This is a genomic window from Candidatus Villigracilis sp., from assembly GCF_057083605.1.
The window spans coordinates 56,516-138,307 of the sequence record NZ_JBXMTI010000043.1 but is presented as its reverse complement, the minus strand read 5'-3'; the positions used below and the strand labels follow the sequence as shown (position 1 = coordinate 138,307).

At 49.3% G+C, this 81,792-nt stretch carries 82 protein-coding genes and 2 pseudogenes (1 of these 84 running past the window's edge); 65 read left to right on the top strand and 19 right to left on the bottom strand.

What is annotated here, in order from left to right:
• Positions 1-275, top strand: a 275-nt coding sequence (locus tag AC14M5_RS07220; RefSeq protein WP_484028970.1) for a hypothetical protein, incomplete at its 5' end; no start/stop codon positions are given.
• 156 nt (positions 276-431) lie between these two features.
• Positions 432-827 (top strand): hypothetical protein, encoded by a 396-nt coding sequence (locus tag AC14M5_RS07215; RefSeq protein WP_484028969.1) that lies wholly within the window; start codon positions 432-434, stop codon positions 825-827.
• A gap of 217 nt (positions 828-1,044) precedes the next feature.
• On the opposite strand, the gene AC14M5_RS07210 is transcribed toward AC14M5_RS07215, so the two are convergent.
• On the bottom strand, positions 1,045-2,463 hold the full coding sequence (locus AC14M5_RS07210; RefSeq protein ID WP_484028968.1) for a class II fructose-bisphosphate aldolase: 1,419 nt from the start codon (positions 2,461-2,463) through the stop codon (positions 1,045-1,047).
• Positions 2,464-2,577: 114 nt separating this feature from the next.
• On the opposite strand from AC14M5_RS07210, the gene AC14M5_RS07205 reads away from it, so the two are divergent.
• The 12 genes from AC14M5_RS07205 (at position 2,578) to AC14M5_RS07150 (ending at position 12,806) form a co-directional block, all read left to right on the top strand.
• Positions 2,578-3,102 (top strand): hypothetical protein, encoded by a 525-nt coding sequence (locus AC14M5_RS07205; RefSeq protein ID WP_484028967.1) that lies wholly within the window; start codon positions 2,578-2,580, stop codon positions 3,100-3,102.
• Positions 3,103-3,155: 53 nt separating this feature from the next.
• A complete protein-coding gene (locus AC14M5_RS07200) occupies positions 3,156-4,589 on the top strand; it encodes an FAD binding domain-containing protein (RefSeq protein ID WP_484028966.1) in 1,434 nt (477 codons plus the stop codon).
• Between the two features lie 10 nt (positions 4,590-4,599).
• Positions 4,600-5,022 carry a hypothetical protein gene (locus AC14M5_RS07195; RefSeq protein ID WP_484028965.1) on the top strand — a complete coding sequence of 141 codons (423 nt, stop codon included), beginning with the start codon at positions 4,600-4,602 and terminating at the stop codon, positions 5,020-5,022.
• 6 nt (positions 5,023-5,028) lie between these two features.
• Positions 5,029-7,230: a xanthine dehydrogenase family protein molybdopterin-binding subunit gene (locus AC14M5_RS07190; RefSeq protein WP_484028964.1), complete on the top strand. Its 2,202-nt coding sequence runs from the start codon at positions 5,029-5,031 to the stop codon at positions 7,228-7,230.
• 137 nt (positions 7,231-7,367) lie between these two features.
• Positions 7,368-8,243 carry an alpha/beta fold hydrolase gene (locus AC14M5_RS07185; RefSeq protein WP_484028963.1) on the top strand — a complete coding sequence of 292 codons (876 nt, stop codon included), beginning with the start codon at positions 7,368-7,370 and terminating at the stop codon, positions 8,241-8,243.
• On the top strand, positions 8,240-8,734 hold the full coding sequence (locus AC14M5_RS07180) for a DinB family protein (RefSeq protein WP_484028962.1): 495 nt from the start codon (positions 8,240-8,242) through the stop codon (positions 8,732-8,734). Before AC14M5_RS07185 ends, AC14M5_RS07180 begins: the two co-directional genes overlap by 4 nt.
• Positions 8,731-9,462, top strand: a complete 732-nt coding sequence (locus tag AC14M5_RS07175; RefSeq protein ID WP_484028961.1) for a DUF1361 domain-containing protein — start codon at positions 8,731-8,733, stop codon at positions 9,460-9,462. Before AC14M5_RS07180 ends, AC14M5_RS07175 begins: the two co-directional genes overlap by 4 nt.
• A 260-nt stretch (positions 9,463-9,722) precedes the next feature.
• Positions 9,723-10,436 (top strand): DUF1361 domain-containing protein, encoded by a 714-nt coding sequence (locus AC14M5_RS07170; protein WP_484028960.1) that lies wholly within the window; start codon positions 9,723-9,725, stop codon positions 10,434-10,436.
• Positions 10,433-11,260 (top strand): selenium-dependent molybdenum cofactor biosynthesis protein YqeB, encoded by an 828-nt coding sequence (gene yqeB, locus AC14M5_RS07165; RefSeq protein WP_484028959.1) that lies wholly within the window; start codon positions 10,433-10,435, stop codon positions 11,258-11,260. The genes AC14M5_RS07170 and yqeB overlap by 4 nt, the downstream gene beginning before the upstream one ends.
• Complete coding sequence (locus tag AC14M5_RS07160; RefSeq protein ID WP_484028958.1) at positions 11,257-11,832, top strand: TMEM175 family protein; 576 nt, start codon at positions 11,257-11,259, stop codon at positions 11,830-11,832. Before yqeB ends, AC14M5_RS07160 begins: the two co-directional genes overlap by 4 nt.
• Positions 11,829-12,161 carry a stress response translation initiation inhibitor YciH gene (locus AC14M5_RS07155; protein WP_484028957.1) on the top strand — a complete coding sequence of 111 codons (333 nt, stop codon included), beginning with the start codon at positions 11,829-11,831 and terminating at the stop codon, positions 12,159-12,161. The genes AC14M5_RS07160 and AC14M5_RS07155 overlap by 4 nt, the downstream gene beginning before the upstream one ends.
• Positions 12,162-12,332: 171 nt before the next feature.
• Positions 12,333-12,806: a hypothetical protein gene (locus AC14M5_RS07150; protein ID WP_484028956.1), complete on the top strand. Its 474-nt coding sequence runs from the start codon at positions 12,333-12,335 to the stop codon at positions 12,804-12,806.
• 250 nt (positions 12,807-13,056) lie between these two features.
• Here the strand turns inward: AC14M5_RS07150 and AC14M5_RS07145 are convergent, their stop codons facing one another.
• Together AC14M5_RS07145 and AC14M5_RS07140 are read right to left on the bottom strand one after the other, a co-directional pair.
• Positions 13,057-14,016, bottom strand: coding sequence for a GIN domain-containing protein (locus AC14M5_RS07145; protein WP_484028955.1), 960 nt, complete (start codon positions 14,014-14,016; stop codon positions 13,057-13,059).
• Between the two features lie 128 nt (positions 14,017-14,144).
• On the bottom strand, positions 14,145-14,672 hold the full coding sequence (locus AC14M5_RS07140; RefSeq protein WP_484028954.1) for a LiaF transmembrane domain-containing protein: 528 nt from the start codon (positions 14,670-14,672) through the stop codon (positions 14,145-14,147).
• A 257-nt stretch (positions 14,673-14,929) separates the two neighbouring features.
• On the opposite strand from AC14M5_RS07140, the gene AC14M5_RS07135 reads away from it, so the two are divergent.
• The gene (locus tag AC14M5_RS07135) at positions 14,930-16,033 is read left to right on the top strand and encodes a hypothetical protein (protein ID WP_484028953.1); all 1,104 of its coding nucleotides are present in this window, start codon (positions 14,930-14,932) and stop codon (positions 16,031-16,033) included.
• 394 nt (positions 16,034-16,427) lie between these two features.
• Positions 16,428-16,862, top strand: a pseudogene (gene msrB, locus AC14M5_RS07130) (peptide-methionine (R)-S-oxide reductase MsrB); the annotation flags it as partial.
• Positions 16,863-17,000: 138 nt separating this feature from the next.
• On the opposite strand, the gene AC14M5_RS07125 reads toward msrB, so the two are convergent.
• The gene (locus AC14M5_RS07125) at positions 17,001-17,540 is read right to left on the bottom strand and encodes a DUF3592 domain-containing protein (RefSeq protein WP_484028952.1); all 540 of its coding nucleotides are present in this window, start codon (positions 17,538-17,540) and stop codon (positions 17,001-17,003) included.
• Positions 17,541-17,798: 258 nt separating this feature from the next.
• On the opposite strand from AC14M5_RS07125, the gene AC14M5_RS07120 reads away from it, so the two are divergent.
• The 5 genes from AC14M5_RS07120 (at position 17,799) to AC14M5_RS07100 (ending at position 22,974) form a co-directional block, all read left to right on the top strand.
• Entirely contained in the window at positions 17,799-18,773 is a 975-nt protein-coding gene (locus tag AC14M5_RS07120) for a hypothetical protein (RefSeq protein WP_484028951.1), read from the top strand.
• A 115-nt stretch (positions 18,774-18,888) separates the two neighbouring features.
• Positions 18,889-19,110, top strand: coding sequence for a YdbC family protein (locus tag AC14M5_RS07115; RefSeq protein WP_484028950.1), 222 nt, complete (start codon positions 18,889-18,891; stop codon positions 19,108-19,110).
• A gap of 144 nt (positions 19,111-19,254) precedes the next feature.
• Positions 19,255-20,271, top strand: coding sequence for an endonuclease/exonuclease/phosphatase family protein (locus AC14M5_RS07110; protein WP_484028949.1), 1,017 nt, complete (start codon positions 19,255-19,257; stop codon positions 20,269-20,271).
• 29 nt (positions 20,272-20,300) lie between these two features.
• On the top strand, positions 20,301-21,647 hold the full coding sequence (locus tag AC14M5_RS07105; protein WP_484028948.1) for an alpha/beta hydrolase family protein: 1,347 nt from the start codon (positions 20,301-20,303) through the stop codon (positions 21,645-21,647).
• A 220-nt stretch (positions 21,648-21,867) separates the two neighbouring features.
• On the top strand, positions 21,868-22,974 hold the full coding sequence (locus tag AC14M5_RS07100) for a TolB family protein (RefSeq protein WP_484028947.1): 1,107 nt from the start codon (positions 21,868-21,870) through the stop codon (positions 22,972-22,974).
• 12 nt (positions 22,975-22,986) lie between these two features.
• Here the strand turns inward: AC14M5_RS07100 and AC14M5_RS07095 are convergent, their stop codons facing one another.
• Entirely contained in the window at positions 22,987-23,994 is a 1,008-nt protein-coding gene (locus AC14M5_RS07095; protein WP_484028946.1) for an alkaline phosphatase family protein, read from the bottom strand.
• 150 nt (positions 23,995-24,144) lie between these two features.
• Between AC14M5_RS07095 and AC14M5_RS07090 the strand changes: the two genes are divergently transcribed.
• Positions 24,145-25,146: a peptidoglycan-binding protein gene (locus AC14M5_RS07090; protein ID WP_484028945.1), complete on the top strand. Its 1,002-nt coding sequence runs from the start codon at positions 24,145-24,147 to the stop codon at positions 25,144-25,146.
• 373 nt (positions 25,147-25,519) lie between these two features.
• On the opposite strand, the gene AC14M5_RS07085 is transcribed toward AC14M5_RS07090, so the two are convergent.
• Positions 25,520-26,410: a response regulator gene (locus AC14M5_RS07085; protein WP_484028944.1), complete on the bottom strand. Its 891-nt coding sequence runs from the start codon at positions 26,408-26,410 to the stop codon at positions 25,520-25,522.
• 138 nt (positions 26,411-26,548) lie between these two features.
• On the opposite strand from AC14M5_RS07085, the gene yqeC reads away from it, so the two are divergent.
• The 5 genes from yqeC (at position 26,549) to AC14M5_RS07060 (ending at position 31,206) form a co-directional block, all read left to right on the top strand.
• The gene (gene yqeC / locus AC14M5_RS07080; RefSeq protein WP_484028943.1) at positions 26,549-27,952 is read left to right on the top strand and encodes a selenium cofactor biosynthesis protein YqeC; all 1,404 of its coding nucleotides are present in this window, start codon (positions 26,549-26,551) and stop codon (positions 27,950-27,952) included.
• A 9-nt stretch (positions 27,953-27,961) separates the two neighbouring features.
• Positions 27,962-28,540: a nucleotidyltransferase family protein gene (locus tag AC14M5_RS07075; RefSeq protein ID WP_484028942.1), complete on the top strand. Its 579-nt coding sequence runs from the start codon at positions 27,962-27,964 to the stop codon at positions 28,538-28,540.
• A gap of 62 nt (positions 28,541-28,602) precedes the next feature.
• Entirely contained in the window at positions 28,603-29,523 is a 921-nt protein-coding gene (locus AC14M5_RS07070; protein WP_484028941.1) for a diacylglycerol/lipid kinase family protein, read from the top strand.
• 4 nt (positions 29,524-29,527) lie between these two features.
• Positions 29,528-30,199, top strand: coding sequence for a lysophospholipid acyltransferase family protein (locus AC14M5_RS07065; protein ID WP_484028940.1), 672 nt, complete (start codon positions 29,528-29,530; stop codon positions 30,197-30,199).
• Between the two features lie 173 nt (positions 30,200-30,372).
• A complete protein-coding gene (locus AC14M5_RS07060; RefSeq protein WP_484028939.1) occupies positions 30,373-31,206 on the top strand; it encodes a hypothetical protein in 834 nt (277 codons plus the stop codon).
• Between the two features lie 52 nt (positions 31,207-31,258).
• On the opposite strand, the gene AC14M5_RS07055 is transcribed toward AC14M5_RS07060, so the two are convergent.
• From AC14M5_RS07055 to AC14M5_RS07040, 4 genes are all read right to left on the bottom strand, one after another.
• The gene (locus AC14M5_RS07055) at positions 31,259-31,687 is read right to left on the bottom strand and encodes a GNAT family N-acetyltransferase (RefSeq protein WP_484028938.1); all 429 of its coding nucleotides are present in this window, start codon (positions 31,685-31,687) and stop codon (positions 31,259-31,261) included.
• A complete protein-coding gene (locus tag AC14M5_RS07050) occupies positions 31,677-32,399 on the bottom strand; it encodes a CDP-alcohol phosphatidyltransferase family protein (RefSeq protein WP_484028937.1) in 723 nt (240 codons plus the stop codon). The genes AC14M5_RS07055 and AC14M5_RS07050 overlap by 11 nt, the downstream gene beginning before the upstream one ends.
• Positions 32,400-32,496: 97 nt before the next feature.
• Positions 32,497-35,640 carry an isoleucine--tRNA ligase gene (gene ileS, locus AC14M5_RS07045; RefSeq protein ID WP_484028936.1) on the bottom strand — a complete coding sequence of 1,048 codons (3,144 nt, stop codon included), beginning with the start codon at positions 35,638-35,640 and terminating at the stop codon, positions 32,497-32,499.
• A gap of 412 nt (positions 35,641-36,052) precedes the next feature.
• Positions 36,053-36,922, bottom strand: a complete 870-nt coding sequence (locus tag AC14M5_RS07040) for a metallophosphoesterase (protein ID WP_484028935.1) — start codon at positions 36,920-36,922, stop codon at positions 36,053-36,055.
• A 123-nt stretch (positions 36,923-37,045) separates the two neighbouring features.
• Between AC14M5_RS07040 and AC14M5_RS07035 the strand changes: the two genes are divergently transcribed.
• Positions 37,046-37,813, top strand: coding sequence for a S1 RNA-binding domain-containing protein (locus AC14M5_RS07035; RefSeq protein ID WP_484028934.1), 768 nt, complete (start codon positions 37,046-37,048; stop codon positions 37,811-37,813).
• 49 nt (positions 37,814-37,862) lie between these two features.
• On the opposite strand, the gene prfB is transcribed toward AC14M5_RS07035, so the two are convergent.
• Positions 37,863-38,949, bottom strand: a protein-coding gene (gene prfB, locus AC14M5_RS07030) for a peptide chain release factor 2 (RefSeq protein WP_484028933.1) whose coding sequence is annotated in 2 segments (ribosomal slippage) — positions 37,863-38,882 and positions 38,884-38,949 — 1,086 coding nt in all. Because the reading frame shifts where the segments join, the coding sequence is not laid out codon by codon here.
• A gap of 8 nt (positions 38,950-38,957) precedes the next feature.
• Positions 38,958-39,869: a signal recognition particle-docking protein FtsY gene (gene ftsY, locus AC14M5_RS07025; RefSeq protein ID WP_484028932.1), complete on the bottom strand. Its 912-nt coding sequence runs from the start codon at positions 39,867-39,869 to the stop codon at positions 38,958-38,960.
• Between the two features lie 93 nt (positions 39,870-39,962).
• Between ftsY and trxA the strand changes: the two genes are divergently transcribed.
• The 3 genes from trxA to AC14M5_RS07010 are packed head-to-tail and all read left to right on the top strand — an operon-like array spanning position 39,963 to position 41,650.
• Entirely contained in the window at positions 39,963-40,307 is a 345-nt protein-coding gene (gene trxA / locus AC14M5_RS07020; RefSeq protein WP_484028931.1) for a thioredoxin, read from the top strand.
• A 22-nt stretch (positions 40,308-40,329) separates the two neighbouring features.
• Positions 40,330-41,019, top strand: a complete 690-nt coding sequence (locus AC14M5_RS07015) for a hypothetical protein (RefSeq protein ID WP_484028930.1) — start codon at positions 40,330-40,332, stop codon at positions 41,017-41,019.
• A gap of 25 nt (positions 41,020-41,044) precedes the next feature.
• A complete protein-coding gene (locus AC14M5_RS07010) occupies positions 41,045-41,650 on the top strand; it encodes a hypothetical protein (RefSeq protein ID WP_484028929.1) in 606 nt (201 codons plus the stop codon).
• Between the two features lie 63 nt (positions 41,651-41,713).
• On the opposite strand, the gene murA is transcribed toward AC14M5_RS07010, so the two are convergent.
• Positions 41,714-42,994, bottom strand: coding sequence for a UDP-N-acetylglucosamine 1-carboxyvinyltransferase (gene murA, locus AC14M5_RS07005; protein WP_484028928.1), 1,281 nt, complete (start codon positions 42,992-42,994; stop codon positions 41,714-41,716).
• 126 nt (positions 42,995-43,120) lie between these two features.
• Here murA and AC14M5_RS07000 point away from each other — a divergent pair, with 126 nt between their 5' ends.
• The 7 genes from AC14M5_RS07000 (at position 43,121) to AC14M5_RS06970 (ending at position 52,509) form a co-directional block, all read left to right on the top strand.
• On the top strand, positions 43,121-43,909 hold the full coding sequence (locus tag AC14M5_RS07000; protein ID WP_484028927.1) for a prepilin peptidase: 789 nt from the start codon (positions 43,121-43,123) through the stop codon (positions 43,907-43,909).
• Positions 43,910-43,960: 51 nt separating this feature from the next.
• Positions 43,961-46,483: a DUF7507 domain-containing protein gene (locus tag AC14M5_RS06995; RefSeq protein WP_484028926.1), complete on the top strand. Its 2,523-nt coding sequence runs from the start codon at positions 43,961-43,963 to the stop codon at positions 46,481-46,483.
• A gap of 18 nt (positions 46,484-46,501) precedes the next feature.
• The gene (locus tag AC14M5_RS06990; protein ID WP_484028925.1) at positions 46,502-46,954 is read left to right on the top strand and encodes a TadE/TadG family type IV pilus assembly protein; all 453 of its coding nucleotides are present in this window, start codon (positions 46,502-46,504) and stop codon (positions 46,952-46,954) included.
• A gap of 21 nt (positions 46,955-46,975) precedes the next feature.
• Complete coding sequence (locus AC14M5_RS06985; RefSeq protein WP_484028924.1) at positions 46,976-48,373, top strand: pilus assembly protein TadG-related protein; 1,398 nt, start codon at positions 46,976-46,978, stop codon at positions 48,371-48,373.
• 1 nt (position 48,374) lies between these two features.
• Positions 48,375-49,613 (top strand): pilus assembly protein TadG-related protein, encoded by a 1,239-nt coding sequence (locus tag AC14M5_RS06980; protein WP_484028923.1) that lies wholly within the window; start codon positions 48,375-48,377, stop codon positions 49,611-49,613.
• 494 nt (positions 49,614-50,107) lie between these two features.
• Entirely contained in the window at positions 50,108-51,949 is a 1,842-nt protein-coding gene (gene glmS, locus AC14M5_RS06975) for a glutamine--fructose-6-phosphate transaminase (isomerizing) (RefSeq protein ID WP_484028922.1), read from the top strand.
• Positions 51,950-52,053: 104 nt separating this feature from the next.
• Positions 52,054-52,509 (top strand): deoxycytidylate deaminase, encoded by a 456-nt coding sequence (locus tag AC14M5_RS06970; protein WP_484028921.1) that lies wholly within the window; start codon positions 52,054-52,056, stop codon positions 52,507-52,509.
• Between the two features lie 41 nt (positions 52,510-52,550).
• Here AC14M5_RS06970 and AC14M5_RS06965 read toward each other — a convergent pair whose 3' ends face one another.
• Together AC14M5_RS06965 and AC14M5_RS06960 are read right to left on the bottom strand one after the other, a co-directional pair.
• Positions 52,551-53,087, bottom strand: coding sequence for a hypothetical protein (locus AC14M5_RS06965; RefSeq protein ID WP_484028920.1), 537 nt, complete (start codon positions 53,085-53,087; stop codon positions 52,551-52,553).
• A 7-nt stretch (positions 53,088-53,094) separates the two neighbouring features.
• Positions 53,095-53,679 (bottom strand): helix-turn-helix transcriptional regulator, encoded by a 585-nt coding sequence (locus tag AC14M5_RS06960; RefSeq protein WP_484028919.1) that lies wholly within the window; start codon positions 53,677-53,679, stop codon positions 53,095-53,097.
• Between the two features lie 264 nt (positions 53,680-53,943).
• Between AC14M5_RS06960 and iscX the strand changes: the two genes are divergently transcribed.
• From iscX to AC14M5_RS06885, 15 genes and pseudogenes are all read left to right on the top strand, one after another.
• Complete coding sequence (gene iscX / locus AC14M5_RS06955; RefSeq protein WP_484028918.1) at positions 53,944-54,153, top strand: Fe-S cluster assembly protein IscX; 210 nt, start codon at positions 53,944-53,946, stop codon at positions 54,151-54,153.
• Positions 54,143-54,796, top strand: a complete 654-nt coding sequence (locus AC14M5_RS06950; RefSeq protein WP_484028917.1) for an NADH-quinone oxidoreductase subunit B — start codon at positions 54,143-54,145, stop codon at positions 54,794-54,796. Before iscX ends, AC14M5_RS06950 begins: the two co-directional genes overlap by 11 nt.
• Positions 54,796-55,176 (top strand): annotated as a pseudogene (locus tag AC14M5_RS06945) (NADH-quinone oxidoreductase subunit C); the annotation flags it as partial. The gene AC14M5_RS06950 and the pseudogene AC14M5_RS06945, both read left to right, overlap by 1 nt.
• A 261-nt stretch (positions 55,177-55,437) precedes the next feature.
• Complete coding sequence (locus AC14M5_RS06940; RefSeq protein ID WP_484028971.1) at positions 55,438-56,541, top strand: NADH-quinone oxidoreductase subunit D; 1,104 nt, start codon at positions 55,438-55,440, stop codon at positions 56,539-56,541.
• Positions 56,542-56,555: 14 nt separating this feature from the next.
• On the top strand, positions 56,556-57,182 hold the full coding sequence (locus AC14M5_RS06935; RefSeq protein ID WP_484028916.1) for a 4Fe-4S binding protein: 627 nt from the start codon (positions 56,556-56,558) through the stop codon (positions 57,180-57,182).
• 94 nt (positions 57,183-57,276) lie between these two features.
• Positions 57,277-58,356: an Mrp/NBP35 family ATP-binding protein gene (locus AC14M5_RS06930; RefSeq protein WP_484028915.1), complete on the top strand. Its 1,080-nt coding sequence runs from the start codon at positions 57,277-57,279 to the stop codon at positions 58,354-58,356.
• Positions 58,357-58,592: 236 nt separating this feature from the next.
• A complete protein-coding gene (locus tag AC14M5_RS06925) occupies positions 58,593-59,516 on the top strand; it encodes a PSP1 domain-containing protein (protein WP_484028914.1) in 924 nt (307 codons plus the stop codon).
• Between the two features lie 55 nt (positions 59,517-59,571).
• Entirely contained in the window at positions 59,572-60,300 is a 729-nt protein-coding gene (locus AC14M5_RS06920; RefSeq protein ID WP_484028913.1) for a PIG-L deacetylase family protein, read from the top strand.
• 62 nt (positions 60,301-60,362) lie between these two features.
• Positions 60,363-60,929, top strand: coding sequence for an MBL fold metallo-hydrolase (locus AC14M5_RS06915; RefSeq protein WP_484028912.1), 567 nt, complete (start codon positions 60,363-60,365; stop codon positions 60,927-60,929).
• 13 nt (positions 60,930-60,942) lie between these two features.
• Entirely contained in the window at positions 60,943-62,133 is a 1,191-nt protein-coding gene (locus AC14M5_RS06910) for a M20 metallopeptidase family protein (protein WP_484028911.1), read from the top strand.
• A 21-nt stretch (positions 62,134-62,154) separates the two neighbouring features.
• A complete protein-coding gene (locus tag AC14M5_RS06905; protein ID WP_484028910.1) occupies positions 62,155-63,063 on the top strand; it encodes a FecR family protein in 909 nt (302 codons plus the stop codon).
• A gap of 59 nt (positions 63,064-63,122) precedes the next feature.
• A complete protein-coding gene (locus AC14M5_RS06900) occupies positions 63,123-63,719 on the top strand; it encodes a hypothetical protein (protein ID WP_484028909.1) in 597 nt (198 codons plus the stop codon).
• 167 nt (positions 63,720-63,886) lie between these two features.
• Complete coding sequence (locus tag AC14M5_RS06895) at positions 63,887-64,417, top strand: GbsR/MarR family transcriptional regulator (protein WP_484028908.1); 531 nt, start codon at positions 63,887-63,889, stop codon at positions 64,415-64,417.
• The gene (locus AC14M5_RS06890; RefSeq protein ID WP_484028907.1) at positions 64,414-65,319 is read left to right on the top strand and encodes an SDR family oxidoreductase; all 906 of its coding nucleotides are present in this window, start codon (positions 64,414-64,416) and stop codon (positions 65,317-65,319) included. The genes AC14M5_RS06895 and AC14M5_RS06890 overlap by 4 nt, the downstream gene beginning before the upstream one ends.
• Complete coding sequence (locus AC14M5_RS06885) at positions 65,316-65,786, top strand: hypothetical protein (protein WP_484028906.1); 471 nt, start codon at positions 65,316-65,318, stop codon at positions 65,784-65,786. Before AC14M5_RS06890 ends, AC14M5_RS06885 begins: the two co-directional genes overlap by 4 nt.
• Before the next feature lie 5 nt (positions 65,787-65,791).
• Here AC14M5_RS06885 and AC14M5_RS06880 read toward each other — a convergent pair whose 3' ends face one another.
• The gene (locus AC14M5_RS06880; protein WP_484028905.1) at positions 65,792-66,385 is read right to left on the bottom strand and encodes a DUF2726 domain-containing protein; all 594 of its coding nucleotides are present in this window, start codon (positions 66,383-66,385) and stop codon (positions 65,792-65,794) included.
• Between the two features lie 127 nt (positions 66,386-66,512).
• Positions 66,513-67,766 (bottom strand): CCA tRNA nucleotidyltransferase, encoded by a 1,254-nt coding sequence (locus tag AC14M5_RS06875; RefSeq protein WP_484028904.1) that lies wholly within the window; start codon positions 67,764-67,766, stop codon positions 66,513-66,515.
• A 204-nt stretch (positions 67,767-67,970) separates the two neighbouring features.
• Between AC14M5_RS06875 and AC14M5_RS06870 the strand changes: the two genes are divergently transcribed.
• The 8 genes from AC14M5_RS06870 to acs all read left to right on the top strand — a co-directional run bounded on the left by AC14M5_RS06870 (position 67,971) and on the right by acs (position 75,965).
• Positions 67,971-68,294, top strand: coding sequence for a nucleotide pyrophosphohydrolase (locus tag AC14M5_RS06870; RefSeq protein ID WP_484028903.1), 324 nt, complete (start codon positions 67,971-67,973; stop codon positions 68,292-68,294).
• A 62-nt stretch (positions 68,295-68,356) separates the two neighbouring features.
• Entirely contained in the window at positions 68,357-68,887 is a 531-nt protein-coding gene (locus AC14M5_RS06865; RefSeq protein ID WP_484028902.1) for an LOG family protein, read from the top strand.
• 56 nt (positions 68,888-68,943) lie between these two features.
• Positions 68,944-70,383, top strand: a complete 1,440-nt coding sequence (gene proS / locus AC14M5_RS06860; protein ID WP_484028901.1) for a proline--tRNA ligase — start codon at positions 68,944-68,946, stop codon at positions 70,381-70,383.
• Positions 70,384-70,455: 72 nt separating this feature from the next.
• Positions 70,456-71,493 carry a DNA alkylation repair protein gene (locus tag AC14M5_RS06855; RefSeq protein WP_484028900.1) on the top strand — a complete coding sequence of 346 codons (1,038 nt, stop codon included), beginning with the start codon at positions 70,456-70,458 and terminating at the stop codon, positions 71,491-71,493.
• Positions 71,486-71,965 carry an alpha/beta fold hydrolase gene (locus AC14M5_RS06850; RefSeq protein ID WP_484028899.1) on the top strand — a complete coding sequence of 160 codons (480 nt, stop codon included), beginning with the start codon at positions 71,486-71,488 and terminating at the stop codon, positions 71,963-71,965. The genes AC14M5_RS06855 and AC14M5_RS06850 overlap by 8 nt, the downstream gene beginning before the upstream one ends.
• 95 nt (positions 71,966-72,060) lie before the next feature.
• On the top strand, positions 72,061-73,344 hold the full coding sequence (locus AC14M5_RS06845; protein ID WP_484028898.1) for an NAD(P)/FAD-dependent oxidoreductase: 1,284 nt from the start codon (positions 72,061-72,063) through the stop codon (positions 73,342-73,344).
• A gap of 76 nt (positions 73,345-73,420) precedes the next feature.
• Entirely contained in the window at positions 73,421-73,909 is a 489-nt protein-coding gene (locus AC14M5_RS06840) for a hypothetical protein (protein WP_484028897.1), read from the top strand.
• A 148-nt stretch (positions 73,910-74,057) separates the two neighbouring features.
• The gene (gene acs, locus AC14M5_RS06835; RefSeq protein WP_484028896.1) at positions 74,058-75,965 is read left to right on the top strand and encodes an acetate--CoA ligase; all 1,908 of its coding nucleotides are present in this window, start codon (positions 74,058-74,060) and stop codon (positions 75,963-75,965) included.
• 144 nt (positions 75,966-76,109) lie between these two features.
• On the opposite strand, the gene AC14M5_RS06830 is transcribed toward acs, so the two are convergent.
• Positions 76,110-77,033, bottom strand: coding sequence for a M23 family metallopeptidase (locus AC14M5_RS06830; protein WP_484028895.1), 924 nt, complete (start codon positions 77,031-77,033; stop codon positions 76,110-76,112).
• Positions 77,034-77,159: 126 nt separating this feature from the next.
• Positions 77,160-78,731 (bottom strand): glutamate formimidoyltransferase, encoded by a 1,572-nt coding sequence (ftcD, locus tag AC14M5_RS06825; protein ID WP_484028894.1) that lies wholly within the window; start codon positions 78,729-78,731, stop codon positions 77,160-77,162.
• Between the two features lie 144 nt (positions 78,732-78,875).
• Here ftcD and AC14M5_RS06820 point away from each other — a divergent pair, with 144 nt between their 5' ends.
• The 4 genes from AC14M5_RS06820 to AC14M5_RS06805 form a co-directional block, all read left to right on the top strand.
• Positions 78,876-80,558 (top strand): AIPR family protein, encoded by a 1,683-nt coding sequence (locus AC14M5_RS06820; protein WP_484028893.1) that lies wholly within the window; start codon positions 78,876-78,878, stop codon positions 80,556-80,558.
• Positions 80,559-80,751: 193 nt separating this feature from the next.
• Positions 80,752-81,081, top strand: coding sequence for a DHCW motif cupin fold protein (locus AC14M5_RS06815; protein WP_484028892.1), 330 nt, complete (start codon positions 80,752-80,754; stop codon positions 81,079-81,081).
• 124 nt (positions 81,082-81,205) lie between these two features.
• Positions 81,206-81,676 carry a nucleoside deaminase gene (locus tag AC14M5_RS06810; RefSeq protein WP_484028891.1) on the top strand — a complete coding sequence of 157 codons (471 nt, stop codon included), beginning with the start codon at positions 81,206-81,208 and terminating at the stop codon, positions 81,674-81,676.
• Positions 81,677-81,730: 54 nt separating this feature from the next.
• Positions 81,731-81,792: the 5' end (the start) of an STAS domain-containing protein gene (locus AC14M5_RS06805; protein WP_484028890.1), read on the top strand. The gene runs 244 nt beyond the window's last position; only the first 62 of its 306 coding nucleotides appear in the window; the start codon lies at positions 81,731-81,733; its stop codon lies beyond the right edge, outside the window.

Sequence of the window (81,792 nt, the reverse complement as noted above, 5' to 3'; positions counted from 1 at the left end):
ACATTGAACCAGTTTTACTAAATCCTGATGATGTGGTCACTGCACGACTTGTAGTGTTATCAGACAATAGTGAAAGCATAGTAAAAAATTTGCAGATTGACGGGCGTATAGTGGGCGTAAAATCAATAAACTATTTATTACCTGAAAGCCAAAAGCCAGAAAGTCGTGATATTTGGATTAATGCTCTAGTAGCACTTGTAGGAAATATTTTCGCCGTCGTACTTAGCAGTATTTTGTATTCTTTTATCAGAAAAAAAAGTAAGAGCCGTAATTAAAAAGAAGCAGGCTAACAAAGCATTCTCAAAACGGAGGTCCGAAATGGGCAAAAATGCACCTTTTACAAGAGAATCTGCAAATTGCAACTCATTTTGTGTAGACAGTCGTTCTCTCATACAAAATGATCGCTTGCCATCTTCATGGGCGCACCTGGTATGAAAATCAGAAAAGTCAAAACCAGCGCACTTATCATTGGGATCATCGCGGAATTAGTCTTTTCCGTCGTCATGGGCTACGCTGCTGGTTCCGTGGGTATGGGTTCGCTATACCCAGCGTTAAATCTGGTTGCCAAGCCGTTTGTCTGCCCGAACGGCCAAATGTCTTATACACAGAATGTATCCCATATCGGCTCCGAAACCTATTGGACTGGCAGATGGTTTTGTGTGGATGAACAATCGGGTATAAAAACAGAACTTGAGCCTGATATGGTCTTCCTGTATGCGAGTCCCCTTTATGTAATAGTGTTCTTCGCGGTGCTGCTTATCATCACGTATGTGTACTGGAATTCGAGCATCGGGCCTGCGAAGAACAATGGTCTACACCTATGGTGAATTGAAAAGCGTGTCGGTTCCAGGAAAACTGCTTTGGCAATGACACACCTTTAATTAAAAAATACTCATCCCCGCGGCGGGCAAAAATCGCCGTGCGAGGGATGAGCATGTATCTATCCTGAGTAATGCCTTGGTCTGAAACGGGAATCTTGGTATTGGACTCAAACGTCAGGAGACGTTTGCCGTTTTCGAAAATCGGGAGATTTTCGAGTCCGTGTTAATCCGCCAGATCGCTTACATCTTCGGCGGCGACTGCATCTTTGACATAGTCTGCTAGGACGGGGGCAATTTTTGCAGGCTTGATGAATTTATCCACGTATTGTTTTGTATCCCTCACGCCCAGCAGGTTGAATAATTTACCGAACTGCGCTTCCCAGGCTTTAGCGAGTATTTCCAAGGCTTCCTGCGCCAGGGCATACGATTTCGCTTTAAACGGCCCAACCGCATTCTTGCGAGTCTTGTAATAGAACTGTTCATCGGTCATATCAGGCTTGCGGTCTGCGGCGGAGTTCACATCTAGCCAGGAATACATTTCCTTTTTGAATTCCGCAGGGACGTTATCAAAGAACATGGTAGTGAAGTTCGTGGCAAGGTGCACTTCGATGGCTTCATGCTCAACGAATTGATGGAAATTCTCTTCAGGCAAAGTGGATGCACCATGCTGTACCGTCCCGCCCATACCATATTCCTTGCGGGCCACACGGCTTAGGTCACGTAATACATCGAAAGCAATAGTAACTGGGGCGATGGAACCATCTGCCAAAACTGTGCCGCCATGAGAAGTCCCGGTCTGAATGCTGATCTTGCTCAAGCCGGGTTTGCCGGGGGAAAGTTTTTTCAACTCGGCAATGTAACCGTCCATATAGGCGCGGAGTTCCTCTTCATTTGAATTATGCCCACCCACTTCGCCAATCTCACCGCCAATGGAGATGGTTACGCCCTTCGGCTCGTGTTCGCGAATAAAGGCGGACATCTGCGCCGAGAGCTGGTAATTCAAAGTTTGCTGTTCGGGGACGGTTGGCTTGTTGATATCAACCAGCGTGGAGGTATCCACGTCGATATTGAAGAAACCAGCCGCAATTGCTTCAATAGACAGGTCGCGCACTGCTTTTAATTCCGCTTCGGGATTGGCCATGTACTTCTTAGCTGACACTTGGAAGTGATCACCTTGAATGAATACAGGACCGACAAATCCTTCCGCGATGGCTGCGGCGAGAATATTTGTTGCGTATTCGGAAGGACGTTGGGCAGTGTAACCAATTTCTGAACGTGCTATCTCAAAGATGAACGCGCCAGCGTTGATCGCATTAGCGGCACGGAACATGGCACGCGCAGCATGAAAGGATAAAGCCCTCAGGTTGAAGGCGGGCGTGGTAAAGGTCATCGGTACGTCGCCTCGTCCGCGGGCGAGGTAAAGATCGTGGATGGATGCGGGGTAGACACCCAATTCCAAAGCGGCGGCACGCACCAGGTAACGGGACCAACCTGCGCTGGAGTCAGAGGCGAGCGCGGAACGTTCCACCAATTTACCGATATTCTTCCTGAATTTGTTTGCGTCGAGTACTTTTACGTTGACCCCATCAACAGATAAACTGTTATCAACCAGATCTAATAGTTCCTTAACTTGATCCGACATCTTATGCTCCTGAGAAAAAAATGATAACTTGATTATAACTGGATTTAAACGATATAATGGAAAAGCCGCGAGGCAATTCAAAAGATCGCGCGTATATTATGGCAGGAGGCTCACATGAGTGATTTCTTTGAAAAAGTAAGTAGTCAGGTAGACCCGTTCAAGAAACTGCTTTCGTACATCCCTGGTTTCAGCGGCTATATTGAAAGGCAGAACCGTCGGGATGCAGATAAGATCCTGCGTGAAACTGTGGCGCGCCGCTTTGAAGAGCATTGGAGCCGCGCATCGAATTTGCAGGTTGAGCTGGTCAGCAGCGGCATGATCAAATATGTGGACGATATGGAAAAGGCAGCGCTGGCATTGCGCACCTTCATTGACAAGATCACCACTGCCGCGCGCGGTTATTCCGGGTTGTTTGATGCCGTGAAGATCAATGAAAAAGAGCTTGACGCGATCTATCAATTCGATGTGGCATTTTTCGATCTCGCCAATCAGGTCGGCTCTGCGCTTAACAATGTAGAAGCCAGCCTGGGCGATGAAGCAGCCCTGCCCGCGGCCATTCGCAATCTCACCACCCTGGCCCGTCTTGCTGTTGAAACCTTCGAGCGCCGCTCTGAGGTGGTAACTGGCAGCGGACAATAGTTTCCATTGGAATTTGTAGGGGCGGGGTTACCCCGCCCCTACGATAAAAAATTATGTGGCATGAATACATTAACGCAACCTCGATTGATGAGGTTATAAAAATTCTAGCGGAGAAGAAAGAGCGCGCTCGCATTGTGGCCGGCGGCACTGATCTTATCCTCGAACTCGAGCGCGGCGTCCGCAAGGGCATTGAGACCCTCATAGACGTAACGCGCATCCCCACCCTTCAACAGGTCACAATTGACGAGGACGACGTCGTTCACCTTGGGCCGCTCGTCACGCACAACGACTGCGCGGCCTCCAAACTCATTCGCGGAAAAGCTTACCCATTGGCGCGCGCAGCCTGGGAAGTTGGCGCACCGCAGATTCGCAACCGCGGCACGATCGCGGGCAACCTGATCACCGCCTCACCCGCCAACGACACCATCACACCCTTGATGGCGCTGGATGCGAGTGTCACCTTGCTTTCCACTCGCGGTGAGCGCACAATTTCTTTAAGAGAATTCTACACAGGCGTTCGCAAAACGGTCATGCAGACGGATGAAATGCTGGTCGATATTTCATTCCCTGCCATGACAAAAACCCAGCGCGGGACATTTATCAAACTGGCATTACGCCGCGCGCAAGCCATCTCGCTTGTGGACATCGCGATCATACTGGATGTTTCGACAAGCTCAACACGGCGCCTCAAAGCTGATACCGTCAAATCGGCATCCATTACGCTGGGAGCTGTGACTCCCATCATCGTTCATGCCGTTGAAGCGGAACAATTCCTCGCGAAGAAAAAACTGACAGCTAAAAACATTGCCCAAGCCGCAGAGCTTGCCATGCTGGCCGCACATCCCATTGACGATGTGCGCGGCTCCGCAAGTTATCGTCTCGAAATGGTGCGCGTCATCACCGCTCGTGGGCTAACTGCCATCCGCGATGAAACTGAACAGACGAGTATGCCGAAGAAGCCGATCCTATTACAAGGCAAGCAGACCATGGATGGTGGAACGCAGGCTACGAGTCGCTTCCCAGAGTCGCCAATTGAAACAAGTATTAACGGAAAGAAATATAGCTTCAAGAGCGGGTATAACAAAACGCTTCTACGCCTGCTTCGTGAAGAGGGAATGTTGACAGGCACAAAGGAAGGCTGCGCCGAAGGTGAATGCGGCGCGTGCACCGTCTTTCTGGATGGACAGGCAGTTATGTCCTGCCTTGTGCCGGCACCTCGCGCTCATGGCGCAGAGATTATTACAGTGGAAGGGCTGGCAGAGGGCGAACAACTTCACCCCGTGCAAGAAGCCTTTATCGAACATGGCGCAGTTCAATGCGGATATTGCACGCCTGGCTTCATCATGTCTGGCGCAATGTTGTTGGAGGAAAAAAGAAATCCAACAAAGAATGAGATCGAGCAAGCCATCACCGGTAACCTATGCCGCTGCACCGGTTACTACAAGATCGTAAAAGCCATCGAAGATGCCACCAAGGCAAAGGTCTAAGAGGTAAATCATGGGCAAATATACAAGTTCCGCAGTAACACGAAAACCGCACAAGACAAATGCTCCACATGCGATCTGGCGCGGCATCGGTTGTGTGATGATGCTGCTTATCCCGGCCATTTCAATTGCATCAGGTGTTGGGACAATCGACTATGGACTCGAGCATAACTGGGCCATTCCCTATGAATTATTGGGATACCCAGCGCTGCCTGATTGGTTCTATAAGTCAAGCGGACTGATGACAATATTCGGGCCCATCACCAGAATCAGTAATCTTTATGCCTATGCGGCCGCCAGTATCTTATACATGATCATGATCGGCGGTATGATCTCCGTGATTTACGCGTTTGCATATCGCATCGTTGGCCCGGAGCGCTATGGGCCGCAGGATATGCCCCCTCCACGCTTCAAAACTAAAAAATACAAACGCTAGGAAACCATGCCTGAGTCTTCTGTTGGAAAATCACATCCACGTATCGATGCACGCGGCAAAGTAACCGGCGAAACCCTCTACTCCGGCGACCTTGCCAGGGCTGGCATGTTGCATTTGAAGACACTCTTCGCAGATCGTCCTCATGCACGCGTGAAAGCCATTCAGATTGAAAATGCGCAAGCCGCGGCGGGAGTTGTCGCTGTTTACACGGCCAGGGATGTACCGGTTAACGAGTATGGTTTGCAGATCCCGGATCAACCCGTGCTATGTGGGCCTGGTTCAAGCAAGCCGCATACTGACATCGTTCGTTTTATCGGAGACCAGATCGCAGTAGTGGTTGCGGACTCTGAGGCCGAAGCAGATGCGGCTATGAAATTAATCGAAGTTGAATACGAAGATCTGCCGCCTCTTATCGACCCGATAACTGCCATGCGTCCCGATGCGCCTCTGCTCCACCCGGACCGAGGCGACTCGAACATCTGCGTCCGCTATAAGATTCGCAAAGGTAATGTGGACGAAGCCTTCGCCAAGGCTGATGTGATTGTGGAATGTGAATATCGCACTCCTGTGCAGGAACATGCTTATCTCCAGCCCGAAGCAGGGCTGGCATACATTGATAGTGAAGGCTTGATCACAGTTGAATCCGCCGGGCAGTGGACTCACGCCGACCGCGAAACCATTGCAGATGCACTCGGACTCCCGAACGAAAAAGTACGCGTGATTTACCCGGCCATTGGCGGCGCATTCGGCGGACGTGAAGACCTATCTGTGCAGATCACGCTGGCACTGGCTGCCATGAAATTACAGAGACCGGTCAAGACCATTTGGTCACGCCGCGAGTCGATCATCGGGCATGGCAAACGTCACGCCGTAGTGTTGAAAACTAAATGGGGTGCCACCAGCGATGGAAAACTCGTCGCTGCTGAAACAGAATTGGTCGGGGATGGCGGCGCGTACATGTATACATCCAATAAGGTGCTCGGCAACGCAGCCATCACATCCACCGGCCCGTATTTCATCCCCAACGTCAAAACAGATGTATATGGAGTTTACACAAACAACCTGCCGGGCGCAGCCTTCCGCGGATTCGGTGCGCCGCAAGCCTTGTTCATGGCCGAATCGCAAATGAACAAACTTGCCGAAAAACTTGGCATGGACCCGGTTGAATTTCGTTTGAAGAATGCACTGAAAGATGGTGACACGATGGGTGTGGGCACACCTGCGCCGAACCCGGTCAGCATCATTCAATGTATCGAAGCTGCACGCGATAAGTTTGGCTGGAAGAAGCGAAAAGACAATGGACGACGGGCAACTGATCGTAAAAAATCATCAATTGCTCGTGGCCGTGGATTCGCCGCTGGTTTCAAAAATGTCGGCTTCTCTTTTGGCTATCAGGAAAATTGTTGGGCAAAAGTTGAAATTCACGGCAACGGAAAAATGGAACGAGTCGTTCTGCACCACGCCGGCGCTGAAGTTGGGCAAGGCACGCATACGGTGATGGTGCAGATGGCGGCACATGTTTTGGGCGTGCCCGAAGGGCTGGTGGAATTGCGAACTTCTGACTCAGCCACGCAAGGTAATCCAGGTTCCGCATCTGCATCTCGCTTAACCTTTATGGCTGGCAACTCGATCAAAGGAGCGGCGGAGGCGGCCTTGGAAAAATGGTTGGCCGAGGAACGCCCTGCGATTGCCGAGTTTAAATATCTCGCGCCACGCACCACACCATTCGATAAAGAGACCGGTTACTCCACGCCAAACTTTCAATATGCTTATGTGGCCCAGGCCGCTGAAGTGGAAGTGGATACCGACACCGGCCACGTGCGTGTTATTCGACTCGTTTCTGCTGATGATGTTGGCAAAGCCATCAACCCGGAACTTGTCATCGGGCAGATCGAAGGTGCAGTGGTGCAGGCACACGGATATGCTGTCCTTGAGGATTACAAAACCAAAGACGGCAAAGTGTTGACCGACCAACTGAGTACCTACCTCATCCCCACCATTTGGGACATTCCTGAAAAAGTGGAGTCCGTTTTGGTGGAAGTGCCAGACCCGAACGGGCCATGGGGTGCGCGTGGCATGGGCGAGCTTCCCTTCCTGCCTGTCGCACCGCTGATTGCGGCTGCCATCCACGACGCCACCGGAGTGTGGATCAATGAATTTCCATTTACGCCGGAGCGAGTGCTGCGGGCTTTGGGAAAGATTAAGTAAACAACAACCCTTCCGTCATTGCGAGAGTGGTGTTCGTCCGCTCGAAGCAATCTCCATGCCAGGGTTGGAGATTGCTCACCGCACTGGCGCGCGGCGCTAGTGTCGGGCTAGCGCCCTCGCAATGACATAAATTGACAATGCCCTTCCCCTATCTCGGTGAAACCAAAGAACTAAACGAAACCACCCGCAAGGAAATTGGCGGATCATTCATTGCGCTCGCAGACGGATTCACACATTATGAGTTTGGCGGATCAAAAGATGGAGTCCCCGTTGTACTCGTGCACGGATTCTCGGTTCCTTCATTCATTTATGATCCCACCTTTGAGTTTTTATCGAATTCAGGCTTTCGCGTCTTACGCTATGACCTGATCGGGCGTGGATACTCAGACAAGCCACTCGCCTGCTACGATATAAATCTCTTCGTAAAACAACTCAAAGATTTGCTGGATGCGCTCGGCATGGACAAAGTAGATTTAATCGGTCTCTCCATGGGCGGGCCCATCACCGCAGCCTTCATCGAAAAATATCCGCGCTATGTACGCAAGCATGTATTGATCGACCCGGCGGGCGCGAAACGCATACGGTTGACAACTTTGCTTGAAGCCGTAAAACTGCCCATCCTCGGCGAACTGTTCCTCGGCCTGTTCGGAAGCGATAACATGGTGAAAAGTGTTGCATCTGACTTCTTCGATCTCAGCCTGGTGGAAATGCTCCAGAGAAAATACAAAATCCAAATGCAATACAAAGGCTTTAAGCGCGCAATTTTATCCACCATGCGCAACAGGATGTTGGAATCATTTTTCGATACTTACCTGAAAATAGGCATGTTGAAAAAACCAACCCTTATCTTTTGGGGAGAAAATGACAAAACCACGCCCTTCGAAGACCACATCCTGCTTTTGCAAGCCTTGCCGCACGCAGAATTCCACCCGATAAAGAATTGCTCGCACCTCCCACATTATGAAAAGCAAGAGATAGTCAACCCAATCCTGATGGAGTTTTTATCACGATGAACACACATGATATTCAACTGCTTTACAAATACAATTCCTGGTGCAATGCTCGCATCCTGGATGCCGCATCCAAAGTGACTGCGGAACAATTTCTCGCACCGGCATCCTATCCGCATGGCGGGTTGAGGGATACGCTCACACACACCCTGTTTGCTGAATGGCTGTGGCGCAAGCGTTGGCAGGGCGATTCGCCCACTCGCTTCATGAAGCCCGAAGAATTCCCAACTTTCGATTCCATCCGCTCGCGCTGGCTGGAAGAGGAGAAGGATTTAAGTGATTTCGTGGCATCACTTACCGATGAAAAACTGAGTGCAGTTTTTCAATACAAGACTACGGCTGGAGAGCCAAGGGAAAATATTCTCTGGCAGGTAATGGCGCACGTTGTCAATCACGGCACACAACATCGTAGTGAGGCCGCCGCCATGTTGACCGAGTTGGGCTATTCTCCCGGCGATATTGATTTGATTGTATATTTGCGTGAAAGGTCATGATGTTCAAACAATTAAAAGATTTCATCCGCCGCAATCGGCATAATATCGCTGTTTTTGTTTTACTGAACATGGCTTGTTTGGTTTGCATCATGCTGGTTGCGGCTAGAGTGGCTTATAGCGATACAAGGCGTCATACCGGCTTGATCTGGAATCTCTTCCTGGCTTGGATTCCCTTCATCCTGGCTTACATCGCACATGCAGTCTCATGGAGGCGGATGTGGTTGTATCTCGTCATCCCGGTCATCGCCTTCTTATGGCTGATCTTCTTCCCTAATGCGCCCTACATGCTCACTGACTTGCAAGACCTGACGAGAGGAACCAGCGGCGCTCCGCTATGGTATGACGTGCTGATCGTGGTCTGGACTTCATGGACGGGTATGCTGCTCGGAGTCATCTCGCTCTACTTGATGCAGGATATCATCATGCGCACCTTCGGGCGTTTTGCAGGCTGGGCCTTTGTCTTTGTGATCTCTGGCTTAAGCAGTTTCGGAATTTACATCGGGCGTTTTGTGCGCCTGAATTCATGGGATATTCTGCAAAACCCGGCAGAGACCGCCATGAACATTCTTGGCATTGTGATTGACCCAAGCATGCGCCTGGCAGCTTTTACCTTTCTCTACACCTTCTTCTTCCTGTTCATCTTCCTGCTTCTATATTCATTCAGCCACATGCTGCATGAGCATTCCATCAAAGCGCAGGACTCCGCCTCGGGGTACAAAATCTCCTGATTTTGTATAAGGCTTGGTTTTGTCTTCTCTACCGTACTGGAAATGCTCACGCCGCCGTCCTCGGCGGCAATTTCCGAGGGAATCTTGCGCCGAGGACGGCGCAAGGAGCAATTTACGATTTTGCTCTTATTTGTACGGTAGAGAAATTTTGTCCAAAGTCGGGAGACTTTGGACTCCATAATGAGACTTCAACTCTGCGAGTCTTTGCAAGCCATTGAAAGCGGGAGTCGATACAATTGGCGAAAACAATTGGAGGCAGAATGATTCAAAATATCTACGGCAAATTAAAACCATTCAGGTTTCGGCTGACAGTGCTGGGCTTGTTGTGTGGCTCAAGCCTATTATCGGTGGCGCTACTGCGTGCCCGTGTCATATTAAGCGACTCAGACGATTATATGTTTTTGCTTTGGAACCTCTTCCTGGCCTGGATTCCGCTTGGGATGGCGTACACAGCTTCCAGCTTTGCAATGAAGCGCAGGTTTCTCTTCATCACCATGCCGTTGGCGGCCATCCCGTGGTTGTTATTTTTTCCGAATGCGCCATACATCCTAACCGACTTGTTCCATCTTAGTCACCCGCGTGAAAACATTCCGGTCTGGTTTGATGTATTACTGATCAACTGGTTCGCGTGGACGGGCATTCTGCTGGGCGTGTTCTCACTTTTTATGATGCACGATATTGTGCGGCGCGGGTTTGGGCGTATTGCAGGCTGGATATTTGTGCTCACAGTTGGCGCGCTCAGCGGACTCGGCATTTACATTGGCCGCTTCCTGCGTTGGAATTCATGGGATATTCTCTTTCACCCGCTTGAACGATTGAGTGATTTCCTGTATTATGCAACTCATCCGAGCCTGCAATCGATCGTATTCATCAGCGTGTTCTCAGCCTTCTTCGTTTTCATTTACATCACCCTGTATGCTTTCGGCTTATTGTTTCAGGAACAAACATTTCAGGTGTCAAAGGAAATTTCATGAACCCTCTCGTCCTCATCCGCGGCGGTGGTGATCTGGCTAGCGGCGTGGCATTGCGTTTGCATCACGCCGGTTTTCAAGTTGCCATCCTCGAGTTGGATATGCCTCTCGCAGTGCGGCGCACCGTTTGTTTTTCTGACGCGGTCTACTCTGGCACGCAAACGGTTGAGGATGTAACCGCTCGCCTTGTTTCGCCAGACCAGTTTCAGGATGCGATGGAAGCGGGTGAAATTCCAGTGCTGGTTGACCCTGAGGCAAACATCCTGAAAAATCAATTTCTGACGAGTCCCCGCTCCACTTTTGTGGTGGATGCACGACTCTTGAAATCTGCGCCTGAACCTTTGCCCATAGATGTTTCGCTTCACATCGGGCTGGGACCTGGTTTCTCCGCAAGTGACAATTGCCACGCTGTGATCGAAACCCGCCGCAGCCATACCCTTGGGCGTGTGCTGTGGAGCGGAGAGACCCAACCCGACAGCGGACAACCCGAAGGCGACCCGCGCCGTGTGTTGCGCGCGCCCATCGCTGGCTTTGTGAATCCGATCAAACAAATCGGTGAGCAGTGTGATGAAGGCGAAGTGATTGCAACGATCCCCTACGACGATGCGATGAGTGAGGAGACTTCGGTAATCAGTCCCTTCAAAGGTGTCCTGCGTGGACTCATTCATCCGCGTGTGCCAGTGACCGAAGGCATGAAGATCGGCGACATCGATCCGCGTGATGACCCCAGTGCCTGCTTCCTTGTTTCAGACAAGGCTTTATCGGTTGGCGGCGGCGTACTGGAGGCCATGTTGATCAAATTGAAAGAGATGGAACTCACCCAATGAGCAAGGGACGATTGGAAGCATTCAGCGATGCCGTGATTGCCATCATCATCACCATTATGGTGTTGGAATTAAGAGTGCCGCATGGCGAAGATTTATCGGCCTTACAGCCGTTACTGCCCGTATTCGCCAGTTATTTATTGAGCTTTGTTTTTATCGGCATCTATTGGAATAACCATCATCATTTATTTCAAGCCGTGCATAAAATCAGCGGGAGTGTATTATGGGCCAACTTGCATTTATTATTCTGGATATCGCTATTCCCCTTCTCTACCAGTTGGATCGGTGAAAGTGAATTTGCCCCTTGGCCGGTTGCCACGTATGGACTCGTCCTATTGCTGGCAGCGTTGGCATATTACATTCTGGTACGCACCCTGCTTGGCATCCACCCAAAAGAGTCAGCGCTGGCTACTGCCATTGGAAGTGATTTCAAAGGCAGGATATCACTGTTCATCTACGCGCCTGCGATCCCACTTGCCTTTGTTTCTCCCATCATATCGGTTGCCTTATATGTTGTAGTTGCGATCATGTGGATCATCCCTGACCGCAGAGTAGAAGACACACTTGTAAAATGAGTAAAGATCCTACAGTTTGGTCTACTGAATCTGGTGACCTGCGCAAACAAGATACAAAGCCTGCTACAGTTGCTTCCCTGCCACCGAACGCACAAACCGCCCACCTACATCGCGATTCCAAAGGCCGTGGAGGGAAGTCTGTGACCCTGGTAAAGAGCTTGGTGCTTTCAGAAGAAGATATGAAGGAACTCGCGAAAAAACTTAAGCAAATCTGCGGCACGGGCGGAACGGTCAAAGACGGCGTGATTGAAATTCAAGGCGAACATCGTGAGAAGATCGCCGGGGCATTGCAGAAACTGGGCTATAAAACAAAGATCGCGGGCGGATAAAGAAAGTTCAGAATAACCGCCAAGAGCGCAACGCGCGCCAAGATTAAAAAAATGTTTTTTGCCTTTCTTAGCGACCCTGGCGTGCTTTGCGGTTCAAAAAAATTATCAGTGGTATCAAAAAACCTCAGGTATACTTTCTAAATCCAAAACTTACCTTTAATTGGAGAAAAAATGAACTTACGTGTATTTCGAATCCTCTCAACTACAATTGCCATGCTGATCCTGCTCTCGGCCTGTGCACCAGAAAACGCAGTTCCTGCCACTGCCACGGTGGATGTGATCGGCACGCGCGCAGCGGAACTGGCATCCATGATGTTGACGCAGACAGTAGCCGCATATTCGCCCACTCCCCCGCCCACACTGACCCCAGCACCAACTGCAACTGAAGCCGTAACGCCAACGCCGATCGAGATCAAGCCGCCGACGATCAAGAACGATCTCACACCATGTTACGAGGCTCCCTCCACCGAATCTGTGTTGACCAGTAATATCAGCGAAGGCAAGGTTGTAGAGCTGCTCGCCATCGGACTCAAGCCGGGCTGGTATAAGATCGAAAATCCATATTTCCATTCGGCGTGCTGGGTGGAGGAGGCCAACTTGGAAATTGACCCGAATATGGATCTATCAGCTTTGCCCACGGAGTGAGCAGTTGGCTGTTACAGAGCTTGCTTTTAAAAAACGGACAGCGAGCTGTCCGACTCCAGAGTGAGACATAAAAGGCTCCCGAAGTTCAACCTTCGGGAGCCTTTTCGTTTTGGGCAGAGGGTGAGGGTGCGTCGCACCTTACTTGATGAGACGATCCAACCGAGTAGCTTTTGCTCCTTAATGAGACTCGTCCACCCATCTGGTCCCCATCCGGGGATAATATGCGACGCACTCAGGGGAAGGATAAATTTTACTTCTCGCCTAAGCTGTTCACATTGCCAGCGCCGCTAATGTTTTCATCTACGCTTGGGTCGCCGTAGTAGCTGACGTTGCCGGCACCACTGATGGTGGCATCAAGCTCTTCTTCGACCCACACGGTGGCGCTGCCTGCCCCGGTAATGCGGACGCTTGCGGACTGACTTTGCAATTCTCCACCTTTGAACTCGCCGAAGCCGCTGATGCGTAAGCCGAGTGACTCCGCTTCACCGCTGGCTTGGATATTGCCCGCGCCACTCAAGATGATATCGAGGCTGTCCACTTCCAGGTTGAGCAGGGAAACGTTCCCGGCGCCGCTAACGATCAGTTCAAGCGAATCAGTTGTCAGGTCATCGACCAGAAGCGTGCCTGCCGTGGAGAAGATCAGCTTGTGGACATCCCTCACTGTGATGACGATCTTCACGGTCTTGGTCGGCTGGACGCGATCATTCCAATCCCGTTCGCTGTTATCGATCTGCAGGATGCCACCGTCGATCTCGGTTCTCATTTGCGGGAGCAGGTTGTCGTCTGTGGTGATAACGATGGAATTGGATGCGCCTTGTTTGATGGTGACCTCGGCGGGGTAGTCGAGAGCGATAGTTTCAAAGTCCGCTAGTTTGCGGGTCTCGGATTTGATCTCGCCTGAGCCGCGGATCGCGCCGCCAATATCTTCACCGAAATTCCAGTTGACGGAAGGTGTGCCCGCCCAGCCCAATTGCGGCGCGAAGAGCACCGCCAGCACTGCGCCGATCACCAAAAGCAATAAGATAACCTGGCCGGCATAACGCCAGAACGAACCGAGGATGAGGCTAAGCCCCCAGCCGATGAGCAGGAAGGGCCAGAGATGAGTCAGCGCCCACAAGTTTTCAGAGGGGACGATGCCCATGCTGTTCAAGAGCCAGATGACTCCGGTGGCGATGAGGGCCAGAGGGAAAAAGTACGAACGTTCTTTCATGAGGTTTTCTCCATTTGTTTGTTATGTCGTTGCGAGGAGCGGTCTTGTTCTTTGCGACGAAGCAATCCCAAGCTTAATGAGGAGATTGCTTCGTCGGGCTAAAGCCCTCCTCGCAACGACATGAAATGTTATTCCGTCTTATTCGGTGCGAAGCGTTTGTAGATGAGATATAAGCCGAGTAGGATGAGGGCGATGGGGAAGAATAGCTGACGCAGGCCGCCGCCCGAAAAGAGCATTTCGAAGAAAGCGCCGAAGAGCACGAAGAGGATCAGGCCAACTTTCATGACACCCAGCCCCGAACTGCGTTGACCTTCGTCTCCGCCGTAGAGGCCCATGATATAGATGCCGAGACCAACCGAGATGAGGATGACGGTCCAGGCGTAGGACCAACTCTCCCAGTGACGGCTCAGGTTCTGGTAGAGCAGGATCAGCCCAATGGTCGTAATGATCGTGGCAGGCACTGCCAACCCCGAAACTGATTTGCCGCCTGCAAACATCCCGATGAAGAACAGTACGCCGAATCCGATCACGAAGAAGGGCCAGATAAAGCCCCAGAAGTTGAGGCCGCTGAAGAGCTGGCTAAGCAGGGACATAAGGCCAAGTGCGACCAGGATGACGCCGCCGATCAGTGCACCTGTATTGCGTTGTGTGGACATGGGAATTCTCCTTTTATAGTAATAGTGTGTGTCATCCTGAGCCGCCTTTTGGCGAAGGATCTCTCTTCACACGCGGAAGACTCTTATCCTTTCGGGCACGATGTCAGTCGCGAAAAACGCTCCCTCAGAGTGACACAGTCACAGAGATATACGCGACAAACATGATTTGGTTGGACGGCAAATAGTTGAATTTGGTGAATAATTCGGGTATGCTGTGGTTATCATCCCACACCATTCAAGTCAAGGAGGAGAGACCGATGTTCAACCTGCTTAATATCTTCGAAAGCATTGAGCATTTTGCCTACAATATTTTGATCTGGATTCTGATCGTGCCCAAGACGGTGGGGAAGATTATCATCAACCCGGGCTGGGTGCCGGGTTACGTTTCGAAGGAAATCAAAGAAAAGGAGGTTCAACGCTTCGACGATTACTTTTCGCCAGTGATCTTGAGCCTGTTGGTCTCTGTGGTGCCCTTTATATATTTTGCCTATATCGCCCGATGGCCCTCGGCCGGTATAGATAGCCCGCAGGCCGCGCACATCGGCGAGGAGGTGGTGCTATACGGCAACACAGACTTTATCTCCAACACGCCGCCGTATACGTTCACCTGGTACGATGAAGAACACGAGCCCTTCACATGGACCGAGCAGGAATACCCTTATAGCAGTGCAACCTTCGGTTGGGATACCAGCGGATATAAGTACGTTACCCTGCTCGTAACCAATGGCAAGGGAGAACAACTCTACGGGTCTACGTCCATCTACATTGGCGAGGTGGATGAGGATATCTCCGGCCTGAGCGATTATTCCTATTCGAACGTGGGCGTATCGGGCGGGACCGAGGAGTTCACCAAGAATCTGACGGGAACAGAGGCGGCCCTCTCAGCTCTGATCTTTTTGGGCGTACCCCTGCTCTTCGCGCTGGCTGTGGAGGCCTTTCGCGGGAATCCACTTTCGGGTCAGTCTTTGATGCGCTCGTTCTACATCCAATGCTATTACTTTACGCCGATCTATCTCGTGCTGTGGACTGGCACGGTGGCACCGGATTATTTCCTCACCCCGAGCGAGAGTGCGATTCGGACTGCGGCGCAGATCCTCCTGCTGTACTTTGTGCTGTGGCTCATTGTCAATGAGACTCGCCTGATCGCCCACGAGCGCGGCATCCATTGGGGGTGGGGTTTGCTGATCACCTTATTATGCCTGGTGCTGGTGGTGCTGCCATTTTTCGTAATCGATTATGTGGATTCCCAACTGGACAGCACTCGCCTGGGCTTATGGGCGCTGTATGGAGCGGTGATTGGCGGGTTGATCGTGACAGGCTGGGTCCGCGCGTTGATGTTGAGGTTGTGGAAGAAGAAGTAATAAGTTCAAAGTGATCAGTGATTAGTGATCAGAAGAGCTAACCAGCGAAGGAACGAATCCGTTGTAAGAGTAAGGATGGGTTGACCCGCTCCTACTCAAATTGCCATTCGTAACGCAAAGTCGCAGAGTCGCCAAGCAAAAAACAGTTTAGCCTTGCGCCTTAGCGGCTTTGCGTTAGATTTTTAGCCGACTTGCCGGGCGCGGCTCTTCCTCGCAGGAGGTTTCCAGAAGGAGTGGAGTTACGTGGAAATATTACAGGTCTCTTAACAAACGGTGCGATTCTGGTTTCATTTGGCGTCACATAAGTAACGAAAGAATGAATCCCATTTTAGACTCGCCAAAAGGAGACCCAAAGGAGACCCAAATGAATACGAAAACCAGAACCTATAGCATACCGTCGGATGCGGAACTGCGAAAACGGTTATCACCCTTGCAGTACCAGGTGACGCGGCAGGAGGGCACCGAGCGGCCCTTCTCCAATGAATACTGGGACGAGAAACATGATGGCATCTACGTGGACGTGATCTCAGGTGAGCCGCTCTTTAGTTCCTTGGATAAGTACGATTCAGGTACGGGTTGGCCGAGCTTCACCCAGCCGCTCGAGTCGGAAAACATCCGCACGCATACTGATCGCAAGTTATTTATGGCACGAACAGAAGTCCGCTCGAAGCACGCGGATTCGCACCTTGGGCACGTTTTCGATGACGGCCCCGCTCCCACTGGTCTGCGCTATTGCATGAATTCCGCCGCGCTGAGGTTCATTCCTGTGGAGAAGTTGGAAGAGGAAGGATACGGGGAGTATCTGTCGTTGTTCACGAAGAATAAGTAGGACGGTCACGAAGCAGCCTATTCAACAAAGAAAAGCCCCGCAATAAAATGCGGGGCTTTTGTGTTTATCGCTGTAGGGGCGGGGTCTCCCCGCCTAGGGGCGAGACGACCTCGCCCCTACACAATCAAGGGGCAAAAATTACGGAGCTTGCACTCCAAACAACTGTAAGAGCAGTTTGATGCCGCCTTGCATCAAAGGTGTGCCGAAGTTCGTGCCCATCAACGGCAGAAATCCGCAACAGCAAAAGATCAGGTTTCCAAAGACTACGCTCATCCACACAAATTTGACATAACCGGGCGTGCGGCTCTCCAGCAGGGACTCGGCCGGGTTCTCGGGGTTGTAATAGACCGTCACCGTGCTGCCAGCCGGGTAACGCTTGATGATGCCGTATGAGATTTGCCCACCCACCGCGCCGCCGGGCATGATCCTATCGGATTGATAACTTTGCCCCATCACCTGGTAGCGATAATTCACATCGGGGTACGGTGTGGACCCACCTTCTGATCCAGAGCGCCAGGCGATCTCCGAGCTTTCCACCTGCCCTTGTGTGGTGGGCCAACTCCGCGCCTTGCGCGCCTTCAGCGTGGGGAACAGCGCCAGGGCGATGAAGGCTGCGTTAAAGATGAGATAAAAAAATCCGACGATCAGTATTACAAAGATATTTGGGATTGAATCCATTTCCTGCTCCTGTTCGTTGAGGTAAATTGATAGACCGATTTTATAACAGGCACAAGTCTATTGGCTCTCCCCCATTTTTCCCCTGCTCACATCGCTCCAATGTTCTTATGGTCTTTGCAAAGTCTATAGACAGGCTTTTGGTTTGATGGCAAACCCTAAGGATTTTTACAACCCTTAGGGTCTGTCGAATATTACAGATTCATATATGGTTTTCCAAATGAACTCGACCATATAAATCATTCTGATTAGAATGGGCGCATGAACATACGCATTGGCAACCTGGAAGAAGTACGTTCAATGATACGAGAGGGCTTGCAGATCCTGTCCGAAGCTTCAGACGGGGAGAGTTATAAGTTAAATTCAGCCCTGATCAAATTTCATTCCGCGCTGGAAATTCATATACGAACCGAAGTGGCGCGAAAAGAACCCCATCTGCAAAATACCGTATTGGATATGAATCAAACTTCATGGTACGACTTGATCGTCTACGGAAAAAAACATCTTGGGTTTTCCGAAAGCGATGTACGTTACATCAGCCTCGTGAATCGCCAGGTTCAAGATGTTGTGCATGGAAAAAATTATTCAGGAAGTCGCAGTGACCTGCTAAAGTATGGCGAGTTTGTACAAAGATGGTTTAACAGTGCCGCGCCATTTATTAGAGAATTTGCCGAGCCGGGAAATCTATTCTCGCCCGCTCACGATAGTTCTTCGGCAGTCGATGATTACACCCAAAAGCCCTGGTATCGCTCAACATTGGTCTTGTGGCTGGCTTTTTTATCTCTCACTCCAGCCTGGTCGCTGCTGATCATCACAGATCGAAAGCAGGGTGGTTTCGCCAGGTTTTTTGCGCACGCCTACATTTTTCTACTTTTCATTTCCGTGGTTTTATTATCTTCGGCTTTCTTATACCCAAAGGCGCTTGATCAGATCCGCGTTTCAACCTTATCAACTGGGGTTTCTCCGGTCGCAACCCTCGAAGCATCGGATGAAACCATAATCGTTTCAGATGGCAGGGCAGCTTGCGCGATCATTTGGACCGAGCTCAAAGATCACGATCTGGACGGAAAGAATCGTTCCATGGTGTGGAAACAAATTGTCCTGCCGCAGATCAAAGAGTCGGGCATGACAGCCCGTGATTTTTACACATTGGTGGTGGAACATAACCCGGGCTTGAAAGCGGACGGTTATGTATTCAAAAAAGAAAAGACTTATTTTTTGCCCGAATGTCAATAGGCAGGGGAGGCATGATAAGCAACTGGCAGGCCCCTTCAGTGCAAGCAAGCCAATCATAACGAAAAGCGTCACCTCCGTGTTGTAGCCAATGAATATTTACTTCAAGGAGAATCCAATGGCTGAGATCAAATATGAAATCCTCAAGAATATTGGTGTGCTGTCCAAGTCTGCTAGTGGATGGGCGAAGGAGCTTAACCTGATCAGTTGGAATGACCGCGAACCGAAATACGATCTGCGTGATTGGTCACCAGACCGCGAAAAGATGGGCAAAGGAGTCACCTTGTCCACAGAAGAGTTGATTGCCTTGAAAGAATTATTGAATAGCATTGAGTTATAAATTCCTCCCCCAAATACGATGATGATGCCATCGTATTTGGGGGAGGAGCCGAAGGCGAAGGGGGTTGAATTGAGCCCATGAAAAGTATATACTAATTCCAGTGCATCAAATCATTCTTTCTTTGAATAATGGAGGATAAAAACCATGCCATTCTACAAGGATATTCAAAACGATACTGCTGAAGGCAGGCGCACGGCTGAGGGGTTGCTCAGGCTTCGCACCGAACTGGATATTGCAGTCCCCACCAAAACGGTTGACCCTACTCTGTTGCTGGCCACCTGGAATATCCGCGAGTTTGGCGGAAACAAATCAGGCGGACGGGATACAGAATCGCTTTACTACATCGCGGAGATCATCTCACACTTCGACATGGTCGCCATTCAGGAAGTGCGCGACAACCTGGATGCGCTCGACGAACTGATGTACATCCTCGGAGATTGGTGGAAATACCTGGTCTCGGACGTCACCCTGGGCAAGCAGGGAAATAATGAACGCCATGCCTTTATCTACGATACGCGCAAGATCGCTTTTGGCGGGTTGGCGGGAGAATTGCTGCCCGAAGTAAAAAAAGATGGTGGAACGCTGAAGTCAGATTTTGCTTTCGCCCGCACTCCCTATGTGGCTGGCTTCCGCGCTGGCTGGTTTAAGTTCACACTCTGCACACAACACTTTTACTACGGAGAATCCAAACCCGACGACCCGCAGCGCGTCCAGGAGGCAAAAGCAGTTGTCGACTTGTTAAAGAAGCGCATGAAGTCAAAGGATTCTTGGGCTTGTAACACCATCCTATTGGGTGACTTCAATGTCTTTTCTACAAAAGATGAAACCTTCACAGCCATCGAAAAGCAGATGTTCGAGATCCCGTCCCTGATCAAGGGTACTTATACGAATGCCAAGCAGGATAAGCCATTCGATCAGATCGCTTTTCTGGCTGCGGATGTCAAAGCACAAATGGGTCTCGCAAAAGCGGGAACCTTCCCCTTCTTCAATCACGTCTATCGCGAGGCAGATTGGAAGATATATCAACCGAAATCGACTCAGAGCAAATTCAAACAGTGGCGCACCTTTAAGATGTCCGATCATTTGCCGCTCTGGGTTGAAATATTCGTAGATTTTGGTAACGCTTACCTGGAGCGAAAAGTTGTAAAGCCTGTTGAGTAAAGGTCACATACGATCAGAAAGGAATTAAGATGCCCCCCAAACGCTACACACAGGCAGTCGTGATCATCCACGGTATTGGTGAACAACATCCGATGGAAACCGTGCGCGCATTCGCCGAGGCTGTACTCCCCGAACCTGAACAAGGCGGCGAAAAATACTTTGTCCGCCCAGACCCGCTTTCTGAATCGTTCGAACTACGCAAACTTCAAAACCGATCACAGCCCCGTACACATTTTTTTGAATACTATTGGGCTTATAAAGTGGAAGGAACAACCATCACTCAGATCGTATCTTGGCTGCGGTTATTATTGTTCAGAAAGCCAAGCAGGGTTCCGAAACAAATGCGCCCGCTTTGGGTGGTATCCTGGCTGTTGGTCGTGCTTGCTTTATTAGCCATCGGCTTCGATGTATTTGGGCCTCTAAGACAATTACTTCCTCAGTTGCCTGGTTTCATCGTTTCAGGCGGCAGTGCACTGCTCTTTTCGGTATTTAATCTGGTCTTCTATTTATATATTGGCGATGCCGCCCGTTACCTTAGCCCGACCCCAAGCAATATCAGGCTCAGGCAAGAGATACGAGCCGACGGCATGAAACTGCTTAAGAAGATCCACGAGAGAGGCGACTATAACCGCGTGATCGTTGTTGGGCACAGCCTGGGCAGTGTCGTGGCTTACGATATCCTCAAGCATCTTTGGCAGGAATACGAGAGAGACTACAGACAGCCAAAAGCTTCAAGCCAGCCTGCGCTTGCCAATCTCGAAAAAGTTGGCGAAGACCTGCGCAAAGGCATTAATGGTGTGACCCTCGAAAATTATATGCAAGCTCAGATCGAGCTTTGGAAGGAAATGAGAAGCCTCGGGAATCCCTGGTTGGTCACTGACCTCATCACAGCTGGTAGTCCGCTGACACATGCGGCCATGCTTTTGGCAAGTGATGAGGATGACTTGCGCGCCAGGCAGCGTCAACGTGACCTGCCGACGAATCCGCCCATACCCGAAATTGTGAAAACAAAAAAAGAGGAGCGAGGCGTCTACTCTTATGATGTGTGGGATAAATATGGCACAAAGAAAGATATAAAACTCAAGGCTGTGCATAATGGCGGATTGTTTGCCTTCACGCGCTGGACGAATCTCTACTTCCCTGCTTTATGGGGGATATTCGGCGACCTTGTCGGCGGTCCGCTCGTTCCCTCTTTTGGGCCTGGTATTCGCGATATAGCCGTTGGCTCCGCTGACAAAGTGAAAACCAATACCCTGCTTGCCCACATCTCCTATTGGGATAAGGAAAAAAGCAAATCCATCGGCCAAAAATATTCCATCGCCCTGGATGAGATTATTAAAGCGCTTGATCTGAAAAATACGAATTACTTTAATTAACCTAACTTGCCACCGTGATTCTGTTGTGTCATGCTGAGGGCGTTCTTCCCTGCACCGAACGCAGGACGGTGTGCCCGACACTTGCGCCGTACGCCAGTGCGGTGAGCATCTCTGAGACTGTGAATGGAGACCCTTCAATCGCGAAGAGCACGCTCTTTCAGGGTGACACAACCTCTTGATTTTCTCATCCCTTATTCACGTTAATTAACTCACCTTACACATGGACAAACACAAATCATTCATAGGCCTCAGCGTCTTGGGGCTGTTCATTCTCTTAGGCTGCTTTGGAAGCACGCCTCCTCCCGAAAAAATCGCGCTGGAAAGCGAAACCTATCCTTTCAAAGATCTGGTCTGGCTTCCAGACGGGAGATTAATGGTCTTCATCGATCCGCCCGAGGAAGAGGATGTTTCAGGCTTGCACTGGTATGCCATCGCCGATGAATGGACTCCGCGCGAATTGAAACTCCCTCACGATGACCGTTGTTTGCGCGGCGGATATTACTGGTCACCCTCGCTTCTCCCTGATGGCAGGCTGGGATTTCTGGAACAGTGCGTCAGCCCCACTCCAGGGCCAACGCCAAACTCGATGTTCATGGTGGCTTACGATCTGGAAACTGGCGAAACGGAACAACTTGTGGAGGCTTCGCTGCCGTTGGATTCAGCTGTGCTCAACACACAAGTTGCCTGGAATCCGCAAATGACGCTTGGGCTTGCGGACAATTGGGGCGACACTGCCACGATCTATTGGATCTCCTCAACTGGTTACGAATACCCTGACATCACCATTTCAGGCACTTACGATGGCGAGGTACGCAGTTGGTCATTGCTCCAGAGCGAACAAGCCATAACCGATCCTTCCAAGGTTGCGGAGGTAGGCATGGCGCGCTTCCCAACCTGGTCGCCTGATGGAAGCCTGATTGCCTTTATGGCCACAGTCGGGCCGATAGGACTCCAATATGCTCCGCGTCACAACGTAAGCTGGAGCCTGTTTCTGATGTCCCCAGACCTGATCAAACCCGAAGCCGTTCTCTCAAACATTTGGAGTCCCTACTTGCTGCAGTTCTCTCCTGATGGGAAGTGGTTGTTATACGGCGGACAGGATGGTCAGTTTGGCGATTACGGCTTGTGGCTCTACTCGCTTCAAAGTAAAGAAAAGACTTTCATCGGGAAGATATTTGATTCGCGAGTCGTATGGTCGCCGGATAGCCAGCGCATGGCCTATATCAAATGCGACAAATTCAGTTGGCGCTTCGACGGCACCTTCGGAAGCTGCGATGAACACAGCCTCAACATAAAAGATATAAGCCAACTGACTCAGGAAAAGTAGCACCCGATTAACTTACTTCCACGGTAGTGTGATCAGAGTATTCTCCTCATCTGCGGCGTGACCGAGATAAGGCAAGCTCCATGCTTCAGCAATTGTTTTCAAGATGGAATAATGTGTGTAGGGAGTATTGTCTTGAAAGTTTTGTTTAACTTGTGGGGAGATCAAAACCGTGGCGATTCGTCCACCCGCGAGTTCGGGCAAGCCGCAACAGGAATGACTCCCCTGCCCTTCGTCCCAGGTGAGGATGATGAGATAGGGTTCACCTGTGGCTTCAAGGGCGGGATACAGTTTATCCATTTGATCTTTTAGAAATTCATCCGCAAGGTTAAGTGGGCAGTCATGCGCCGAGTAACAAATATCAGGCGTGATAAAGATGAAATTAGGCAGGTCGTTCGCCGCGAGGTCTGCATCCATTTGTGTGAGTGGAACGATACTGCGTTTGCATCTTTCCTCATCCAATCGAATGGGGTCAAAGAAGATGAAGGGATTATGCTTGCGGACGTAACGCAGGGTATTCCCAGTGAAACATGGTTCGGGCATGTCATCTTGATAGGTCTTCCACGTGCGTTCGCTTTCTTCAATTAGATCAGGCAGGCTGGGAGCGTCTATATAACAGTCATCATAGTCACAGTTATCTATGATCTCAAACGTATCACCGCCGATCAGGGCAATATAATTTGGCAGGCTGGGGTGCGTGACGGCATAATGCTGGTTGAGCAATGTATAGGAGTTGGCAAGCAAATTAAAGTAAGCCATGTCTCCATTGCCGATCACTGTCCCATATTCTTTGTTCTCGAAAATAATGATGACGATATGCGAAAAATTCGGGACGAGAGGTAAAGGGGTGGGAGTCGGAACAATGGTAGGCGTTGCAGGCTCAAGGGTTTGAGTTAGGGTTGGCAGGGCTTCAAGGGTAGGTGGAAAAACCGTCGGTGCTGACTCGGTCAACGGGGGCTGGCAGGCTGAGGTTAAGAAAGAAGCGATACACGTTATCCAGATCACATACTTATAGATTTTCATGTTCAAATTCCTTTTGTGAAAATATAACTCGAGTCTATCCGAAAATTTGGATACTGAGTTACATCCTCCCCCAAAGGGCGGAGGGGTACTAATGTCAAATTGATTTACTTTCGGGGGTTTGCTAAACTGATGATCGTAAAGGAGAACGCCATGAAATATAGACCGCTTATTTTTATCCTAATTCTTTTGTTCCTTGCATTTGCCTGTAACCTGCCCGCGAGCACCGAGCCGGTTGATGAACAATTGATCTTCACACAACTCGCATATACGGCCACTGCGCTGGCACAAGGGAGCCAGACTGCTGTAGCAGTGCCAACTTTCACCCCGCTCCCAACCAATACACTTGCTCCCGGCCAACCATCCCCCACTGCCACCAGCCAGCCCTGCAACCTGGCCTCCTTCGTGTTGGATGTGACCATCCCGGACAACACCAACATCACGGTTAACCAGGGTTTTACAAAAACGTGGAGACTTAAGAACGTCGGCTCATGTACCTGGACTTCAGGCTATCAGTTGGTCTTTGACTCTGGTGACCAAATGGGCGGCCCTGCTTCGCAACAACTGACAAATGGCTCGGTTGCTCCCGGCCAAACCGTAGATGTGTCTGTCAACCTAGTCGCCCCGGGCTCGGCTGGCACTTATAAAGGCAACTGGAAATTACGTGAACCGGGCGGCACCACCTTCGCCCTTTCGACTGGGTCATTTTGGGTTCAGATCAAAGCTACTGCTGTAGTAAATAATAATCCAGATTGGCCCACCTTTAAGAGCGGAGATACGGGCAACGAAGTATTCGCAATTCAATACCTATTGATCGCCCGCGGATACAACTTGAATGCAGATGGAATCTGGGGCCCGATCACCCAATCGAACGTGGAAGATTTCCAAACCGATAAAGGCCTGATCGAGGATGGTATCGTCGGCCCTGAGACATGGCAGGCGCTCATCATTCAGGTAAGTCAGGGCAAGACCGGCCCCGAGGTTCGTGCTGTTCAAAAATTACTTAGGGATAAATTTGGCTATAACACCGTCAATGTGGATGGCATCTTCGGGCCCATCACTGCCGCTGCTGTAAAAGATTTCCAAGCTGATAATGGTCTCGCCGTAGACGGCATTGTCGGCCCCAAGACCTGGCAGAAATTGATCAATAATTGATTCCGTAATCACATGTCGCTGGGAGGGTATTCTTGTTTTTAGCCCGACACTCCCTGGCACTGACCGCCAGGGAAAGTGTGTGCCGCGTGCCACATCGTCCCGATGCTCTTGCGGGAGTGCGGTGAGTAATCTCCTCATTGAGTTGGAGATTGCTTATCCATTCGGGTATGATGTCGTTGGGAAGTACAAGTGCTATCATCGCAACGTCGTAATAGACTTTATCGGTAATAGCGCATATCGTGATTTTTTATCTACAGGATTATTATCCGCAGATGGCACAGATTTTCGCAGATTTTGCTTTGAAATTCTTTAATCGGCGCAATCTGCGAAATCTGCGGATTATTTCCGATAATGTCTAATATTTATATACCCATCAATGCAGCATGGTCCGATCAAAGATTGCGGGGCTGGAATAGGTTCTATCTCGCAGTAAGAGGCGCGCGCGATTGATATCCGCTACGATGCTTTGTGTGTTTTCATATTCAAAATCACACAACAGTACACCCAAATTAACGCGCAGGCTGAGACCAGTGCCGTTGTTCTCCAGAAATTTTTTCATGCTATCGCGCACACGTCCTGCAATGCGCAGTGGCGCTTCGGGGTTGGGAATATCCTCGATCAGCGTGAGGAAAACTCCATCGGCGGGGACCCAGGCCATTGTGTCTGTTGGGCGAAGCGTCACTTTGAACTGCTCGGCCAGGTCTTTGAAGAAATGATTCGCATCATCCCCGTTCAACCGCTTTTGTAATTCATTCAACTGCACCAGGTCTGCAAATAAAACCCCAAAGCGCCGCAACGTACTTTGTTTGATGCGCTCCAGCGAAAACGCCAGCCGCACGCTAAAAAAGGACATTGTGTATAAGCCCGTTACCTTCTCACGCGTAGGCTCGCTCATCGCGCCCTGAGTCGATTGTAAACGCTGCACCAGGCTGCTTAGTTGGGTGATATCCACTGGCTTGAGCAGGAGCAGGTCGGGTTCCACAGGCAGGCTGTCGGCAATTGGTGCGTATGCGGTAATCACCACCACAGGCACTGTGTTCAACCTAGTGTCTGCACGCATCCGCCTTAATATTTCCACACCAGACATGCCTGGTAATTGCAGATCGAGTAAAACAATATCAGGTACAAAATTCTCGAGGCGGGTCATGGCCTCCCTGCCATTCAGAATCATCTCGGTATGATACCCGGCAATATCAAGGACGTGTCGAAACAATGCGACAATGTCACGGTCATCTTCAACGATCAGTGCAACAGGTTTATCCATAACAAACGCCCTTCGCTCGCCAATAAAGGATTTGCATTTCATATGCGAACCGAACACGGTTAATTATACGGTTTTTTACACAATCGCTAAAGATAAATTTCATTGCAAAATTCAATTTTCTTAACTTACAATATAAGCATGAATATCGCCCATGCCCTTCGGCTTGACTCTCCCTCCGCTTCCAGCCAGATCGTCAGCTTGGTCGGCGCTGGGGGGAAGTCTACTACACTGTTTCAGCTCGCGCGTGAATTATTGTCCGTTGTCCATCGTCCATCGTCCGTCATTCTGACTTCCACCACTCACCTTGGCTTCTGGCAAGTTCCGCTCGCTGATCATCATATCATTGTCAATAAACTTAACGATCTTCAAAATCTTCCACACGAAGGCGTGATCCTCGTCACGGGTGGAATTGATAACGACCGTACAAAACCTGTTAGCGATACAATCCTAAATTACCTGCGTGAATATACAAAAGAAAATGGTATTCCCCTTCTTATTGAAGCCGATGGCTCCCGTCAAAAACCGCTTAAGGCTCCTGCCTCTCATGAACCACCGATCCCTGAGTTTACGGAAACTGTTATCGTAGTCGCAGGGCTCTCCGCCATTGGCAAGCCACTGGCAGAGGAGCATGTCCATCGCGCCGAAATTTTCTCTCAACTCAGCGGCCTGCAGATTGGCGAAACCATCATAGCACAGGCCATTATTTCCATGCTCATTCACCCGCAAGGCGGATTGAAAAACATTCCGCCCACCTCACGCCGCATCGCCCTTCTTACCCAGGCTGACACATCGGCATTGCAATCCCTCGGCGGCGGGATGGCGCGCCCATTGTTGGATCATTTCCATTCCGTTGTTGTTGGGTCATTCGAGCAAAATGTTTTCCGCACCTTTGAGCACACGGCTGGCATCATCCTCGCTGCGGGTGAAAGTACTCGCTTTGGTTCCCCCAAACAACTGTTGGATTGGAAAGGCAAACCCTTCGCACGACACATTGCCGAAACCGCGCTTCACTCTGGACTTTGGCCTGTGGCTGTCATCACCGGCCATCGCTCCGCTGACGTTGAATCCTGCCTAAAAGACCTCCCCATCCAAACTGTCCACAACCCAGGTTATCAACAAGGCCAAAGCACCTCAATCATTTCAGGTGTCAAGTATTTAACTTCCTCCCCCAAATCCGACGAACCCCAGTCGGATTTGGGGGAGGTGCCGAAGGCGGAGGGGGTCAAAGCAGGTTCAGCCATCTTCCTCCTCTGCGACCAGCCGCAGATCCCATCCGAAGTCATCCGTGCACTAATAAATTCTCACACGCGCGAACTACATCCCATCATTGCGCCTCTCGTGCTTGAAGAGCTTCGTGCCAACCCCGTGCTATTTGACCAGGTTACCTTTCCCAACCTCATGCAATTGACGGGTGATATCGGTGGCCGCGCCATTTTCTCGAAATACAAAGTAGAATACATGCCCTGGCACGATGACATCCTATTATTGGATGTTGACAAACCAGAAGACTATCAAAGGTTGGTTGAAATTGAAAAACTCTAGGAACAGTTCATGATCACAGCCATCATTCTCGCCGCGGGCGAATCCACTCGAATGGGCGAGCCGAAAATGCTAATGCCCTGGGGCAAAAGCACCGTGTTGCAAACGGTCATTTCCACTTTTCAGGCCGCTGGCATTAAAGATATTCTGGTCGTCACAGGCGGGGCACATCAACAGGTGGAAGCATTGGTCGGCAGAACGGTGCAGACCGTTTTCAATGAAAATTATAAAAGCGGCGAAATGCTGAGCTCCATCCAGCTTGGTCTGTCTGCGAAAATGCGTGAGGCGAGTGCCGCGCTCATTTGTCTCGGCGACCAGCCCCAGGTCGAGGAAAGAAGCGTGCGCAGTATCTGCAATGCCTACCTTGAAAGCAAATTCCAGATCGTGGTTCCAAGTTATCAAATGAAGCGTGGGCATCCCTGGTTAATCGCGCGTCCGCTTTGGGATGAACTGTTAGCTATGAAGGCGCCTAAAACAGCACGCGATTTTCTAAAGAAACATACCCGCACAATTCATTATGTGAACGTCGATACTCCCAGCGTGATCGCCGACCTGGATACACCCGAAGATTTTTTGAAATCCAAAACTTGATATAGATTGACAACCGACCATACAAAAGATACACTCGCCCCAATTCAAAATGGGAGCGGTATATGAAATATTTTGTCATCGTTAATCCAACATCAGGCCGTGGGCTTGGTGGAAGATCAATTCAGCATATCGAATCCAGCCTGCGTGAATATGGGCTGGATTTTACGTTGGTGCAAACCGAATGCATGTGGCACGCCGCAGATTTAGCCGAAGGCGCCGCACGTGACGGTTATGACGTGATCGTGTGCGCCAGCGGCGATGGCACCGTGAACGAGGCCATCAATGGCATCATGCGCGCTAAGAAGGATGGGCACAATCACACTGCATTCACAGTACTTGGCATCGGCACAGGTAATGATTTTGCAGGCGGCACAGGCATCCCCACAAATTTGATCGACGGCTTGAAAGCCTTGAAGGAAAATAAACGCAAAAAAATCGATATCGGTTTTGTGAAAGGCGGCGATTATCCCGAAGGCCGATATTTCGGAAATGGCATCGGCGTCGGCTTCGATGCGGCGGTTGGCAACGAGGCTATCAAAGTCCGCTGGACGCGCGGTTTGTTGGCCTATCTCATTGGTGTAATCAAGACCGTCTTCCTTTATTACAATCCCGCGCAAGTTGAAATCATTTTGGACGGCAATGAAACCATCAAACAAGTTTCGCTGATGATCTCTGTTATGAACGGCAGGCGCATGGGCGGAGGTTTTCAAATGGCCCCCGAAAGCCAGCCCGATGACGGCCTCTTTGACTTGTGCATCGCCGAAACCGCATCAAAAGGACGCATCCTGCAAATGATCCCCTACTTCATCAAAGGGACACAAGTTGTGTTACCCGAAATTCAAATGAAACGCGCGAAAACTGTTTCGATCAAATCACTGGATATAACCTTCCCCGCCCACGCCGATGGAGAGTTTATCTGTCTCAGCGGCTCACACTTGACCCTCGAACTGCTGCCGAAAGAACTAGAAATTGTCTGCGCCTAAGCCTATGAACCCCATCCCCTGGTTAATGAACTTTATCATCCGTGTCTATACCCGCATCACCTGCCGTATCGATGCGCCAGACCTGCACAAATTCCCCAAACATGGCCCATTGATCGCCATTGCAAATCACACAGGTCAGATCGAAATTCCAATCTTATTCGCACATTTACAGCCTCGTCCGCTTACGGGCTGGGCAAAGATCGAAGCATGGGATAACTGGTTCCTGCGTTGGGTCTTCGGCGTCTGGGATGTGATCCCTGTCCGCCGTGGTGAAGCGGATATGAACGCCCTCAAGCTGGCATTGAAGGCATTGAAGGATGGAAAAATATTCGGGCTGGCCCCTGAAGGCACGCGTAATAAAACAGGCAAACTCAAAAGAGCCCTGCCTGGCACTGCCCTGATCGCATTACATTCAGATGCACCGATCATCCCTATTGCACATTGGGGTGGGGAGATATATCTAAAAAATCTTAAGCGTTTGAAACGCACAGATTTTCATATTCGTATTGGTGATCCATTTAAGATCAATGTGGAGGATGTAAAGGTTACAGGCGAAGTCCGCCAACAGATTGTGGATGAGATGATGTACCGCCTGGCCAGGATGCTCCCAGAAGAATATCGCGGTGAATATAGTGACATAGAAAATGCTACTGAAAAATTCATAAGAAACCTATAGGCGAATTCTAAGTTTTTCTGTATTATCAGCGCCCTGAATTAATTTCCGATGATGTAAAACAAAGGCAATAGTACCTTAGTCCTATCCCGCTTTCAGAGATGAAAGCTAATGCAAGATAGAAATGTTTTAGAATGAATTTGCATATTGCAACCATAGACTAAGGAGATATAAAAATGAAAAAACTACTAACCAGTATTTTCCTTGTGCTTGCCCTGCTTGCAACAACCGCAGGCACAGTATTCGCACAGGAAACCACACCGATCATTGGCACAGTTGAATCTGTTGGCTTTGAAACCGACCCAACTACAGGTGAAACGCTTGTTGTGCTCAGTGTATTAGATGAGACAACAGGCGAATCGCAAACTGTAAAGGTCAGCCTTGAAACCGCTGCATCCCTTGGGTTGATCGAAACCGACCCAGTCACAGGTGAACCAGTGATTGACCCGGTCACGGGTGAGCCAGTCGTCACAGAAGGCGCTGTCGGTACGGAAGTTGAAATTGCCCCTGAAGAGGTCATTGGCGGCGAAGAAGAAGCAATGGAAGAAGAACACCCCGTCGGTTCTGCATTATCAGAATTTTTCGGCGATGCAATAGGCGCTGATTATGACACGATCATGGAAGCTCATGAAGATGGTGTTGGCTTTGGCGTGATCGCTCAAGCCTTGTGGCTGGTCAAGCTAAATGACGGTGCTATTGCTTTTGAAGATTTGATGGATGCCAAGAAAAACAATGACTACAGCAACATTGTCTTTGAAGACGGTACCACCGTCGACAACTGGGGCGATATTGTAAAGTTGTCGAAGGAAGGTGGTAATCTCGGCAGCATCATGTCAGGTAAAGCTGATAGCGGCGAAGAAGAAACTGGCGAAGAAACCACCACCACCCTTGAGGCCACTGGCACTGGAAACGGAAACAATGGTAATGGACATGGGAATAACGGGGGCGGTAATGGTAAAGGCAAGGGTAAGGGTGGCGGCGGCAAAGGCAAGGGCGGCGGACGTCCTTAGTTGAACATAATGACTTAAATAATAAGAGCCAGCGAATTCGCTGGCTCTTATTTCATAATTTAATTTGGTACACGTTGGTTCCCCTTTTTGTAAATCCCACCCGTAGATAAAGTTTATTTGCCGCGACACGCATCGGATTGGATGTAAGTGAGATATTGCCTGCACCTTTTTCACGGGCCAATTCTATGGCTCTCAGCATCAAGGCTTCACCATATCCCTCTCCGCGCGCGGATATGTCCACAACCACATCTTCGATGATGGCACGGATTCCCGTTGGCACGCGATAGACGGCGAACGTCAACGCGCCAACGATATCGTTATTTTCACTGCGGGCTATTATCAGCGTGGAAGCCGCATCTCGGACGAGAGCAGCTAAATCGTCGAGGGAAGGAGGCGGGTTGTTATTGGTCAGTTGAGGGACAAGACGTTGAAAGGCCTCGTAAAGTTCATCATCCGCTTTTGTAACAATCTCAATTTGCATTTGATTTCTTGGGGATTAGGCTCAATATAATGTAGTAGGCTACGTAAACAAACGAAGCCCATACCACCCAGTTTGGTTGATTAGGATATTGGATCAATCCCCATATTCCAATTGCGCCGTAAAGATAGGTCAACACGAGGGTTAGCTTTCGCAAATAAGTATTGCGCGTAGGGTAAATATATTTAATTGGAATGAAAACCATGATGTTGAATAACATCAGAAAACCAAAATTCAGCCATTGCGGCAGGTTCATCAACAACATATAAAGTACTGCTATATTCCAGTAGGATGGAAAGCCCTTAAAATGATGGTCGTCTGTCTTCGCATCAGTTTGTGTGAATTGATAAGCGGATGTCAACAGAATGGAACATGCACCCAACAGGCGAACGCTCTCAGGCAGCACATCTGCTTCGATCAAAAAGATGGCGGGCACAAGCACGTAGTTAACATAATCGAGAATGTTATCCAGCAATGCGCCGTCAATTCCGCTTGCATATTTTTTTACATCCGCCCAACGCGCGAGCATTCCATCGAAGCCGTCGATCAACATGGCAACGATCATCCAAAGAATCATCGCACGCCAGTCCTGTTCAAAAATGGCAAGGATAGCAAGCAAGCCGCAGACAGCCCCCAATGCAGTAAATAGATGCACGCCCCACGCAGCAATCACGCGCAATGTATTTGGTTTTTGTGCTATTGCAGAAGTCATCATGAGTTATTCCTCTGATACAGGTTGTTGAAATTATAAATTAAAACAGACTTCAGAAATTTTCAATTCTGAAGTCTGTTAACTACTTTCTTTTTCCGAATTACGCCTTCACCAAACCAACCTTAACCTTCTCACCTTCAAATTCATCATCGACAACCGATGCATTCTGCGGCGGATTCACAAATGACAATTTGGACGTCAGCGTTTCAGCTTTGATGTAAGACTCGTGCGCCTCCACTGCCGACCTCAAGCCTGCTGAGGCCTCGACGAACAATTCCACACGATCAGCCACATCCAGGTCGGCGGCCTTGCGCAGGTCCTGCACGCGGCGCACAAATTCACGCGCCAAGCCTTCCGAGATGAGTTCAGGTGTCAAGTCTGTGACGAGCGCAGCCACGTACGCACCTTCCTCTGCCACCGCGAAACCTTCCTTCGCCATGGCCTTCACTTCCACTTCATCGGAGAGGATTTCATAAGTCTCGCCATCCACTGTCACTTTCACAGGGCTGCCAGATTGCAGGGTCTTTGCGACTTCTTCAGCGTTCAAAGCAAGTATCGCTTTTTGAAGTGACGGAAACTTATTGCCATATTTCTGTCCGAGTTGCTTGGGCAGAGGCTTCACGGTGTGAGTCAACGCTTCTGTGGAAGCATCCAACAAACGAACTTGCTTCACATTTAACTCATCCGCGATGACGTCCATATTATTCATGAGGGCTTTTCGTTCTGTGGGGTTACCCACTGAAAAGGCGGCTTCTGCAAGAGGCTGACGCACTTTGCGATTTGCCTTTTGCCTGGCGGAGTGACCCAACGAGACTACGCGCATGATGAGTTGCATGTCACGGTTCAGCGATTCATCGACGAACTCGTCTATTACCTTCGGCCATTCTGCCAGGTGGACTGATTCAGGTGCCGTTTCGTCAACCGAACGAACAAGGTTTTGATACAACTCCTCCGCCAGGAATGGCATAGCAGGTGCAACGAGTTTGGCTACAGTCACCAAGGCGGTGTATAGCGTAGAGTATGCGGCCTGTTTATCTGCGCCTGAATCATTTTTCCAAAAGCGGCGGCGTGAACGGCGCACATACCAGGTGGAAAGGTTCTCAACAAACTTCTCTATCGGGCGGGTCGCGTTCAAGACATCATATTCTTCGTATGCCCTGGTCACGTCACGCACGAGTACGTTTAATTCAGAGAGCAGCCAGCGATCAAGATCGTTGGTTGTGGCCGTTACTGTCAGGCCCTGTGGCTTGTCGAGGTTGGCGTATGTCACAAAGAACGAGTAGACATTCCACAGCGTAAGCGTAAAGCTGCGGATGACATCGCCAACCAAATCGGAAGAGAAGCGGCGCTCCTGTCCGGGCGGTGTGGCCGTGTAGAGATACCAGCGCAACGCATCCGCACCGTGGACGTTTAGCACATCCCACGGTTGCACGATATTGCCCAAGGACTTGGACATCTTGCGTCCCTCGCCATCCTGAATGTGGCCGAGGCAGATGACGTTCTTAAAGGAAACATCGTCATTCAATAGTGTGCTGATGGCATGAAGCGAATAAAACCATCCGCGAGTCTGATCCACGGCTTCGCAGATGTAATCGGCTGGGAATTGCTGTTTAAACTTTTCCTGATTCTCAAACGGGTAATGCCATTGCGCATATGGCATCGAACCGGAATCAAACCAGACATCGATCAGGTCCTTCACGCGAGTCATCTTGCCGCCACACTCCACGCACTTCCAGTGAACTTTGTCCACGTGCGGGCGATGCAGGTCAAGCTCAGATAAATCCTTGCCTGCTTTTTCGGATAACTCCGAAACCGAACCAACACATTCGCGATGCTTGCAATCCTCACATTCCCAAATAGGAAGCGGTGTGCCCCAATAGCGCTCGCGGCTGAGTGACCAGTCGATATTATTTTCAAGCCAGTTGCCAAAGCGTCCATTCTTGATGTGATCGGGAACCCAATTGATCGTCTTGTTCAATTCCACGAGGCGGTCACGCTTTGAACTCGTGCGGATATACCACGCATCGCGCGCGTAATACAAAAGCGGAGTGTGACAACGCCAGCAGAATGGATAAGTATGCACAAGAGTCCCCGCCCGAAATAAAAGTCCACGAGCATCGAGGTCTTTGATGATCTGTGGGTCAGCTTCTTTGACGAATACCCCGCGCCATGGTGTGATTTCAGGGATGAATGTCCCGTCGGGTTGAACGGTGAGCAGAACGGGCAAGTCGTGTTCCTTCGCCATTTCCATATCTTCCTGACCAAACGCAGGAGCCTGATGCACAAGACCCGAACCGTCTTCAGTGGTGACAAAGTTACCAAGCACAACAAAGTAAGCGGGCTTATCGGCTGGCACAAAAGTGAAGAGCGGCTTGTACTTCACGCCTTTTAACTTTTTGCCTTTGAAGGTATCCACCACTTTTACTTCTTCATCTTTGAATATTTTCTCAACCAAGTTCTTCGCAAGGATAAGTTTTTCTTTTGTTCCGTTGTTGTCCCGTTCAACGGTCACGTAGTCCACTTCGGGGTGTGCAGCGACAGCCACGTTGGCAGGAAGTGTCCATGGCGTCGTTGTCCAAACCAATAGCGAGGTATCGGGCTTATCCACCAGCGGCATACGGACAAAAACTGAGGGGTCGGTAGCGTCGTCGTAACCGAGAGCAACTTCATGGTCAGAAAGAGGCGTGCCACATCGAGGGCAATACGGCACTACTTTGTATCCCTTGAAAAGCAGGTCTTTATCCCAAAAATTTTTCAGGATCCACCAAACGGATTCCATATATTCGTTGGTATAGGTCACATACGCATCTTCAAGGTCGACCCAAAAAGCGATGCGGTCTGTGAGTTTTTCCCAATCCTGAATGTAGGCAAAGACGGAATCCTTGCAAAGCTCGTTGAATTTGTCGATGCCATACTCTTCGATCTGCTGCTTGTTGTTGAAACCAAGCTGTTTCTCTACCTCGATCTCAACCGGCAGGCCATGTGTATCCCAGCCACCACGGCGCGAGACGTGATAGCCACGCATGATCTTGTAGCGCGGAAACATATCTTTGAAGGCGCGCGCCAATACGTGATGCACACCGGGGCGTCCGTTTGCAGTTGGGGGCCCTTCATAAAATACATATTCGGGGCCGCCCTTGCGTTGCTCAACGGTCTTCTTAAAGATGCCCTGCTTCTTCCACATCTTGAGCACGCTATCTTCCATTGAAGGTGCGTCGAGTTTTGGGCTTACTGGTTTGAACATTCGTACCTCACCATTTCCGTCATTGCCCTCGCAACGACATACTTAAAATAAAAACTCTCATCTCTTTACAGAGACGAGAGCAATGCTCACGCGGTACCACTCTGATTTCTGCACTAGCCACTTGAGGCTTGCCATTTAGTAAGGCTTGCAGGCACTCATTGGATGACAATCATCATCCTGTTCTGATAACGAAGAACAATTTCGGATTCCCTACTCTCAAACAATATTTTGCTTGATTTCAGTTCACAGCTCCGGGAGGATTTTCAACCGCCTATGCGTATCCGCTTCACACCTGACCTCGGACTCGCTGACCGTTTCGACAGATTTACTCGTTCCCATCCACGCTTATTCCACTTTATGAAATTTTATGGTTCGCAGATTATACATAGTTCTGCGAAGTTGCGCAAGAACATCACACGGGTTTCAAGGTAAAAACTGTTATTTCGGGTCGACAGTTAAAACGAATGGCTGGTTCTATCATCCCCACGCCTCGATTGGTATACTGCCACATCTTGCGAACCTTATACAACCCTGAATAATATTTTCGCCCCAAATGCGGCAGGACCGGCGCGCCAAAAAATGGGATTACCACCTGCCCTCCGTGTGAGTGACCCGATAGCTGTACGCTGAATCTTCCGGTTTTGGCGCTGGTATCGGCATAATCTGGTTCATGTGCAAGCAAGATTGCCTCACCAGATTCTGGAAGTTTTGCCAGGACTTCATCCAACCGATCATGTCCCTCCCAAATATCATCCACGCCTGCGATGTGCAATTGCTCACCGTCCTTTTCAAGTGTGAATATGTCATTTTTCAATTCCATCGCATTACAGCGTGACAACATCTGTCGAACCTTCTCTGCATCCGTCCAATGGTCGTGGTTGCCTAACACACCAAGCACAAGGCACTCTGCAGTAAGTTTCGACATCTCTTCAATATAATCTTCAACTGCATCATCCAGTTCCGCAGTCCAACTATGACCAAAGACATGATCGCCTGTTATTACAACCAGATCAGGCTTTTCTTTTATTGTCAGTTCGATTACTCGGGCAATGCGCTCCCGATTCATCCAACCGCCAATATGAATATCACTGATCTGAACCAGCCGAAAATCATAAAATGATTTTGGCAGGCGGCGCAGGGGTAAGTCTATATTATTGACTTCGATCCACTCAGGCTCACCCCAAACACCGTAAGCGTAAGAAGCTGTCCCCAAAGTGAATAAAGAAGCAATGGTTCCCTTAAATAATCGCAAGAAATCGCGGCGTGAAAGCTTGTTTTTCATATTCACCAAATTATACTGACCATGTTTACATTTTCGATATGTAACAGATTTCACGTTGACTTATTTTTGTCAGACAGGTATAATCTTTCGTCGGCATTATTTCAATCAGTAGGAGTATAAACTATGGCTACACCTGATAGCGCACCCGCCGTAGCGCTCGAACCAAAAACTAAACTTAGCGGCAAAATTTTGAAAACCACTCTCGCGGGGGCGCTTGTAGACATCGGACAAAGCTTACCCGGTGTCATCCACATCTCACAACTTCAACAGGATGCAGTAAATAAAGTGGAAGATGTTGTGAAGGAAGGGCAAACGGTAGATGTTTGGGTACGACGCGTAAAGAAAGACCGCATCGAACTGACCATGATCGAACCCCTGGCGTACGAATGGAAGGAGATCCAGCCTGAGATGATCGTCAAAGGCAAGGTCGTTCGTCTTGAAACCTACGGTGCATTTGTAGATTTTGGCGCAGAACGCCCCGGCCTTGTTCACGTCAGCGAACTCACCCACGGCTATGTCAAAACGGCCAGTGAAGTCCTCAAGGAAGGCGAAGAGATCGAAGCCAAGGTTTTGGATGTAGATCGCCGCAAACGGCAGATTCGTTTGAGCATGAAGGCGCTTCAAGCCGAAGTGGTTGAAGAAGCCAAACCCGAACGCGATGAGCGTAAGCCGAAAGGCAAACGCAAAGGCAAGAAGGAAGACGAGTCTTACACAATGGAAGCGGAAGCACCCAACGAGCCTCAGTTTACCGCTATGCAGATCGCCTGGCAGCAAGCACTCGAAAAATCCAAAGGGAAAAAAGTTCGACGTAAGTCTTACAAATCTGCTTCAGAAGAACAGGAAAAACTCTTCAACAGTACTTTGGAAAAACGACTTCCAACTGGCGGATAACAAAAAGAGCGGGTTCAAACCCGCTCTTTTGATTCTTGTCACCAATTTATTATTTTGCAACACTTTTCAAATAGGCTTCCATAAATCCGTTCAAGTCACCGTCTAATACGGCCTGTGAATTACCAGATTGAAAGTCAGTGCGATGATCCTTTACCATCTGATATGGATGCAGGACATAGGAACGGATCTGACTCCCCCATTCAGCCTTGGTGTATTCGCCGCGCAGAACCGCCCGCTCTTCTTCCCTTTCTGCCTGGCGCAATTCCAACAGACGTGCCCGTAAAATTCGCATCGCAAATTCGCGGTTTTGATTCTGCGAACGCTCGTTCTGACAAGTCACGACAATTCCCGTTGGGATATGAGTAAGCCTTACAGCGGTGGCGTTCTTTTGCACATTTTGTCCGCCCGCACCAGACGAACGGAAGACATCCAGCTTTACATCACCGGGACTGATCTCGATATCCGCCTCTTCCATGGAAACCTGCGGCAACACTTCAACTAGTGCGAATGATGTATGTCTGCGATGCGCCGCATCAAATGGGGAAAGCCGCACCAAACGATGGACTCCTTTTTCGGAACGTAAATAGCCAAATGCGTAACGCCCACCCACTGCAATCGTCACACTCTTGATACCCGCTTCTTCCCCTGGCGTAGAGTCCAAAATTTCAGCAGTAAAACCCTGATCTTCGACCCAGCGCAGATACATGCGTTGAAGCATTTCGGCCCAGTCCTGCGAATCCGTCCCACCGGCGCCAGCATGGATTGCGAGAATGGCATCGTCATGATCGTAAGACCCTGAAAGCATGGCTGCAAAGGAACGTTTCTCCAAATCAGCTTCAAGCTTCTTGATCTCTACTTCTAGATCAGCGCGCAGAGATTCATCATCAAGGCTTGCCAGATCAGTCAGGTCATGAATTTGTTGTTTTAATGAATTCCAGGATACAACCTCTTCACGCAGGTTTGAGATGGTCTTCATTACCTTCTGTGCGTTGGTGGAATCATTCCAGAATTCTGGGTTTTCTATTTCTTTTTCAAGTTGTGAAAGTTGAAGTTCTTTGCCTGTCAGGTCAAAGACGCACCATTAATTGCTGAGTCAGGTCATTCGCGGCCTGCAAGCGTTGAAGTAAGTCTTGCATAATCTCTCCTAATTATTTGACAAAATCCCATCTACAAATGCATCCGGATCGAATGGCGTCATGTCTTCAGGCTTTTCGCCCAGGCCAGCAAACAGAATCGGCAAGCCCAATTCACGTTGAATTGCAAATGCCATACCACCGCGCGCAGACGAATCCAGTTTTGACAAAATTACACCGGTTACGTTAACTGCTTCTTTAAATGAACGGGCCTGCTGCAATGCATTCTGACCCGTGGTTGCATCCAACACAAGCCAGACCTCGTGCGGAGCGCCTTCAAGCGCTTTGCCTACCACTCGGTTTACTTTTTTCAATTCTTCCATCAAGTTGAAGCGGGTGTGCAGACGTCCCGCCGTATCGATCATGACGATGTCTATACTGCGGGCGACTCCAGCTTGAACTGCATTATATGCCACTGCACCGGGGTCGCTCTCAGGAGCACCTGCGATCACTTCCACTTTTAGCCTGTCACCCCAAACCTGAAGCTGGTCAATCGCTGCGGCACGGAAGGTATCAGCAGCGCCGAGTAGGAGTTTCTTTCCACTGGCATTAAAACGCGATGCCAGCTTCGCAATCGTTGTAGTTTTACCAGAACCATTAACACCCACAACCAGGATAATGGTTGGCTTATGATCCAAATTTAGAGCAGGCGGCGTTTCAAGGCGAGAACGCAGTTCCCTTTTCAGCGCAGAAAAAAGTTCATTGGCGCGGATCAGGCCTTGGGTCCGCGTGAGGCGTTTGAGAGAATCCAAAACAGAGGTCGTGGTATCAATACCCAAATCCGCTTGAATCAGCAGGGCTTCAAGATCATCCCATGTTTCATTATTGATTTCAGATGTGCCAAGGATGGATGCAATTTGTCCGAATGCGGCTTTGCTTGTGCGCGAGAGTCCGTCTTTCCAACGCGATAATAGGCTATTCATGAGCCGCGATTATATCAGGGATTTTATGTTATACTCCATCGGCTAAATAAAGAAAACGATAAAAGTAATGGAATAATATATAAGGAAGAAAATATGTCCAGTGAACCTATTCATATCACAGATGAAGCCTTCGAAAAAGTTGTAATGCAATCACCGCTGCCAGTAATTGTTGACTTTTGGGCGCCGTGGTGCAATCCCTGTAAGATGATCGCACCCACACTCGATAAACTTGCCAGGGAGCAGGAAGGCAAATTGATCGTGGCGAAAGTCAACACAGATGATCATTCCGAATGGATGCAAAAATTTGGCATTCAAGGCATCCCCACATTGCTGTTTGTTTCAGGTGGCAAGGTTGTACACCGCCAGGTTGGCGCACTGCCCGAACGTATGCTGCGCGAAGTGGTCATGCAATTCATGGATGTCATCAGTCAAAACTAAGCTCTACATCGAGGAGTTGGCTATGAAAAAAACGCTTGTTACGATGGTTGCGCTTTCCATACTGCTAAGTGGATGCCTGCCAGCCAGCTTGCAGCCTGAAACCAACAATCCAACTCCAATATCACAAGAAGATCTTCAAGCTACGGCCGCGATCCTCTCACAGCAAACGCTGCAATCTTTATCCACAGCGACGATCCTGCCAAGTGAAACACCTGTTATCACCACCGCCACTGTGACAGCGACACAAGCCACGCCCACTGAAACGCAAAATCCAATTTTACTTACTTTAACCGCGACCTTAGGCACCGGCACAGTAACGGCAAATAATGGAACCCCAGGATTCGACCCAGCACAATCCGCATTGACAGCAAGTGCCACGCCAAACCCTGCATTTAGTGCCACAGCGGGTACGGCTCAACCACTTTTTTATGGTACATTACCGCCCCATCTGCCTTATGGTGGCATTACCCTGATCAACAAGGCCAAAGTGGATGTTTACATTTCCCTACGGTGCGTAACCAGCGAAGGATTTATAACAATCCTTGAATACCCGGTAAAGGGATATGTGGATGCAAGGGCGCCAGCCGGTAAATACACTTATGTTGCATGGGTCGGCGGCAGGCAATTCACCGGCGCATTTTCATTAGCCAACGATCAGGAAATAGTAATAAATATTTTCAAAGACCGAATCGGTATTAAAAATAACAATTGAACCAAGATATGAAATGGAGAAATATATGCTAAAAAAAATATTACCAGTCATCTTAGGTGTTGCAGTACTACTGACCGCATGTGGTCCGCAAGGTACTCCCACATTAGCGCCTGCAGAAGTTGAAGGAACTGCCGTAGCAGCAGCATGGACTATGGTGGCAATGACTCAATTGGCCATCCCAACAGCTACCCAATTGCCGCCTACAGAAACCCCCAGCCCAACTTCATTACCCACTTTTACGCCCGCGCCTCTACCAACTCAGGATGTGGCTAGTCCGACAACCACCCAAAAAGCCGCCGCCGGAGCCTGTGACGGAATAATGAATATCGCAGAAGCCGGCCCCCAATCATCTATACGGTTGGAAAATGAATCTGGAGGAACGGCAACTGTATCCCTATGGCTGGGTACACCAAACGCATTTGCACAATGCGGATTTATACCCGGCATCTCCCCGCTGGCTAAAAATGAAAAACGTGTCATTTCCATCCCCAAAGGCCAGTTTTATGCATACGCATTGATTGCCTACTCGGACGGTTCTTCCAGTAACGCATCCGGCTATGTCAACAATCGCGTCGGGGATAATCACCTGTTTGTCGTCAAGATCAAACAAGAAGTCATCGTAGTACCTTAAGAGAGCAATGATGTTTTAAAATACAGAAGCCGCGATGGATCGCGGCTTCTGTATTTTTGTATTTCATTCACTTGCCCGTTCTATTCTAGCACCCAATAATCGTAACTTCTCATCCACTCGCTCATATCCTCTTTCAATTTGAATAACGTTGCGAATTTTGGATGTTCCTTTTGCTGTAAGGGCCGCCAGCAAAAGCGCCATGCCTGCACGAATATCAGGGCTTTCCAGTTTTTCACTATAAAGCTGCGTTGGACCCTGAATTAAACAGCGATACGGGTCGCACAAAATGATCCTCGCACCCATACCAACGAGCTTATCTGTAAAATACATTCTGCCTGAGAACATCCAATCATGGAAAAGCACCGAGCCAGATGCCTGAGTTGCAACCGTGATAGCGATACTGGTCAAGTCGGTTGGGAAGGCGGGCCAGACGTTGGTCTTGATCTCAGGTACAGCCCCATCGAGGTCGGAGATGATCTTAAGAGATTGCTCGGCTGGGACTAGCAAATCATTTCCTTCCACCTGCCAGTGGACTCCTAAACGATGGAAGACCTGCCGCACCATTTCAAGGTGTTGAACACCCGCATTGCGAATGCGGATCTCCCCGCGAGTCACAACTGCCGCTCCAATATAACTAACCACTTCCAGCAGGTCGGGGCCGATCGTAAATTCGCCGCCATGTAGGTGCGTAACACCTGTAATGTGCAAAGTGTTCGAGCCAATGCCATCGATCTGGGCCCCCAGCAAATTTAGAAAATGACACAGCTCCTGCACATGAGGCTCGGAGGCAGCATTGCGGATCTGGGTCTTTCCTTTGGCAAGCACAGCCGCCATTACGGCGTTTTCTGTGGCAGTGACACTGGCTTCATCCAATAAAATATCGGCGCCGCGGAGTTCAGAGGCTTCAATATCAAATATGCGGTCATAATTGACTTTTGCACCAAGAGCATGTAAAGCCAGGATGTGCGTATCCAAACGGCGACGTCCAATCACATCCCCGCCTGGAGGCGGCAGGCGCACTGCCCCGGAGCGAGCCAGGACCGGGCCCGCAATGAGGATAGAAGCCCGGATGCGGCGACACAGGTCTGGGTCCAGGTTTGAAGCGGTCAGTTCACGAGTTGTAATGCGCCAGGTATTCGCATCCAATTCATCCACTTGGGCGCCGATACTTTCGATCAACCTTCGCATGGCTAGCACATCCCGGATCTGTGGAATGTTGTGAAGCACCACTGGCTCCTCAGTCAATAAACATGCTGCCAGCAAAGGTAGTGCAGCGTTTTTATTTCCAGAGGGCGTTACTTCCCCTCGCAGAGGTATCCCGCCTTCAATAACAAATTCTTCCATTTTGATTCTCCTCGAAAACCATCAAGTTTGTAAGGCGGTCATTTGAATTCCGCCGAAACATTACAGTTCGCTTACATCAAATACCTGCTTTGCATCGCCCAATAATTAGAATTATAATAATTTTAGATGTCTATATCGCTTATTGTACCGATATTGCTTGGATGGTTCGCCGGATTAATCATAAATTATCTGGCGGATGTCCTTCCTGTTACAAGGCGATTTAGCCAGCCAACCTGCCCACAATGCGGCGCACCTTTCAGTTGGAAAGACTATTTGCTATTTCAAGCGTGCGTCAATGGGCACAAACGTAAATCACGGCTGTGGTTCGTGCAGATAGCCCTTCTGGCAGTCAGCCTTTACACGTGGCTCCAACCTTCATCAAGAGTTGGATATGCGCTTGGCCTGCTCTTAATCGCTTATTTTGGCGTGGTCTTTGTGATCGACATGGAACACCGCCTGATCCTGCATCCCACCAGCGTTTTCGGTTCTTTACTCGCGCTGGCAGTTGGCCTGCTTTCCAATGGGCTTGTAATCACCCTTTTAGGTGGACTCGGCGGATTTTTGATCATGCTTGCATTGTACTATTTCGGCGTACTTTTTTCACGCTTGCGGGCGAATCGTCTGCGGGCAAGAGGATTGGAAGCCGATGATGAAGAGGCTCTTGGCGCTGGTGATGTTATCCTTGCCACCATTTTGGGTTTTGCGCTTGGGTGGCCGCTGATCTGGTTCAGCCTGTTATTAGGGGTTTTGCTTGGCGGCGTTTTTGGTTTATTGCTAGTGGCTTTTATGCTGGTGGTTCGCAAGTACAAAGAAAATGTATTTATGGTATTTATGCCTTATGGTCCTTTTTTGATCTTAAGCGCATTCTTCATTATATTCCTTCCAAACTGGATCATTAACATAGTGCCAAAGTAGGATTTGAAAAGACTATTCATTAGTATAGAAATAATAAGACAGGATGATCGTATGAACATATCATGCCCCAATAAATACAAAAAGAGTCGCGCGCAGGCTATGGTGGAATTTGCCCTGGCACTTCCGATCCTACTCACATTGCTTTACGGTTTATTGGAAACCGGACGGCTATTATTCATTTATGCATCCACAGTGACAGCCGCGCGCCAGGCCGCTCGTTATGGTTCAGCTACGGGTAATGGCCCGAACGGGGTGCCTTATTATCAGGATTGCGATGGGATTGAGGGCGCGGCCCGCAACGTAGGCTTCATCAATACTTTTGAGGAAATCAACATTTCCTACGATGCCGGCTTGGATAGCGCTGATGGTAGCTCGCTTCCATTAAACCCCGCTGATCCTGACTGCGGTGTTTACACTAGTCCCGCGAATGGAGATCGCATCATTGTAGAGGTTTCAGCGCTTTGGCAGCCGATCGTTCCAATTGTGCCGCTAGAACCATTTGAGATCAGATCTCAAAGTGAACGCACTATACTTGCATCTGTTTCCATCTCTGTCACGGCAGTGCCTGGGTATTGGGAAGGCAGCCAAAACGGCAATCTCGCCCTCAATTCGGTCGAATGTTCACCGCTCCTTTATACAACCCTCGGCGAAACGATCAATTACACCTACACTTTGGAGAATACGGGCGCAGGCGAACTTGCTGGACCTTTTTCCATTACTGATACCATTGCCGCAACCTCCTGTTCGGGAGTCCCCGATCCGCTGCCTGCGGGAGCCGTGGCGACCTGTAATGGCACATATCAGATCACACAGGCCGACCTGGACAACGGTTCTGTCATGAGCACCGCTATTGCCCTGGCGAATGGGATAGCATTCCCCCCCTCTAAAGATTGCACAATTACTGCAGACCCACAGCCTGCTCTCGAGTTGAGCAAGAGCGCTTCCCCAACAGCAGCCTCGGCCCTGGGTACCAACATCCACTATACTTACACTATTCAAAACGCCGGAAACGTAGGCCTGTCGGGACCATTTAGCGTTACCGACAATAAAATTGCAACTGTGGATTGTTCAGGGGCGACCAGCCCTCTGGCGCCTGGCGATAGTACAGCCTGCTTCGCAGATTATCAGATCACGGACAATGATATAAACAACGGAAGTGTTATTAACCAGGCAGTTGCAAGCGCTACCTACAACACACAAGTGTATCAATCCAACACCGCAACGGCAACCGTTTACACCACCAAGCTGGTGCTCCTGATCAGCACCTCGCCGACCACTGTTACACTTCCCAATCAGGTAATTACCTACACGTATACGATCCTCAACAATAGTGGGTTACCCGTAGACTCATTAAGTGTCACAGACAGCAAAGTGGCAGCGGTTAGTTGTCCATCTACAACAATAGCAGCGGGTGATTCAATTGACTGTACCGGTACTTACACGGTGAGCCAGGCAGAATATGATACCGGTGGCTCAATAGTTAATACAGCGACAGCAACAGCAAACAACGGCAGTTCGGTTTCTTCGAATATAGCCACAGCCAGCGTCGCTGTCACCCAAACCGCTGCGCTATCCGCAACGGTCAGTGGCTCGCCATCTGAGCCAGTATCTCCCGCTACCACTATTCCTGCAGGAACTAATATTGATTATACGTACGTTTTGACCAACACAGGCAACGTCACCCTTTCTTCTCCATTCTCAGTCACCGACGATAAAATTACAATCACTTGTTCCGACCAGTCGAGCCTGAACCCGGGGCAAACGAAAAACTGCACAGGAACATACCAGGTTACCGCAACTGATGTCGATGCAGGTTCGATTGTCAATACAGGTACGGCCTCTGCTGTGTTTGGCGCACAGACGGTTACCTCCAATCCCACCAGCGAAACAGTTATTACATACTCCGATGCACGGTTCAACCTCGGCCTGACTGCAGATCCTACAGTGATCACCCAGTCTGGCACTACCATCGTTTTCACCTATACCATCACCAACACGGGTGGTAAACCACTGACCTCGCCATACTCAATCACTTCCAGCCTGATGGGAAGCTTCGCGTGCGCAGGAACCTCCCCGCTGGCTCCAGGCGCGTCAACTTCGTGTCAAAACAGTTATGTATCGTCGAATGAGGTCACAAACACAATTACCGCAGCCACAGCAATGGACGGAGCTTCAACGATCCCATCGTCCAACCTGCCTTCCGTCACGGTTCCATCAAACATTTGCAACACAGGGACTCTGTCTTTAGGAGCGCCAGTTTACTCCGGCAATTCGGTAACATGGATGATTACAAACGATATTGGAACCCTAAACATCGACACCATCATCGTCAGCTGGAACACAGCCGGAAACAGATATTTGGCTGCAGTGGAACTCCCTGCAGGTACAACAATTTGGTCTGGCAGTGACAAGGATGGTTCGGCAACTTTCCCCAACCCATCAAGCACACCTGCTCCGTGGACCATTACAGGCAGTACCGAAATTGTCATGCTCTTTACCAAAAGCGGCATCACAGTCACTGACATGAACATCACCTTCGATGAAATTGGATGCGGACCACTTAATAATCCGTAAGCTAAAAGGATATGCAAAATGAAACCTAATCAAAGGAACCAATCCGGGCAAAGCCTGGTGGAACTTGCTATCAGCCTCATGATCATTTTGCTCCTGCTGCTTGGCGCAGTGGAATTCAGCTTGGCGCTCTTCCAGTATGTGACGATCCGCGATGCGGCCCAGGAAGGCGCTATTTACGGCTCCATTAATCCGACAGACGAGGATGGCATAAAATTTCGTGCCCAAGCCGCAGCCTCAGATGTAGTTGATATTGACCCAGACGCCAATATCACAGTTACTCTCGATAATGGGGTTGCGTGCGAAGGGTTAACCGCTGTAGCACCAGATCCCGCAGATCCGAATTCTATTACGGTAACCATTACCTTTGCTCACCCCATAACCTTTCCGCTTGTCGGCCCAATGATCGGTTCCAATACGATCAACCTAAGCGCCAGCGTCACCAACACTATTCTCCAGCCGACATGCCCCTAACCACGAAAGATAGAGGTTGAAATGAAAAATACCAGAATCAAAATTTCCAGGAGCGAGCGTGGACAAGCGATCATTATTATCGTGTTTGCCATTATCGGCCTAATCGGCATGACCGCGCTTGTCGTGGATGGCAGCCTCGCCTTCTCAAACCGACGTCACGCACAAAACGCAGCAGATACAGCCTCTCTAGCTGCCGCCCGGGCAAAGGTCCGTGATGAAGATTGGAAACCCGCTGCACTTGCCATCGCCGGAGAAAATGACTTCGTTGACGATTTCGCTGATCAACAATTCAGTGATCCCATGGTCAATGTTGAAGTATATGGATGCGATGAACCAAGACCGATTCCAAGGCCCGACTACGCACACTGTGGTGACTACGAAGGAAACTCCGAATATTTAGTGGTGACGATCATATCCACCATTGACACCACTTTTGCGCGAGTAATCGGCATCCAACAAATGACCAACAGGGTCAAAGCAATCGCGCAGGCAAAGCCCAGCTATGTGAGCCCCACTGAATTCGGCCAGGCCATGATCTCCCTGATGTGTGGATGTAAAGGTGATGTTGGCTGGCCCCATGACCCATTTACCGTTGCTGGTAACTCATTGAGCGTTGTGGGCGGTTCGGGCGTATTCGTCAATTCAGATTGCTCCACTGCCTTCGACCAGAGCGGCGCTGCTGAAATGGAAGCGGCAGACGGGATTTGCGTGGTAGGAGGCATTGATCCAACATCTAATCTTGGCAAGCTTGATCCAGACCCAGATCCTTACTGTGGCAGTGCCTACTCCTGCCCTCCACCACTTATATTCCCAAATCCTTCGTGTGATACTAATGACAATGGTGTGATCGATCCGGATGAAGAAGGCGTTATTACCGGTGGCCCAGCGGAGTACACAGCATCCCCTGGCTACTATAGCGGCGATTTTCCCAGCACATCCCCCTCAGGCACGCTGAAAATGTTACCGGGAGTATATTGTATTGAAGACGATTTCAGCCTTACTAGTAGCTGGATAATAACCTCCGATCTGGATGGCGATGGCCACGACCCAGAAACGGAGGGCGTATTGATTACGACCATCAATGGCGGTGTCAGCTTTAATGGCTCTTCCCACCTTGAACTACACGCCATCAATGACCCTGATGCTCCTGAAGACCTGCAAAACATCCTGCTCTTCATCCCGCCCGGAAATACATCAACATTGTCAATAAATGGCAATAATGGGTCCTCCTTCACAGGTTCCATCTGGGCACCTTCGTCACACTGTACACTGGAAGGCAGCGGATCATCCCTAGGCTTAAACAGTCAGATCATGTGCTTCACCATGGCAACGGCTGGCAGCGCACAGCTGGATATCAACTACGACCAGAGCGAAAACCACGTCATTCAGATACCTCCTTCAATAGAACAAACGAAATAAGATGAGTTTCCTAAAAGCAGAAAAGGGGCAAGCTATTATCGTGATCGTGTTCTCTATCATAGGATTAATAGGCGTTACCGCCCTGGCAGTAGATGGCGGTAACGCCTTCCTTGAGAAGAGACGCACCCAGAACGCCGCCGATGTGACCGCTCTCGGCGGCGCTTTGGCGCGCATCAAAGGCAATAGCTGGGTTGCAGAAACTTATAATATCGCGAAGAACAACGGCTTCGATAACAATGGTGTATCGAATACGGTGCAGGTGTTCAGCCCGCCCATTTCCGGGGAGTACGCCGGGGACGTGGAATATATTCAAGTCATTATCACCAATCATGTACCTACTTATTTTGGAGGTGTAATCGGCATTCAACAGGTTACCGTTACTGGAGTGGCAGTCTCCCGCACCAAAACACCGGAGATTGCCGAAATATTGGATGGTAATGCGATCATCAGCCTGGCTCCCACAAGTGACTGCGATAACGAAAGAGCATTCTGGGTGCATGGCGAATCCACCCTGGATATTACCGGCGGCGGCATATTCGTCAACTCCAACAACCCCGATTGCGCCCTCATTCAAAACGGAAGCGGCAGCATCCGCATGGAGGAGGGTCTTGAAATCTCAGTGGTTGGAGGCGCGAACATCCAAAAGCCGCAATTGCTTACGCCCTTTCCTCCCAAGACGAGCAGCATCCCAATTCCATACCCGCCTCCATTTTTTATGCCAACAATTGGATGTGGCAATAAAGTGGCACAAGTTTCAGAGGATGGAACAACGATGAGTGCTGGAGCGTACGACGAAGACGCGTTCCCCCCACCCGGTGTTCATTTTCTTGAGGCAGGAGTTTATTGTATTGGTGGAGATTTCCTCATAGAGGGCGGCAGTTCACTCGAGGGCGGTAATGTCACCTTCGTGTTGGATGGAAAACTTAAATGGAGCGGCAACGCCTACATAAATCTTAGCGCACCTCTGGCCGGGGATCATGCCGGCCTGCTAATTTACGCAACCATCGAAAACAAGAACCGCATGGTGATCACCAGCGATAGTTTCTCTACATTAAAAGGCACCATTCTCATGCCGGGCGCAGAAATTCACCTAAATGGGGGCGATTCCGAAATCGGCTATCACAGCCAGATCATAGGCTATCGAATTGAATCAGACGGGCAAAGCAATATTGTCATCAAATACGATGATGATCAAAATTATGATACCTACAACATGCCCGAAATAGAACTGACCCAATAAGTATCGGAAAATCAACATACTACGCCTCAGGCCGGACCTCCGGCCTGATTCTGCGCAATCAGGTATAATCCCGGCCTGATCATTTTTCACATACAGGAGGTGAACCGAAACATTTTTTAGGGAAAGACAGCGCATGATCCTTTGTAAAAAGGATGACGAGGATAAGGGTTCTTCATTGCGAAATGAAGTTAATTCCTTTGGTAATTGAGTAGTTGCGAAGCAACATATCGAAACCACCAAGGGAAGAAAATCGAAAGTTCAGCGGAAGCCCTTCGGGTGTGCCATCACCCGGTCATCTTTCCCTCCAGTATCAACTTTATATTCAACACCGCAAGGGTAACCCTGCGGATAAAACTATAAAGGATGGCCAAAAGAATGTCATTGCGAACCGCTCTCTGCGAAGCAACTCCGACTCTCTGTCGGAAATTGTTTCCTGTGGAAGTGCATTGCCATCGCAATGACAAAATCTAATCAAAACCTGGAGGAACCCAACCATGTGTGGAATCGTCGGCTATGTCGGTTCGCGTGATGCGACGCCGATCATACTCAATGGCCTTAAACGGCTTGAATACCGCGGTTACGACTCAGCTGGAGTCGCCGTCATTAATGGCAACCAGATCGAAGTCCGAAGGGACGCGGGTAAGTTATCCCAATTAATTGATCTTGTAAATAAAAGTCCTGTGAAGGGCGCGCCTGGCATTGGTCATACTCGCTGGGCAACGCACGGCGCACCTTCGGCGCGGAATGCGCATCCGCATGTCGGAAATTCTGGGAAGGTTGTTGTCGTTCACAACGGCATCGTGGAAAATTTCCTGGAACTAAAAGAGGAATTGACCAGCGAAGGAGTAACTTTCAACTCGGAAACAGATACGGAAACCATCGTGCATCTTGCTGAACACCTGATGGCGGGCGGTGCTAGCCTTGAAGGCGCAGCCCGAAAAACCTTCACACAGATCGAAGGTGCAAACGTTGTGGTGCTGATGTCTACCGATGAACCCGATAAGATCGTCACGGCTCGTATTGGAAACGCAGGCGGGGTTGTGATCGGCCTGGGCGAGAATGAAAATTTTGTTGCATCCGACATTCCCGCCATTTTGGAACATACGCGTAAAGTGATCTTCTTAGAATCGCGGCAGATGGCCGTTGTCACACGAGACAAGGTCCGTATTGAGACGCTGGATGGTGTGGAAGTAAAACCTGAAATCCATACCATCGCATGGGATGCAGTCTCTGCTGAAAAAGGTGAGTATCGTCACTTCATGCAAAAAGAGATCCATGAGCAGGTGCGTGCACTCACTGATACTCTGGCCGGACGTGTTGATTTTCAGGAAGGGCGCATCCGTCTGCCCGAACTAAACCTCACCCCGGAAATTGCAAAACGGATACAGCGCATCTATATTACAGCCTGCGGCACTGCGGCATATGCTGGCATGGTCGGAAAATATCTGATCGAAAAAATCGCCCGTGTGCCCGTGGAAGTAGTGATCGCCTCTGAATTTCGTTACAGTGACCCGATCATTGATAGTAATACAGTTGTGCTCGCCATTTCCCAATCCGGTGAAACCGCAGACACATTGGCCGCAATGGAGGAAGGCCGTCGCAAAGGCGCGATCATTTGGAGCATCGTAAACGCAATTGGCTCCCAGGCCATGCGTATTGCGGATGGATATATTTCCATGCAGACGGGCCCTGAGGTGGGGGTGGCATCTACGAAAGCGTTTACTGCGCCGCTCGTGGACCAATATATGCTGGCCATCCTGCTTGCCGACATGCGCGGCGTTTTAGATGAATCACAACGCAGATCGCTCGTATCGGACCTGAGGCTTGTTCCTGACTTGGCAGGCAGAGTTCTCGACACTGAAGCGGAAATTGAAAAAGTAGCGTATATCCTAAAGGATATTCAGCACTGCCTGTATCTCGGACGTGGAATCAACATGCCTATTGCATACGAAGGCGCGTTAAAGTTGAAAGAAATTTCATACATCCACGCCGAGGGATACCCCGCAGGTGAAATGAAGCATGGGCCCATTGCGCTAATTGACGAGGAAATGCCCGTTCTATGTATTACGCCAAAGGATCCCTGGCATGAGAAAATGATCTCACAAATCCAGCAAGCCAAAGCGCGCGGAGGTATAGTGATCGCCATCGCAACCGAAGGGGATGAACTCGTAAAAAATATGGCGGATCATATTCTCTGGGTACCGGAAGCGCCCTGGATGTTATCACCAGTGGTCACAGTATTGCCACTCCAACTCCTGGCTTATCATATTGCAGCCCTCCGCGGGCTGGACGTTGACCAGCCGCGAAACCTGGCGAAAAGTGTCACCGTGGAGTAGGTAAATAAATACAAAAGGAGGTCTCAAAATGATGAGACCTCCTTTTTGATGATACAAAGAACATTCATGTATAATCCTAAAATACCAACAATAAAGAGGTGACCATGCGCCCTGATTGGGATTCTTATTTCATGAAAATTGCCTACGCCGTATCCGAAAGGAGCACCTGTGACCGTGCTCTGGTCGGCTGTGTGCTTGTGCTGGAAAAACGGATTCTGACCACAGGGTTCAATGGCTCGCCTGCCGGGCAGGAGCATTGCGATGAAGTTGGCCATTTGATGGTGGATGGGCATTGTGTCCGCACCATTCATGCGGAGACAAACGCCATCATCCAAGCGGCGCTGCATGGTATCTCGACCAAAGGCGCGACCTGTTACGTCACACATCTGCCGTGCATCAACTGCACGAAGGTACTCATCAACGCAGGGATTGCCCGCATTGTTTACAGCGTGGCCTACCGCACCGATGAAAATGCAATGAGTTTTTTAGAATCTGCAAAAATTGAGGTTGTGCAAAAAGAATATTGGCCACCCGTTATCAACCCACCTTCCCCAGAATAAACGAAAAGAAACTTCGGTAATAGATTGAGTACAGATTTCGTTTAACTTATTTTTTCGTAAGACATGATCAATTTCAACATGGGTGTTTCGCAATAATAGATGCGATACAGCCCGCCTTCCTGAAATATTCCGCTGACGTCTTCAGGGAGGGCAAATTCGGTTTTCCCTAAAATCACATAATATGTCGAACCGGCTTTCGATGAATGGGTTTCATCAAGTTCAACCTTACCCTCGACCATCGACAATTCAGAGTTTGCCAATCGATCTGCTCTCTTGTTGGCGAAATAAATACTCAAAGTAAAAATGCCAATAATAAGAGGCAGAAGGAAAGCCAGAACGATGAGATTTATCGGGCTTGCAAGAAGCGCAGTTCGCGCATCTTCATTTGAGAGGGATAAACCCAAGACCATGCACAGACCAATAATTGGAAAGATAATAGCTACTTTTGCTGTTGTCCATTGAGTACGGCGAATTCCGCCTGCCATCCCTTCTATCATCCTCTTCTGCCCGTCGCTGAAAAACCCACGCTTGTTGGATTTTAATTCTTCCTGAGTAAATTCATAAATCGCCAGGTTCATGATTGTTCTACCTCACCATAAAAATAAATGGGCATAATCCATGCGAGGCTATTTCGCCTTTCGCTATTTGCGTGATGGGGTGACCTAGGGCCTCTTGAAGCATGGCTAGATCCATTTTACACAGTTCAGGATGCCTTTCGATCACTTTTGCATATGGGCAACGACCAAAGATCACACGCGGACCTTCCGCCCCGGCCTCCCATTTCGCTTGATAATGCATCTCACTTAGTTTTTCCACTAGCACTGCCAGGCGCTTTGCCATTGGCTCACCTGTAGAACTGTTCAAGCCCTGTGATTGCGCTATTCTGCTTCCAATTTTTTCTGCGTCTATTTTTTCACCTAATAATGCATCCGCTAAAACGGATAAATTATCTCCCAAAGCTGCTTGAGACAGCGAATATAATTTCTCAGGCCTCCCCCTCCCTCCGCGCGGATTGACGGCAGTGAACTCCACTCGTCCATCTGAGCACAAGACGGAGAGATGATGCCGCACATTTGGTGCAGACATCTTCAAGGCGCGCGCGATCTCCCGCGCCGAGGCGGAGCGGGTCTTTTTCAGGTAGGCAAGGACTTTTTGGCGGGCGGTTATCATATTTATCTCGCGAATAGTAAGTAGTCGATCGAAAGTTTTTAGGCGCATCTTTGGCTTTTCGGGGGCTAAGCCCCCGAAGGAGCAGGGAAAAGTAGAAAAAGCCTATCGAAACAGTATCAAGTCACCGTTAAACAAGAAGCGGGGTTGTCATCCATCCAGCGTGATTATACTCACTTCTTTATTTTTGCAAATATATTTTTACATAATTAAGTTGACTTCCGCGACCTAACTGCTATAATTGGCGCTTGTGATGAAAAGTACCGAATGAATTTGAATTGGGAATCCACCTATGCTATCGCGATGGAACTTCGTCGCCAGCACAAAGATGTGAATATCGAAGAAGTTTCGCTGCAACAAATTTATGCGTGGACGATTGAACTTTCGGAATTTGAGGATGACCCCGCTCTGGCGAACGACGACATCCTTTACGCAATCTATCAAGACTGGTTCGAGGAGAACATTCATGGAAAATGAAAAGTTGGAAAAACAAAAACTTAGTTTGCCAAACTACAACATTCCAGAAGACCTGGAACACGTTGTAGCCATTACCACCATTGACCGCCTGTATAACTGGGGACGGCGTTCATCGGTTTGGCCGCTGATGTTTGGCCTCGCATGTTGCGCCATCGAAATGATCGCGGCGCAAACGGCACGCTACGATATGGCACGCTTCGGTATGGAAGTGATGCGCCCCACCCCGCGTCAGGCCGATATGATGCTAGTATCTGGAACTGTGACAAAGAAAATGCTTCCTTCCATCATTCGGCTCTACAACCAGATGCCCGAGCCTAAATATGTTGTGGCAATGGGCGCGTGCGCTTCAAGTGGAGGGCCTTTCAAGGAGGGTTATAACGTGGTTGCGGGCATCGATAAATTTTTGCCGGTTGATGTTTACATCCCAGGCTGCCCCCCCACCCCACAGGCTCTAATCGCCGGGCTGATCAAGTTGCAGGAAAAAATTGACAAACAGTCCATCAAGAAAGTCCGCTGGTATGAAAAGGGTAGGCAGGATGCGAACTACGTGCCCATGCCAATTCTTGGACCAGATTTGATCGATGTGCGCCGCAGTGCAGAAATTAAACAAGCCGCCGCTGCCCCGGAAAAGGAAGGTGCATAATGGCAACCACGCTTCTCACTACGACCGTTGACCTGGCAGCCAGATTCCCGGAGAGTGTCACCGCTGACGCACGCCCCGGCTACACAGGCTTCATCGTTAAAAAAGAAAACCTCGTGGAAGTGGCAACCGCCATCCGCGATGAATTTGGTTATGATCTGCTCACTGCCGTAACCGCTGTTGACTACATTGCTGAAAATAAAATGGAAGTGGTCTATCATGCTTATAAGACCACCGGTGGAGCTGGCCTCTATTTCAAAGTGCAAGTTGAGCGCGTTGACCCGATTGAAGTCCCCTCGCTTTATGATCTTTGGGCAGGCGTCGATTTTCAGGAACGCGAAGCCTGGGATTTATTCGGCATCAAATTTACAGGTCACCCCGACCTTCGCCGCATTTTGATGTGGGAGGGCTTTGAAGGCCACCCACTGCGCAAGGACTGGAAGGAAGCTTTCTTCGAAGAGGAGACCAAGCCTTTCAAAAGCCGCTGGCCGGATGGGCAGCATACCTTTGCGGAAGAAAAGAATCCCTTCCGCGATAACTTGAACTTCCCCAAGGGTTTTGACCCTGAAAATTACACAGTAGACAAGGAAGAGGATCTTTACGCCTCTCTCGAACGTCACTCAACGACAGATGAAGTTGGCAGCATGAAGACCGACCACATCGTGGTCAACATGGGGCCGCATCACCCGTCAACGCATGGCGTGCTGCGTGTGGCGATCACGCTGGATGGCGAGACTATTATCGGTCTCAAACCTGTAATGGGATACCTGCATCGCAACCACGACAAGATCGGTGAACGAAATACTTATTTGCAAAATATTCCCTACACAGACCGCCTGGATTATTTCAATTCCATGAGCAACAACTTTGGCTATGTGACCACAGTTGAAAAGCTGATGAAAGTCCCCGTAGCGGAACGGGCGGAATATATCCGCGTGATCATGGCTGAGCTTACCCGTATACAAAACCATCTCGTCTTCATCGGCATGTTGATGAACGACCTCGGAACCATGTATACTCCTTCATTGTATGTCTTTGAAGAACGTGAATTGATCCTCGATATCTTCGAGGCCGTCTCCGGCGCACGCATGATGTGCAATTACTTCCGCTTTGGGGGCGTTGTTCGCGATATTCCAGATGATGTAATGCAAAAGCTCAAGGATCTGGTTTACGAACGCCTGCCCGCCAAGACCGACGAAATGGAACGCTTCCTAAACGAAAATGAGGTCTTGGTTGCGCGTTTGAAAAACATTCATGTATTGAACGCCGAAGATGCGATCCGCTATTCAGTAACAGGCCCGGTGTTGCGTGCCGCTGGCGTGCCTTATGACCTGCGTCGCGCGGATCCTTATTCCATTTATGACCGATTTGATTTCGATGTGGCTGTCCGCTACAACGGCGACATGATGGATAACTATCTCATACGCTTTGACGAGATTCGACAGTCCCTGCGAATCTTGGAGCAGGCACTAAAACAAATACCCGCGGGGCCGATCAACTCTCAGAAACCGCAGTATCAGGTGCGGGTCCCGGCAGGTGAGGCGTATGGTCGCGTTGAGTCACCCAAAGGCGAACTCGCTTTCTACATCGTTTCAAACGGCAAACCGAATCCATATCGCTATCACGTCCGCCCACCGTCATTCGTCAACCTGACGGCGCTTGAGAAGATGTGCGTAGGCACAAAGATCGCAGACTTCGTTGCTCTGCTTGCCATGTTGGATATTGTCATGGGCGAGCTGGACAGGTAACAGGAGAATAGACCATGTATGGATTAGGACTTCTAAAATCACTGCGCGTCACCTGGGATCGATTCTGGGCTACATACACCGAGGATCTTTCATGGTGGCTGCGCGGAAAAAAGCGCTATAACACTGATGAAGGCATCAGGCATCGCTCCAGCAAAAATACAAAAGGTATCTTCACAGTTCAATATCCTGAAGAACATTTGATCCTGCCTGAAGAGGCACGTTACATTCCATTTCTTGTTTACAACGTGGATTCGGAAGGTAAAAAAGAAGTGCTCTGCACTTCATGTGGGATCTGCGCCAAGGTCTGCCCGCCACAATGCATCTGGATCGTACGAAGCAACGACCCCGTTACAAGCCGTCCTGTGCCTGAGCCAACCGAGTTTTACATCGATGCAGATATCTGCATGAACTGCGGCTTTTGCGCCGAGTACTGCCCGTTTGATGCGATCAAGATGGATCACGATTTCGACATTGCTTCATACGGACGCAATGTTTACGACATGGAAAAATTACTCAAGCCTTCCTCATATTATGAAAGCATTCGCCCGCAGAATTTTGCCCGCGAAGAGGAAGCCCGCAAGGCAAAGGAAGCCGCTAAAGCCGCCAAGGCTGATGCCGCCGCTGCCGCATCTACCGCGTAACTAAATTAGACACAGAGGATGCCAAGAGCACAAAGGTTTAAGCTCTGCTCCGTCGGGTCCTTTGTGTCCTTAGTGTTTAGAGGTTTTTAACTAAATGGCAAAAAATATTACAAAAGAATCCGTGCTCGCGGCTTTAGGAACAGTGCAGGAACCTGACCTCGGCCAGGATCTTGTTACGTTAAACATGATCCGCAATCTTGAGATTAGCGGGGATAAAGTTTCCTTCGCGATCATGCTCACCACCCCGGCTTGCCCATTCCGGGTCAAGATCGAGAGGGATGCCAGAACTGTCGTTCTGGCAGTTGATGGCGTGAAAACCGTTGAACTTAAAATGGATTCGGATGTGCCAAATGATGGTCGCATGCGCGGACTGGTCAATATGCCTATCCGCAATGCGATTGCAGTCGGTTCAGGCAAGGGCGGCGTCGGAAAGTCCACTGTCTCAGTGAACATTGCTGTGGCATTGGCAAAGGCTGGCGCACGCGTCGGCCTATTAGATGCGGACATTTACGGCCCCAACACACCTACCATGCTCGGCGTGGAGAAACTCCCGCCGCCTAATGGACAGCGCCTCATACCCGCCCAGGCATATGGCTTGAAGATGATCTCCATGGGCCTACTGGTCAAACCCGGTCAGCCGCTCATCTGGCGCGGACCTATGCTCAATTCCGCCATCCGCCAATTTTTGGGCGATGTGGAATGGGGTGAATTGGATTACCTCATTATTGACCTCCCCCCCGGCACCGGTGATGCGTCTCTTTCACTTGCGCAGGCCCTTCCATTAAGCGGAGCGGTCATAGTGACTTTGCCTCAACTCGTCTCCATTGAAGACGCATCTCGCGGACTTAACATGTTCAAGCAGTTGGAAGTGCCCATCCTCGGCATCATTGAAAACATGTCTTACCTTGACCTGCCTGATGGAACCCGCATGGATATCTTCGGCTCTGGCGGTGGCGAGCAATTGGCACAAGCCACCGACACCACCTTCCTCGGAAAAATTCCGATAGATCAAAATGTACGCATCGGTGGGGATAGCGGCAAGCCAATTGTTGTTTCCCATCCTGATTCGGTAGTAGCGCAAGTCTTTACAGAAATTTCGCAGAAGCTGGCAGCAAAGGTATCCGTGGCTGCGCTCGGCGCAAATAACACTCTGCCGATCAATATTGTTGAATAGCGATTGGCTGCACGTAGTAGTTAACGTTTGCCCCTGAAGAAAATTTCTTCAGGGGCTTTCTTTTTAGCTCAACGAAACTCCTAAGAAGTCCTTTGTGTACTTTGTGTTCAGAAGAGTTTTTCAGGGTTTATTCGAACAATTCGCACATTCGCGTAATTCACGTTAAGAATTTCCTGGCTTTGCACCATCCACTATTCACCACTCCCGCCTCCTTTCTCTACGGTATAATTATGCTCATGGAAACTAACATTATCGGTGTACGATTTACCAAAATCGGCAAGATCTATCACTTTAATTCAAACGCCGTGCCAGATGTGGGCGTCGGCGAGCATGTCATCGTGGATACTTCACGCGGCAAACACCTCGGTGAGGTGGTGCAGCGAGTGCAGGAAACGCCTCCGCAACCCGAGGGCGGCTGGAAATCCGTGGAGAGGCGCGCCACCCCGCGTGACCTGCTCCTCCAGCAATCATGGCAGGCCAAACAGACCGAAGCCATGATCAACTGCCGCGCCCGCGCCTCTGAACTTGATCTGAAAGAGGTCAAGATCGTGGCCGCTGAATACAACTACGATGGCTCGCGTCTCGCTTTTCTATTTAGCACAGAGAGCGAAGATAAAGTTGACCTGAAGTCGCTCAAAAAGGATATGCATGAGTTGTATCCCACCACGCACATTGAGATGCGGCAGATCGGTCCGCGCGACGTGGCGAAAATCCTCGGTGGCATGGGTGCGTGTGGGATCGAGACGCGTTGCTGCTCGAAATTCCTGACAGACTTTTCGCCCATCTCCATCAAGATGGCAAAGGAACAAGGCATCTCGCTCACGCCCAACGAGATCACCGGCATGTGCGGACGCCTGCGCTGCTGCCTCATCTATGAATATGAGCAGTACGTAGCGGCTCGCAAAACCCTTCCCAAGCGTAACAAGCGTGTGGTCACACCTAAAGGCGAAGGCAAGGTGATCGATGTAATTCCCATGAGCGAAAAAGTTGTGGTCTTGATCGAAAGCGGCACAGACCGCCCACAGCATATGACTTTCTCGCGCGAAGAAATTGAACCCTGGGATGAGCTCGAGGCTCTAAGGCGCAAAGCTCAAGCTCCTTGTGACCGTCACGAAGGCGGCGGATGCACCTGCGGAAAAGCGCGCAATAACAAAAACTAATTTTACGGATTACGAATTATGGAATGCGCAATTCGTAATCCGTAATTCGTAAACGATGACTCTGCAACCTGAAAACTGGACAACATTCCAAAAAATTCTGGTAATTCTGGCTCACCCCGATGACCCAGAATTTTTTTGCGGCGGGACATTGGCACGCTGGGCAAGAGCGGGGCATGACATCACTTACGTTCTCTTAACTTGCGGAGATAAAGGCTTCAACCCAACCACTCACCCGGAAATGACCCCTGAAAGTTTATGCGGGATCAGACATATGGAGCAAGCCAATGCCGCCAAAGTGATCGGGGCCAACCTGCCTCTCTTTCTGGACCTGCCAGATGGCTACCTCATCCCAAGCCTTGACCTCCGCCGTGACATTGTCCGCGAAATTCGCAGACACAAGCCAGATATCTTGGTCACCTGCGACCCACAGAACCTCTTTGCAATCTATGGCATAAACCATCCCGATCATCGAGCCTGCGGACAAGTTGTCCTGGATGCCGTCTTCCCCGCCGCAGACAACATCGCATATTTTCCCGAATTGATCGAACAGGGCTTTCAGCCTCATATGCCAAAGGAAGTCTGGTGTTCGCTCACCAGCCAACCCAACACCACAATTGATGTGACTGATACCTGGGATATCAAACTCAAAGCAATCCTTGAGCACAAGACCCAGGTGCAGGATGTTGATAAACTGATCGAACGTTTCAAATCCCGCCGCGCAGAGGACAGTACCGAAGAAAATCCGAGATATGAAGAAAAATTTAGGGTTGTGAACTATACCTAATTCAATTGTCAAACGTCAAAGGTCGCATGACTTTCGACTTTCGACGTTTGACCTATTAACAAATGAACATCATCAACGTCGGTTACCAATCCACCAATTATTATGCAATTGACATCAAAGGCGGGAAGTTACTTGTCGATTGCGGCTGGCCGGGGACGCTCCCACAATTTTCCGCGGAACTGAAACGTAAAGGGGTTTCGATTCAGGATATTAAATATTTCCTCGCCACCCATTTTCATCCCGATCACGCGGGCATGACCCAAGAACTGAAAAACCTCGGCCTCAAACATATTCTTCTGGATGTACAAACTGATTTCGTCCCTCAGATGACGGAGTTCTTCAAGACGAAAAACTATCCCTACGTACCCATTACAACGAATGACAGTATCAGTTTGCAGGTGGGAGAGAGCCGAAAATTCCTGGCAGGCATCGGCCTGCAGGGAGAGATCATCCACACGCCGGGGCATAGCGATGATAGTGTCACCTTGATCCTCGATGAAGGCTTTGCTTTCACAGGCGATCTGCATCCGCTTTTTATGCTGCCTGAAGATGATGTTGTTTCAAGGACAAGTTGGGATACAATCCATAAACATAAGATCAAAACCATATTTCCAGGACATGGAAAATAAATAAGGAGACATGATGACCGACTTTTTGAAACAAGCACAGGAACTTTTTCCCTATACTCAGGCCATGCGCCGTGACTTTCATGTTCACCCGGAGCTTGGATTTAAAGAAATCCGTACAGGTGGAATAGTTGCCAAGGAACTCGAAGCCCTGGGCATCGAAGTGACCAAGGGTGTTGGAAAAACTGGCGTGGTGGGATTTCTCGAAGGCGCAAAGCCGGGCCCCACTGTTCTGCTCCGTTTTGATATGGACGCGCTCCCGATCATCGAAGATACAAATGCTGAATATGCATCCACCAACCCGGGCGTCATGCACGCCTGCGGACATGATGGTCACACCGCCATGGGATTAACGGTTGCAAAAATATTGAACGCACATAAAAATGAATTGGCTGGTAATGTCAAATTTTGCTTCCAGCCATCTGAAGAGGGATTCAATGGTGAAGAATGCGGCGGCGCAGAAATGATGATGCGCGACGGTGTGCTTGACGGGCCGAAAGTAGATATGACTCTCTCGATGCATCTTTGGAACGAAAAACCGCTTGGCTGGGTAAGCGTTGCATCGGGCCCTGTTATGGCTGGTGCAGAAGAATTTCACATCAAGTTGACAGGTAAGGGCGGGCACGGAGCCGCACCTCACACCACAATTGACCCCGTCACCGCCGCTGCACAAATCATCACGGCGCTTCAAACCATTGTCTCGCGCAACGTCTCTCCGCTGCATACGGCAGTTGTCAGTGTTACCAAAGTGGATGTGGGTACAGCCTTCAATGTTATTCCGCAGGAAGCAAAACTCTCAGGCACGATCCGCACTTTTGATCTTGAAGTTCGCAAACTTGTGCTTGAACGTGTGGAGCAGGTTGTGCACGGCATTGCCGAAGCCATGGGCTGCAAAGCAGAAGTCAAAATCATTCGCGTCACACCTGCGCTGGCTAATAATGATTCTGTTACAGAAAAAGTTCAGGCCATCGCGCGTAAAACATTACCGGACACAGAGCTGGATACAGCGGGCTACCTCACCATGGGTGCGGAAGATATGGCCTTCATGCAGGAAAAAGTGGATGGCTGTTATTTCTTCATCGGCTCGAATAACAAAGAAAAGAATTTGGATTACAGCCATCACCACCCCAAATTTGACTTTGACGAACAAGCCTTGATCAATGGCGTGGCGCTGATGGCATCTGCCGCCGCGGATATTTTGAAATAAATGGAGAGTAAAAATTACTAGATGAAAAAAATAATATCCACGCTTCTTTTTCTGACTTTGTTGCTGGGTGCCTGTTCAACCAGTTCATTCCCCACTGAAACCGAATCCACTCAAGCCCCCGCGCTGACAGAGTCTCCAGCAGAGGCGGCAACGTCACCAGAAAACAGCGAACTGGCCGAGGCGGGGCGTGAAGCGGTTGTATCTGAAATCGAGAACACTGTTTCCGCACGCAGCACATCCAATGAAGAATACGCATCCGCCACTGTCGGCATGAAGATCATCGCAGGCGGCGGTATACAGACTGACACCGACAGCCGCGCCCGCCTGGACTTAACCCCGGAAGGCACGATCATTCGCGTGGGCCCCAATTCGTCGTTTACTTTCCCAGAGATCACGGATGTAAACGGTGAACCAAAAACAACTCTTGAACTTCTTTTTGGAAAAGTGTATGTTTTATTAAATGGCGGTTCGCTGGATGTGAAAACGCCATCCGGTGTTGCATCTGTTCGTGGCAGTTTGCTAAGCGTGGAGTTTAATCCTGAGACAAATCGTCTGAGGGCATCCTGCCTAGAAGGTCATTGCAGTCTGGAAGACGAAGACGGCGAAGAAGTTGAATTGACTGATGGAGAATCGGCCTTTATTGATGAGGAAGGCGAGCTTTCAGAAATTCAGGAAATTGACCAGGATCTGATTGAGGATTGGATTGAAGACAACCCCGAGTTGCTTGAATTTCTGGATGAGCTCCCCGACCCGCAAGATTTCCCTGATTTCGAGGATGAAGAGTGGTTTATCTACAGCCCGGATGACGAGGGTTTCCCAACTGATTCATCTGAAGAATATCCAACCAACCCACCTGAGGAATATCCAACCGAGGTCGCTACCGAAGCCCCAGCGGAAGAGCCCACGGACGTGCCTACTGATGTCCCCTGAGATAATATCGATTATCGAATAATACCCTGTTTTCAAGTGCAGGAAACTCAACCAAAAGAATGAAACACAAACGGAACTGGATCATTGGTATTGTTTTGTCTGCAACCGCGGCCTTTGTTGCGCTGCAAAATGTAAACGCGCCGACACAGGATGATGCGACTTCCGTTCCAGTGATTGCTACAACAGCCCAAGCAACGATTACGGATGTTGTAGAAACTCTGACTCCAACCTCTGGGGACTGTGCATTTACCTGGACTTATCACGATGCACCTGAATTAACAGAAAAAGTGGATGCTGTCATTCGCGCCTTGAATGAACAAGCCACTTCTCACGCCACGTTTTTTGGCGAGGACTGCATCTTTGCGGATGGGCATTCCACTTTTGGCGCGATGGAAACCGATTTCTACGTCCGCCTGCCAGTGGATGATTTGACAGCCACAGAAGAGTTTGGAAATTGGATGGCGCAGGTCTTGGAAATAATTATCCAAATCCCCCGTGAGGAGATGCAGGGTCCAAATTATGGCTTCGTGGAATTCTGGTTCGAGAAAAACGAAACCGAGCATATCGTTCTGCGTGTGCCGATCCAAACATATCTAAACGAAGCGCAGGGCAAGACAGGAACGGAATTGTTCCAGATGTTCTACATTCAGCAATAACCTCGTACCGCGACATTTATGTCGCAGTTGTATTTGAGCCAAACCATTTACGAGATAAATCTCGCAGTACAGACCGCCGTATTTCACGGCGGTTTTTTGTCCTTGACAGCAAAAACCATTTGACATATACTATGTTTAGTAATTACTAAACATTCTAAACACAAGCCATGACAACCAGACTCACCCAACTCAAGCAGGATTTCACTGAAAGCCTCAGCCAGATCAGTCGATTCTGGGGCTTTCCCAAAGGCATGGGCGCGATTTTCGCCGTGCTATATCTCTCCCCCTCCCCTCTTTCATTAGATGAAATCGTACGGGAGACAGGCCTCACCAAAGGCGCAGTCAGCACCGAAGTACGGACACTGGCTCGTATGGGTCTCGTGCATCGATCCTCCAAGCTTGCAGACCGAAAGGATTATTACGAAGCCGAAAGCGATTTCTATCAATCCATCCGCTCGATCTTGAAGGAAAGGCAGAACAGCGAGTTCGACAGGTCACTTCGTTCGGTGAAGGAAATGCTCGAGAAACTGGAAGCAGGCTCGGTCTCAGGAAATGAAGCGGAGGTTCAATTCGTCTACGAGCGCTTGCAGGCATTGCAGGGTTTCTTCGATGCCATAGACAGCCTGACGAAAGCAGTTGTGAGGTTGGAAAAGCTGGGGCTTGGGAATGTCAAATCCATTTTGGGAGTATTGAAATGAAAATTGCAGTGACAGGCGCATTCAGTTATTCTGGAAAATACATTGCCAAACGTTTATTGGAACGCGGCGAGGAAGTCATCACGCTCACCAACCACCCCAACCGACCTGACCCGTTCGGTGGAAAAATAAAAGCATTCCCATTGAATTTTGAGAACCCTGCTGAATTAGAAAATAATTTGCGCGGTGTGGATGTGTTAGTCAACACATATTGGGTGCGCTTTGATAAAGGAAGCAACACACAGCCCAAAGCCGTGACGAACACAAAAATTTTGGTTAATGCTGCTGTAAAAGCTGGTGTGAAGCGGATTGTACACATTAGCATCGCCAACCCCTCTGCTGATTCACATCTGCCCTATTATTGGGGCAAAGCCGCGAATGAGAAAACGGTTATGGATTCGGGTTTGTCATACGCGATCCTGCGCCCTACAGTATTAGTTGGAAAAGAAGACATCCTCATCAACAACATCGCATTCCTCTTGCGCCGATTTCCTATCTTCTTCATCCCCGGTGACGGGTCGTACGGAATTCAGCCTGTGTACATTGAAGACCTAGCAGACCTCGCTGCGGAAGGTGTGTACAGCAAGGAAAACTATGTGATCGATGCTGTTGGCCCCGATGCATACACCTTCAAAGAACTTGTGGGATTGATCGGCGAAACCATCGGCGTGAAGCGCCTGCTAATCTCCGTCCCGCCGCGATTGGCGCTGTTGGCTGCACAGTTTTTGAGTCTCTTTGTGAACGATGTGATCCTGACCCCTGAAGAAGTGGACGGTCTGATGGCGAACTTGCTTGTCTCCAAAGAGCCCGCCCGCGCCCAAACCGCCTTCAAGGACTGGTTGAAGAGCAACCGCGAAACCATTGGCAAGGCTTATGCTTCTGAATTGAAAAGGCACTACTCATGAAACCCCGAACCTATTTTAGACTTGCCCTGCTATTTCCATACATTCTTTGGGGCATCTGCGCGTTGATTGTTTTCCTCCTATCCATGCAGGAAACATCTGAGGCATGGAACTTCGCACTGATGCCAGTGGCGTATTATGTGTTCGGTATCATTCTCTGGTTCATCCCCTACACTCTGCTGGCAGTTGGCATGTGGATCTGGAGCCGTAACAGATCAACGGCGTCGCTCTACAAAACTGCTTTGATCACGCCTATTCTATTTTTTGTTCTTATGCTCATCGAGGTAGTGTTGGTATCGCTGCCTACAGAAAGCATTGCTGAATTTACAAGAGAACTGCTTGAACAATCGGCATTATTGGGAGTCTTCAGCCTGATCTTTGGTTATTTGTGCGTGGGAGTTGCACTGGGAATATTCAAATTCCTGCAAGCCAAAAACCTCATCACGCGGGAAACGCCATCCCCCGTTTAAGACGATCAATCTATGGGAACTACGCCCGCACAACGAGGGCTGTCCATGCAGCCGTAATATTTCTTTCCCAGATGTTCACCATTGCGATGCATCCGCAAGACCATCATCTTTCCGCAGATGGGGCAATTCGGAACAGTATCAGTTGGGCGGTCAATTCGCAGAGAAACCGTCCCGCCGATTTTCGCCACCGCCAATTGAAACAATGCAATAATGTCGCCTGCGTCATATTTTTCACCCGATGGAATATGAACCAACGGAACTCCCGCATCTGTGAACAACTCATCCATGAACTTATCCGATTCGCGGGCGCTATCTTTTGAATTCGGTCTTACGATTTCAACGCCAAAAGATGGCGCAAAAGTTCGCGGGTCGCACAATAAAAAGTCCACATGTTTGCGAAATATCTTATTGAAGAAATGCACATTTTCATTCGGGCGCAGGATGTAGAACACATCATTCAGTGCAACCTTCGGGCAGACCACATACCTGCTCCCCACCATCTCTGTCAACAGACGAAAAAGAGCCGATTCCGTCGTAGTGAGGAATGGCTCTCGTAAGCGATAAGGCAATCGTGTGCTTTCCGCCTTGGTCTGTGTCATAAGCTCTATTATAAAGTAGGACGCCAGCAAGGTACAGGATTAAAACTGGATTAATATTCACGCTTCATTTTTGGACTTTGAGGTGAGGAGGCAAAACAGGCAGGCTTCAAGCTGTAAGCTTCATTCCTCACAACATCGTTTCCAAGAGCGCCATCTCCTGTTCTTTATCACTCACCTCTCCATCCAACCATGCGGCGCGGAGTCGTGTCAGAATCTCTCCAAAGCGCGGCCCGGGTTCAAGGCCTCGCGCCTTCAGATCATCGCCCGTTGTATGTGGCTTTACGTGACGCCAAATGGAGAGAAAGTCTAACAGTGCATTTTCGCGAGAAATAAGATAGACCACATAAATGGAAAGCAGAGGAAGTTTTTCAAGCGCGAACGTCCACACGCTTGGGCTTGAATCCACAAGGTACGGCAGACTCTTTTTCAATTGAGACACGGCCCAAACCGAATGGGTTAAGTCGGATGTAAAATCCAACCGCCTTGCAATGGACAGAATTTCGTCTTCCGATAAATCCATAAGCCAAAGCATATAACCCATTGCAGTTCGGCTGGCTGGGATGTCTAAAGTTGGATCCATCTCAAGGAAGTACGAATAATCTGGGTTGAACAGCGAGAGTTTTGGGTGAATTTTTTGGAACACACCAAACTCACCCATACGCAAAATAATTTGTGATGAATTATCCTCTTCAAAGATCAAGTCCAACTCGTGGCGGATTCGCTCACCGCTTAATTTCGGAATGACCACAAGCGATTCAGAATTAATGAGAGCAAATGTTTCAGGTTCGATATTGAAGGAATAGCGTCCCTCGTAGCGGATGGCACGAAAGATGCGGGTGGGATCATCCACAAAGGAGCGCGGATGCAAGACGCGGATTAATCCCTTCTCAAGGTCGGCCCGCCCATTGAGAGGGTCTAGCAATTCGCCAAAGTGGTCACCATCCATGCGAATGGCCATTGAGTTGATCGTGAAGTCACGGCGGCGCAAGTCATCTTCAATGGTGGATGGCGTTACAGTTGGTAATGTACCTGGCTGTTCGTAAGTTTCTTTGCGAGCTGTGATCAAATCCAGGGACGAAGGCTGAAGGTTGAAGGTTGAGGGAAAATGCCAGATGCCAGTGTGGAATTTTTCGTGTGGGGTGAGTTTGCCGCCGAATTTTTTTGCGAGGGATTTTCCAAGTTTGATCGCATCGCCTTCGACGATGATATCCAGATCATTCACGGTTTTGCCAAGCAGAAGATCACGCACGAAGCCACCGACAATATAGCAAGGCATGTTCAAGGATGCGGCTTGGGTGGTGATGTTCGAGAGTAAGGTCTGCTTTTCGGAGGGAAGCAGGTTTGAGTCACGTAGGAGGCGGAGCAGGTCATCCTTTTGCATAATTTCAATTTTACCCTTATATAATACCCGCGTTCAAAAATCAAACCTCCCATTTGAAAGTTAAGGGTATAATCTGCCGCATGTTGATGAACCCGAACCCGTCCCCGCGAATGGATATATCCTCCAGGTCTGGCTAGGTTCGCCTTCGCGCGCCCAAACGGCTCCCAGACTTGGTGAGCCGTTTTTGTTTATGGACAATTGACGATGGACAATAAAAGCTTGACAATTAAAGAATTAACAGAGGCAATGCACGAGTTGGTGAAGTCGAAAGGCTGGTACGAGAGAGATAGCAAGCGCCCACAGACTCCGCGTAACTTGGCGATCTCGCTTTCACTGGAAGCGGCTGAAATTTTAGAGCATTTTCAATTCCACGATGATATAAAAGATAAAGAAGAATTAGGAAGCGAATTGGCAGATGTGACTTTGTATCTTCTACAATTAGCTTCGGTTTCAGGCATCGATCTGGAAGAGGTAGTGTTGAAGAAAATTGAAGTGAATAAAACAAGAGAATGGGATCAAGAGAATTAGTTAAAGGTCGAAAGTCAAAAGTCGCGCGACCCTAGACCTTTGACTTTCGACAAGGAATTTTTATGAACATATCTGTATTTGGTGGCGCACAACCCAAAGAAGGAACATCAGCTTACGAGGAGGCACGCGAACTCGGCGCGCTCCTAGCCCAGCGCGGACATGCTGTCTTGACTGGCGGCTACATGGGCACGATGGAAGCTGTCTCACGTGGGGCATGTGAAGCGGGCGGACATGTGATCGGTGTGACCTGTGAAGATATCGAAAACTGGCGTTCAACAAAAGCCAATCAATGGGTGAAGGAAGAAAGACGAAAGAAGTCACTCATGGAACGCCTGGCGGGATTGATCGACGGTTGTGATGCAGCGATGGCTCTCGCCGGCGGCGCAGGTACATTGGCCGAAGTGTCGTTGATGTGGAATTTGATGATCGTGGAATCATTGCCCCGTAGGCCGTTGATACTGATCGGGCGCGGTTGGCAGTCCACGTTTGATCAGTTCTTCACTGAGTTTGAAACTTATATGCCCATCCATCAACGAGAGTTGTTATACTTTGCGAATGATGTGAAAACTGCTGTTGCAACGTTGGAAAGTTAGCAGGTTTGAACGTTTAAACGTTCAAACCTTTACACCTGATAACATCAAGAGGAAAAATGGCTGAAGACAAATTAACCACCCGTGCGGAAGATTTTTCAGAATGGTACAACCAACTTGTTATTAGAGCAGACCTTGCGGACTATGCCCCCGTGCGTGGATGCATGGTTGTTAAACCATATGGCTGGGCGCTATGGGAGAACATCACATCCTGGCTGGATAAGGAGTTCAAGGCGACAGGCCACGTCAACGCGGCGTTCCCCACCTTGATCCCTCTCTCTTTCTTTGAGAAAGAAAAGGAACATGTGGAGGGCTTCGCGCCTGAGCTCGCAGTTGTGACACATGGTGGCGGCGAAGAGCTTGAGGAAAAGCTGGCCGTTCGCCCAACTTCTGAAACCATCATCGGGCACATGTATGCCAAGTGGATCAAGTCCTGGCGCGATCTTCCCATTCTCATCGTTCAATGGGGCTCCGTACTTCGTTGGGAACTGCGCACAAAACTCTTCCTTCGCACCACTGAATTCTATTGGCACGAGGGTCACACCGCCCACGCTAGTGCTGAGGAAGCTAAAGAGGAAATGTATCGCATCCTCGATATTTATGAAGAGTTCTGCTACAAGGAAGCGGCAATCCCTGTCATCAAAGGCACTAAAAGCGAAACTGAAAGATTCGCGGGCGCGCAGATCACTACATCCATTGAAGCGATGATGTGGGATAAGCGTGCTTTGCAATCTGGTACCTCACATTATTTCGGGCAGAACTTCGCCAAGGCATTCGAGATCCAATATCTCGATAACAACAACACGTTGCAATTCTGCGAAACAACTTCGTGGGCCATCTCGTCCCGCATCATCGGCGCGATGATCATGGTGCATGGTGATGACCAGGGCCTCATGCTTCCTCCCCGCCTCGCGCCTGTTCAAGCTGTCATCGTTCCCATCTTCAAAAAGGATGATGAGAAAATCAAAGTGATGGAAGTTGCAGACCGCATTTTCAAGGAACTCAAAACCGCAGGCATCCGAGTCAAAATGGATGACCGCGACAACGTCAGTTCTGGATTCAAATTCAACGATTGGGAAATGCGCGGCGTCCCTCTCCGCATAGAGATCGGGCCCAAGGATGTGGAAAAGGGATCAGTTGCCCTCGCCCGACGTGACAAGCCTGGCAAGGAAGGCAAGACCTTCGTCCCTCAGGCGGGTCTGGACTCCGCTGTAAGCGGTTTGCTGACCGAGATTCAGGATTCACTCCTCAAGCGCGCCACAGAATACCGAGATGCCAACATTCATCATCCCAAAGATTATGAGGAGTTGAAGAAAGTCGTTCAGGACGGCTGGGCCTTCGCCTATTGGTGCGAGTCACGTGAATGTGAGACCAAAGTCAAGGAAGAAGCGAAGGCAACCACGCGTAACATTCCTTTTAATCAACCCGATGAAGAAGGCACTTGCATCGTCTGTGGAAAATCTTCCAAAAGAAAAGTGTATTTCGCAAGAGCGTATTAACCACCATATCATTGCGAGGGCGCTCTTGCTCTTCGCCCGACATCGTACCCGAATGGGTAAGCAATCTCAGCCATGGCGTTCGAGATTGCTTCGTCGGGGAGAACACCCTCCTCGCAATGGCATAAACATCCCATGCCCGCAGTTGACCTCGCCCGCCTCCGCAAACAAGCAAATCGCCTGGCAGATTTTTTCTTCCTGCCGGATGAGTTCATGAAGCACTTGCGCGAGATACTGGACTTTTACGTCAATTACACCCTGCGGACCAAGGAAAATGTCGCTCCCGGCTCCAACCTAAAAACATATCGCACGCCGCCAGCCGTACTGACGCATATTGAAAACGAATTGCGATCTGTCGCCGGGGCGAATCCACATTTTGCGCTTGAACTCGCAGATGTATTATGGGATGAAGGTGCGCTCGAAACACGCTTGCTCGCCGCATTTTTGCTGGGACGAATTCCTCCGCAAGAGGAACGCCTACTCCCCCGTCTCACTGCATGGACTCAGCAAATCCGCGACCCCGATGTGCGCTCGGCTTTGCTTTCCACTAGTCTCACGCGTATGAGGAAGGAAACGCCCGATCAATTCCTTGATCTTGTGCGTGAATACCTGCACCCCGAACGCTCACGCACCTGGTCGAATGGGATTCAGGCCCTCCTACCCATGATTGCGGACACGTCCTTTACGAATCTGCCCCCCATACTTGATATTGTCGAGCCCGTTATTGAAGAAGCGCCATCCACTTTACAAAACGAATTGACAGAGTTGATCGTCACTTTGTATCGCGCCTCCGCAAACGAAACCACCTTCATGCTCAAGCATGTATTGACCAATTCGCAGAACCCAATGACCGCGGTGACATTACGGCGTATTTCTTCATCTTTCCCGCCGCCATTGCAAAAAGAACTGCGCGAGCTTCTTCGTCCACAGCCGTTGACAGCGCAGAGAAATTTCGAGGAGGAGCCAACTGATTTTGTGGATGATGTACCTGCTTTAGAAGCAGTTGAAATTAAAAAGAAAACAACTCGCAAGAAGAAAACAGAAGAGACGCCAGCAACTGCAAATGTAAAAACCATCAGCCGTAGAAGCAGGAAAGGCAGTGGAGATGAATAATTCCAAGATCATCTACCTTCACGGGTTGGAAAGCACCAGCCAAAGTGGGAAGGCGCGTCAATTTGCACAATTATTCCCCGGTATGATAACGCCTGATTTCACTGGTTCTTTTGAAGAACGCATGGAGCAACTGTATCCAATTCTTGGCGAACAAAAAGATTGGACTATCATCGGTTCATCCTATGGCGGGCTGATGGGAGGAGTCTTCGCCTGCAAACATCCCGAACAAGTTAGAAAACTGATCCTGCTTGCGCCTGCCTTGATGCTGCCTGAATTCATATCCGAACATTTTGCGCCCGTTGATGTGCCAACAGTTCTTGTCCACGGGATGCAGGATGATGTGGTTCCTCCGCAAGAGGTGAGGGAAATCGCTCAGAAGGTCTTTACCAACATGAAGTACATTGCCGTTGAAGATGGACATCGTCTGCATAAAGCATTTGAAGAGTTGGATTGGAATGAAATTCTTCCGTGACGAGGGTGCGTCGCACCTGACCCTAAAATAAATCTGATTAAGTGGAATTGTTCAAAGCGATAACCGAAGTCCATTAAGAAAGGTGCGACGCACTTATGCTTAAACAACAAATCTACTGGCATACAACAGTGAATATGCCTGACGCTTCAAACCTCACACCCATCCCCTCAGAAGTGGATTTTGGGATCATCGGCGGCGGATATACAGGCTTGAGTGCCGCGCGAATCCTTGCTAAACAAGGAGCAAAAGTAGTTGTATTGGAAGCAGAGACAATTGGCTGGGGGGCGAGCTCACGCAATGGTGGCATGGTGTTGACGGGACTCAAAGTGGGCATGTCCACCGTTATCAAAAAGTATGGCCGCGATCTGGCGAAGACATTATTCCAATATTCTCTTGATTCGGTAGATACAGTTGAACAAATCATCAAAGAAGAAAATATTGACTGCGGGTTCGGGAGATATGGTCATCTGCTGATTGCTAATAAACCGAAACATTATGAAGCCCTGAAGAATGAAGTGGATTTCATGGCAAAGGAATTCAATCACAAGGTCAGGCTGGTGCCGCCGAATGAATTGAGAAGTGAGATCGGCTCAAATATCTATCACGGGGCATTGGTGGATGAAGTCAGCGGTGGACTCAACCCTGCGCAATATGTGGCTGGGCTTGCGAGGGTAACTGAAAAGGTGGGGGCAATACTCTGCGCGCGAGCGCGCGTCAACAAGATCAAGCAGGGGGAGAAGCGATTTCTCATCGAGACGGAACGAGGTTCATTGAGTGCAAAATCCATTTTAGTGGCAACATCTGGTTACACAGGAAATGTCACAAAAAAATTGCAGAAGAGAATTATCCCAATCGGATCATTCATTATTGCAACTGAACAATTATCGGATGAACTTGCAAATGAACTCAGCCCTCACAACAGAATGATCTTTGATTACAAACATTTTCTGAATTATTTTCGGCTATGGGATAACCGCATGATTTTCGGTGGGCGTGCGGCGTTCTTCCCCGAAAACGAAAATACGATTGCGCAAAGTGCAGAGATATTACGGCGCGAAATGATTAGTGTTTATCCCCAGTTGAAAGATGTAAATGTCGAATATGCATGGGGCGGCACTTTGGATTTCGCATTCGACCAGATGACACACGTCGGTGAAATGGATGGAACATATTATTCGCTTGGTTATGCAGGGCACGGTGTTGCCATGGGAACACACTTGGGTAAGACGGTGGCGGAGGCGATGATAAAGGGAAATATTAAAGAGCACCCATTCGCGCAGTTTGATTTCCCGAACGTACCGCTGGGGATGTATGATGGGCGCCCGTGGTTCCTGCCATTTGCGGGGCTATGGTACAGGATCCTGGATTGGATCGAATAAAGCAGCTGTAACCATAATTACAAACTTGTGTTCTTATCCATAACCACAAAACTTCTTAAAGGAGATTTTTCAGAACATGGATACCAATACTTTTTACGCAGTAACCGCAGGAGTTTGTTTTACGTTGGTAGGCTTATGGTGGACGGTTGTCAAGGATAGATCCGATTGGTTTAAGGAAGAGACAACCCGCCGCATGGCGGGAGGCGTGTATGCTTCCTTTCTAATCCCTGCATTGATGAGCCTGGGCGCACAAATTGGCGGTGACAATGGCCTGATCTGGCAGGGTGTTTTTGTGATCGCTTCGTTAATAGGGCTGGTATTTTCCATCAGGTTAATCAAGTCGGTGCGGCTATATAACTCCAGCGGACCATTTAGCCGGAACAGTTGGTTCGTGCCTGTTGTTTATGGCTTTGTTTTGTTGTTTTCCATTTTCCCTGGCCTGGCCATCGGTATGACCGGGTTGCAACCTCTGCAGGTTGAAGGGATTCTTTTATGTTTTTTGCTCCTGGCTGCGTATACACTTGCCTGGGAATTTCTGGCCGTCTCAGGCGCTCGAAAGCCATAAAAGTTTCAAGGGTCGGTTGAGTTAAAGACGAAACGACAGCCACTTTTGCCCGTTTACCAGGTTTGAGGTAATGGCAAAAGTGACTGTCGCTTAAATCCAAAATAGGATTAAAATTGCGCAATCATTTTTACATAGAGGAGAGATTGCTATGGCAAAGACCGGCAAGCCAAAGGAAATGGAAGGCGAAGTCTATTATCCATCGGAACAGGTTATCGAACAGGCGCGCGTGAAAGATTGGGAGGCGCTCGCTGAAAAGGCAGGCAAAGATCTGCAAGGCTTCTGGGCAGACGAAGCTTCAGAGTTGGAATGGTTCAAGAAGTGGGATAAGGTTCTGGATGACTCAAATAAGCCGTTCTTCAAATGGTTCGTCGGCGCACAAACCAACATCGTTCACAATGCCATTGACCGCCATCTAAAGACTCACCGCAAGAATCAACTTGCGCTGATCTGGGAATCGGAAGACGGCAAGTCGGAACGCACTTTCTCTTACTATGCTATGAACCGCGAAGTCTCGCGCATGGCGAATATCATCAAGGCTATGGGCATTGTCAAAGGTGATCGCGTCACCATTTACATGGGACGCGTTCCCGAAATTGTTTTCGCGATGATGGCTTGTGCAAAGATCGGTGCCATTCACTCTGTAGTGTTCGGCGGCTTCTCGGTTGACTCGTTGCAGGGACGAATCGAGGATAGCAAGTCCAAACTCGTCATCACCTGCGATGGTTCATACCAAAACGGCAAAGTGGTGGAGCTTAAAGCCATTGTGGATGAATCCCTCAAGCGTTGTCCATCCGTTGAAAATGTGATCGTAGTCAAGCGCGTCGGCAATCCCGTTGTCATGGAATCGGGGCGCGATCATTGGTATCACGATCTGTGCGTGCTGCCCATCGCCAATGGCAAATGTCCCACCGAGGTGATGGATGCGGAAGACCCGCTCTTCATCCTTTATACATCTGGTTCAACGGGCAAACCCAAGGCCATCTTGCATACGCACGGCGGATACATGGTCGGCACGTATTCAACTTTGAAATACGTGTTCGATGTCAACGATGAAGACCGCTGGTGGTGCACCGCAGACCCAGGCTGGATCACAGGGCATTCATACATCGTATACGGCCCGATGATCAACGGCGTGACATCCTTCCTGTTCGAAGGCGGCCCAGCTTATCCATATCCGAACCGTTGGTGGCAATGCATCGAACGCTTTGGAATTACGATCTTTTACACTGCACCCACCGCCATTCGTGGACTCATGCGCTTCGGCGATTCCTGGCCGCAGAAACACGATCTTTCCTCCCTGAGGCTGCTCGGTACTGTCGGTGAGCCGATCAACCCCGAAGCTTGGAAGTGGTACTATCGCGTCATAGGTAAAGAGAAACTCCCGATCATCGATACCTGGTGGCAGACTGAAACAGGCATGTTCATGATCGCGCCGACCCCCGTCGTTCCGCTCAAGCCAGGTTCAGGCACACGCCCGTTCTTTGGGCAAAAGGCCGAGATCGTGGATGAGCAGGGCAACCCCGTACCCGATGACACTGAAGGTTATCTCACCCTCTTGAATCCCTGGCCTGGAATGCTGCGCACCATTTATGGTGACGATGAGCGCTATGTGAGTCAATATTGGACGAAATATCCTGGCCGCTACACCACAGGTGACTCTGCCAAGCGTGACAAGGACGGTTACTTCTGGATCATTGGCCGCGTGGACGATGTCATCAAAGTCTCCGGGCATCGCTTGGGAACCGCGGAAGTTGAGTCGGCTCTGGTCAGCCACCCAGCTGTGGCGGAGGCCGCTGCAATCGGCTTGCCGCACGAAGTCAAAGGTCAGGCTATTTATACTTTCGTATTACTACGCTCTGGCTTCTCGCCCTCACCTGAGTTATCGGAAGAATTACGCCAGCATGTGGCTACACACATGGGCCCAATCGCAAGGCCTGAAGATGTAAAATTTGTGGATAAACTCCCGAAGACCCGTTCAGGTAAGATCATGCGCCGCGTATTGAAAGCAAGGGCACAAGGATTGCCCGAGGGTGATATTTCTACTTTGGAAGAGTAGTGAAGAGAACAGAGATTAGTGATTAGAGAATTGTGAAGCAGAGGCTCCGAGATGATGATTTATCTCGGAGCCTCTGCATATTGTGTCACCCTGAAGGAGCGTACGTTGCGACTGAGGGGTCTCGTTTCTGGTGATATATAGCTCTTATTCCCCATCAAACACAACTTGCGTTAGTTTACCAGCCTCCACCTCAACCACACGCTCGCGCAGGTTGCCTTCATCTGAAAACGCGATTCGATACCGCCCGGGCGGCAGGTTGCTGAGTGCAAGATCCTCTTCGTTATATTCGAATCCGCCTGGATAGGTAGCAACGTAATATTTTTTTTCGGAGACGTTTGTCCCTGCGGCATAACGCAATATGACCAACTGGCGTTGAACCTTTTCCAATTCGCTCGCATCCAGGTTAACAGATAATGCCCCCATGCCATCCTGCAAGACAAGCCACAATTCGGGGTTTTCAGTGGAGAAATAATTTGTACCATCGCCGCCATTGCGAACTTCAAAGTGCAAGTGACTGCCAATGGCAACACCCGTATGCCCCACCTCACCGATTAGATCGCCACTGTCCACTACATCCCCTGCCGTGACATGTATCTGTGATAAATGCCCGTAAAGTGTATATAAATCATTCTCATGTTGGATGACGATCAAATTTCCGTAGTAGTCCTTCCATGGGGCAAATATGTCTTCATGGTCTGGCTCGGCGAAAATAACCACGCCTTCAGCAGAAGCATACACAGGTGCGCCTTCCTTGCTTTCAAGATCCACGCCATGATGAGGGTCACGCTGTCCGTTTGCGGTGGAGCCGTAAGCGTAAGAACGCGCTATCGTAAGTACAGAATCTGGTCCAAGTGGATTTTGGAACATAAAATGCCCATCCACGATGCAATATTCGGCTGTGGCAGGGTCGCATGGGACGATGGTTGCTGTAGGCACAGGAACTGTCGCAGGGACAGGCTGTAAGGCGAAGCTCGGTGCTTGAACTGACGCGCCCTGGGTTGTTGGAACTTGCGTACAGGAGGAAAGCAGCAACAGCCCGAAGAGTAAAATGGCTGAGATACGATTCATGGATTGATCATGGTAGGAGTGCGTCGCACCTGAAGGGTAGATTTTTTCTCATTAAGAGGCAAAAATCACTTCGCTTTGAATATTCCTATTAATTATGGTGCGGCGCACCCTCGCTGAAGAGCGTTCTTATATCCCGCCGCACTCTTTCATTACGGTGCGGATTTCTTTTTCTAGTTTGTCAGCTTGTTTTTCGAGGTCTTTTAATTCTTTCAACATTTTCTGTCCCAGAGATTTATCTTCGAGGGAGTTGATGTTGATTCGCACGTTGTACCCTGCGGCTGTAAGGGCAGCGCGCGCCATGGCGAAACCTGACATGGAGTCGCTAATCGCATTTAGGTTTCCGTCTTTGGCGCATTTCAAAGCCAGTCCCATCACCTTGACCGCGTCGTCGGCGACGTGAAGCGGAATGTATGCGGCATTGAGGGTGGCTTGAACAATGGCGGCATTACGAATGGATTTTTGCTCATCGGTTTCTTTCGGCAATTTGAAAGTCGCCATTACAACTTCAAATGATGCGGCATCGTCCTCTACGGCCTGGGTTAATTCCTTGCGCAAGCTCTCAGCCATGACTCGAATGGCTTGCATTTCGGCTTCAACTTCGACATATTTCTTTTTGCCCATCGTTAGCCCCGCCACCATGCCGACCAGCGCTGCACCCATCGCGCCTGCATAGGCTCCAGCAGAACCGCCGCCCGGAGTCGGTGTCAGCGCAGCCAACTGTTCAATAAAGGAAGCACGTTGAGGCGCGGTAAGACCGTGGTCGATGGACGGCTGACCATTGTCCATTGTCCGTTGTCCATCGTCCGATGAATAAAGTCGGCTTTCAAGTATCTGCGCTTTGTCAAATTGATCTAGTTGGGTGTACCAAATCGCCGCATCCACCAAAGCCTCTTGCGGGATCAATCCAACCAGCTCGCTGTGATGAATGGCAACACCGTAACGCTGGGCTTCACGGCGAATGGTTTCAACCACGCGCGCAATGGGCGTCTCATGAAAGTTGGTCAGGTTCATCGAGACTTGCGCGCGTCCATCCACCAGCAGGCCAAGCCCCTTCACGTAACGCAGCCCACCCGTTGAATGACGAACGGCTTTGGCAATCTTCTTTGCAATGCCCGCCTCGGCGGTGGTCAGATAAACGTTGAAGGCGATCAGAGGATTGCGCGCACCGATGACAGTGGCTCCTGCCGCGCCAAGTTTTGCGGGCCCAAAATCAGGTTTACGATTTGGATCAGATTCGATTTCAGTTTTGAGTCCTTCGTATTGACCCTTGCGGATATTTTCCAGATTGGCATTTTCAGCGCGAGTGGCCGCCGCTTCATACAAGTAGACGGGGAGGCTGAGCTCGCCTCCGACGCGTTGACCTAACCTTTGGGCCAGTGCAATACATTCGTCCATCGTGACATCTTTCAACGGGACAAACGGAACCACGTCCGTTGCGCCAATGCGCGGATGCGCGCCCGTGTGCTGATTGAGGTCGATCAATTCAGCGGCGGTCTTGATGGCGCGAAAAGCGGCCTCCTCCACAGCTTCCGGCGGACCTGCAAAGGTCAGCACCGTGCGGTTGTGGTCGAGGTCGGAGGAACGGTCCAACATGCTCGCGCCTTCGACGGAAGTGATGGCAGCGACGATCTGGTCTATTACTTCAGGCCTTCGCGCTTCGGAAAAGTTTGGGATACATTCGATGAGTTGGTTAGTCATGGGTTCTCGTAGTTCGTTATGCCATTGATTGTGATATTATGCCACAGACACAGATAAACTACAAAAGCTTGTTGTTTATGATTACAGTTATAATAACAAACAACGTGTTCAACAGTTCATGGTTCAACAACAAGAGAGGAAATTATGTCAAGAATCCAAGTAAACCATATTAAGCAAGCACTAGATAACTTGTTTACCGACATGATTGATCTCTCCGATATACAGGATAAGCCGCCTGAAGAAATCAAGAAGTGTTTTTACTCCAGAGCATTGGCTGCCTACGCCTTACACATCAACGCATCTGCCACAATCGAAGAATCTGCAAATGCTGTTGTAGATGGATATAACGATAATGGAATTGATGCGATTTTCTACGACAATCAACAAAACTTCTTGTATCTAGTCCAGTCAAAATTGATTGACGAGGGAGCTGGCGAACCAGATACCGGGGAAATGGGAAAATTTTCAAGCGGAATTACTGATTTGATAGAAGAAAAATATGACAGATTTAATGAGAAACTTCAAAAGAAATTACCAGTAATAAAAGATGCTTTTAGCGAAAGCCAAATAAAACTTAATATAATACTTTCCTACACGGGAAAAGGGTTTGGAATTCACAATCAAAGGGTTATTGATGATTTAGTAACATTTCTCAACGAGTCGACCGAATGGGCTTTCTTTTCAGATTTTAACTTGAAATCAGCCCACGACTCATTAAACACAATTTTAGCTGGAAAGCCTATAGAAAGTGAGATTTCATTATCGAATTGGGGAACGATTGACGAACCATTCATTGCTTATTACGGTCAAATCTCAGCATATGATTTAGCAGTCTTATGGCAAAACAATCGAAAGAAGCTCTTCGCGGAAAATATTCGAAACTTCATTGGCTTGTCAGACATAAATTCTGGGATTCTACGAACGATAGAAAAAGAACCAGATAAATTCATATACTTCAATAATGGAGTAACAATCTTGTGTCGAAGCATAAAGCCCTTACCAGCAAGAACAGTGGGAAAAACGACAGGGCTTTTTGATTGTAAGGGATTATCAATAATCAATGGCGCGCAAACAGTTGGCAGTTTAGGTATTTCCCTTGACAGATTTCCTGAGCAACTCCAAAAGGCAAAGGTTTTTGTTCGATTAATACCCCTCGAAAATTCTCCCGAAGATTTTGGCAGCCAAATCACGATATCATCAAACACCCAAAACAAGATTGAAAAGCGAGATTTTGTAACTCTTGACCCAGAACAAGGAAGACTCAAAACAGAATTACTTTTGTCGGGAATTAATTATCATTACAAAAGAACAGATGAGGTGATTCCTTTCGACGAAAGCAATTGCACTTTAGAAGAAGCAACAGTTGCTTTGGCATGTGCTGGTAGCGACACTTCACATTCAGTGACCGCCAAGCGCGAAATAGGAAGGCTTTGGGATGACATTTCAAAGCCTCCTTATAAGGATATGTTTAACGAGACTCTTAAAGTTCAATATCTTTGGAGGTGCATCAAGATATATAGAGCAGTTTCTAAATACCTAACTGACTTAAGATCTCAAAAGACAAGTAGGGAACGAGCTGTCTACACTTATGGAAACTATTTTATTCTACATATCGTAATTAACAAAGTCCCAGTTGAAACACTCATGAATCCAACAGCCGATTTCGACTCCTATTTTAACAATACACTGCTGAGCGTGATTCAAATCGCCACACAGAAAACTTACGAACTCACCGAGTCAGAGTATCCGATAGCGTTAATTCATCAATTGTTTAGAAACTATACAAGGTGTAAAGACTTACAAGAAAAAATTGGGGCGCTGATATAAAGAATCTGCTACAGAAACCTCCTAACCACAAGTCAGGAGGTTTCTGTTTGTGGGGTTGGGGTGGTCAACGGATATTGTCAACGGATATTGTCAACGGATGCTTAGCGGATGAGCGGATGAAAACGGATGCATGCCCTGAAAAGGCTGACATAATGGATATTAATCTTTATAATCCAGTTATTGGAGATTCATTATGGAAATGAAAAACATCCCATTTGGCACAACAGAATGGGCAAAGATCGTCCCTACTGAACACAGGGGTGAGACAGGCATGGCAACCTGGCGGACACAGCAGTTTGACACTGTCCGCGTGCGCATGGTGGAGTATAGTGTTGGCTATCTAGCTGACCATTGGTGCACAAAGGGTCACATCCTGTTCTGTTTGGAAGGGGAATTACATACCGAGCTTGCCGATGGCAGGGAATTTGTATTAACTCCAGGGACAAGTTATCAAGTGGCTGACAATGCCGAGCCGCATCGCTCTTATACAAAAGTCGGTGCAAAACTTTTTATAGTTGATTAAATCCCAGACTTCGGAAGTCTTCTGGAAGACTCTTAATTGTAAACTCGTCAAGGCAAACTTCCGAAGTCTTTGAAAGCAGCGCGGTTATACTTGGCAAATATATCAGCCTATGAGGACACAACCCATGAAGCCAAACGACCTTCAACACCTCCGAACAGCAATTGAACTTGCAAGGCAGGCGCGTGAGCATGGCAATCATCCTTTTGGCGCGTTGCTCGTGGATAAAGAAAATAAAGTTTTATTGCACGCCGAAAACACCGTGGTCACAGAGCGTGATTGCACTGGTCATGCCGAGACGAATCTAATGCGGCTTGCCACTCAACACTATTCATTGGAAGAACTTGAGACATGCACCCTCTACACCAGCACTGAACCCTGTGCCATGTGCGCAGGCGCGATCCACTGGGGAAATGTGAGGCGCGTGGTATATGCTTTAGGTGAAATTGATTTTTACGATCTGGTCGGTCCATCGCCAGACCATCTATTGCTCTCCTGCCATGAAGTCTTTGGGCACAGCCAGCGCACTGTCGAGGTTGTCGGCCCTGCATTAGAGCTTAGCGTAGAAGCCCGCGCAGTCCATGAGGGTTTCTGGTAACATAACGAGGCTGTATCTTTTAGAATAAGTTTGGAAATTCAGAAGGAGTCTCCCATGTCCGCCACAATTGAGTTCTACGGAAATAACGCACTCATTACATTATCGGGTGCAATAGA

Excerpts from the sequence above, each read along its gene's own strand:
- AC14M5_RS06890 (WP_484028907.1), top strand. The coding sequence starts at position 64,414 with ATGAAAATTGCAGTGACAGGCGCATTCAGTTATTCTGGAAAATACATT.
- AC14M5_RS06840 (WP_484028897.1), top strand. The coding sequence starts at position 73,421 with ATGGATACCAATACTTTTTACGCAGTAACCGCAGGAGTTTGTTTTACG.
- AC14M5_RS07060 (WP_484028939.1), top strand. The coding sequence starts at position 30,373 with ATGAAAAAACTACTAACCAGTATTTTCCTTGTGCTTGCCCTGCTTGCA.
- AC14M5_RS06905 (WP_484028910.1), top strand. The coding sequence starts at position 62,155 with ATGAAAAAAATAATATCCACGCTTCTTTTTCTGACTTTGTTGCTGGGT.
- glmS (WP_484028922.1), top strand. The coding sequence starts at position 50,108 with ATGTGTGGAATCGTCGGCTATGTCGGTTCGCGTGATGCGACGCCGATC.
- AC14M5_RS07105 (WP_484028948.1), top strand. The coding sequence starts at position 20,301 with ATGCCCCCCAAACGCTACACACAGGCAGTCGTGATCATCCACGGTATT.
- AC14M5_RS06855 (WP_484028900.1), top strand. The coding sequence starts at position 70,456 with ATGGCGTTCGAGATTGCTTCGTCGGGGAGAACACCCTCCTCGCAATGG.
- AC14M5_RS06920 (WP_484028913.1), top strand. The coding sequence starts at position 59,572 with ATGACTCTGCAACCTGAAAACTGGACAACATTCCAAAAAATTCTGGTA.
- AC14M5_RS06965 (WP_484028920.1), bottom strand. The coding sequence starts at position 53,087 with ATGAACCTGGCGATTTATGAATTTACTCAGGAAGAATTAAAATCCAAC.
- AC14M5_RS07185 (WP_484028963.1), top strand. The coding sequence starts at position 7,368 with ATGCCCTTCCCCTATCTCGGTGAAACCAAAGAACTAAACGAAACCACC.
- ftcD (WP_484028894.1), bottom strand. The coding sequence starts at position 78,731 with ATGACTAACCAACTCATCGAATGTATCCCAAACTTTTCCGAAGCGCGA.
- AC14M5_RS07095 (WP_484028946.1), bottom strand. The coding sequence starts at position 23,994 with ATGAAAATCTATAAGTATGTGATCTGGATAACGTGTATCGCTTCTTTC.
- AC14M5_RS07160 (WP_484028958.1), top strand. The coding sequence starts at position 11,257 with ATGAGCAAGGGACGATTGGAAGCATTCAGCGATGCCGTGATTGCCATC.
- acs (WP_484028896.1), top strand. The coding sequence starts at position 74,058 with ATGGCAAAGACCGGCAAGCCAAAGGAAATGGAAGGCGAAGTCTATTAT.
- AC14M5_RS07180 (WP_484028962.1), top strand. The coding sequence starts at position 8,240 with ATGAACACACATGATATTCAACTGCTTTACAAATACAATTCCTGGTGC.
- proS (WP_484028901.1), top strand. The coding sequence starts at position 68,944 with ATGGCTGAAGACAAATTAACCACCCGTGCGGAAGATTTTTCAGAATGG.
- AC14M5_RS07075 (WP_484028942.1), top strand. The coding sequence starts at position 27,962 with ATGATCACAGCCATCATTCTCGCCGCGGGCGAATCCACTCGAATGGGC.
- AC14M5_RS07150 (WP_484028956.1), top strand. The coding sequence starts at position 12,333 with ATGAACTTACGTGTATTTCGAATCCTCTCAACTACAATTGCCATGCTG.
- AC14M5_RS07170 (WP_484028960.1), top strand. The coding sequence starts at position 9,723 with ATGATTCAAAATATCTACGGCAAATTAAAACCATTCAGGTTTCGGCTG.
- yqeB (WP_484028959.1), top strand. The coding sequence starts at position 10,433 with ATGAACCCTCTCGTCCTCATCCGCGGCGGTGGTGATCTGGCTAGCGGC.
- ftsY (WP_484028932.1), bottom strand. The coding sequence starts at position 39,869 with ATGAATAGCCTATTATCGCGTTGGAAAGACGGACTCTCGCGCACAAGC.
- AC14M5_RS06900 (WP_484028909.1), top strand. The coding sequence starts at position 63,123 with ATGAAACACAAACGGAACTGGATCATTGGTATTGTTTTGTCTGCAACC.
- AC14M5_RS07140 (WP_484028954.1), bottom strand. The coding sequence starts at position 14,672 with ATGTCCACACAACGCAATACAGGTGCACTGATCGGCGGCGTCATCCTG.
- ileS (WP_484028936.1), bottom strand. The coding sequence starts at position 35,640 with ATGTTCAAACCAGTAAGCCCAAAACTCGACGCACCTTCAATGGAAGAT.
- AC14M5_RS06810 (WP_484028891.1), top strand. The coding sequence starts at position 81,206 with ATGAAGCCAAACGACCTTCAACACCTCCGAACAGCAATTGAACTTGCA.
- AC14M5_RS07010 (WP_484028929.1), top strand. The coding sequence starts at position 41,045 with ATGCTAAAAAAAATATTACCAGTCATCTTAGGTGTTGCAGTACTACTG.
- AC14M5_RS07145 (WP_484028955.1), bottom strand. The coding sequence starts at position 14,016 with ATGAAAGAACGTTCGTACTTTTTCCCTCTGGCCCTCATCGCCACCGGA.
- AC14M5_RS07040 (WP_484028935.1), bottom strand. The coding sequence starts at position 36,922 with ATGAAAAACAAGCTTTCACGCCGCGATTTCTTGCGATTATTTAAGGGA.
- AC14M5_RS06995 (WP_484028926.1), top strand. The coding sequence starts at position 43,961 with ATGAACATATCATGCCCCAATAAATACAAAAAGAGTCGCGCGCAGGCT.
- AC14M5_RS07120 (WP_484028951.1), top strand. The coding sequence starts at position 17,799 with ATGAACATACGCATTGGCAACCTGGAAGAAGTACGTTCAATGATACGA.
- AC14M5_RS07085 (WP_484028944.1), bottom strand. The coding sequence starts at position 26,410 with ATGGATAAACCTGTTGCACTGATCGTTGAAGATGACCGTGACATTGTC.
- AC14M5_RS07135 (WP_484028953.1), top strand. The coding sequence starts at position 14,930 with ATGTTCAACCTGCTTAATATCTTCGAAAGCATTGAGCATTTTGCCTAC.
- AC14M5_RS06865 (WP_484028902.1), top strand. The coding sequence starts at position 68,357 with ATGAACATATCTGTATTTGGTGGCGCACAACCCAAAGAAGGAACATCA.
- yqeC (WP_484028943.1), top strand. The coding sequence starts at position 26,549 with ATGAATATCGCCCATGCCCTTCGGCTTGACTCTCCCTCCGCTTCCAGC.
- AC14M5_RS06870 (WP_484028903.1), top strand. The coding sequence starts at position 67,971 with ATGGACAATAAAAGCTTGACAATTAAAGAATTAACAGAGGCAATGCAC.
- AC14M5_RS06915 (WP_484028912.1), top strand. The coding sequence starts at position 60,363 with ATGAACATCATCAACGTCGGTTACCAATCCACCAATTATTATGCAATT.
- AC14M5_RS07205 (WP_484028967.1), top strand. The coding sequence starts at position 2,578 with ATGAGTGATTTCTTTGAAAAAGTAAGTAGTCAGGTAGACCCGTTCAAG.
- AC14M5_RS07125 (WP_484028952.1), bottom strand. The coding sequence starts at position 17,540 with ATGGATTCAATCCCAAATATCTTTGTAATACTGATCGTCGGATTTTTT.
- AC14M5_RS06815 (WP_484028892.1), top strand. The coding sequence starts at position 80,752 with ATGGAAATGAAAAACATCCCATTTGGCACAACAGAATGGGCAAAGATC.
- AC14M5_RS07015 (WP_484028930.1), top strand. The coding sequence starts at position 40,330 with ATGAAAAAAACGCTTGTTACGATGGTTGCGCTTTCCATACTGCTAAGT.
- AC14M5_RS06935 (WP_484028916.1), top strand. The coding sequence starts at position 56,556 with ATGTATGGATTAGGACTTCTAAAATCACTGCGCGTCACCTGGGATCGA.
- trxA (WP_484028931.1), top strand. The coding sequence starts at position 39,963 with ATGTCCAGTGAACCTATTCATATCACAGATGAAGCCTTCGAAAAAGTT.
- AC14M5_RS07110 (WP_484028949.1), top strand. The coding sequence starts at position 19,255 with ATGCCATTCTACAAGGATATTCAAAACGATACTGCTGAAGGCAGGCGC.
- AC14M5_RS06820 (WP_484028893.1), top strand. The coding sequence starts at position 78,876 with ATGTCAAGAATCCAAGTAAACCATATTAAGCAAGCACTAGATAACTTG.
- AC14M5_RS07210 (WP_484028968.1), bottom strand. The coding sequence starts at position 2,463 with ATGTCGGATCAAGTTAAGGAACTATTAGATCTGGTTGATAACAGTTTA.
- AC14M5_RS07190 (WP_484028964.1), top strand. The coding sequence starts at position 5,029 with ATGCCTGAGTCTTCTGTTGGAAAATCACATCCACGTATCGATGCACGC.
- AC14M5_RS06950 (WP_484028917.1), top strand. The coding sequence starts at position 54,143 with ATGGAAAATGAAAAGTTGGAAAAACAAAAACTTAGTTTGCCAAACTAC.
- AC14M5_RS07065 (WP_484028940.1), top strand. The coding sequence starts at position 29,528 with ATGAACCCCATCCCCTGGTTAATGAACTTTATCATCCGTGTCTATACC.
- AC14M5_RS07035 (WP_484028934.1), top strand. The coding sequence starts at position 37,046 with ATGGCTACACCTGATAGCGCACCCGCCGTAGCGCTCGAACCAAAAACT.
- AC14M5_RS07200 (WP_484028966.1), top strand. The coding sequence starts at position 3,156 with ATGTGGCATGAATACATTAACGCAACCTCGATTGATGAGGTTATAAAA.
- AC14M5_RS06845 (WP_484028898.1), top strand. The coding sequence starts at position 72,061 with ATGCTTAAACAACAAATCTACTGGCATACAACAGTGAATATGCCTGAC.
- AC14M5_RS06980 (WP_484028923.1), top strand. The coding sequence starts at position 48,375 with ATGAGTTTCCTAAAAGCAGAAAAGGGGCAAGCTATTATCGTGATCGTG.
- murA (WP_484028928.1), bottom strand. The coding sequence starts at position 42,994 with ATGGAAGAATTTGTTATTGAAGGCGGGATACCTCTGCGAGGGGAAGTA.
- AC14M5_RS06985 (WP_484028924.1), top strand. The coding sequence starts at position 46,976 with ATGAAAAATACCAGAATCAAAATTTCCAGGAGCGAGCGTGGACAAGCG.
- AC14M5_RS07215 (WP_484028969.1), top strand. The coding sequence starts at position 432 with ATGAAAATCAGAAAAGTCAAAACCAGCGCACTTATCATTGGGATCATC.
- AC14M5_RS07195 (WP_484028965.1), top strand. The coding sequence starts at position 4,600 with ATGGGCAAATATACAAGTTCCGCAGTAACACGAAAACCGCACAAGACA.
- AC14M5_RS06930 (WP_484028915.1), top strand. The coding sequence starts at position 57,277 with ATGGCAAAAAATATTACAAAAGAATCCGTGCTCGCGGCTTTAGGAACA.
- AC14M5_RS07115 (WP_484028950.1), top strand. The coding sequence starts at position 18,889 with ATGGCTGAGATCAAATATGAAATCCTCAAGAATATTGGTGTGCTGTCC.
- AC14M5_RS07090 (WP_484028945.1), top strand. The coding sequence starts at position 24,145 with ATGAAATATAGACCGCTTATTTTTATCCTAATTCTTTTGTTCCTTGCA.
- AC14M5_RS06990 (WP_484028925.1), top strand. The coding sequence starts at position 46,502 with ATGAAACCTAATCAAAGGAACCAATCCGGGCAAAGCCTGGTGGAACTT.
- AC14M5_RS06895 (WP_484028908.1), top strand. The coding sequence starts at position 63,887 with ATGACAACCAGACTCACCCAACTCAAGCAGGATTTCACTGAAAGCCTC.
- AC14M5_RS07050 (WP_484028937.1), bottom strand. The coding sequence starts at position 32,399 with ATGATGACTTCTGCAATAGCACAAAAACCAAATACATTGCGCGTGATT.
- AC14M5_RS06940 (WP_484028971.1), top strand. The coding sequence starts at position 55,438 with ATGAAGACCGACCACATCGTGGTCAACATGGGGCCGCATCACCCGTCA.
- AC14M5_RS07070 (WP_484028941.1), top strand. The coding sequence starts at position 28,603 with ATGAAATATTTTGTCATCGTTAATCCAACATCAGGCCGTGGGCTTGGT.
- AC14M5_RS06830 (WP_484028895.1), bottom strand. The coding sequence starts at position 77,033 with ATGAATCGTATCTCAGCCATTTTACTCTTCGGGCTGTTGCTGCTTTCC.
- AC14M5_RS07175 (WP_484028961.1), top strand. The coding sequence starts at position 8,731 with ATGATGTTCAAACAATTAAAAGATTTCATCCGCCGCAATCGGCATAAT.
- AC14M5_RS06970 (WP_484028921.1), top strand. The coding sequence starts at position 52,054 with ATGCGCCCTGATTGGGATTCTTATTTCATGAAAATTGCCTACGCCGTA.
- AC14M5_RS06925 (WP_484028914.1), top strand. The coding sequence starts at position 58,593 with ATGGAAACTAACATTATCGGTGTACGATTTACCAAAATCGGCAAGATC.
- AC14M5_RS06880 (WP_484028905.1), bottom strand. The coding sequence starts at position 66,385 with ATGACACAGACCAAGGCGGAAAGCACACGATTGCCTTATCGCTTACGA.
- AC14M5_RS07100 (WP_484028947.1), top strand. The coding sequence starts at position 21,868 with ATGGACAAACACAAATCATTCATAGGCCTCAGCGTCTTGGGGCTGTTC.
- AC14M5_RS07000 (WP_484028927.1), top strand. The coding sequence starts at position 43,121 with ATGTCTATATCGCTTATTGTACCGATATTGCTTGGATGGTTCGCCGGA.
- AC14M5_RS07055 (WP_484028938.1), bottom strand. The coding sequence starts at position 31,687 with ATGCAAATTGAGATTGTTACAAAAGCGGATGATGAACTTTACGAGGCC.
- AC14M5_RS06885 (WP_484028906.1), top strand. The coding sequence starts at position 65,316 with ATGAAACCCCGAACCTATTTTAGACTTGCCCTGCTATTTCCATACATT.
- AC14M5_RS07155 (WP_484028957.1), top strand. The coding sequence starts at position 11,829 with ATGAGTAAAGATCCTACAGTTTGGTCTACTGAATCTGGTGACCTGCGC.
- AC14M5_RS06910 (WP_484028911.1), top strand. The coding sequence starts at position 60,943 with ATGACCGACTTTTTGAAACAAGCACAGGAACTTTTTCCCTATACTCAG.
- iscX (WP_484028918.1), top strand. The coding sequence starts at position 53,944 with ATGAATTTGAATTGGGAATCCACCTATGCTATCGCGATGGAACTTCGT.
- AC14M5_RS06960 (WP_484028919.1), bottom strand. The coding sequence starts at position 53,679 with ATGATAACCGCCCGCCAAAAAGTCCTTGCCTACCTGAAAAAGACCCGC.
- AC14M5_RS06850 (WP_484028899.1), top strand. The coding sequence starts at position 71,486 with ATGAATAATTCCAAGATCATCTACCTTCACGGGTTGGAAAGCACCAGC.
- AC14M5_RS06875 (WP_484028904.1), bottom strand. The coding sequence starts at position 67,766 with ATGCAAAAGGATGACCTGCTCCGCCTCCTACGTGACTCAAACCTGCTT.